General features: G+C 69.9%; 88 protein-coding genes. 34 read left to right on the top strand and 54 right to left on the bottom strand.

All coding sequences use genetic code 11. From position 1 onward, the window contains the following. Nucleotides 1–63: 63 nt before the first annotated feature. Complete coding sequence (locus ACWCOV_RS25355; RefSeq protein WP_449831788.1) at nucleotides 64–717, top strand: carbohydrate kinase family protein; 654 nt, start codon at nucleotides 64–66, stop codon at nucleotides 715–717. 9 nt (nucleotides 718–726) lie between these two features. Then, nucleotides 727–1,626 (top strand): pseudouridine-5'-phosphate glycosidase, encoded by a 900-nt coding sequence (locus tag ACWCOV_RS25350; protein WP_449831786.1) that lies wholly within the window; start codon nucleotides 727–729, stop codon nucleotides 1,624–1,626. A gap of 45 nt (nucleotides 1,627–1,671) precedes the next feature. Here the strand turns inward: ACWCOV_RS25350 and ACWCOV_RS25345 are convergent, their stop codons facing one another. The 19 genes from ACWCOV_RS25345 to ACWCOV_RS25255 all read right to left on the bottom strand — a co-directional run bounded on the left by ACWCOV_RS25345 (nucleotide 1,672) and on the right by ACWCOV_RS25255 (nucleotide 15,605). Further along, complete coding sequence (locus ACWCOV_RS25345) at nucleotides 1,672–4,410, bottom strand: bifunctional YncE family protein/alkaline phosphatase family protein (protein ID WP_449831785.1); 2,739 nt, start codon at nucleotides 4,408–4,410, stop codon at nucleotides 1,672–1,674. A gap of 3 nt (nucleotides 4,411–4,413) precedes the next feature. Then, nucleotides 4,414–5,751, bottom strand: coding sequence for an ABC transporter permease (locus ACWCOV_RS25340; RefSeq protein WP_449831784.1), 1,338 nt, complete (start codon nucleotides 5,749–5,751; stop codon nucleotides 4,414–4,416). Beyond that, on the bottom strand, nucleotides 5,748–6,674 hold the full coding sequence (locus ACWCOV_RS25335; protein WP_449831783.1) for an ABC transporter ATP-binding protein: 927 nt from the start codon (nucleotides 6,672–6,674) through the stop codon (nucleotides 5,748–5,750). The genes ACWCOV_RS25340 and ACWCOV_RS25335 overlap by 4 nt, the downstream gene beginning before the upstream one ends. 97 nt (nucleotides 6,675–6,771) lie before the next feature. Then, nucleotides 6,772–7,008 (bottom strand): hypothetical protein, encoded by a 237-nt coding sequence (locus ACWCOV_RS25330; RefSeq protein WP_449831782.1) that lies wholly within the window; start codon nucleotides 7,006–7,008, stop codon nucleotides 6,772–6,774. A 30-nt stretch (nucleotides 7,009–7,038) separates the two neighbouring features. Then, nucleotides 7,039–7,422, bottom strand: a complete 384-nt coding sequence (locus ACWCOV_RS25325) for a phage holin family protein (protein WP_449831781.1) — start codon at nucleotides 7,420–7,422, stop codon at nucleotides 7,039–7,041. A gap of 13 nt (nucleotides 7,423–7,435) precedes the next feature. Further along, a complete protein-coding gene (locus ACWCOV_RS25320) occupies nucleotides 7,436–7,753 on the bottom strand; it encodes a hypothetical protein (protein ID WP_449831780.1) in 318 nt (105 codons plus the stop codon). A gap of 12 nt (nucleotides 7,754–7,765) precedes the next feature. Continuing rightward, nucleotides 7,766–8,059, bottom strand: a complete 294-nt coding sequence (locus ACWCOV_RS25315) for a gas vesicle protein K (protein WP_449831779.1) — start codon at nucleotides 8,057–8,059, stop codon at nucleotides 7,766–7,768. Then, complete coding sequence (locus tag ACWCOV_RS25310; RefSeq protein ID WP_449831778.1) at nucleotides 8,052–8,231, bottom strand: gas vesicle protein; 180 nt, start codon at nucleotides 8,229–8,231, stop codon at nucleotides 8,052–8,054. The genes ACWCOV_RS25315 and ACWCOV_RS25310 overlap by 8 nt, the downstream gene beginning before the upstream one ends. Continuing rightward, the gene (locus tag ACWCOV_RS25305; RefSeq protein ID WP_449831777.1) at nucleotides 8,228–8,995 is read right to left on the bottom strand and encodes a GvpL/GvpF family gas vesicle protein; all 768 of its coding nucleotides are present in this window, start codon (nucleotides 8,993–8,995) and stop codon (nucleotides 8,228–8,230) included. Before ACWCOV_RS25305 ends, ACWCOV_RS25310 begins: the two co-directional genes overlap by 4 nt. Beyond that, nucleotides 8,988–9,320, bottom strand: a complete 333-nt coding sequence (locus ACWCOV_RS25300) for a gas vesicle protein (RefSeq protein ID WP_449831776.1) — start codon at nucleotides 9,318–9,320, stop codon at nucleotides 8,988–8,990. Before ACWCOV_RS25300 ends, ACWCOV_RS25305 begins: the two co-directional genes overlap by 8 nt. Nucleotides 9,321–9,330: 10 nt before the next feature. After that, nucleotides 9,331–9,759, bottom strand: coding sequence for a gas vesicle protein GvpO (locus ACWCOV_RS25295; protein WP_449831775.1), 429 nt, complete (start codon nucleotides 9,757–9,759; stop codon nucleotides 9,331–9,333). A 5-nt stretch (nucleotides 9,760–9,764) separates the two neighbouring features. Beyond that, nucleotides 9,765–10,004, bottom strand: coding sequence for a gas vesicle protein GvpG (locus ACWCOV_RS25290; RefSeq protein WP_449831774.1), 240 nt, complete (start codon nucleotides 10,002–10,004; stop codon nucleotides 9,765–9,767). Beyond that, on the bottom strand, nucleotides 10,004–10,777 hold the full coding sequence (locus tag ACWCOV_RS25285; protein ID WP_449831773.1) for a GvpL/GvpF family gas vesicle protein: 774 nt from the start codon (nucleotides 10,775–10,777) through the stop codon (nucleotides 10,004–10,006). The genes ACWCOV_RS25290 and ACWCOV_RS25285 overlap by 1 nt, the downstream gene beginning before the upstream one ends. Before the next feature lie 2 nt (nucleotides 10,778–10,779). Next, nucleotides 10,780–11,232 carry a gas vesicle protein GvpJ gene (gene gvpJ / locus ACWCOV_RS25280; RefSeq protein ID WP_449831772.1) on the bottom strand — a complete coding sequence of 151 codons (453 nt, stop codon included), beginning with the start codon at nucleotides 11,230–11,232 and terminating at the stop codon, nucleotides 10,780–10,782. Between the two features lie 24 nt (nucleotides 11,233–11,256). Continuing rightward, nucleotides 11,257–12,780, bottom strand: a complete 1,524-nt coding sequence (locus ACWCOV_RS25275; protein ID WP_449831771.1) for an SRPBCC family protein — start codon at nucleotides 12,778–12,780, stop codon at nucleotides 11,257–11,259. Nucleotides 12,781–12,785: 5 nt separating this feature from the next. Continuing rightward, a complete protein-coding gene (locus ACWCOV_RS25270) occupies nucleotides 12,786–13,706 on the bottom strand; it encodes a hypothetical protein (RefSeq protein WP_449831770.1) in 921 nt (306 codons plus the stop codon). 85 nt (nucleotides 13,707–13,791) lie between these two features. Further along, nucleotides 13,792–14,019, bottom strand: coding sequence for a hypothetical protein (locus tag ACWCOV_RS25265; RefSeq protein WP_449831769.1), 228 nt, complete (start codon nucleotides 14,017–14,019; stop codon nucleotides 13,792–13,794). A 17-nt stretch (nucleotides 14,020–14,036) separates the two neighbouring features. Beyond that, nucleotides 14,037–14,249 (bottom strand): DUF6458 family protein, encoded by a 213-nt coding sequence (locus ACWCOV_RS25260; RefSeq protein WP_396354150.1) that lies wholly within the window; start codon nucleotides 14,247–14,249, stop codon nucleotides 14,037–14,039. 159 nt (nucleotides 14,250–14,408) lie between these two features. Next, entirely contained in the window at nucleotides 14,409–15,605 is a 1,197-nt protein-coding gene (locus ACWCOV_RS25255) for a protein kinase domain-containing protein (RefSeq protein WP_449831768.1), read from the bottom strand. A gap of 66 nt (nucleotides 15,606–15,671) precedes the next feature. Between ACWCOV_RS25255 and ACWCOV_RS25250 the strand changes: the two genes are divergently transcribed. Further along, a complete protein-coding gene (locus ACWCOV_RS25250) occupies nucleotides 15,672–16,025 on the top strand; it encodes a hypothetical protein (RefSeq protein ID WP_449831767.1) in 354 nt (117 codons plus the stop codon). 235 nt (nucleotides 16,026–16,260) lie between these two features. Here ACWCOV_RS25250 and ACWCOV_RS25245 read toward each other — a convergent pair whose 3' ends face one another. Together ACWCOV_RS25245 and ACWCOV_RS25240 are read right to left on the bottom strand one after the other, a co-directional pair. Next, nucleotides 16,261–17,595 carry an aminotransferase class III-fold pyridoxal phosphate-dependent enzyme gene (locus ACWCOV_RS25245; RefSeq protein ID WP_449831766.1) on the bottom strand — a complete coding sequence of 445 codons (1,335 nt, stop codon included), beginning with the start codon at nucleotides 17,593–17,595 and terminating at the stop codon, nucleotides 16,261–16,263. Next, a complete protein-coding gene (locus tag ACWCOV_RS25240) occupies nucleotides 17,588–19,090 on the bottom strand; it encodes a CoA-acylating methylmalonate-semialdehyde dehydrogenase (RefSeq protein ID WP_449831765.1) in 1,503 nt (500 codons plus the stop codon). The genes ACWCOV_RS25245 and ACWCOV_RS25240 overlap by 8 nt, the downstream gene beginning before the upstream one ends. Before the next feature lie 110 nt (nucleotides 19,091–19,200). Between ACWCOV_RS25240 and ACWCOV_RS25235 the strand changes: the two genes are divergently transcribed. Beyond that, complete coding sequence (locus ACWCOV_RS25235) at nucleotides 19,201–20,739, top strand: PucR family transcriptional regulator (protein WP_449831764.1); 1,539 nt, start codon at nucleotides 19,201–19,203, stop codon at nucleotides 20,737–20,739. Here the strand turns inward: ACWCOV_RS25235 and ACWCOV_RS25230 are convergent. From ACWCOV_RS25230 to ACWCOV_RS25195, 8 genes are read right to left on the bottom strand one after another with little or no spacing between them, the layout of a single operon-like run. Beyond that, a complete protein-coding gene (locus tag ACWCOV_RS25230) occupies nucleotides 20,736–21,401 on the bottom strand; it encodes a GntR family transcriptional regulator (protein ID WP_449831763.1) in 666 nt (221 codons plus the stop codon). The genes ACWCOV_RS25235 and ACWCOV_RS25230 overlap by 4 nt on opposite strands. A 49-nt stretch (nucleotides 21,402–21,450) precedes the next feature. Then, nucleotides 21,451–22,368 (bottom strand): D-2-hydroxyacid dehydrogenase, encoded by a 918-nt coding sequence (locus ACWCOV_RS25225; RefSeq protein WP_449831762.1) that lies wholly within the window; start codon nucleotides 22,366–22,368, stop codon nucleotides 21,451–21,453. Continuing rightward, on the bottom strand, nucleotides 22,365–23,189 hold the full coding sequence (locus ACWCOV_RS25220) for a carbohydrate ABC transporter permease (RefSeq protein ID WP_449831761.1): 825 nt from the start codon (nucleotides 23,187–23,189) through the stop codon (nucleotides 22,365–22,367). The genes ACWCOV_RS25225 and ACWCOV_RS25220 overlap by 4 nt, the downstream gene beginning before the upstream one ends. Next, entirely contained in the window at nucleotides 23,189–24,088 is a 900-nt protein-coding gene (locus tag ACWCOV_RS25215) for a carbohydrate ABC transporter permease (RefSeq protein ID WP_449831760.1), read from the bottom strand. The genes ACWCOV_RS25220 and ACWCOV_RS25215 overlap by 1 nt, the downstream gene beginning before the upstream one ends. Further along, complete coding sequence (locus ACWCOV_RS25210; protein WP_449831759.1) at nucleotides 24,088–25,386, bottom strand: ABC transporter substrate-binding protein; 1,299 nt, start codon at nucleotides 25,384–25,386, stop codon at nucleotides 24,088–24,090. Before ACWCOV_RS25210 ends, ACWCOV_RS25215 begins: the two co-directional genes overlap by 1 nt. A 10-nt stretch (nucleotides 25,387–25,396) precedes the next feature. Beyond that, nucleotides 25,397–27,211, bottom strand: coding sequence for an alpha-amylase family protein (locus ACWCOV_RS25205; protein WP_449831758.1), 1,815 nt, complete (start codon nucleotides 27,209–27,211; stop codon nucleotides 25,397–25,399). After that, the gene (locus ACWCOV_RS25200) at nucleotides 27,208–28,056 is read right to left on the bottom strand and encodes a 2-hydroxy-3-oxopropionate reductase (RefSeq protein WP_449831757.1); all 849 of its coding nucleotides are present in this window, start codon (nucleotides 28,054–28,056) and stop codon (nucleotides 27,208–27,210) included. Before ACWCOV_RS25200 ends, ACWCOV_RS25205 begins: the two co-directional genes overlap by 4 nt. Further along, nucleotides 28,053–30,155, bottom strand: a complete 2,103-nt coding sequence (locus tag ACWCOV_RS25195) for an alpha-amylase family protein (protein ID WP_449831756.1) — start codon at nucleotides 30,153–30,155, stop codon at nucleotides 28,053–28,055. The genes ACWCOV_RS25200 and ACWCOV_RS25195 overlap by 4 nt, the downstream gene beginning before the upstream one ends. A 76-nt stretch (nucleotides 30,156–30,231) precedes the next feature. Here ACWCOV_RS25195 and ACWCOV_RS25190 point away from each other — a divergent pair, with 76 nt between their 5' ends. The 3 genes from ACWCOV_RS25190 to ACWCOV_RS25180 all read left to right on the top strand — a co-directional run bounded on the left by ACWCOV_RS25190 (nucleotide 30,232) and on the right by ACWCOV_RS25180 (nucleotide 33,643). After that, complete coding sequence (locus tag ACWCOV_RS25190; RefSeq protein WP_449831755.1) at nucleotides 30,232–31,035, top strand: hydroxypyruvate isomerase family protein; 804 nt, start codon at nucleotides 30,232–30,234, stop codon at nucleotides 31,033–31,035. Between the two features lie 74 nt (nucleotides 31,036–31,109). Next, nucleotides 31,110–31,424: a hypothetical protein gene (locus ACWCOV_RS25185; RefSeq protein ID WP_449831754.1), complete on the top strand. Its 315-nt coding sequence runs from the start codon at nucleotides 31,110–31,112 to the stop codon at nucleotides 31,422–31,424. Nucleotides 31,425–31,453: 29 nt separating this feature from the next. Continuing rightward, nucleotides 31,454–33,643 (top strand): hypothetical protein, encoded by a 2,190-nt coding sequence (locus tag ACWCOV_RS25180; RefSeq protein WP_449831753.1) that lies wholly within the window; start codon nucleotides 31,454–31,456, stop codon nucleotides 33,641–33,643. Nucleotides 33,644–33,676: 33 nt separating this feature from the next. On the opposite strand, the gene ACWCOV_RS25175 is transcribed toward ACWCOV_RS25180, so the two are convergent. The 3 genes from ACWCOV_RS25175 to ACWCOV_RS25165 form a co-directional block, all read right to left on the bottom strand. Beyond that, nucleotides 33,677–34,948 carry a hypothetical protein gene (locus tag ACWCOV_RS25175; RefSeq protein ID WP_449831752.1) on the bottom strand — a complete coding sequence of 424 codons (1,272 nt, stop codon included), beginning with the start codon at nucleotides 34,946–34,948 and terminating at the stop codon, nucleotides 33,677–33,679. A gap of 49 nt (nucleotides 34,949–34,997) precedes the next feature. Further along, nucleotides 34,998–37,052 (bottom strand): HelD family protein, encoded by a 2,055-nt coding sequence (locus tag ACWCOV_RS25170; RefSeq protein ID WP_449831751.1) that lies wholly within the window; start codon nucleotides 37,050–37,052, stop codon nucleotides 34,998–35,000. A gap of 192 nt (nucleotides 37,053–37,244) precedes the next feature. Beyond that, nucleotides 37,245–39,161, bottom strand: coding sequence for an acyl-CoA dehydrogenase family protein (locus tag ACWCOV_RS25165; RefSeq protein ID WP_449831750.1), 1,917 nt, complete (start codon nucleotides 39,159–39,161; stop codon nucleotides 37,245–37,247). A gap of 358 nt (nucleotides 39,162–39,519) precedes the next feature. On the opposite strand from ACWCOV_RS25165, the gene ACWCOV_RS25160 reads away from it, so the two are divergent. Next, entirely contained in the window at nucleotides 39,520–40,194 is a 675-nt protein-coding gene (locus tag ACWCOV_RS25160) for a VOC family protein (protein WP_449831749.1), read from the top strand. A 14-nt stretch (nucleotides 40,195–40,208) separates the two neighbouring features. On the opposite strand, the gene ACWCOV_RS25155 is transcribed toward ACWCOV_RS25160, so the two are convergent. Together ACWCOV_RS25155 and ACWCOV_RS25150 are read right to left on the bottom strand one after the other, a co-directional pair. Further along, nucleotides 40,209–40,886, bottom strand: coding sequence for an NADPH-dependent F420 reductase (locus tag ACWCOV_RS25155; RefSeq protein ID WP_449831787.1), 678 nt, complete (start codon nucleotides 40,884–40,886; stop codon nucleotides 40,209–40,211). Nucleotides 40,887–40,891: 5 nt separating this feature from the next. Further along, nucleotides 40,892–41,923, bottom strand: a complete 1,032-nt coding sequence (locus ACWCOV_RS25150) for an LLM class flavin-dependent oxidoreductase (RefSeq protein ID WP_449831748.1) — start codon at nucleotides 41,921–41,923, stop codon at nucleotides 40,892–40,894. 199 nt (nucleotides 41,924–42,122) lie between these two features. Here ACWCOV_RS25150 and ACWCOV_RS25145 point away from each other — a divergent pair, with 199 nt between their 5' ends. Then, entirely contained in the window at nucleotides 42,123–43,478 is a 1,356-nt protein-coding gene (locus ACWCOV_RS25145; RefSeq protein WP_449831747.1) for a chloride channel protein, read from the top strand. 1 nt (nucleotide 43,479) lies between these two features. Then, entirely contained in the window at nucleotides 43,480–45,180 is a 1,701-nt protein-coding gene (locus ACWCOV_RS25140) for a SulP family inorganic anion transporter (protein ID WP_449831746.1), read from the top strand. 8 nt (nucleotides 45,181–45,188) lie between these two features. On the opposite strand, the gene ACWCOV_RS25135 is transcribed toward ACWCOV_RS25140, so the two are convergent. Next, entirely contained in the window at nucleotides 45,189–47,546 is a 2,358-nt protein-coding gene (locus ACWCOV_RS25135) for an arylsulfatase (RefSeq protein ID WP_449831745.1), read from the bottom strand. Nucleotides 47,547–47,764: 218 nt separating this feature from the next. On the opposite strand from ACWCOV_RS25135, the gene ACWCOV_RS25130 reads away from it, so the two are divergent. Next, nucleotides 47,765–48,703 carry an HAD family hydrolase gene (locus ACWCOV_RS25130; protein WP_449831744.1) on the top strand — a complete coding sequence of 313 codons (939 nt, stop codon included), beginning with the start codon at nucleotides 47,765–47,767 and terminating at the stop codon, nucleotides 48,701–48,703. A 283-nt stretch (nucleotides 48,704–48,986) separates the two neighbouring features. Here the strand turns inward: ACWCOV_RS25130 and ACWCOV_RS25125 are convergent, their stop codons facing one another. The 4 genes from ACWCOV_RS25125 to ACWCOV_RS25110 are packed head-to-tail and all read right to left on the bottom strand — an operon-like array spanning nucleotide 48,987 to nucleotide 52,841. Beyond that, nucleotides 48,987–50,039, bottom strand: coding sequence for a LacI family DNA-binding transcriptional regulator (locus ACWCOV_RS25125; protein WP_449831743.1), 1,053 nt, complete (start codon nucleotides 50,037–50,039; stop codon nucleotides 48,987–48,989). Between the two features lie 20 nt (nucleotides 50,040–50,059). Further along, nucleotides 50,060–50,926 (bottom strand): sugar phosphate isomerase/epimerase family protein, encoded by an 867-nt coding sequence (locus ACWCOV_RS25120; RefSeq protein WP_449831742.1) that lies wholly within the window; start codon nucleotides 50,924–50,926, stop codon nucleotides 50,060–50,062. After that, the gene (locus tag ACWCOV_RS25115; RefSeq protein ID WP_449831741.1) at nucleotides 50,923–51,906 is read right to left on the bottom strand and encodes a Gfo/Idh/MocA family protein; all 984 of its coding nucleotides are present in this window, start codon (nucleotides 51,904–51,906) and stop codon (nucleotides 50,923–50,925) included. The genes ACWCOV_RS25120 and ACWCOV_RS25115 overlap by 4 nt, the downstream gene beginning before the upstream one ends. Further along, on the bottom strand, nucleotides 51,903–52,841 hold the full coding sequence (locus tag ACWCOV_RS25110; RefSeq protein ID WP_449831740.1) for a TIM barrel protein: 939 nt from the start codon (nucleotides 52,839–52,841) through the stop codon (nucleotides 51,903–51,905). The genes ACWCOV_RS25115 and ACWCOV_RS25110 overlap by 4 nt, the downstream gene beginning before the upstream one ends. A 202-nt stretch (nucleotides 52,842–53,043) precedes the next feature. Here ACWCOV_RS25110 and ACWCOV_RS25105 point away from each other — a divergent pair, with 202 nt between their 5' ends. The 8 genes from ACWCOV_RS25105 to ACWCOV_RS25070 all read left to right on the top strand — a co-directional run bounded on the left by ACWCOV_RS25105 (nucleotide 53,044) and on the right by ACWCOV_RS25070 (nucleotide 66,154). Next, nucleotides 53,044–54,426: a sugar porter family MFS transporter gene (locus tag ACWCOV_RS25105; RefSeq protein ID WP_449831739.1), complete on the top strand. Its 1,383-nt coding sequence runs from the start codon at nucleotides 53,044–53,046 to the stop codon at nucleotides 54,424–54,426. A gap of 16 nt (nucleotides 54,427–54,442) precedes the next feature. Continuing rightward, nucleotides 54,443–54,808, top strand: a complete 366-nt coding sequence (locus tag ACWCOV_RS25100; protein WP_449831738.1) for a universal stress protein — start codon at nucleotides 54,443–54,445, stop codon at nucleotides 54,806–54,808. Between the two features lie 32 nt (nucleotides 54,809–54,840). Next, complete coding sequence (locus ACWCOV_RS25095; protein WP_449831737.1) at nucleotides 54,841–57,822, top strand: KAP family P-loop NTPase fold protein; 2,982 nt, start codon at nucleotides 54,841–54,843, stop codon at nucleotides 57,820–57,822. Between the two features lie 205 nt (nucleotides 57,823–58,027). Beyond that, nucleotides 58,028–60,610, top strand: a complete 2,583-nt coding sequence (gene lanKC, locus ACWCOV_RS25090; RefSeq protein ID WP_449831736.1) for a class III lanthionine synthetase LanKC — start codon at nucleotides 58,028–58,030, stop codon at nucleotides 60,608–60,610. 3 nt (nucleotides 60,611–60,613) lie between these two features. Further along, on the top strand, nucleotides 60,614–60,748 hold the full coding sequence (locus ACWCOV_RS25085; RefSeq protein WP_449831735.1) for a SapB/AmfS family lanthipeptide: 135 nt from the start codon (nucleotides 60,614–60,616) through the stop codon (nucleotides 60,746–60,748). Between the two features lie 77 nt (nucleotides 60,749–60,825). After that, entirely contained in the window at nucleotides 60,826–62,808 is a 1,983-nt protein-coding gene (locus ACWCOV_RS25080; protein WP_449831734.1) for a prolyl oligopeptidase family serine peptidase, read from the top strand. After that, nucleotides 62,808–64,460, top strand: a complete 1,653-nt coding sequence (locus ACWCOV_RS25075; RefSeq protein WP_449831733.1) for an ABC transporter ATP-binding protein — start codon at nucleotides 62,808–62,810, stop codon at nucleotides 64,458–64,460. The genes ACWCOV_RS25080 and ACWCOV_RS25075 overlap by 1 nt, the downstream gene beginning before the upstream one ends. After that, a complete protein-coding gene (locus ACWCOV_RS25070; RefSeq protein ID WP_449831732.1) occupies nucleotides 64,457–66,154 on the top strand; it encodes an ATP-binding cassette domain-containing protein in 1,698 nt (565 codons plus the stop codon). The genes ACWCOV_RS25075 and ACWCOV_RS25070 overlap by 4 nt, the downstream gene beginning before the upstream one ends. On the opposite strand, the gene ACWCOV_RS25065 is transcribed toward ACWCOV_RS25070, so the two are convergent. Continuing rightward, on the bottom strand, nucleotides 66,133–66,735 hold the full coding sequence (locus tag ACWCOV_RS25065; protein WP_449831731.1) for a response regulator transcription factor: 603 nt from the start codon (nucleotides 66,733–66,735) through the stop codon (nucleotides 66,133–66,135). The genes ACWCOV_RS25070 and ACWCOV_RS25065 overlap by 22 nt on opposite strands. 462 nt (nucleotides 66,736–67,197) lie before the next feature. Between ACWCOV_RS25065 and ACWCOV_RS25060 the strand changes: the two genes are divergently transcribed. Genes ACWCOV_RS25060 through ACWCOV_RS25045 form a run of 4 tightly spaced genes read left to right on the top strand, consistent with a single transcriptional unit; the run spans nucleotide 67,198 to nucleotide 71,798 of the window. Next, nucleotides 67,198–68,967, top strand: coding sequence for a heparinase II/III domain-containing protein (locus ACWCOV_RS25060; protein ID WP_449831730.1), 1,770 nt, complete (start codon nucleotides 67,198–67,200; stop codon nucleotides 68,965–68,967). Nucleotides 68,968–68,990: 23 nt separating this feature from the next. Continuing rightward, nucleotides 68,991–69,386, top strand: coding sequence for a hypothetical protein (locus ACWCOV_RS25055; RefSeq protein ID WP_449831729.1), 396 nt, complete (start codon nucleotides 68,991–68,993; stop codon nucleotides 69,384–69,386). A gap of 9 nt (nucleotides 69,387–69,395) precedes the next feature. Continuing rightward, entirely contained in the window at nucleotides 69,396–71,360 is a 1,965-nt protein-coding gene (locus tag ACWCOV_RS25050) for a LamG-like jellyroll fold domain-containing protein (protein WP_449831728.1), read from the top strand. 12 nt (nucleotides 71,361–71,372) lie between these two features. After that, a complete protein-coding gene (locus tag ACWCOV_RS25045) occupies nucleotides 71,373–71,798 on the top strand; it encodes a DUF1801 domain-containing protein (RefSeq protein ID WP_449831727.1) in 426 nt (141 codons plus the stop codon). 8 nt (nucleotides 71,799–71,806) lie between these two features. Here ACWCOV_RS25045 and ACWCOV_RS25040 read toward each other — a convergent pair whose 3' ends face one another. From ACWCOV_RS25040 to ACWCOV_RS25025, 4 genes are read right to left on the bottom strand one after another with little or no spacing between them, the layout of a single operon-like run. Further along, a complete protein-coding gene (locus tag ACWCOV_RS25040) occupies nucleotides 71,807–72,235 on the bottom strand; it encodes a hypothetical protein (protein ID WP_449831726.1) in 429 nt (142 codons plus the stop codon). A gap of 45 nt (nucleotides 72,236–72,280) precedes the next feature. Then, nucleotides 72,281–73,396, bottom strand: a complete 1,116-nt coding sequence (locus ACWCOV_RS25035) for an FAD-dependent oxidoreductase (protein ID WP_449831725.1) — start codon at nucleotides 73,394–73,396, stop codon at nucleotides 72,281–72,283. Further along, a complete protein-coding gene (locus tag ACWCOV_RS25030; protein ID WP_449831724.1) occupies nucleotides 73,393–74,160 on the bottom strand; it encodes a hypothetical protein in 768 nt (255 codons plus the stop codon). The genes ACWCOV_RS25035 and ACWCOV_RS25030 overlap by 4 nt, the downstream gene beginning before the upstream one ends. Then, on the bottom strand, nucleotides 74,157–75,086 hold the full coding sequence (locus ACWCOV_RS25025) for an ABC transporter ATP-binding protein (RefSeq protein WP_449831723.1): 930 nt from the start codon (nucleotides 75,084–75,086) through the stop codon (nucleotides 74,157–74,159). The genes ACWCOV_RS25030 and ACWCOV_RS25025 overlap by 4 nt, the downstream gene beginning before the upstream one ends. A gap of 114 nt (nucleotides 75,087–75,200) precedes the next feature. Here ACWCOV_RS25025 and ACWCOV_RS25020 point away from each other — a divergent pair, with 114 nt between their 5' ends. Continuing rightward, on the top strand, nucleotides 75,201–75,851 hold the full coding sequence (locus tag ACWCOV_RS25020) for a hypothetical protein (protein WP_449831722.1): 651 nt from the start codon (nucleotides 75,201–75,203) through the stop codon (nucleotides 75,849–75,851). On the opposite strand, the gene ACWCOV_RS25015 is transcribed toward ACWCOV_RS25020, so the two are convergent. From ACWCOV_RS25015 to ACWCOV_RS25005, 3 genes are all read right to left on the bottom strand, one after another. Beyond that, entirely contained in the window at nucleotides 75,827–78,193 is a 2,367-nt protein-coding gene (locus ACWCOV_RS25015; RefSeq protein WP_449831721.1) for a glycosyl hydrolase, read from the bottom strand. The two genes, ACWCOV_RS25020 and ACWCOV_RS25015, sit on opposite strands and share 25 nt — an antisense overlap. A gap of 87 nt (nucleotides 78,194–78,280) precedes the next feature. Continuing rightward, entirely contained in the window at nucleotides 78,281–80,014 is a 1,734-nt protein-coding gene (locus tag ACWCOV_RS25010; RefSeq protein WP_449831720.1) for an L-aspartate oxidase, read from the bottom strand. A gap of 93 nt (nucleotides 80,015–80,107) precedes the next feature. Then, the gene (locus ACWCOV_RS25005) at nucleotides 80,108–80,665 is read right to left on the bottom strand and encodes a GNAT family N-acetyltransferase (protein WP_449831719.1); all 558 of its coding nucleotides are present in this window, start codon (nucleotides 80,663–80,665) and stop codon (nucleotides 80,108–80,110) included. A gap of 182 nt (nucleotides 80,666–80,847) precedes the next feature. Between ACWCOV_RS25005 and ACWCOV_RS25000 the strand changes: the two genes are divergently transcribed. The 3 genes from ACWCOV_RS25000 to ACWCOV_RS24990 all read left to right on the top strand — a co-directional run bounded on the left by ACWCOV_RS25000 (nucleotide 80,848) and on the right by ACWCOV_RS24990 (nucleotide 85,684). Beyond that, a complete protein-coding gene (locus ACWCOV_RS25000; RefSeq protein WP_449831718.1) occupies nucleotides 80,848–81,474 on the top strand; it encodes a sigma-70 family RNA polymerase sigma factor in 627 nt (208 codons plus the stop codon). 70 nt (nucleotides 81,475–81,544) lie between these two features. Continuing rightward, nucleotides 81,545–84,283: a helix-turn-helix transcriptional regulator gene (locus ACWCOV_RS24995; protein ID WP_449831717.1), complete on the top strand. Its 2,739-nt coding sequence runs from the start codon at nucleotides 81,545–81,547 to the stop codon at nucleotides 84,281–84,283. A 63-nt stretch (nucleotides 84,284–84,346) separates the two neighbouring features. Next, nucleotides 84,347–85,684, top strand: a complete 1,338-nt coding sequence (locus ACWCOV_RS24990; RefSeq protein ID WP_449831716.1) for an NAD(P)/FAD-dependent oxidoreductase — start codon at nucleotides 84,347–84,349, stop codon at nucleotides 85,682–85,684. Here the strand turns inward: ACWCOV_RS24990 and ACWCOV_RS24985 are convergent. Next, a complete protein-coding gene (locus tag ACWCOV_RS24985; RefSeq protein WP_449831715.1) occupies nucleotides 85,676–86,089 on the bottom strand; it encodes a hypothetical protein in 414 nt (137 codons plus the stop codon). The genes ACWCOV_RS24990 and ACWCOV_RS24985 overlap by 9 nt on opposite strands. 178 nt (nucleotides 86,090–86,267) lie before the next feature. Here ACWCOV_RS24985 and ACWCOV_RS24980 point away from each other — a divergent pair, with 178 nt between their 5' ends. Next, complete coding sequence (locus tag ACWCOV_RS24980) at nucleotides 86,268–87,707, top strand: alkaline phosphatase PhoX (RefSeq protein ID WP_449831714.1); 1,440 nt, start codon at nucleotides 86,268–86,270, stop codon at nucleotides 87,705–87,707. Here ACWCOV_RS24980 and ACWCOV_RS24975 read toward each other — a convergent pair. Further along, entirely contained in the window at nucleotides 87,695–88,351 is a 657-nt protein-coding gene (locus ACWCOV_RS24975; RefSeq protein ID WP_449831713.1) for a lysoplasmalogenase, read from the bottom strand. The two genes, ACWCOV_RS24980 and ACWCOV_RS24975, sit on opposite strands and share 13 nt — an antisense overlap. 178 nt (nucleotides 88,352–88,529) lie before the next feature. Between ACWCOV_RS24975 and ACWCOV_RS24970 the strand changes: the two genes are divergently transcribed. Continuing rightward, a complete protein-coding gene (locus ACWCOV_RS24970; protein ID WP_449831712.1) occupies nucleotides 88,530–89,102 on the top strand; it encodes an RNA polymerase sigma factor in 573 nt (190 codons plus the stop codon). Then, nucleotides 89,099–89,962, top strand: coding sequence for a hypothetical protein (locus ACWCOV_RS24965; RefSeq protein WP_449831711.1), 864 nt, complete (start codon nucleotides 89,099–89,101; stop codon nucleotides 89,960–89,962). The genes ACWCOV_RS24970 and ACWCOV_RS24965 overlap by 4 nt, the downstream gene beginning before the upstream one ends. Here the strand turns inward: ACWCOV_RS24965 and ACWCOV_RS24960 are convergent. Beyond that, nucleotides 89,937–91,025 carry an enolase C-terminal domain-like protein gene (locus ACWCOV_RS24960; protein WP_449831710.1) on the bottom strand — a complete coding sequence of 363 codons (1,089 nt, stop codon included), beginning with the start codon at nucleotides 91,023–91,025 and terminating at the stop codon, nucleotides 89,937–89,939. The two genes, ACWCOV_RS24965 and ACWCOV_RS24960, sit on opposite strands and share 26 nt — an antisense overlap. 74 nt (nucleotides 91,026–91,099) lie before the next feature. On the opposite strand from ACWCOV_RS24960, the gene ACWCOV_RS24955 reads away from it, so the two are divergent. The 3 genes from ACWCOV_RS24955 (at nucleotide 91,100) to ACWCOV_RS24945 (ending at nucleotide 95,926) form a co-directional block, all read left to right on the top strand. Beyond that, nucleotides 91,100–93,370: a sensor histidine kinase gene (locus tag ACWCOV_RS24955; RefSeq protein ID WP_449831709.1), complete on the top strand. Its 2,271-nt coding sequence runs from the start codon at nucleotides 91,100–91,102 to the stop codon at nucleotides 93,368–93,370. Next, complete coding sequence (locus ACWCOV_RS24950) at nucleotides 93,346–94,011, top strand: response regulator (RefSeq protein ID WP_449831708.1); 666 nt, start codon at nucleotides 93,346–93,348, stop codon at nucleotides 94,009–94,011. Before ACWCOV_RS24955 ends, ACWCOV_RS24950 begins: the two co-directional genes overlap by 25 nt. A 403-nt stretch (nucleotides 94,012–94,414) precedes the next feature. After that, the gene (locus ACWCOV_RS24945) at nucleotides 94,415–95,926 is read left to right on the top strand and encodes a hypothetical protein (RefSeq protein WP_449831707.1); all 1,512 of its coding nucleotides are present in this window, start codon (nucleotides 94,415–94,417) and stop codon (nucleotides 95,924–95,926) included. Here the strand turns inward: ACWCOV_RS24945 and ACWCOV_RS24940 are convergent. The 4 genes from ACWCOV_RS24940 to ACWCOV_RS24925 are packed head-to-tail and all read right to left on the bottom strand — an operon-like array spanning nucleotide 95,923 to nucleotide 100,021. Further along, the gene (locus tag ACWCOV_RS24940; protein WP_449831706.1) at nucleotides 95,923–96,180 is read right to left on the bottom strand and encodes an HPr family phosphocarrier protein; all 258 of its coding nucleotides are present in this window, start codon (nucleotides 96,178–96,180) and stop codon (nucleotides 95,923–95,925) included. The genes ACWCOV_RS24945 and ACWCOV_RS24940 overlap by 4 nt on opposite strands. Nucleotides 96,181–96,191: 11 nt before the next feature. Continuing rightward, the gene (locus ACWCOV_RS24935) at nucleotides 96,192–98,267 is read right to left on the bottom strand and encodes a PTS fructose transporter subunit IIABC (RefSeq protein WP_449831705.1); all 2,076 of its coding nucleotides are present in this window, start codon (nucleotides 98,265–98,267) and stop codon (nucleotides 96,192–96,194) included. Between the two features lie 21 nt (nucleotides 98,268–98,288). Further along, nucleotides 98,289–99,257 (bottom strand): 1-phosphofructokinase family hexose kinase, encoded by a 969-nt coding sequence (locus tag ACWCOV_RS24930; RefSeq protein WP_449831704.1) that lies wholly within the window; start codon nucleotides 99,255–99,257, stop codon nucleotides 98,289–98,291. Then, complete coding sequence (locus tag ACWCOV_RS24925; protein WP_449831703.1) at nucleotides 99,254–100,021, bottom strand: DeoR/GlpR family DNA-binding transcription regulator; 768 nt, start codon at nucleotides 100,019–100,021, stop codon at nucleotides 99,254–99,256. Before ACWCOV_RS24925 ends, ACWCOV_RS24930 begins: the two co-directional genes overlap by 4 nt. A 127-nt stretch (nucleotides 100,022–100,148) precedes the next feature. Between ACWCOV_RS24925 and ACWCOV_RS24920 the strand changes: the two genes are divergently transcribed. After that, a partial coding sequence (locus tag ACWCOV_RS24920; protein WP_449831702.1) for a phosphoenolpyruvate-utilizing N-terminal domain-containing protein occupies nucleotides 100,149–100,362 on the top strand: 214 nt, incomplete at its 3' end.

The following is a 100,362-nucleotide window of genomic DNA, read 5'->3' as shown; positions in this document are numbered from 1 at the left end:
GACGACCCGGTTTGACCCGTCTGTGAGGGGACCCGTAAACTTGAGCGTCGGCGCGGCGAGGCGCTGGTACGGGAGCTCACCCAGGCGGGTGTAGACGCCAAGGTGCAGCGGCAAGGCCGGACCGGGACCATCGTCATCCTGGTCGACGACCGGGGCGAGCGCACCCTGTTCCCCGACCGGGCGGCCGCCGCCGAACTGAGCGACGTACCGGACGCCTGGATCTCCGGCGCGGCAGCGGTCCACCTCTCGGCGTACTCGCTCGTCGGCCCGTCCTGGCCGGTCCTTCGCCAGGCCGCGGACATCGCGCACGCCGAGGGTGCGATCCTCACCGTCGACGCCGCCTCGGTCGCGCTCATCGACGCGGTCGGGCCCGAGACCTTCCGCGACCTGATCAGCAGCCTCCGGCCGGCGTACGTCTTCGCGAACGGGATCGAGGCCGACGCCGGCTCCCTGCGCGACCTCCCCGGTACGACGGTCGTCGTCAAGAACGGCACGCACCCCACCGAGATCCATGCCGACGGCAACAGTTCGGTGACCGTCGAGGTGCCGCCGGTCGACGAAGTGCGGGACACGACCGGGGCCGGCGACGCCTTCGCAGCGGGTTTCCTGTCAGCTGTGCTCGAGCATGCCGGCGTCGTCGAGGCAGTCCAGGCCGGCCACCACCTCGCCAGACAGGTCCTCACCGAACCTGGCGCCACCCTGACCACCGATGCATGAGGAGCAGTCTTGACTGACATCATCCTGTCCGACGACGTGGCCCGGGCGCTGGCCGAAGGCCGTGCGGTCGTCGCGCTGGAGTCGACCATCTTCTCGACCCTCGGGCTGCCCGTCCCCTTCAACGCCGAGGCGCTCGAGATCTGCAAGCAGGCGATCCTCGCCCACGGCGCGACCCCGGCCGTGACCGCGGTCCTCGACGGCCGTCCCCATGTCGGCCTCACTCCGGACGAGGAGAAGCGGGTCCTGCAGGGCACCCGGAAGATCGCCGAGCGCGATCTGGCCGTCGCGCAGGCGCAGGGCTGGGACGTCGGCGTCACCACCGTCTCGGCGACGGTCGCGCTCGCCCATGCGGCCGGCGTCTCCGTGTTCGCCACCGGCGGGATCGGCGGCGTGCACCGCGGGTCCGAGATCACCGGCGACGTCTCCGCCGACCTCGATGCCATCGGCAACCACCCGGTGATCACGGTCTGCGCCGGCGCGAAGGCGTTCCTCGACCTGCCGCGCACCCTGGAGTACCTGGAGACCATCGGCGTACCGGTGCTCGGCTGGCAGCACGACTGGTTCCCGGGCTTCTACACGCGATCCAGCGGGCTGCCGGTTCCACACCGCGTCGAGGACGAGCAGGTCGTCTGCGACGTGCTGCGCTTCCGGGCCCGGCCGAACACCGGGGTGCTGCTGACCGTCCCGATCCCGGTCGCCGACGAGATCCCGGCGGCACGCATCGACGCCGTACTCACCACTGCCCTCACTGCAAGCACCGAAGCCGGAATCACCGGCCCAGCCGTCACGCCGTACGTGCTCGGGCGCATCGAGAAGGAGACCGACGGGCAGAGCGTCCCGGCCAACCTCGCCCTGGCCCGCAACAACGCCGACCTGGCCGCCCGAGTCGCCGTAGCACTGGCCAAGTGATCTGAACCGGCTCCGGCCTGCTCGCCGGAGCCGGTTCAGCCCAGATCAGCCGTCGTTCTCGGCCGCCGGGATCACCGCGCCAGGCACGTCCGCCGGCCCGAAGATCTCGGTTTCACCGGGGTACGGCTTGGACCAGTCGTGTGCCTGGTACCAGTCGAAGTGGTTCATCTGGGCCGGGTTCGCGAAGTCGGCCCGGGCATCCGGGCCGGTGAGCCGCTGCTGCGACTTCCACGCGTCCCACTGCGCCGCGACCGCCTGCTCACTCGCCGGGATCGTTGCCTTCGGCGCCGGCGCCGCGGCCGGGTTCTGCGCCGCCGGTACGTCGGCCCCGCAGGACGGCAGCGTGCTCAGCCCGGCGGTCAGCGAGGTCCGGTTCGGTACGGCGGTGTACGGCGTGAAGTCCGGCTTCGACGTGAACGCGGTCGCCATCGGGGTGGCCGCGCTGTCCTTCTGGTTCATCGGCCGGATCCCGAGGATCTGCTCGATGGTCCGGATCATCGTGATCTGCGTGTAGTAGTGGCTGTCGACGACCCCACGCTGGGCCCACGGGCTGATGATCTGGATCGGCGCCCGGTGGCCGTCGACGTGGTCGAGGCCGGCCTGCGAGTCGTCCTCGACGACGAAGATCGCCGAGTCCTTCCAGTACTTGCTGTGTGAGATCCGGTCGACGATCTTCCCGGTGGCCAGGTCGTTGTCGGCGACCTGCGCGGCGCCGTTCGGCGGGCCGCCGGTGTGGTCGCTGGACAGCCAGAACATGTTGAGGTCGGCGGGACCGTGCTGGTCGAAGTCCCGCTTCCAGATCTCGTACCGGTAGAGGTCGGGGACGTCGGTGTCGAACTTCGGGAAGCCGTGTACGGACACGTCGTTCAGCGACGGGATCGGTGACGACGAGACCAGCGGGTACGCGGTGTCCTGCCCGGTCGCGGCCATGTTCTTGGTGTCGCAGTACAGGTTCTGCCAGGTCGCGCCGGCCGGCTTGGTCAGGAACTGCTGGAACTCACCGAAGTCGCGGACCGTCTTGCCGGCCGCCTGGGCGCCGGTCCAGATGAACCCGGTCCGCTGGTGGCCGAGCGCGTCGTCCTCGGTGTCGTAGCTGCGCAGGTACTCCCCCGCCGACGACTCGGTGTACTCGGGGTTGTCGGCCTGCATCAGCCAGTTGTGGCCCTCGGCGGAGTTCGTGCCGATGTCGTACGTGTTGTCGTACAGGCCGAACTGCTCGGCCAGCGCGTGCTGGTTGGGCGTGACGTTCTCGCCGTACTGCGCCAGCGCCGGGTCGCCGTTGCCCTCCGGGACGTCACCGAACAGCTGGTCGTAGGTCCGGTTCTCCTTGACGATCAGGAAGACGTGCTTGATCGTCGACGGGTCGCCGAGCCGCGCCGGGACCGGCGCCGGCTTCTTGCTGCCCTTGCCCTTGGCAACCTGGACCGAGCCCTTGGTCCAGCCGTTCTGCTCGAAGACCTTGGCGGTGTTCGCCCGGATGACGTGGTCGTCCGGCAGCGTGAACCGGGTCAGGCTCGAGGTGGTGTCGTGGGTACCGTGCCCGGCGGCGGTCGTCGTACGGCGGGCGTCGACACCGCGGGTGTTGGACACCACGAGGTCCTTGCCGACGGTCGCGATCTCGGCCGGGAAGTAGTCGGTGGGCAGCAGGCCGACGTAGCTGACCGGCTCCAGCGGGTTCCGGTACCGGTAGACGGCGACCGCGTTGGCGCGGCCGAGCGTCACCAGCAGGTGGCCGTCGTCGGTGAGCGTCGCCCCGTTCGGCTCGTAGCCCACCGAGGCCTCCGGCCACGGCTGGGTGGCGATGGTCTGGACGACCTTGTTCCGCCGGGTGTCGATCACGGAGACGTTGTTGGTGGCCGTGTTGGTGACGAACACGGCGCCGTTCTTGGCGAACAGCGCGGTCGGGTGCAGGCCGACGGCGATACTCGCCGGCGCTGCTGCCGGGTTCGCCAGGTCGATCACGCTGACTGTTCCGGTGGTGGTGGCCGCGGTGATCTGGGAGGCGAGCACCTGGGTGCCGTACGAGTTGATCGTCGGCTCGCCGGGCTTGGCCGGCCGTCCGCCCTCGTTGCTGACGTAGAGCTTCGACCCGACCATGACCAGGTCACGCGGCGCGTTGCCGACCGCCCAGCTCTGCTTGATCGCGCCGGTCGCCGTGTCGATCGCGACCACGCGGTTCTGCCCGTTGACCGCGGAGTACACCGTCGAGCTGTCGGGAGAGAACACCGCCTCCCCCACCAGCGCACGCTTCGAACCGTCGGCGGCGATCGGGACGAACGTCGGGTTGGCGAGCGAGCCGTCCGCGTTCACGGTGAACTTGCGGTAGCCATCGGCCTGGCCGAGCCACAGCTGTGAGCCGTCCGGCGAGTACGTCGGGCCTTCTTGGCCGATGTCATTGCCGGGAATCCGCAGATTGGCCGCCGCGCTGTTGCCGACGTACTGCTGCACCTTCCAGTTCTTCAGGTCGACGACGGCCAGCGCCATGCCGCCGTCGGTCACCGAGGCGGCGAGATGGCTGCCGTCCGGGCTGACCGTGGACGACATGATCTTCCCGTTCTGGAGCACGAGTCGCTGGCCGTACGGCGCGATGTACTGGTCGCTCGACACCACCTGACCCTTGTCGGTGACCTGACCGACCTGGTCGGTGCCGAACTGGCGCGTCGAGGCGACAGCGGTGCCGGCGAGCGCAATCGCCACGGTGGTGGTTCCCGCGGTGACCAACGGGATCCGGCGGCGGAGGCTGAAGCGGCCCTCGGCACGCCGGCGACGGCGTGTTACCTGCATGGGCTATCCCTTCGGGGTGGACGGAAGCAGTTCGATGAGACCGTCGAACTGCCAGAGCGGGTTCGGTTCGTCGCCGGACGGTGTCCGGACCAGGAAGAAGCCGTTGACTTCCTTCGGTCCGTCCCCGTCGGCGACGTACCGGCCGAGTGGGTTGATGTCGAGTTGGTAGATCGCCGAGCCCGCGGCCTCGACGCCGGGGACGTGCCAGCTCACGACGCAGCGCCAGTCGTTGCCGGGGCCCTGGGCCGCGACCTGGTCGCCGCCCTTGGTGCACGCGGCCGAGGTCTGCAGTTGCCCCTCGGTGACCGCAGGCCGGTTGAGCTGCTCGGTCTGCAGGCGGTACAGGTGCGCGAACGACGTGGCGACCGAGCGCTGCACCTTGTCCTGATCGATGCCAGACCCGGTTGCAGGTGCTGCCGGAGCGACCACAGCGGCAGTGAGCCCGAACAGTACGGCGAGGGGCAGCAAGCCGGCCGTGATCGCCGACCGGCCCGAACCGTCGTGGGCCGGGTTGGTGAAGTCACGCCGTACGAAGAGGAAGTAGGCCAACGCGGTCGCGGTCGCGGCCCACACCAGGCTGACTGCGATGCCGATCAGCAACGGCCTGAGTTGGGCCGGACTGGTGAACAGGCCGTTCCAGGAGATGAACGCATAGCCGGGCAGCGCGAGGCGGACATACACCGGCACCGGCAGCATCTGGACGAGTTGCATAGCGAGCGCGACCACGGCCGGGAGCAGCAGGCCCATCGGGGATCGTCCCAGCGCGACGGAGCCGAGCAGGCCGATCGCGGCGAGCGCGAGGGTCGGCGCGAGCGCGCAGAGCCAGGCAAGCAGGACCCTCCCGGCCGCGTCACTCGCCGACAGCACGTGCCCGTCGAGGCCGATCAACGCCCGGTTGCCGACCACCGCGAGGCCGCTGATCGCGCTCGAGCAGACCAGCCCGGCGACGAGCAACAAGATCACCGAGAGACTCGCGAGCGCCTTCGAGACGAAGATCCGGCGCGGCGACCGAACCGCCACCAGCAGGTGGCGCCAGGTGCCGAGCCGATCCTCGGCGGCGAACACGTCACCGGCGACCAGCGACGTCAGCAGCGGAAGCGCCCAGGATCCCGAGAACCCCAACAGAACAAGCGGTCCGGCCCATCCGGTGGCATGCATCCACCGGCCGAACAACGTGTCGACGGGCAACGACGCCTGCCTGCTCACCACGGCGACGAAAACCGCCGGCGCCAGCCAGCACGCCACGATCAGCAGGCGCACGCGCCAGTGGGACAGCAGCTTGACCGCCTCGAAACGGAAGCCGCGAGGGACCGAGACCCGGACAGCGACGGTCGTGGTCACTGCTCCACCTCGGTCAGCTCGAGGAACGCGGCTTCCAGAGGTGAGACCACCGGCGCCAGCTCGCGCAGCGCGATGCCGGCGGTGACGAGTCGTGCCACCAGGTCATCCATGGCGGGCACCGGTCCACGGACGACGAGCGCCTCGACCCCCTGCCGTACGGCGTTGCCGTCGACCACCGTGATTCCGCTCGTTTCACCGGCCAGCTGTTGAGCCGCCTCGGGATCGGAGGTGAGCAGCCGGTAGTCGAGTTCACGGCTCTCGGCGGCGAGCTTGCTCAGCGGACCGGAGAAGGCGACCCGCCCGGTGGCGAGGATCGTGACCTCGGAGCACAACGTCTCGACGTCGTCCATCCGGTGGCTGGAGAGCACCACCGCCGTACCGTCCGCGGCCAGCCGGGTGAGGACGCCGTACACGTGCTTCTTGCCGGCCGGGTCGAGGCCGTTGGACGGCTCGTCGAGCACCAGGAGCCGTGGTGAGGTGAGCAGGGCGGAAGCGAGGCCGAGGCGTTGGCGCATTCCGAGCGAGAAGCCGCGGACCCGGTCGCCGGCGACATCCGTGAGCCCGACCTGGTCGAGGACGTCGTCGATCCCCGCCGTACCGAGGCCGCGGAGCCTGGTCAGTGCGGCGAGGTTCTGCCGCGCGGTGAGTGCGGGGTAGAGACCGGGGCCGTCGACGAACCCGGCGACGCCATCAGGCGCGGCGAGCGCGCGACCGACCGGCGTACCGAGGATCTCGAGGCTGCCGCTGTCGGCGACCGCCAGCCCGAGCAGCAACCCGAGCAGCGTCGTCTTGCCGGCGCCGTTGGGGCCGACGAGCCCGTGGATCTGGCCCGCCGGCACCTCCAGTTCGACGGCGTCGAGGGCGACGACCGCACCGAAATACTTGCTGATCCCACGAGCACGAACTGCGGCGGAGGTGCCCATCGTCCCCTTCTTCGGCCGGCGCCTGACCCAAATACATTAGGCACCAATACAACTTGCCGCGGGGACGAGCAGGCAAACTCTGGTCGAACGAAAGTTGTCAGGCCTGGCGGACCGCCTTCTCCAGCTCGGACTTGGTCATCTTGGAACGGCCCTTGATGCCGAGCCGCTTGGCGTCGGCGTAGAGCTGGTCCTTGGTCGGGCCGCTGCCGGTCCGGGAGCGGGCAGCGTTGCGGGCCCGGATGCCCGCCTTGGTGGCGAAGTCCTTGACCTGCCCGAGGCCTTCTTCGAGCTTGTCGCCCGCCTTCTCACCCAGCGTCTGACCTTCCATGGTCATGTGTGGTCACTCCTTCGAAAGTGCCCCGCGTCAATCGGTTTCGAGTTTGTCCGGGAGCAGGACGTTCATCAGCCAGCTGACCACCGTGATGATCAGCGCGCCGACCAGCGCGGTGCCGAAGCCCTCCACCTCGAACGGGATGTCGAGCCCGTCGCTGATCCAGGACGTCAGCAGCAGCATCAGCGCGTTGATGACGAAGATCAGCAGGCCGAGCGTCAGCACGATGAACGGCAGCGACAAGAGCGTCGCCAGCGGCTTGACCAGCGCGTTGACGAGCCCGAAGAGCGCCGCCACCACGAGCAGCGTGATGACGCGGCGGGTCGTGCTCGTCCCGCTGATGGTGATGCCGGCGAGCAGCCACGCCGCGACGGCGAGCGCGACCGCGTTGACGACCAGTCGCATGAGGAGCTTCATGAGCAGCCTCCGCTCAGCTGTGGAACGCGCCGGCCAGCTTCTTGCGCACCTTCCGGCCGGACTTCTTGCCGCGCTTGCGCGCCCGCTTGACGTCGCCGGCCACCGAGCCGTGCGTCCGCAGGCCGAGGCGCTTGCGGACCCCGCGCTTGACCTCCGGCGCCCGCGGGATCATCAGCTGTACGCCGTACCCGTACAGCCGCAGCCCGAGCGCCATCAGCGGGATCCCCAGCGGGAGCAGCACCAGCGTCACGCACAGCACCGCGGCCAGGATCATCACGACCGTCGCGAGCAGCCACACGACCACCGCGCCGAGCCCTCGAAGAACTCTCATCACCACCACCACCTATTCCGGGAGGAGCGCACCGAGCGGGCCGAGGTCGATGTTGAGGTCGGCCGCGCTCAGACCGAACTGCTCCCGCAACGCGGTCATCGCCTCGTCGAGCCGCATCAGGCCCAGCCCGAGCTCCTCGACCTGCGTCGTACTGAGGTCGCCCTGGTCCATCCGGCGGATCGCCTGGCGTTCCATCAGCTGCCGGACCAGCTCGACGATCGTCAGCACCAGCTTCAGCAGCTCGCGCTCGACGGTGTCGGCGTTGGCCTCGATCCGCTCGGTCAACGGCAGCAACGGCTCAGTCATTCGGGCTCAGCTCCTTGCGCACGGACTGGATGACGGCCGACAGCTGAATCCGCACCAGGTCGACCTCGGCCAGCGAGATCACGACGTCGCCGGAGATGACGACGCCTTTGCCCAGCAGCCGGTCCAGCAGATCCACCAGGCTCGGCTCCGTGCGCACCGCCTCGACCGTCATGGCTTGTCCAGGACGGCGAACGAGTACGGCGGCCAGGGTCCGTTCACCTCGAGGTCGAAGGACGGGTACTTGGCGCGCAGCGCGTTGACCTGCTCGAAGAAGTCGGTGCTGCGGTCGTCGTCGACCAGGAAGGTCGCGTTGAGCGCCATGGCGTCGCCGCGCCCGGTGAGTCGCGGGTCCTGCAGCGCGAGCCGCCGGGTCGCCGCAGCAGCAGGCACCAGGTCCCAGAACAGCTGGTCGGCCTGCGCCTGCTGATCCACCGCGGCGTCCTGCCGGCCACGGATCTCCGCACGCCGGCGCTCCAGGTAGGCGACTCCCGAGGCCGGCGCCTCCGCCTCGACCGGCACCGGGGGCGTCGACCGGGTCCGGGCGAAGACCTTCACGCTCCACTCGCTGCGCCGGTCGATCCGGTCCAGCGCCTGCAGCAGGTCCTCGTACAACTCCTCGATCCGGTCCCGCGCGGCGTCGTCGGAACGGTAGATGGTGACCAGGCGGAACGGTGCGAGCGCGCTCGTGATCGCCGCCGCCCGGCGGACGATCTCGTCGTGGCGGCGAGCCGTCTGCTCCACCCAGGCGAGGCTCTCCAGGTTCTGCCGCAGCGCGGACTCGCCGAACTCCTCGAGGTCGACGGTGCTCACGACGGCGATCAGGTCGCGGTGGGCGATCGTCCGGACCGGCGCGCCGGCGACGCCCTCGAGCCCGGCGAGCACCTCTTCGTCCAGGTGCCGGCCGACCGCGTAGACGTACGTGCCTGTCTCAGTCACGGCCGCTCTCCAGCTCCTTGACCCGATCCCGGAGCTTGCGGTTCTCGTCGGCGAGCTCCTGCGCGTCGCCGGACAGCATCGGGTCGCGGGTCCACCAGTCGATGCCCATCTCCATCGCCTTGTCGACCGACACCACCAGCAGCCGGATCTTGACCGTCAGCAGCTCGATGTCGAGCAGGTTCACCCGGATGTCGCCGGCGATGATGATGCCCTTGTCCAGCACGCGTTCGAGGATGTCGGCCAGCCCCTCCGGGCGCGGCTGGCTGGAGGCGAAACCGTGGCGATTCATCGGCGCGCGGCGCGGTGAGATCGTCGGCTCGGTCATCGCGTCTCCCTCAGTCCTGGATCCGGCCACGGACGTGGCGGTCGACGCGGCGGTAGCCGGTCACGGCACCGTCGTTGTCCACTTCGACCTCGTAGACGGCGAGGATGTCGGTCGTCTCCGGGATCCGGTGCGACTCGACCACCTCCACCTGGACGCGCCAGCCGTGCTCGTTCTTCTCGACGCCGACGATCCCTTCCGGGACCTGCCCGATCAGCTGGGACAGTTCGCGGGCGGCTGTCACCGCGATCGTGCGCAGCGACTTCGGCTCCGGCTTCCGCTGCCCGTTCTGGGCGGCACGCGACGTACTGCGTTTCGCGGGTGTGCTGCGCTTGGCCGGCGTACTGCGTTCGGCCGGCGCCTGCTTCGCCGCGGTCTTCTTCGCCGGTGCCTTCTTTGCCGGCGCCTTCTTGGCCGGAGTGGACTTTCGTGGTGTGGCCATCGTGGTCAGGCCTCCCCTCGCCGGCGCTCGTCGGCGGCCAGCAGGCGGGCGAGCAGTTCGTCCTCCATCGCGGCGGCGTCGTCCGGATCGAGGTCACCGCTGTCGCGGAGTGCGTCGATCTGCTCGAGCTGCCGGCGAATCCGGGCCGGGTCGTAGTACTCGCTCTCGGCCTGCCGCCGGATCTGCTCGGCCAGGGCGACCGTCGCGCGCACGGGGGCGAGCGGCAGCGTCAGGAGGCTCGTCATCAGGCCCATCCGTCCTCCGCGTCGACAAAGTCGTACGGCGCAGTCGGTCCGACCAGCCGGAGCTGGGCGCGGCCGGCGTACGCCTCGGCCAGTTTCTCCACCGCCTGCTCGAACTCGTCGCGCCGGTCGTCCGCGACCAGCAGCGCGACATCGAGCAGCCGGTCCAGCCCGGCGCTCTCCCGAACGTTGACGGCGGCAACAAGTCGCTCGAGCTCGGTCAGCAGCGCCTGGCCGTCCTCGCTGCTCTTGGCCTCCAGCGCGCGGGCGACCAGTTCGCCGAGCTGCACCCGGTCGCCGTACGTCGCGTCCGCCGGCTGGTCGCGGGTCGCGGCCCGGAGCCGGGCGATCTCGGGGTTCTCCGCGACGACCTCGGTGAGGATCTGCTGCTCGTCGTACCGGGCCCGGAGCGTGAACTGCGCGTGCCCGGCAAGGTCTCCGAGCATCGCTCGGAAGCGGTCGTGGTCGGGTTCGAGCAGGTCGGTCCGCACCGCGTCCTGGTCCTGCAGCACCGAACCGAACCGCACCGGGATGACCGGGCCGACGGTCGCGACCGTGTCCAGCACGCGACTGTGGGCCAGGAGATCCGCCCGTCCGGCCAACGTGTAGTCGGTGTCCAACGGACTGGTCACCGCCGCGACGGCCCCGTGCGGGACCAGGCTGACGGCCTGGTCCCCGACTCCCTTCAGGTCCGCCGGTACGACGAGGTCCGCGGCCACGATGCCGTACAGGTAGCACCCGAGGCCGACGTCGCTCGGCGTGGTCGGCGTGGTCACCGTCACTCCTCGTTCCTCCGGCGGCGAGCCGCGGCCTTCTTGGCCGGCCGACGGCGCGGACGGGCTTCTTCGTACTCAGGCTCTTCCTCGTCCTCGTCGCTGCTGCTGTCGTCGCGCCCGAGCAGGGCCTCCTTCGCACCGGTCAGCAGGCCGCGGGACTTGCCCGCGGCTCCGCCCTCGGTCATCTCCCCGAGGACCTCCGGAAGATCCTTGCTCTTCTCGTACAGATCCAGCCGGTTCGTCGCCTCGGCGAAGCGCAGGTAGGTGTCGACACTCGCCACCACGATCCGCGCGTCGATGGTCAGCAGTTCGATGCCGACCAGCGACACCCGGATGTAGGCATCGATCACGAGTCCCTTGTCGAGGATGCTGTCGATGACGTCCGCGAGACTGCTCGGTGCGGGCCGGTCCAGATAGCCACCGGAGCGGCGTTGGCCTGAGGCCGCGATGGTCATGGGTCTACCTTCCAGTCGACTGACTCAGCTCGCGCGGCGCCGGGGCCGCTCGTCGGGCTCTTCCTCGTACTCGTCGTCCTCGTACTCGTCCTCGTCCTCGTCGTACTCGTCCTCGGGCTGGTCCTCGTCACCCTCGTCCTCGTACTCTTCGTCCTCGTCTTCGTCCTCGTACTCGTCCGCGGGCTCGTCCTCGGCGGCCGGCTCCTCCTCGTCCTCGTCGTACTCGTCCGCGGGTTCTTCCTCGTCCTCGTCCTCGTACTCGTCCTCGGGCTGGTCCTCATCGCCCTCGTCCTCGTACTCCTCGTCCTCGTCGGCGTCCTCGTACTCGTCGGCCGGCTCGTCCTCGTCCTCGTCGTACTCGTCCTCGGGTTCGGCCTCGGCGTCCTCGTCCTCGGGTTCCGCTTCCTCGTCCTCGTACTCGTCCGCGGGCTCTTCCTCGTCCTCAGACTCGTCCTCGTACTCGTCCTCAGGCTCGCCCTCGTCCTCAGACTCGCCCTCGTCCTCAGACTCGGCCTCGTCCTCAGGCTCGTCCTCGTCACCCTCGTCCTCGTACTCGTCGTCCTCGTACTCGTCCGCGGGCTCTTCCTCGTCCTCTTCCTCGTCCTCGTACTCGTCCTCGGGCGCTTCCTCGTCGCTCTCGCCCTCGTCGTCGTACTCTTCGTCCTCGTCGTACTCGTCCTCGGCCTCGTCGCCGGCCGGCTCCTCCTCGTCCGGGCCGCGCGAGACCTTGCCGCGGTGGATCTCGCCGCGCCAGCCCTCGACCTCGTCCGGCTTGAGGATGACCCGCGTCATCACGTGCCGCTGGAAGTGCCTCAGCTCCACCCGGGTCCGGCGTCCCTGGGCCCGCCAGATGTTGCCGACCTTCTCGAACAGCCCCTGCGGGTAGTACTCGAGCACGACGATCACCCGGGTCAGGTTGTCGGCGAGCTTGTGGAACGTGACGCTGCCGTCGACGTGCCCCTTCTCACCCTTGGAGCGCCAGACGATCTTGTCGTCCGGAACCTGCTCCAGGATGCTCGCCTGCCAGGTCCGGTGCGACCACAGGATCTTCGCCTTGAAGTCGAGCTTCTCGTCGGACTTCTGCTCGACCCGCTCGACCTTCTTCATGAACCCGGAGAAGTCCTGGAACTGCGTCCACTGGTTGTAGGCGACCTCGATCGGCACCCCGACGTCGACCGACTCGATGATCGTCGTCGCCTTGGTGGGGCTCTTCTTGCCCCCCGATCCGCCGGAACCGCCGCTCAGGGCCTCCACCGCCTTGTCCTTGGCACCCATGACCCCACCCTTCAGTGCGCCCATCAATGGAGACCCGCCGGTCGCAGCGGCCTTGCCGCCTCCGGCGAGCGCCTTGCCGGCCACCCCACCGTTCGCGGCGAGGTCGCCCAGCCGCTCGGTCAGATCGGAGATCTTGTCCGAGGCGGCGTCGGCCGCGCGCTCGGCGGCGGCCGACAGCGCGTGCTGCAGCTCATCCTTCAGCCGGTCGACCGGAAGCTCGTCGAGGAGGGACTTGAAGCCGTTCTGCTCCTCGGTGCGCGATTGCTGCGCCATGTCGGTCACCCGCGCTTCCTCGCCGCGGTCTTCTTGGCAGCGGTCTTCTTCGCAGCGGCCTTCTTGGCCGGCGCCTTCTTCGCTGCAGTCTTCTTCGCGGCGGTCTTCTTGGCGGCCGCCTTGCGCGGCGGCGCCGACTTCTTGGCAGTCGCCTTCTTGGCGGGCGCCTTCTTGGCAGTGGCCTTCTTGGCTGCCGTCTTCTTGGCCGTGGCCTTCCGCGCGCCGCCCGAGCCCGAACTGCCCGAGCCCGAACTGCCGGAGCTCGAGCTGCTGCCCGAGCCCGAGTCGCCTGAGCTGGAGTTGCCTGAACTCGAGTTGCTGCTCGCCGCCTTGGCAGCGGTCTTCTTGGCGGTACGGCGCGGGCGTCCAGAGCTCCCGTTCGACGAGCCGCGACGGCCGTCGTCCGACGAACTGCCGCGCTCGTCACCCGACGACGTGTCGCCGGATTCGCTGTCTTCAGGCTCGGCACTGCTCTCACTTCGGCGTCGGCCACCGCCACGACCACTAGGCCTTCTGCCACTACTCGGCCTACTACTCGGCCTGCTGCCGCTGGGCTTTCTGCGGCGCCGCGGACGCTCCTCTTCCTCGGCCTCGTCCGGCTCGTCCTTGCTGCCGCCGACGGACAGCATCCGGTCGGTACGGTCCCGAATCGAGTCGCTGACCCGGTTCAGCCGGTTGCTGGCCGCTGCCACCGCGGCCTCCCGGCCGGCCGACACGAGCCGGCCGCGGACCTGGTCCGACAACTTCGACAGCTCGGGGTTCTGCTCCACCACCGTCGCCAGTTGCTGCACGATGGCGCGTGGATCCGTTGCGATGCGCTTGCCGGCCAGCAATCCACCGACGGTGATCGCCAGCTTCAGCTTCTTGGTGCGGCCGAGCAGATAACCGCTCGCGACGGCAGCCGCCACCTTGGCGCTGGTATTCATGGACTCTCCCTACACAGTGGTGGTGCCGCCTCGGAGGAAACTCCAGGTGGCTTAGGCAACGAACGGCGTGTGTCTCGGCTGCGGATCACTCCGCCAGTGCGGCGATCCGCCGGAGCATCGGAATGCTGGGGTAGGTGTCGCGGCGGACCTTGCGCAGCAGCACACGGACGTAGATCTCGACCTCGTCCGGTCTGAGCAGGGACTCGATCAGGTCCAGCATCGACAGCGACGGAAACCGGTCCTTGGACACCTTGTCGAGCAACGCCTCGAGCAGGAGCTCGCGGGCGTCCGGTCGCTTGCGTGTGTCAGCCATGATCGCTTCGTCTCCGCTCATTCACGCAGGTCGCGACGTTCATGGACGGACGTGTGCGTCGTCCGGCTCCGCTGGTTCGCGAAGATCAACGCGACCGCGAGACCGATCGCTCCGGCGCCCATCAGCACCCACCCGACCGCGGTCAGGTCGACGCCGCTCAGACGATCGGACACGGCAAAAGCCAGCACGCCACCCACGGCGAGCAGGAAAACGGATACACCGATCCCCATGGAATCCTCCTAACGACCCGCCCCGTTCCGAAATTGCGATAAGAACGCGGTACCCACACGAAATTCCGCAAAACGACGATCAAGCCGCCTACTTTGGGCGAGGAATGCAACGCAATGCGCAACGGTTCAAATAAACGCTCACTTGAAGTCCGGTCGGATTCAATTGCCTGCGGCCCCGGATTTGCCCGGCTTCCCGTCAGCCGGCTTCGGCTTCTTCCCGGCCTTCGGCCCGGTCTTCTCCTTCGGGCCGGCCTTCGCCTTCCCGGGGCTGGTGCGCTCCTGCCTGGTGTGCTCCTGCACTGCCGCGGGCCGGCTGCTTGATGCGGTTGGAGACGGTGCGGTCGGCGATGGACGGGTCGGCTGTGGTGCTCTCGGCGTAGCCGGTGTCGTCACAGGCTGCAGATCGTTCGTCGCCGGCAGTTGAACGCCTCTGGTCTCGAGAATGATGCCGATGGTTGCCGACACCACCAATGCGATACCCGCGGCGATTCCGGCGATCACGGGCCTCGACCTGGTTCGCCGTACCGGCAGCATGCTGGTCGTCTGGTGGTCCGGAGCGCGCTCGCCGTTCGCCACCTGTGCAGCGGTCGGCCGCCGTACCGGGTCCTTGGCGAGCATCCAGAGGATCAGCGCCTCGAGCTCACCGTCCAGGCCGGGACGGAGCTCGCTCGGCGGCGTCGGCTCGCTCTGCACGTGCTGGTACATGATCGCCGCCGGGGACTCACCCGTGAACGGCGGACAACCGGTGACGAGTTGATAGAGCACACAGCCGAGCGCGTAGACGTCCGAGGGCGGCTCCGCGGGCTCGCCCATCGCACGTTCGGGCGACAGGAAGTGGCTCGTGCCGACGATCTGCCCGGTCGCCGTCAGCGTCGTGGTCTCGTGCAGGAACCTCACGATCCCGAAGTCGGCGACCTTCACCGTCCCGTCGTCGGCCAGCAGCAGGTTGCTCGCCTTGATGTCGCGATGCACGATCCCCTGCGCGTGCGCGGCCGCCAACCCGGCCGCCGCCTGCCGGACGACGTGCGCGGCCCGTCCCGCCGGGAACAGCCCGTTGCGCTTGAGCTCGTCGGCCACCGAACGGCCGCTCACCAATTCCATCGCGAGGTAGTAGCCATCGCCGTACGCACCGAAATCGTAGGCGGCAACCACGTGGGGGCTGCGAATCCGAGCCGACGCCCGCGCCTCGCGAAGAAATCGCCGCGACACCGCCAGCGTCCGCGGCACCGGCAGCATCAACTTGACCGCGACCTCGCGGCCCAGCACCTCGTCGGTCGCGCGGTACACCTCCCCCATCCCGCCCCGACCGAGCAACTCCCCCAGCCGGTACCGACCACCCTCACCAACACGCTTCACCGCATGTCGGTACCCGGCCGCTAACCCCGGCGGTTTTCGGCCAGGGCGACAGGGAACCGGGTGGCGATGACTGTGAAGCTGAACAAGGCAGCGTTCGACCATGCGAAGACGCTGGTCCACAAGGGGCAGACGGTCATGGACGAGCGGGACGACTGGAGCGAGCACGCGCCGAGCGCGGACGAGGAGAACGCGTACGTCGACAAACACGGCTGGTCGGAGTACGGGCAGTGGTACCTCGGCATCGACACCGACATGGGCGAGGACACCAAGGGCCACTACAAGTTCCCGTACGGCGACTTCCGCCGCGTCCACCGCTGTGGCGTGATCAGCGCCGAATCACGGGCCGCCCAGAACGACTACAAGGACATCGCGAACGCCGTCGCGGACCTCCACAAACTGCTGGACGGCGACCACGCCTAGCTGGCCGGTGAATCCTCAACCTCCAGGGCAGCGGCCAGGAGCTCGGCCAGATGGGAGGGCCGACGGGTCATGCCTTGGGCGATCTCGCCGCGCGCCTCGGCGAGCGGCTTGCCCATCTCCAGCGTCGCCGCGGAACCTGCTCGAGCACCTTGGTCTCGGTGATGGACGCAGTCATGCAGAACCTCCCGGGTGGTTAGGAACCGGCCGCGCCGTGCGCCTCGGTCAGGAGCAAGTGTCAACAGTTCACAGTTGGCACTTTCTGAGCCGCCTCGGTGAGAGCTTGGCCGAGAATCTCCAGGCCCTCGCGCGCCTCTGCGGCAGTGATCGTCAGCGGCGGCACGACGTGCACCCGATTGAAGTTCGCGAACGGTAACAGGCCTCGGCGCTGACACCCGGCGACGATGGCGGCGAGCTGCGGGCTGCTTCCGCCGTACGGCGCCAGCGGCTCACGCGTCGCGCGGTCGGACACGAGCTCCAGCGCCCAGAACACACCTGTCCCCCGGACCTCACCGATCCACTCGTGCCTGGCCGCGAGCTCACGTAGCCCTGGCCCGAGCACGTCCTCGCCGAGCGCCGCAGCGTGCTCGACGATCCGGTCGTCCTCCATCGTCTCGATCGTGGCGACCGCGGCCGCACACGCGAGCGGATGACCGGAGTAGGTGAGGCCGCCCGGATACGGCCGGTCGGCGAACGTCCGGTAGATCGGATCGCTGATCGCGACCCCGCCCAACGGCACGTAGCCGGAGTTGACGCCCTTGGCGAAGGTGAGCAGGTCCGGGACGACCTCGGCGTGCTCGATCGCGAACCACTTGCCGGCCCGGCCGAAGCCGGCCATCACCTCGTCGGCGATCAGCATGATCCCGTGCCGGTCGCACAGTTCCCGCACGCCCTGGAGGTAGCCAGGTGGCGGGATCATGATGCCCGCCGTACCGGGGATCGACTCGAGCACGATCGCCGCGATCGTCCCTGGTCCCTCGAGCGTGACGACCTGCTCGAGGTGCGCCAGCGCGCGGTCGCGTTCCTCCTCCTCGGTGGTGGCCGAGAAGGCGCTGCGGTACAGGAACGGCCCGAAGAAGTGGACGGTGCCGGTGGAGCCGTTGTCGTTCGGCCACCGGCGTGGGTCGCCGGTGACGTTGACGGCCAACTGGGTGCCGCCGTGGTACGAGCGGTACGTCGACAGCACCTTGTGCCGGCCGGTGTGCAGCCGGGCCATCCGGATCGCGTGCTCGTTGGCGTCAGCGCCGCCGTTGGTGAAGAAGATCCGGTCGAGGTCACCCGGGGTGTGCGACGCGATCAGCCGCGCGGCCTCGGACCGGGCGCTGTTCGCGTACGCGGGAGCCACCGTGCACAAGGTGGCGGCCTGCTCCTGGATCGCTTTGACGATCCGCGGGTGCTGGTGGCCGAGGTTGGTGTAGACGAGCTGCGAGGTGAAGTCCAGCAGCCGGTTCCCCTGCCCGTCCCAGACGTAGGAGCCGGCCGCCTTGGTGATCACCATCGGGTCGAGGTTCGCCTGCGCGGACCAGGAGTGGAAGACGTGCTGGCGGTCGAGGTCGTAGGTGCGGTCAGACATTCTGCGGGAACCCCAGCTCGAGGCCACCCGCCGGGCGGGCGGCCGGGTTGATCCAGCGCGAGGTGACGACCTTCGCGCGGGTGAAGAAGTGCACGCCCTCGGCGCCGTGCGCGTGGGTGTCGCCGAACAGCGACCGCTTCCAGCCACCGAAGGAGTAGTAGGCGACCGGCACCGGGATCGGCACGTTGACGCCGATCATCCCGACCTGGACGTCGTTCTCGAACCGGCGGGCGGCGCCGCCGTCGTTGGTGAACACCGCGGTCCCGTTGCCGTACTGGTTGTCGTTGATCAGGGCAACGGCTTCGTCGTACGACGAGACCCGGACGACCGACAGCACCGGGCCGAAAATCTCCTCGCGGTAGATGTCCATCTCCGGTGTCACGTGGTCGAACAGCGTCGGGCCGAGCCAGAAGCCGTCCCGCTCGCCCTCGGCCCGCACCTCGCGGCCGTCGATCACGAGCTTGGCGCCGGCCCGCTCACCGGAGTCGACGAACCCGGCCACGCGGTCGCGGTGCGCCTTGGTGACCAGCGGACCCATGTCGACGTCGCCCGTGCCGTCGCCGGTGCGCAGGGTCCGGGTCCGCTCGGCGATCCGGGCGACCAGGTCGTCGGCGATCGGCTCGACCGCGACCAGCACGCTGATCGCCATGCACCGCTCCCCCGCGCTGCCGTACCCGGCGTTGACCGCGGCGTCCGCGGCCAGGTCGAGGTCGGCGTCCGGCAGCACGACCATGTGGTTCTTGGCGCCGCCGAGCGCCTGCACGCGCTTGCCGTGCCGGCTGGCCTCCTCGTAGACGTACTCCGCGATCGGCGTCGAGCCGACGAAGCTGATCGCCGCGACGTCCGGGCTCTGCAGCAGCGCGTCGACCGCGACCTTGTCACCCTGCAGCACGTTGAACACGCCGTCGGGCAGCCCGGCCTCCTTCCACAGGTTCGCGATCCACAGCGCCGCCGACGGGTCCTTCTCACTCGGCTTCAGTACGACGGTGTTGCCCGCGGCGATCGCGATCGGGAAGAACCACATCGGCACCATGGCCGGGAAGTTGAACGGGCTGATGATGCCCACCACGCCGAGCGGATCCCGTCGGGAGTGCACGTCGACCCCGGTCGACGCGTTGCCGGACTGGGCGCCCTTGAGCAGGTGCGCGATCCCGCAGGCGAACTCCACGACCTCCTGACCACGCGAGACCTCGCCCAGCGCATCCGAGTGCACCTTGCCGTGCTCGGCCGTGATCAGCGTCGCCAGCTCGTCCTTGCGGCTGTTCAGCAGCTCGCGGAACGCGAACAGGATCTGGGTACGGCGGGCCAGCGAGGTGGACGCCCAGGACTCGAAGGCCTTCTTGGCGGAGTCGATGACGAAGCGGGCGTCGCGGTCACTCGCGAGCGCGACGCGACCGGAGACGCGGCCGGTGGCCGGGTTGGTGACATCGGCCCACAGGTGCGACGTGCCGTCGTACCCGGCGCCGTCGGCCCAGTGCGTGATGGTTGAGGTCATGAGGCAGCTCCTTCGGGGTAAGCCCTCATGGTCACCGCCACCGACCCGCGTCAGCCGCTGCAGAATGTAGGATTCTTCGTCAATACCCGACGATCTGTCGGAGGTGACAGATGGCGATCCCGACTGTTGCACAGGTCCTCGACATGCCGGTGCTGCGTGGCGCGCAGCCCGAGGTCCTGGCCGGCGCGGCCGGGCTCGACCGCGAGGTCCGCTGGGTCCACGCGGGCGAGATCGCCGACATCGCGCCACTGCTGCGCGGCGGCGACCTCCTCCTCAGCACCGGCATCGCGCTGCCCGACAGCCCCGAGGAGCTGCGGGACTTCGCGGCCAGCCTCGGCGAGAGCGAGGCCGCCGGCCTGGTGATCGAGCTGGGCCGTCGCTGGCAGCAGGTGCCCGCCGGGCTGGTCGACGCTTGCGAGGCCGTCGGACTGCCGCTGGTCGCGCTGCACCGCGAAGTGCGGTTCGCCGCCATCACTCAGGCGGTCGGCGAACGCATCGTGGACGAGCAACTGCAGGAGCTGCGCGAGACGCACCGGGTGCACGAGACCTTCACCGAGCTGAGCATCGCGGAGGCCGGTCCGCGGGAGATCCTCGAGGCCGTCCAGCGGCTCGCCGGGTCGGCCGTCGTACTGGAGAGCGAGCAGCACCAGATCCTCGACTACCGGTCGGGGCCGGGCGACGCCGACGAGTTCCTGGCCGACTGGGCCGCGCGGTCGCGGGGTGTGCAGGTCGACGGCCGGACCGGGTGGGACGAACGTGCTGGGTGGCTCGTGACTCGGCTGGGCAAGCGCGACCGCGGTTGGGGACGGCTCGTCGTCCAAGCACCGGCGCGCCCGTCGCAGCGCCTGATCGCCCTGACCGAACGCGCCGCGGCGGCACTGGCCATGCACCGGCTGCACGACAGGCACCGTGACAGCCTGGTCCGCCGTGTCCACCATGAATTGCTGCTCGGCCTGCTCGCGGACCCGACCGATCGGGAGGTACTGCGCCGGTGCGAGCTGTCCGGCGTACCGCTGACCAAGCGTCAGTTCATCGGGTTGACGGTTCGGCCTCGAGCTGACGCGCAGGACGTGCTCGCCGCCGTGGTGCACGCGGCCTACGAGCTCAAGGTTCCGGCCCTCGTCTGCGAGATCGACCGCGACGTCCGCGTGTTGCTCTCCTGTACGGCGACCGCGAACCCCGACCGCGTGGCCGACAACCTCGCCGCGAGCGTCGCTCGTCGTCACTCGGTCGCGATCGGCGCCGGCCGACCGACGGCCAGGACGGCTGAGTTGGATCGCACACTCAAAGAGGCTCAGCAGGTGGTCGAGTCCGTCCGGGCGGACGCCTCGGAGCGAGTGGTGCATCGCCTGGAGGATGTGCACCTGCGTGGCCTGATCACCCTGCTCGGGGACGACGAGCGGCTACGCCTGTTCGTCGCGCGCGAGCTCGGCCCGCTCAAGGAGAACGGCCTGCTCGACGCCGTCCGCGCGCTCGTCGATCACCCGACGAGCAAGTCCGACGCCGCCGCGAGTCTGCACATCTCCCGGCCGGTCTTCTACGACCGCCTGGCCAAGGCCGAGCAGGTGCTCGGCGTCGACCTGGACGACCCGGACATCCGGGTGTCCTTGCACGTCGCCCTGGTCGCAGACGAGCTACGAGCCCACTAGTCCTTGGGCAGCGAGTTGAGCAGGCGGCCCTGAGCCTGCTCCAAGTGGTAGGCGAGGTGCTCGGCAGCGCCGGCCGGGTCGCCGTCCTGGATCGCCTTGAGGATGGCCGCGTGCTCGGAGGCGACCGTGGACGGTTCCGCGGTGCGATGCGCCTGGTACTGGCCCATCGTGAGGTGCACCTCGCCGATGATGAGCTCGTGCATCCGGGACAACCGCCGGCTGCCGACCGCCGCCACCAGCGCGGTGTGGAACGCGATGTCGGCCTCGACCTGGTTCTCGAACACGTGATCGCGGGCCGCGTACTCGATCGCGACCTGCGCCCGCGCCGCGGCCGGCGGGACCTCGCCGGTCTCGGCGAGCGTGGACACCGCGGCCCGCTCGATCGTCACCCGGCTGAAGAACAGGTCGCGGATCTCGTCCTGGTCCAGCACCGGGACGACGGCGGTCTTGTGCGCCGTACGACGCAGCAGGCCGAGCGCGGTCAGCCGCTCGAGCACCGCCTTCGCGGTCGGCCTCGCCACCTTGTACTCGGTGGCGAGGCGGACCTCGGTGAGCTTCTCCCCCTGCGGGATGTCGCCGTTCACGATGCGCTTGCGGACGGATTCGTACATCGCATCGGTCAGCGAGGACGGACCGAGCTCCAGGCCGGCTTCGGTACCCACGGCACCCCCTTTACCACGAAATGTCTGGCAAGTGTACTGGTCAACTCACTCAGTATCCGGCAGCCTTGTCGACCACGTTGCGCAGCGGCTCACCGGCGACGAACCGGCGCAGGTTCTCCAGCACGATCTCCTCTCCGCGGCGCGCCGTACCGTGGCTGGTCGCGCCGTTGTGCGGTGTCACGATGACGTTCGGCAGCGACCAGAACGGGCTGTCGGCCGGCAGCGGCTCCACGCCGTGCGCGTCCAGCCCGGCGCCCGCGATCTGCCCGCTCTGCAAGGCCTCCAGCAGCGCGTCGTCGTCCGCGATCCCGCCGCGCGAGATGCAGATGAAGTACGCCGTTTCCTTCATCCGCGCGAACGCGTCCCGGTCGAAGACCCCGGCCGTCGACGGCGTCCGCGGCGCTGTGACCACCACGAAGTCCGACTCGGCCAGCATCTCCTCGAGCCCGCAGACCTGATCGACGTACGGCGATGGCTGCTCCGGGCGGCGCCGTACGCCGAGAACCCGCATGTGGAAGGCCTTCGCCTTCCGGGCGAGGTCGATCCCGGAGTTCCCGAGACCGTAGATGCCAAGGGTGCGCCCGCCCAGCTCGCCGTGCCGGTAGTGGTCCCAGCGGCGGTCGGCCTGCGCCCGCATCCAGCGCGGCACGTCACGGTCGAGCATGAGCATCAGCAGGATCGAGTGCTCGGCCAGCGAGATCCCGCCGTTCCCCGCCGACGAGGTGAGCACGACCGGCGCCGCCAGCATCTCGGGCGTCAGATCGGCGTCGACGCCCGCCGACGGGCTGTGCACCCAGCGCAGCCGGGGCGCCTTCGCCAGCACGTCCGGCCGGACCCGGCCGATGACTGCCTCCATCTCGCCGAAGACGTCCGCGGCGTCGTCGAGGGTGCCGACGAACCGGAAGTCCACGTCCGGGGCGGTCTCCTGGTAGCGGGCCGGCTGCCTGCCGACCACGACGACGATCACTTCAGCCCCGTGGTGGCGATGCCGCGGATCAGGTGCTTCTGAGCCAGCGCGAAGAAGATCAGGATCGGGATCAGCGACAGCAACGACATGGCGAACAGCATGCCCACCCCACTCTGGGTCTCGGAGTCGACCATGGAGTTCAGCGCCACCGGGACGGTGAACACCTGGGTCCTGGTCAGGTAGATCAACGGTACGAAGAAGTCGTTCCAGGTCCAGATGAAGGTGAAGATCGTGGTCGTCACCAAGGCGGGCCGCATCAGCGGCAGGACGACGTACCAGAAGGTCAGGAACGGGCCGGCGCCGTCGATCCAGGCGGCCCGGTCGAGCTCGCGCGGCAGCGTCCGGATGAACTGCACCATCAAGAAGACGAAGAACGCGTCGGTGGCCAGGAACTTCGGGATCAGCAGCGGCCAGTAGGTGTTCACCAGGCCGAACTGGGAGAAGAAGATGTACTGCGGGATCACCAGCACGTGGAACGGCAGCATCACCGAGGCCAGCGTGATCGCGAAGTACACGTTCCGCATCCGGAACTGCAACCGGGCCAGCGCGTACGCGGTCAGCGCGCAGGAGAAGAGGTTGCCCACGATCGACCCGATGGTGACCAGCAGCGAGTTCGCGAAGAACACCGAGAACGGCCGGTTCAGCGCGTGCCAGCCGTCCTTGAAGTTGTCGAACGTCATGTCCCGCGGGATCAGGCCCGGCTCGGTCAGGATCTGCTCGGCCGGCTTGAACGCGCTCACCACCATCCAGACCAGCGGATAGACCATGAGCGCGACGAACACCAGCAGCCCGGTGTGCTTCAGCACAGAGGTTCTGGCCATCAGCTGTCTCCGTAGAAGACCCAGTACTTCGAGATCAGGAAGTGCAGCGCGGTGATCGCGGCGATCGCGACCATCAGCACCCAGGCCAGGGCGGACGCGTAGCCCATGTCGAACGCGACGAACCCCTGCTGGTACACGTACAGCGTGTAGAACAGCGTCGAGTTGGCCGGTCCCCCGGTGCCGCCGCTGATGATGTGCGCCTGGGTGAAGGTCTGGAACGCCCCGATCGTCTGCAGGATCAGGTTGAAGAAGATGATCGGCGTCAGCAGCGGCACCGTGAGGTGCAGGAACTGCTTGACCACCCCGGCGCCGTCCACCCGGGCCGCCTCGTAGAGCTCGTCCGGGATCTGCCGCAGCCCGGCCAGGAAGATCACCATCGGCGAGCCGAACGTCCACACGTTCAGCACGATCAGCGTCGCCAGCGCCGTACTCGGGTTCTGCAGCCAGCTCTCGCCCTGGATCCCGATCAGCGCCAGGCCCTTGTTGATCAGCCCGTCGTCACCGAAGATCTCCCGCCACAGGATCGCGATCGCGACACTCGACCCGAGCAGCGACGGCAGGTAGAACGCGCTGCGGTAGAACGCCAGGCCGCTCAGCCCGCGGTCGAGGATCAGCGCCAGCAGCAGCGCGAACCCGAGCTGCAGCGGGACGGACACCACGACGTAGACCAGCGTCACCCGGACCGACGCCCAGAACTGCTCGTCGTGGACCATCCGCTGGAAGTTCTCCAGCCCGGACCACTCCGGCGGGTTCAGGATGTCGTAGTCGGTGAACGCCAGGTACAGCGACGCGAACAGCGGTACGGCGGTGATCAGCAGGAAACCGAGCTGCCACGGGATCAGGAACACGTGCGCAGCCCGGCCCTGCCGGTTCAGGTGGAAGGTGGGCTTCCGGCTCATCACTGAGCTCTCTTGATACCGGCCGCGATCTCGTCCACCAGCTTCTTCGCGCCGTCCGGCACCGTGGTCCTGCCCAGCGCGATCTCCTCGCAGACGCGGCCGGTCGCCGTACGCCACGTGCTCGACCCGGGCGGCGCCTCGTAGCGCGGCTTGCGCTGCGCGGCGCGCTCCTTCGCGACCAGGGCGAGCATCTCCTTCTCGTCCTGGCTGGCGAACTCCTGGGCCTGCTCGGCGACGTTCGGGTTGGTCGGGGCGCCCATCGTCAGCCGGACCGTCTTCAGCATCTCCGGGTTGTTGACGTTGTAGTCGAGCACCTTGCCGGCCGCCTCGAGGTTGGCGTCGTCGATGCGCTGGTAGATCGCCATCCGCGGGAAGTACAGGTACTTGTGCCCGTCCACCGCGGTCGGCGCGATCGGGGCCGCGCGCAGCCGGAAGCGCTCCTTCGGGAACATCTTCGCGTCGTCGATGATGTGATTGGAGTTGCCGAAGTTGACCAGCACCTTCTTCCCGACCTGCGCCCAGTCCGGACCCATCCCCTCCTGCTCGCTGAGCGACAGCGCGGCACCGGCCTTGCGCAGCTTCTCCCACCAGTCGAGCCAGCTGCCCAGTCCGTCCACGGTGAACCCGACCTGCCCGTCCTCGGTCCACAGCTGCTCGCCCCGCTGCCGCAGCCACGCCTCGAAGGTCAGGTCGTGGTCGGGCGCGTACGGCACGCCCTTCCGCTTGCCCGGGTTGTTCTTGCTGTAGGCAACCAGCAGGTCGGCGAGGCTGTCCCAGGTCCAGCCGGGTCCCTCGGCCGGGATGGTCACACCGTCGGCCTGCGCGACGGTCTCGTTGTAGCGGATCACGGGTGTGAAGATGGCGAACGGCAACGTGTTCAGCTCGCCGGCCAGCTTGAACGTCTCCAGGTCTTCCTTGCTGTAGTCGTCCCACCTGAACGTCGGCAGGTCGTCCAGCTTCCGGTACAGCTTGCTCTTGTGGTACGTCAGCACCTGCGGTGACGCGATCCAGAAGATGTCCGGCACGTCGCGGGCCGCGATCTGCGTCGTCATCCGCTCCTGGAAGGCGGTGTAGTCGGCGAACTCCGGCTCGATCGTGATCGACGGGTTCGCCGTGCTGAACTGCTTCAGCGCCTTGGTGTAGTTCTGCTGCCGGATGCTGTTGCCCCACCACGCGTACCGCAGCGTGACGTTGCCGCCACCACCCGACGCCCCGCCACCACTACCGCTGCACCCGGCCACCACCCCGGTCGCGGTGCCCGTCGCCAGCGCGAGCTTGAGAAATCCTCGTCGATCCATGACGCTCTCCTCACACACAGACCAGTACTTCGAACAACCCGATTTCCGGTAGCCGGACGCGCCCGTCGGTCACCGGTAGCCGCTCAGCCGAACGCAGGGCTCGTACGTCGCGTACGCCGTCCGGGAGCCGGAGCTCGGCCGGACCGATTCGCACAGGCGGCGCGAATCGCTGGTCGGTGTCCCCCGATCTGTTCAGCAGGTGTACGACGAACCCGGCCGCGGACCGGCCGAGCACGATCTCCACCTGCTCCGGCAGGTCCGTCTGCACCCGCGGACCACCGGCTCTCACCACCTCGTCGACGAAGAGGTCGCGGTGCACACTCAGCCCGACCTCGCGGTACGACCGCCCGACGGTCCACGGCAGCAGCACCACGTTGCCCTGCCGAACGACCCCGGGATGCTCGAGCTGGACGTGCCCGTGACACTTCTCCGGCGGCCCGTACGGCGCTCTCGACAAGGCACGCAGGCCGGCCTCGGCAGCCGTCTCGACCACGTGGAAGGCGCCGAACACCGGGATGCCACCCTCCAGGTGCAGCGACCGCGTCGACTCCTCCGTGTCGTAGCTCGCGATCCGCCGTACTCCGTCGACCGTAGTGTTGCCCGTGGCAACCACGCCGCCCTCGTAGCCGCCGAGGTCGACGTCACCGAGGTCCGGCAGCACGACCACCCGGTAACGACTCAGGTCGACGTCGCCGAGCCGGTCCTGCGGAAGAACGTCGAACGGCACGTGCCGTTGGAGCAACGACAGGTACAGCCCTTGAAACTCAGCGGAGTTGTCGCGGACCAGCAGGGTCTCGGCGGCGGGGACGAGGTCGGTGTAGACCTCGGTGTGGTCCCGGTGGAACCGGGTCAGCTCGCCGGCGACCGTCAGGCACGCGTAAGGACTGTCGGACGGCGTGCCCATGATGTACGTGGACGGGTTCGCGCCGCGGGCGATTGCCTGGAGCAAGTACTGCGCGAAGTGGTTCGGGTCCTCGCTCGCCATTCGGTACGGCATGTCCACGAACCCGACCGAGTTGGTCAGCACGGGCACACTCGGCCGGTAGGTCTTCGCCGCGCTCACGCTCTCGCTCGTCCGGTGGTGCCACAGCGGCCGGCCGATCGCGTTGTTCGCCTCGTGGAAGACGATGTCGGCCTGGTCGCCGAGCACCAGCGGCGCCTCGGGTCGCCGGGCGGCGAGATGGTCCCGGATCCGTGTGGTCAGGTCGGCCAGCACGTCCTTCGAGAACTGCTGCCATTCGCCGTACCCGGGTGACTCCTTGCCCTCCGGGAGCGGTTTGCCGTACCTCTGCGCGCAGTTCACGCAGTGGCAGACACCCCAGTAGCGGCGGCTGTAGTCGACCTCGTTGAACGACATCCAGTTGCAGAAGAAGCCGTCCAGCGGATAGCGGTCGAGCACCTCGTCGAGTACGTCGAACAGCCGCAGCTGGTAGTAGTCGCCGCTCGGGCAGACACTCGTCAGACCGTTGTAGACCTGAGCCTCGCCGGTCGGCGCGACGAAGCACCAGTCGGGATGGGCCTCGGCGCGGCGATGGTCGATCTTGGAGAAGTCCATCCGGCCCATCACCCGGACCCCCCGCCGCGCCGCGGCCTTCACCGCGTCGCCGACCAGGTCGCCGGACGGACGCTCGGCGAGGTGGGGGTTGCGGGTCTGGAAGTCGAGGTCGGTCGGGTAGTTCGACAAGATCCCGCCGACGCTCAGCAGCCAGGTGTCGGCGCCGAACTCCACCAGGTAGTCCAGCACCTTCTCGACGTCGAGGCCGGCGTCGATCTCGCGCAGGTTGGTCTGGAACATCCGGAAGGGTTCATGCCACCACAGCCTCATGGGCGTCCCCTTCGCAGCGTCTTGTAGAGCGCCGAGTGGTCCAGGTCGCCGTCGCCGTCCGCGACGGCCGCGTTCATCAGCTGCTGGGTCGCGGCCGTGTTCGGCAGCGCCAGGTCGAGGTCGGCCGCGGCCTGGACGGCGAGGCCGAGATCCTTGCGGTGCAGGCGAATCCGGAAGCCCGGTTCGAACGTCTCCCGGACCATCCGCTCGCCGTGCAGCTCGAGGACGCGTGAGCTCGCGAAGCCACCCATCAGGGCCTCCCGGACGACCGCCGGATCCGCGCCGGCCGCCTGCGCGAACATCAGAGCCTCGGCGACCGCCTCGATCGTCAGCCCGACGACGATCTGGTTCGCGACCTTCGCGGTCTGGCCGGCGCCGACCGCGCCGATCAGCGTGATGTTCTTGCCGAGCGTCTCGAAGATCGGCCGGGCCCGCTCGAACACCTCCGGCCGCCCGCCGGCCATGATCGTCAGCGTCGCGTCCCGGGCGCCGACCTCGCCCCCGGACACCGGCGCGTCGAGGTAGTCGGAGCCCTGCTTCTCGATCCGCAGCGCGAACCCCTGGGTCGCGGTCGGCGAGATCGAGCTCATGTCGATCACCAGCGACCCCGGCCGCAACCCTTGCGCCACACCGTCGGCGCCGAACAACGCGTCCTCGACGTCCGGGGTGTCCGGCACCATCAGGATCACCACGTCGGACCGCTCGGCGGCCTCCGCTCCGGACTGGCAGCGGTACGCGTCGACATCGGTCCGGCCGCGGTAGACCGAGAGCTCGTGGCCGGCGGCGATCAGGTGCTCGGCCATCGGCCGCCCCATCACGCCCAGTCCGACGAAGCCGATCTTCATGAGGCGCTCCAATCGACGTGCACGATCTCGAGCAGCCCCGCCGTCGGGATGACCACCTCGGCCCGGCCATCGGCAACCGTCGGCTCGACGTCCACGCCGGCCACGAGCAGCCGCGCCGTCACCCGATCCGTGGGTACGGCGACCGACACCGTCTGCGGCGGCAGCGGAAGGGTCTCGCGGATCGGGCCGCGCATCGCCATCGGGTTCGTGAGGTTGACCAAGGCAACAGCCACGCTCGTGTCTCCCTGGTGGACGGCGACATCGAGCAGCCCGGCGCCGTCGACGGTCACCTCGGGCGTCTTGCCGAGCGCCCAGCCGACCGCGTTCGCGATCAGCCGGCCGTGGTCGGCCTGCAGCGCCTCCCAGAAGATCGCGCCGAGGTTGAACGGGAAGTACACGGTCCGGCCGCCGTCGGCGTTCTCCGTGCAGATCACCGCCGGCCGGTCGGGCGCCTCGCGCTGGTAGACCTCCTCCATGGGCAGGTCCGGGAAGTCCGGGATGAACCGGAACGGCGCGATCGCGACGGCATCGGCCTCGACGCCGAGGATGCGGGTCCCACCGATGATCCGGCTCGCGCCCTCGAAGCCCTCGTTCAGCGGGTGCGAGTCCATCAGCGCGATGTAGTTGTTCTTCACCGCGCGGCTCGACTCGGTCAGCCGGATCCCGAGCACCTCGCCGAGGCCGAAGTCGTCGCGCGCCCGACCGCGTTCGTCGTACAGGGAGGTCTCGTACGCAGCCACGAGTGACCCGCCGTTGTCGACGTACTCCTCGAGTACGGCGCACTGCTCGTCGCTGAGCTGCTCGGCGTTCGCGAGGACGACGACCTTGAACGGGCGGAGCCGGTCGGCGGACAGGACCTGGTCGGAGATGAACTCGAACGGCACCCGCGCCTCGACCAGCGCGTGGTAGAAGCCGTCCTCGTGGTCACCACGGTGGTCGTTGCGGAGCTGGCCGGCGCGGGTCGGGTCGAGCAGCGCGACCTCGGCCGTGATCCGTAGATCCTTCAGCACCGGCTCGACTTTCGCGTGCAGGGTGAACGCCTCGACGATCGGCTCGACCCAGCGCCGGTCCGGCACACTCGCGTTGAACTTGGTGAACCACGGCAACGCGCCCTGGGCGAAGCCGTCGACGATCCACGTCTTCACTTCCTCGCCCGGTGCGACCGAGTCCTTCCAGCGGTACTGGTGATGTTCCGGACCCACAGACGTGATCAGGCGGACCGGGCGGTCGGGGAAGACGCCGCGGTTGCGCTTGCCGTTGCGGCCGGCGCCCCACGGCGCCTCGATCCCGGACCGGCCCTGCTTGTCGATGATGAAGATCGGGTAGAGCCGCTCGGCCAGCCCGCGGTCGAGATCACGGGCGGCCAGGGCGCCGAGGTTCGGGATGAACCGCGCGTGCGGGCGGATGTCGCGGACTGCCTGGTCCCAGATCCCGACCAGCTCACTCAGCCGCCGGCGCCGCCAGCCGACGTACTCGTGCCAGCCCTCGGCCTGCTCGGCGACCGGAAGCTCCAGACCGGTGTCGTCGCGGAACGACCGGCGGGCGGCCTCGCTGTACGAGATGCCGTAGTACCCCTCCCACCGGTTCGCGAAGATCGCGTCCACGTCGTACTCGCGGACGATCTCGCGCGCCACCTCGGTGATGAACTCCCGGTGGTACGACGTGAACGCGCACGTCAGCCAGATGTCGGGATGCGCCCAGTGCTCGAGCGGGTTGCCGTCCTGGTCGCGAGCGAGCCACTCCGGATGGGCGGCCGCCGCGTCCGCGTGCACCGCGTGCGGGTCGACGCGGGCCATCACGCTCATCCCGAGGCTGCGGGCGCCGTCGACCAGGGTGCCGAACGGGTCGGTGTCGGCGAGGTACTTGCTGCGGTGGTGGTACTCGAGCTGGGTCGGGTAGTAGGCGATGTACCCGCCCGCGCTGATGCAGGTCGCGTTGGACCGGCTGCTGCGCATCAGGTCCAGCCAGAAGTCGGCGTCGAAGTGCAGCGGATCGTCCTCGGCCAGCGTGATCTGCGCCCATCGGGTCGCCTCCGACGGCCAGTCCGGACTGCGCTTGCCCGTCGTTCTGGTCGCCTGGTGGTCGGACTCTGTGTGCATTGCACCTCCATCGCCGGGTTGGACGATTGTCAGACAAGATTGCACGCCTGGCAAGAGCTGGTGTTAGGCTCCTCACGTGGAGTACCGCGGACATCAGCTGAGTGCGAACGTCTCGATGCTGTTCACCGAGCTGCCCTATCCGGAGCGGTTCGCGGCCGCCGCGCAGGCCGGTTTCACGACGGTCGAGTCGTGGTGGCCGTTCGCCGTACCCGATCCGTCGGCGGCCGAGCTCGACTCACTTGTGCGGTCGGTCGAGGCGGCGGGGGTGACGCTGAGCGCGCTGAACTTCTACGGCGGAGACATGCCGGCCGGCGAACGTGGTGTGGCCTCACATCCCGACCGGCAGGACCAGTTGGCCGCCAACGTGCGGGCCGTGGTCGCCATCGCCGAGCGCACCGGGTGCCGGCTCTTCAACCTGCTCTACGGCCAACTCGACGACCGCTGGCCGCCGTCGCTGCAGGCCGACACGGCGGTCGATGCCATCCGCTCAGCCGCAGCAGCCGTCGGCCACCTCGGCGGGACCGTCCTGCTCGAGCCGCTCACCAAAGGGCTGAACGGCAACTATCCCCTGCTCACCGCCGACGACGTACTCGCGATCCTGCACGGACCGTTGCAGGACGTCGACAACGTCTCGCTGCTCTTCGACACCTTCCACCTGGGCAGCAACGGCGTCGACCTCGTAGAGACCGCCACCGCCCTGGGCGCCGGCCTGGCCCACGTCCAACTGGCCGACTCCCCCGGCCGCGGCGAACCAGGCTCCGGCGCCCTCCCGCTCACTCAGACCCTGGACGCCCTGAAGACCGCCGGCTACCAGGGCCTGGTCGCCTGCGAGTACAAACCCACCACCGACACCACCTCGAGCCTCAGCTGGCTCGATTGAGCTCGCGCAGCGCCTTGACGAGGTCACGCTGGGCGTCGATCGTTGGGGGAGCATGAGAATGCCGAGGGGGAATCATGCCGGGGGCGTCTGGACTGCCTTATTTACAAGGCCAGTGGCGACGGCTGTCCACTGCTGAGTGCGCCGGGCGGTATCCGGCCGAGCTCACCTTCGTCACCGCGACGTACCGCGGCGTCCGTGGTCGCGATCAGGGAATGATCTGGTGGGACGCGGGGACCTATCGACTCGCCGACGACCGGACCCTGGTCCTGAGCACGGCGACCGACGAACTGGTCGAGTACGCCGTCGAGGTCACGCCGCAGCGCTTCACCTTCACCGACCCGCAGGGGTGTGAGGTCGTGTACGAGCGCCTGACCTCTCCCCCGCCGTAGTCCTGGGTCCAGTTCCAAGGGGGAGAAAGATGTCCACTGGTGACGAACTGTCCGGCGCTGTCGAGCTGCCCGGCGTCCCGCTCGCCGTGCCGATCGCGTTCGAGTCCGAGCAACCGGACCCCGACGCACCGCCGATTCCGGGGCCGGATCCAGGTCCGTTCCCGCCGTCCGGTCCGCCGGAGCTGCCACCGATCGCCGTCAAGCCGTGCAACCTCGGGTTCAAGGACGGCTGCTACGCGGTGACGTTCAAGCCCAAGGGCCCGGCCCGGCCGCTGGTGGGCACGCTCCGGGTGGACCGCGGCGCGCCTGATGCCGGGCCGGACGGCGTCATCGTGAGCGGCGACCTCTACACCGGCGCACCGCCGTGGGTCGTCCAGCCCGTCGCGAACCCCGCGCCCGGGCAGGGCGGATCCGTCGCGGCATCGCTGAGTCGCGGCGGCCTGCCGTTCGAACTGCTGCCGGTCCGCAGGATTCCCATCCATCCCAGGCATCGCTATCACTCCTACCTGAGCGGCACCCGGCTCTCGGCGCCCGCGTTCACGCTCGGGAATCGTCCCTGCCGGCTCACCATCGACGTCGACCAGTTCGACTACACCCACCCGGCCGCCGGATCACACGAGGGTTCCTTCCCCGCGTCCGCGAGCCGCAGCCTGCGCTTCGTCCTGCATCGAAGCAGCCCGAGCTTCCCCCACCCGGTCTTCGGCGGCCCCAGCTACCAGGGCCGCGTGTTCCAGGGGACCGTTGACCGCGGATCGATCACGCTGACGTGGGTCTCGTCGTACCTGCGCCGGGCCGTCCTGGAGATCGACGTACTGACCGGAGCGGTCGCGCCGGCCCCGGTCCCGCACCCGTCGGGGACCGGCAGCGAGTACTTCGACAGCGTCTTCGCCGGCGCCCGCTGGGAGCTCACCGTCGAGGAGGACCAGATCGACGTGGGGGTGCCCGGCGGCGTCGACCCGAACGCCTGCTGGTCGAGTGCCGACCTGCACAACCTGATGACGACGGTTCGCAAGGCTTCCACGAATCTGGACGCCGAGTGGCGGACCCATCTGATCGTGGTGCCGGCCGCGATGGGGTGTTCCCGGGGCGTGATGTACGACCAGATCGACGTACCCCGGGAAGGGTCGGCGAGCTTCTCCGACGACGGCTATCCGGCTTCGCACTCCAGCAACTTCGGGGATGCCGAGGACGAGATGCAGCGGGACGTTCCGCGCGCGTACCTCCGGTCGGCCAGCCACGAGGTCACCCACGCGTTCAACCAGATCCACCAGGAGAGCGAGACGTCGGCGGACAACTCGATCATGACCACCACCCCGAGCGTCGCCGACGTTCTCGGCGGACCCACCACCGGCGCGCCCGGGGTGTTCCCGGACCAGATCAACCTCGGCTTCAACCCGACCGTCCGCAACCACCTCGCCCACATGCCGGACCCGGTGATCAGGCCAGGCGGCTGGCCGTTCGCCAGCTGGTTCCCGTCCGGCGCGCCGCAAGCCGGTGACCGGGAACTGTTCGACGCGTCCGAGCTGTCGCTCGAGGTCACCGTCGACACCGAACGAGCCGCCTTCGGTGCACCGGTCACGGTGACCTGGACGCTGACCAACACTTCGGACGCGGAGCTCATCGTGCCCAACGACGTCCGGCTGGAAGGGCTGTTCGCCACCCTGACCGTCACCGGCGACCGCGGCGGCGAGCGCCCCGTCCGGCCGTTCGTGATCGAGTGCGAGACCGTTCGGCTCGCACCACTCGCCCCTGGCGGACGGCTGACGGCGAGCTACCGGCTGTTCTGGAGCACCGCCGGGTTCGCCCTCGACCGGCCCGGCCGGCACCTCGTCACCGTGGCGGTGACCTGGTCGACCGCGGGCGTCCCGGTCGGCGTCGCCGGACAGGTCGAGCTGTGGGTGGACCATCCCACCAACGACGCCGAGAACCGGGACGCCGCGCTGGCGATGAACCCGGAGGTCGGCAAGTGGGTCGCCCTCGGCGGCAACGCCTACCACCTCACCGAAGCGGTCGAGCGGCTGACCGCCCTGGCCGGTGGCGGAGCCGGGCCGGAAGCCCGGGCCGCCGATGCCGGCCCGTCCTCACGAGTCGCCGAAGCCTTCGCCGGCCTGCTGCCCGACCGCGGCACCGACATCGCCGGCTCGACCGCCAAGCGGACCCGCCGCGCCCCGGCCAAGAAGGCGCCCGCCCGCAAGACGGCCAAGAAGACCGGTCGCTAGCGCGCACCACGGGTGCGTAGTTGCCAGCAGCAACTACGCACCCGGCGCCGGGGCGAGGGCCGGGTAGGGGTGTTCGGGGAGGCCGAGGTTGCGGTAGACGAAGCGCGGGATGCGGGTGAGGAAGCCGTTCAGGAAGGCCGAGCAGTGCGCGATCACCAGGTGGCTGTGCTGACCGGGTGAGAACCAGACCCAGCCGTCGGCCATCCGGAACGGGGTGGGCGGGTTCGCCATCAGGTACTCCATCTGGCGTGGGTGGATCACGTCGTACGCGAACTTCAGGTCCTGGGCGGTGACCGCGAACTTCTCGTTGAACGCCTCGGACTCGAAGCTGATCCCGCGCCCCCAGCCCCGGCGGTTGACCTCCAGCCAGGGCATCACCAGCGGCAGCTGGAACCCGAGGATCGGTTCGCTGTGGTTCTCGGTGACGGTCCGGGTCTGGGTCCGGCCCTCGCTGTCGGTGTAGGTCTCGGTGCGCGTGGTCTTCCAGTGGTGCGTGAACGCGACGAACGGCGGCCCGTTCCCGTCGCGGCCCCGGATCACCTCACTCGTGCTGTGGCCGTGACCGGACTGGGTGACCGGCGGGAGGTTCAGCAGGCTGTCGTCCTCGCCGACCCAGTACCAGTCCGGGTGGTGGTAAAAGGTCAGCCGCTGCGGCGGCTCGGGGATGATCCAGCGGTCCAGCAGCGCTGCGTCGATCGCGTCGGCGACAGTGGCGAGCTGGTCAAGCCAGGGCGCGAGCAGCTCGGGGTCCTTGCGCGGCGGGTCCAGGACGACCAACTGGTCGGCGTCGATGCTGAGGTTCACGCCGGGCCGGCCGGCGGCCAACGCGGCCAGCCGCTCGCACACCTGCGGAGTCAACGCCTCCGAGGCAAACGCCGGATCGAGTACGCCGACCTGCCACCCCGGACCCAGTTGCGGCGGGGCCGGGACCGCGGTCGCCTCGACACCGAACCGCGGTTGCGTCGTGCCTCCGGTGATCCACAGCTCCGGCAGCCGCCTGGAGAGCGTGACCATGCCGACCCAGCCCGACCAGTGGTCGGACTTGTACTCGATCACCTGGAACAGCCGGCCCGAGCCGGTGCGGCCGAGGATCTGGTCGTCCGGCCGCCGGTTGAAGCCGATCCCGAACGGCGGGTTGCCGAGCCGGGCGATGGAGTCGAACGCCGGGCTGTTCACGAACGTCCAGCCTCGCGCCCGCAGCGACTTGATGTACTGCTGCCGGCGCACGAGCGCGACAATGCCCACGACGATTCCTGCCGCGACCAGCAGCAGCAGGAACAGGACGACGATCGACCCTGCGCTCACGTCCACCTCCTTGGTGACCCCGGTTCGGAGGATAGCCGCGCGGAGGTCCTCAGGACTGCGCCAAGGCCGTCGGCAGCGGCGCCGCGTGCACGATCTGGAGGCGGCTGACGGCGCGTGTCAGTACGACGTACAGCCGGTGCAGCCCGCGTGGTTCGGCGGCGACGATCCGGGCCGGCTCGGCCACGACGACCGCGTCGAACTCCAGGCCCTTCGCGAGCGTGGCCGGGACGCAGACCAGCCGCGCGGTGTCCATCGTGTCCTCGGCCTCGCCGAGCAGCCCCGGCTCGAGTCCGGCCGCGGCCAGTGCGTCGCGCAGGGCTTCGACCTGATCGTCGGCGGCGATCACGGCGACCGAGCCCTCGCCGGCCAGCGCGCTCCGGCACGAGGCGATGAGTGCCTCCGGCAACGAGTCTTCGTCGGTCGCGACGATGCTCAGCGCATTGGTGACCGCCCGGACGCCGCTCGGGATGCCGAGCGTCGGCGCGATCTGCGGCAACAGCTTCGCGGCGAAGTCGATGATCTGATCCGGCACCCGGAAACCGCGGTCGAGCTCGGCCACGACGCCGTCCGGCTTCTCGAGGTGACCGAGCACCCGGTCCCAGGAGCCCGCGGCCCACGGGGTGGTCGCCTGGGCGAGATCGCCGAGCACGGTCGCCGAGCCGGTGCGGCAACGGCGGCCCAGCGCCCGCAGCTGCATCGCCGAGAGGTCCTGCGCCTCGTCCAGGACGAGGTGGCCGAGTGATCCGGTCCGGCGTTCGATCAGGTCGTCGAGCTCGTCGAGCAGGATCGTGTCGGCGGCCGACCACTTCGCCGACTTCCAGGACCGCGGAGCCTTGCTCCACAAGAGGGCCTGGTGTTCGTCGTCCGTCAAGTCGGCACCGGCCGCTTGGGCCAGGAAGTCGGCGTCGGAGAACAGCCGGTGCAGCACCTGCTCGGGCGCGACGCGCGGCCAGACCGCGTCGACCAGCTCTTTCACCGGCTTCGAGCGGGCCACGGCGTTCTGCACCCGGTCGTCCGGCGACTCCCCACGGCGTTCCATCAACACCAGAACAGCGTGGGCGATTCGCTGCGCGAGGGCAGCTCGGCCGGGTGCGTAGCGGGTCGACTCGCGGAGCGCGGCGACGATCTCCTCAGCCTCGTAGTCGTGCACGCGGTAGCGCTGGGATCCCTTGCTGTACAGGATCCCGGCTGCCGGCTTACCGACGTACGACCACAAGGCGCGGTGCAGCACGCGCGCCATTCGGACGTCGCCCTTGACCCGCGCGGCCTCCGGCTCGTCGGATGCGGCGGCCGGCACGTTGATCAGCTCGTCGATGGTGATCTGGCGTACGTCGACCTCGCCGAGCGCGGGCAGGACCTTGCGGATGTAGGACAGGAACGAGCGGTTCGGTCCGACGATCACGACGCCACCGCGGCTCAGGCGCTCCCGCTCGGTGTAGAGCAGGTACGCGACGCGGTGCAGGCCGACCGCGGTCTTGCCGGTGCCGGGCGCGCCCTGGACGCAGACGCTCGGGTGCAGCGGCGCGCGGACGAGGTCGTCCTGCTCGGGCTGGATCGTGGCCACGATGTCGCGCATCGGGCCGGTGCGCGGGCGCTCGATCTCGGCCCGCAGGAAGGCGTCGGCCTGGCCGGACTCGGCGGCGCCGATCAGCGGCTCGTCCTCAAACCCGGTCAGCTCCGCGGTGTCGGAGAAGCCGTAGCGGCGGCGCATCAGGACGCGCTGGCGGTCGCTGCGCGTGGCCCGGTAGAACGGCACCGAGACCCGCGCCCGCCAGTCGATCACCAGCGGGGCGCCGGTGCCGTCGTGCACATGCCGGCGGCCGATGTAGAACCGGTCCAGCTCCTCGATCGCGCCGTGCTCGTAGTCGAGCCGGCCGAAGAACAGCGGCACATCCGGCATGTCGACCAAGGCGAGGGTGCGCCGCTCGTGCGCGCGGGTGTTGGCCTCGTTGGTGAAGCGCTCGTCGTTGTCCTCACCCCCGATCATCGGGACGTCGCGGGTGGCCACGTCCCGGTGCATGCGGGCCAGCGCGGCGCGGGCCTCGGCCAGGAAGGCACGCTCGGCCTCGAGCTCAGCGGGCGGGATCAGTGCGGGTTCGACCATCGGGAAGCCTCGTCTCGTGGGTGCAGGTCGACGAACGACGGACTGGCGGCGATCAACAGGGTCCCGCCCCGGATCCATCCGGTTCGTTGCGATCCTTCACAACACAAGCCACCGAGAAGCCCAGCAAGTTACCACCACCCCAACCACCCCGCCACCGAATATCCGCCCAGGCGCTGCGCGCAGAGACGTGGGTCAGCGGTAGCGGCGGGCGACGTTGGTTGCCTTGGACTCCCCAGCCTCCCACTGGGCGATCCAGGGGCCGGTGCCTTCGGACTGGTCGAGGATGCCGTCCTCGAGCCAGGTGTGGGCGCCGTCGAGGACGCGCTGGGCCAGCCGGCGGTCGGCGCTGTCGGTGTTGTTCCACAGTTGGTCGAAGAGGTGCTCGACGCGGAGGCGGGCCTGCTCGCAGAACGCCTCGGCCAGCTCGTACGCCGGCTCGCCGCGTGACGGGTCGTCCGCGCGGAGCATCGCGGCCCGCGAGCAGGACGCGGCCATCGCGAACAGCTCGGCGCCGATGTCCACGATCCTGGCCAGGAACCCCTGGTGGTACTCGAGCTTCGCCTGCCACCGGCCCATCCCGTAGAACGTCTGCCGCGCGAGCTTCCGCGACGACCGTTCGACGTACCGCAGATGCTTGGCGAGCGGACCGAACTCGGCATACGACGTGGGTACTGCGCCCTTGCCGACTGCCAACTGTGGCAGCCACTTCGCGTAGAACCCGCTTGCGCTCACCGCGGCCCGGGCCTTGGCCTGCAGGTTGGCGTCCGCCGACGCGAGGTCACCGGCCGCGGCCAGGTGCGCGTCGACCGCCTCCCGGGCGATCAGCAGGTGCATGATCTCGGTCGAGCCCTCGAAGATCCGGTTGATCCGCAGGTCCCGCAGGATCTGCTCCGCCGGTACGGCGCGCTCGCCCCGCGCGGCCAGCGAGTCAGCACTCTCGTACCCCCGCCCGCCACGGATCTGCACCAGTTCGTCGGCGATCTTCCACGCCATCTCACTGGACCACAGCTTCGCCAGCGCGGCCTCGATCCGGATGTCCTTGCTGCCCGCGTCGGCCAGTTGCGCCGACAGGTCGAGCACGGATTCCAGGGCGAACGTGGTCGCCGCGATGAACGAGATCTTCTCCGCCACCGCCGCGTGCTTGCCGATCGGCCGTCCCCATTGCACCCGCTCCGCCGACCACTCGCGCGCGATCTTCAGGCACCACTTGGCGGCCGCCGTACAGGTCGCCGGGATGGACAACCGGCCGGTGTTCAGCGTGGTGAGGGCGATCTTCAGGCCCGCGCCCTCGCGCCCCAGCCGATTCTCGACCGGCACCCGGACCTGGTGGAAGCGGGTGACGCCGTTCTCGATCCCGCGCAGCCCCATGAACGCGTTGCGGTTCTCGACCGCGATCCCCGGTGAGTCCGTCTCGACCACGAAGGCGCTGATACCGCCCTTGCCGCCGTCGTGCGCCGGCACTCGGGCCATCACCACGACGAGCTCGGCGATCACGCCGTTCGTGGTCCACAGCTTCACGCCGTCCAGCAGATAGGCCTCGCCGTCCTCGGTCGGCGTCGCGGTCGACCCCAGTCGCGCCGGGTCCGAGCCGACGTCGGGCTCGGTGAGCAGGAAGGCCGTCACCGCGCCGGCCGCGCACCGCGGCAGGAACCGCTGCTTCTGCTCGTCGGTGCCGAACATCTTCACCGGCTCGGGGACGCCGATGGACTGGTGCGCGGAAACCAGCGCGCCGAGGCTGGGGTGCACGGACGAGACCAGCATCAGCGCTCCGCCGTAGTACGACGCCGACAGCCCGAGGCCGCCGTACTCCCTCGGGATCTTGATGCCGAACACACCCAGCTCGGCGAACCCCTGCAGGTACTCGTCCGGGACCTTGGACTCGCGTTCGATCAGCAGTCCGTCGAGGGTCTCGCAGTACGCGCGGAGCCGGCCGAGGAACTCCTCGCCGCGGGTGACGTCGTCCGCGGCGGGCCGTGGATGCGGGTGGACGAGCGACAGGTCGAAATCGCCGAGGTACAGCTTCTTCGCGAAACTCGGCCTGGTCCACTCGGTCTCGCGGGCAGCTTCCGCGACCTTCCGGGCCTCGCGCTCACTGACGTGGGTGGTCATGCCACATCCCTCCTGGCTGGGGCGCGCACACTACCCACCAGTCTTACCCGGAAGTAGCTCCAGGGGAACCGCTCGATGTGGCCAGGTCCCGACGACCGGCCTCCGGCTCGGCGTCACGCTCCTTCGCGCGATCGGAGGGCGCCGGGCAGGCGGGTTGCCTGTGCACGCGACCGCCGCCAAGCCGCCGATATTTCCAGCACTGTTCGTTGTAGTCGTAGTAGGTGTCGACGCCGCCGACCGAGATCATGGTCGCCTCCGGGAGAGCCTCCTGTTCATCCGCCCACTGCTGGACGATGGTCCTCAAGTACCCGCGGCCATTCCTTGACAGCTTCCGGTAAGCGTTTGCCATGATCAGCTGGTGATCTATGAGCTGAACCATGTCGGTGGGCGGATCCGGGACCTGGACGCGAGTCTGGCGTTCTACGGCGAGACAGTCGGAGCTGAGGTGGTGGACCGGCTGTTCATGGCGAGTGCGAACGTCGACCGGGTGCACATCCAGATCGCGACCGGCCTGGTGGAGCTCCTGCACAACCGGGATCCTGACCCGGATGCGACGTACGGGCTGAACCACGTCGGCTTCATGACCGACGACCTGGACGGCGACTACGCGCGGCTGATCGACGCCGGGTACGGCGAGCTGTCCGCGCCGAGAGTCGCGGGCAGCGGGCAGGGACGGCTCGCGTTCCTCTCCGACCCGAACGGCGTCCGCATCGAGCTTCTCCAGCGTGCGGAGGAGTTCCGGGTGCCGCCGATCACCTCAGGTCCGGTACGGCGGCTGTCGTACGTCGCCTTGTCCGCACCCGATCTCGACGCGGCGATCGAGTTCTACGGCGACCACCTCGGCATGGAACGCTGGACGCCCGATCAGCCCGACGACGCGGTCTACTTCCGGTTCGGCGGCGACGCCGTGAAGCTGCTGCCGACCGCCGGCACACCGGTCAGCCACCTCGGCCTCGAAGTGACCGACCCGGGCAGCGACGTACGCGACCCGGACGGCAACCAGCTGAGGTTCATCCGTGGATTGCACGGGTGAACCCGTGCCTGCACCTACGCGGCGTCGGTGCGGGCCTCGGTGACCAGCCGGCCGCGATCTGTGCCGGGGAAACGATCCAGCATGGCCTGGACCTCGGCCGCGTCGACGTTCGCGCCGAACAGCTCGGTGCCGGGTTCGAGACGCATGCCCTCGGCCAGCGGACCGGCGACGACCGGGTCGAAGCCGAGCGCGTCGACGATCGCTGCCACCGCGGCGGCGTCGGCGGGTGCACCGGCGATCGCGATCGCCTTGCGGTCCGGGGATCCGGCGGGCCGGGCGCCGTCCTCGAGGTCGTGGTAACCCATGTGGTTGAACGCCTTGACCACGCGCGACTCGGGCAGGAACGCCTGCACGGTCTCGCTGGACGACGTGCGCGGGTCGGTCAGGTCGTCGCGGACGCCGTCGATCTCCCACCAGTAGTTCATCGCGTCGATCACCAGCTTGCCACGCAGCGCCTCGGCCGGGATCGTGCGGTACTTGCCCAGGGGCAGTGCCAGGACGACGACGTCGGCCTGCGCGACCGCCTCGGCCGAGGTGGTGGCGACCGCGCCCGGCGTGACGATCTCGACGATCAGCGCGATCTTCGACACCTCACCCGAGCCGGCGATCAGCACCCGGTACCCGGCCGCGACCGCGAGCCGGGCGAGCACGGTGCCGAGCTTCCCGGCGCCGAGGATGGCGATGGTCGGCATTCGGGTCACCCGGCCAGGATGTCGCGGACCAGTGGGACGACCTTCTCGCCGTACAGCTCGACCGCCTTCAGCCGCGCGCTGACCGGCAGCTGGCCGGCGGTGTAGATCAGGTCGAACCGTCCGACGCCGAGCCGCTGGATGGCGCCGGCGATCCGGCGGGCCACGGTCTCCGGCGAGCCGACGTACATGGACCCGTGCGCGACCTCGGAGTCGAACTCCTGCCGCTTGACCGGCGGCCAGCCGCGGAGCGCGCCGATCCGGTCCCGCATCACCTTGTACCGGGGCCAGAACAGCTCCTTCGCGTCCTCGTCGGTGTCGGCGATGAAGCCCGGCGAGTGCATCCCGACCGGGTGCGCGACCGTGCCGTACTGCTCGGCCGCCCGCCGGTACAGATCCAGGTACGGCGCGAACCGGTCCGGCGCTCCCCCGATGATCGCCAGCATCAGCGGCAGGCCGTAGTACGCCGTACGCACGACGGACTGCGGTGACCCGCCGACGCCGACCCACGTGGTCAGGCGACCGGACTCGGTCTTCGGGTAGACGTCGGCGTTTTCCAGCGCGGCCCGCGTGGTCCCGCTCCAGGTCACCGGCTTCTCGTCGAGCAGCTCGACGAACAGCTGCAGCTTCTCCTCGAACAGGACGTCGTAGTCCTTGAGGTCGTAGCCGAACAGCGGGAAGGACTCGGTGAACGAACCGCGGCCCAGGATGACCTCGGCCCGGCCGTTGGACAGCGCGTCCACGGTCGCGAACCGCTGGTACACCCGCACCGGGTCGTCCGAGCTGAGCACGGTCACGCCGGACCCGAGCTTGATCCGCGAGGTCCGGGACGCGATCCCGGCCAGCACCGTCTCCGGCGTCGAGATCGAGTACTCCGGGCGGTGGTGCTCGCCGAGCGCGATCGCGTCCACGCCGAGCTCATCGGCCAGCACCGCCTCCTCGACCACCTGCCGGATCGCGGCCGCGTCCGTCACCGGAACGCCGGCGTCGTCCTCCGGGATGTCGCCGAAGGTGTCGAGGCCGAACACGACGTCCGTCATGAACCCATCTCCTGTCCTGTCACCCGAATAGTCTAGGTTGACATGTCAACACGGAAGTCGGCGGGTCCATTCCTGGGATCGGCCGGCGCGTTCGGAGTGGGTCGCTCATCCGGCCCGGACGATGCGGCCGGGCGGCCCGGACCCTGATGGTGGGGGCGTTACGAGAGGAGACCGTCGTGCCGACCAGTGCCCGCGTCCGATGACCGACTCGCAACGCACCGCAGCGCCCGAGCTGAAGGACCCGGCCGCGGTCATCCGTTCGAAGGCGTACCTGGCGGCGCTCGTGCTGGCCGCGATCCTCGGGATTCCGATCTCGGCCGTCGCGTACGGCTTCCTGGCCCTGGTCAGCGCGATCCAGGAGGCCTTGTTCGTCGATCTTCCGCAGTCGATCTTCACCGGGGGTGTCCCGGCGTGGTGGCCGGTGCCCTGGCTGGTGCTCTGTGGAGTGCTGACCGGGGCGACCATCCGGTACCTGCCCGGCAACGGCGGTCACTCGCCCGCCTTCGGCTTCCATGCCGGTGGGGGTCCGACGCCTGACCGCGAGCTCCCCGGCATCGTCCTGGCCGCCTTCACCACGCTCAGTCTCGGCGCGGTCCTCGGCCCCGAAGCTCCACTGATCGCGATCGGCGGTGGCCTTGCGGCGCTGACCGTGCACCTGCTCCGGAAGGACGCGCCACCGATGGCGCTGACGATCATGGCGTCGGCCGGCAGCTTCGCGGCGATCAGCACGCTGCTCGGCTCCCCTGTCCTCGGCGCGTTCCTGATCATGGAGGCCGCCGGCATCGGAGGTGCGACGCTGAGCCTGGTGGCGCTGCCCGGACTGCTGGCCTCCGGCGTCGGCGCGCTGGTCTTCGTCGGTCTGGACAACTGGACGGGACTCGGCACCTTCTCGCTGTCCCTCACCTCGGTGCCGCCGGCGGTGGAGCCGACGGTGGCGACGATGGCCTGGGCGCTGGTCATGGGTGCTGCCGGGGCACTGCTGGGCTGGCTGATCCGCTGGATCGGGCTGACGTTGCGCCCAGTCGTGCACGTGTCCAGGGTGCTGGTCACGGGGTGTCTCGGCCTCGTCATCGGCCTGACCGCGATGGCCTACCAGCTGATCTCCGGCAACAGCTTCACCCAGGTCCTGTTCTCCGGCCAGGACGCCCTGCCCGAACTGGTCGAGAACGCCACGGACTACTCGCTCGGCGTCCTGATCCTGCTCACCGTCTGCAAGACGGTCGCGTACGGGCTCTCGCTGAGCGCGTTCCGGGGCGGACCGGTCTTTCCCGCGATGTTCATCGGCGCAGTGCTGGGCATCGCCGCGAACGCGTTGCCCGGCATGAGCCTCGCGCCGGCGATCGGAATGGGCATCGGGGCCATGTCCGCCGCGATGCTACGGCTGCCCCTGACCTCGACGCTGCTGGCCACCCTGTTGCTCGGTGCGGACGGCCTGGTGGTGACGCCGCAGGTCGTGGTCGCGGTAGCGGTCGCTTTCGTCGTCACCAACATGCTGCCGGCGCCGGCGCAACGGCCGGCCCAGAAGCCCGCACCGGCGAGCGCACCCGGACGATGACATGAGTCTGATCCCCGAGCCGCTGCGTGGCTACCAACGAGCCTGGCTGGCCCGCGACATCGTCGCCGGTCTGACCCTGTCGGCGGTGGCGATTCCGGAGGTGATGGGCTACACGTCCATCGCCGGCACGCCGATCGTGACCGGCCTGTACACCGTCATCTTCCCTGTCGTGCTGTTCGCCCTGCTGGGCTCCTCACGGCTGCTCGTCGTGGGCGCGGACTCCGCCACGGCCGCGGTCCTCGCTGCCGGCCTGACCGGTCTGGGCATCGCCGGAGTCACGCCCGGATCGCCCGACTGGCTCGGCCTGGCCGGCCTGACGGCGCTGGTCTGCGGTGCGCTGCTGATCGTGGCGCGCCTGCTGCGGCTGGGCTTCATCGGGGACTTCCTGAGCGCGTCAGTGCTGATCGGATTCCTCACCGGCGTCGGCATCCAGGTGTTCTCCGGGCAGATCCCGGACCTGCTCGGCATCCCGAAGGGCAAGGGCAACTGGTTCGAACAGCAGTGGCACTGGATCTCCTCGCTGTCCTCGATCGAGCTCGGCACGTTCGCCTTCGGGCTGGCCACGATCGTGATCATCCAGATCTTCAAGCGTTTCATCCCGGTGGTGCCGGGTGCCATCGTCGCCGTGGTCCTGCTGACCGCCATCTCCGCTCTGACCGCCGCGGACACGCACGGCGTGGCCGTGGTGGGCGCCGTCCAGGGCGGCTTCCCGCCGATCGGGCTGCCGTCGGGCATCTCCTGGTCGGACATCGGCAAGGTGCTGCCGACCGCAGTGTCCTGCTTCGTGCTCATCATCGCCCAGAGCGCCGCCACCTCCCGCAGCTTCGCGTTCAAGCACGGAGACTCCGTCGACATCAACCGGGACATCGTGGGGCTCAGCGGCGCCAGCATCGCCGCCGGCCTCAGCGGCACCTTCGTGGTCAACGGCAGCCCGACCAAGACGCAGATCCTCGACGAGCAGAAGGGCCGCACCCAGCTCGCCAACCTGACGATGGCGGCCGCCGTCCTGCTCTTCACGGTGTTCTTCACCGGGTTGCTGGCCGACATGCCCACCGCGGTGCTCGCCGGGATCGTCTTCCTGATCGGCCTCAGCCTGATCGACGTACCCGGCCTGAAGCAGCTGTGGCGGCGACGCCGCGACGAGTTCGTGGTCGCTGTGATCACCGCGGTCACCGTCTTCGCGGTCGGCGTCGAGCAGGGCATCATCCTCGCCGTCGTACTGTCCCTGCTCGACCTCGTCCGGCGGCAGTACACACCGGGTGACTACGTGATCGGTCAGGACCAGGGCGGCGAGCCGACCTACCTGCCGGCCAAGCCGGGCGCGCAAAGCCTTCCCGGGCTGGTGATCTTCCGCTACGACGCGGAGCTGTTCTACGCCAACGCCAACCGCTTCGCCGACCACCTCGAGTCGGTGATCTCCGCGGCTCCCGACCCCGTCCGCTGGGTGGCGCTGGACTGCGGCGCAATCGACGACATCGACTACTCGGCCGGCGTGACCCTCGCCAACCTCGTCAACTACGCCCGGGCGCGCAACGCCCGCTTCGTCCTCGTCCGGCCGGACACCCAACTGCTGTCGACCCTGCGCGCGTACGGCACTCTCGACGCGATCGGCGAAGACAGCATCTTCCCAACCCTCGAGGCAGTCTTCAGCGCCTACCGCGCCGACCCGGGCCCGGTGCCCGCGGCGCGCAGCCAGCGGTGAGGTCGTCGCTACTCGCGTGACATCATCGCCACGGCCTCGCGCTCCAGGTCGACGTAGGGCTCGCCGCTGACGTCGATGGCCACGCGCTTGATCGTGCCACCGGTGAACGACCACGGCGCACCGCCGGGGTAGTCCTGGGTCACCGGGTCGCTGCCGTCGCGTCCGACGCACAAGCCGTCGCCGGCGATCGAGAACTTGCCCGGCTGGGTCTTGATGCGGCCCTCGCCGACCTTGACGTCGCCGTGGTACAGCGACAGCGTGCCGACCGCGACGCCGGGCGGGTCCTCGGCGTCTTTCTCGAAGGCGGCGGACAGAATCACGTCCTCCCCGGTCGGCACGTCCTCTGATGCGACGATCTTCTGCTCGAGACTCCCGACGAAGCTGTAGACGTAGTGCAGCCGGTTGTCCTTGACGTAGAGGGCGTGGCCGCCGAAGCGCGAGCCGTGCGCGAACAGCACGCCCTGCGCCCCGGGCGCGGAGATGTCTACGCGCGCGGCGATCGCGTACGAGCGGTTGCGGATGCTGACCGCCTGGGACTCCGGCACCTCGGCGACGCCCGGGTAGTAGATGTAGCGGTTCCGAGGCGGCGCGAGCAGCGGTCGCGGCGTCGTGAGGAGCTCCAGCGCGGAACGGTCGTCCAGCGGGAAGCCGCCGTTGCTGCCGGCCTCCGCATGCCAGAGGTTGATCAGCTCGCCCAGGCGCTCGGGTTCCTCGGCGGCAAGGTCGTGGACCTCGGAGCGATCGACGTCGGTGTGGTAGAGCTCCCACGTGTCCCTGGCGTAGTCGCCCCAGCCGGCAATGGTCGGGTGGGTTGTGACCGCCTTCCAGCCCTGGTGCCAGATGCCGCGTGAGCCGAGCATCGAGTAGAACTGCGTCTGGCGTGCGCTGGGCAGCGACGCGCTGTCGAAGCTGTAGCGCATGCTGATGCCGTCGAAGTGGCTCTGCTGGTGGCCGGCGATGGTCGCGGGCGCTTCGACACCGAGCACGTCGAGGATCGTCGGGACCAGGTCGATCGCGTGGTGGTACTGCTCGCGGATCTCGCCCCTGGCCTCGATGCCCTGCGGCCAGGAGATGATGCACGGGTCTGAGGAGCCGCCCTCGAACTCGTAGCGCTTCCACATCTTGAACGGCGTGTTGAACGCCATCGCCCAGCCGTTGGGGTAATGGTTGTACGTCGACGGGCTGCCGAGCTGGTCGACCTTGGCGAGGTTCTCCTGCAGGTCGTCCGGGATCCCGTTGGCGATCTTGTTCTCGTTGACCGACCCGTTGGGCCCGCCCTCGCCACTGGCACCGTTGTCGGAGACCACGATGATCATCGTGTTCTCGCTCTGTTCGGTCTCCTCGAGGTAGTCCAGCAACCGGCCGATCTGCGCGTCGGTGTGGGCCAGGAAGCCGGCGTACACCTCTGCCATCCGGCTGAACAGGCGCTGCTCCTCGGCCGACAGCGAGTCCCACGACCGGGTGTAGTCGAGGGCCGGGTAGGGCTGACCGGTGGGGCCGGTGCGGGTCTCGGGCGTCCCGATCGGGTTCAGCGGCGGCAGCGTGGTGTCCGGCGGGACGACGCCCATCTCCTTCTGACGAGCGAGGGTCTGCTCCCGCAGGACCTCGTAGCCCATGTCGAACTGTCCCCTGAAGCGATCGATCCACTCCTTCGGCGCGTGGTGGGGAGCGTGGCAGGCGCCCGGCGCGTAGTACAGGAAGAACGGCTTGTCCGGGGCCATCACCTTGGCGTCCTTGATGAACTCCAGCGCCTTGTCGGTGATGTCCTCGGTCAGGTGATAGCCCTGCTCGGGCGAGCGCGGCGGGTCGACGGGGTGGTTGTCGTAGATCAGGTCCGGGTACCACTGGTTCGTCTCGGCCCCCAGGAACCCGTACCACCGCTCGAACCCACGGCCGCTCGGCCAGTTGCGTCGCGAGGAGGCGAGGTTCATCTCGGCCTCCGGGCACAGGTGCCACTTGCCGACCATGTAGGTGTTCCAGCCCCGGGCGCCGAGGATCTCCTGGATCTGGCCGTTCTCGGGCGGGATCACCCCGTTGGCGTTGGGGAACCCACTGGCGCACTCGGTGATGCACGCCATGCCGTTACGGGTGTGGTTACGGCCGGTCAGCAGGCACGAGCGCGTCGGTGAACACAGCGCGGTGGTGTGCCACTGCGTGTACCGCACCCCGGCGCCGGCGATCCGTTCGATGTTCGGCGTCGGGATCGGACCGCCGTAGCAACCCATGGCCGAGAAGCCCACGTCGTCGAGCACGATGTACAGCACGCTCGGCGCCCCCTGGGGTGCCTTCGGCGGCTCGAACGGCGACCAGTCCGGCACCGAGTCTCGGATGTCGGTGTTGATCACGCCCCTGAACGGCTCGCCCATGATCGGCTCCTTCGGGATCGACGGCCTCCCGGGGGCACTCGCTCCACCGGGCTCGTTTCGCCAAAGCTGGTCGATTCGGCGCCTGCCACGCCTCCCCCGCAGCGGATGATCGAGGGTCCGGAAGCCTTCGGTCCACCCGAGGATCATGCCCGACGGATGAGGCGCGCCCGACCGCGGTGACGCGATCCTTGCCACGTCGCGCGATCGGAGGTCCGCAGATGCCTGATCCATTGCCCAGCTGGAACGACGGCCAGAGCAAGCACGACATCGTCGACTTCGTCCGGCGAGCCGGCGGCGAAGGCTCCGGACCGGCGGTGCCGATGGCGGAGCGGGTGGCCGTCTTCGACAACGACGGCACACTCTGGTGCGAGAAGCCGATGCCGATCCAGCTCGACTTCATCCTGCGTCGCCTCGGCGAGATGGCGGCCGGCGACCCCGACCTGCGGGAACGCCAGCCCTGGAAAGCCGCCTACGAGCAGGACTACGGCTGGTTCGGCACGGTGATGGCCGAGCACTACGCCGGCGACGACACGAACGTCGGGACGCTGGCTGCAGGCGTCCTGGCAGCGTTCGGCGGAATCAGTGTCGAGAATTTCGCGGCACGGGCCGAGCAGTTTCTCCGTACCGCCCGCCATCCCACCCTCGGTCGCGGCTACCTCGGCTGCGCCTACGCGCCGATGGTCGAGCTCCTTGCCTACCTGGCGGACAACGGCTTCGCGAACTACATCGCCTCCGGCGGCGGGCGGGACTTCATGCGGCCGATCAGTCAGGAACTGTACGCAGTACCGAGCGAGCGAGTGATCGGCAGCAGTACGGCGCTCGTCTACACGCCGGACGAGCGCGGGGGCACGATCATGCGGGCGGCCGCGGCCGACTACCTCGACGACGGTCCGGAGAAGCCCGTGCGGATCTGGTCGCGGACCGGACGACGCCCGGTGCTCGCGGCCGGCAACTCCAACGGAGACGTCCCGATGCTCGACTACACCCAGCATGAGGACAGGCCTTACCTACGGCTGCTGGTGCTGCACGACGACCCCGAGCGGGAGTTCGAGTACACGTCGGGCGCGGAGCAAGCGCTCGAACGAGCCTCGGCGCGGGGCTGGACCGTCGTCAGCATCAAGAACGACTGGGCGACCGTGTTCGCCGACGAGACCTGAGACCTCCGGCTAGAAGCTGCTGACGCGGGGACCTCTACCAGAACCACCTCGGCCCGGTCGCACTCGCGGCCGACGTACGGTCCCCCAGCCGGCTGACCGCCGTTCGGCAAGGTGACGAGCGCGACCACAGCGGCGGTTTCCAGACCCGTACGGCGACCATCCCCGACCTCGACGTGACCGCGACCGCGACCGCGGGACGGTCAACGTGCCGGTCGACGGCTACGACTTGCCGCCGCACAGCATCACGCTGCTCTCGTACGTGCTCTAGATTTCGGCCGGCCCGCTAACCTTTGCTGCGCCGCGGCGCAGCAGTGCTGCTCCGGATCACGAGCGACGTCTCGACGACGGTTTCCCGCGGACGGACGTCGGCCTGCTCAACCCGCCGTACGGCGGCCTCGACCGCGGACACGCCCATCAGTCCGGGGTCCTGGCGCACGCTGGTCAGATCCACCGAGGTCAACCGCGCGATCGGGGCGTCGTCGAAGCCGGCCACGGACACGTCGTCCGGGACGCGGACCCCGTTGCGGACGAGCGTGTGGAGCAGACCGACGGCGGTGTCGTCGTTCGGAGCGACCACGGCCGTCGGAAGCTTGCGTCGCCGGAGGAGCTGGTGCGCGGCGGACGATCCGGCCTCCTCGAAGTAGTTGCCCGCCGTGTAGTCGCCGGGCATCGAGAGGATGTCGGTGGGCAGGCCGAGGCGCTTCATCGCGCGCTGGTACCCACGGCGACGCAGCGCGCCCGGCGGCATCGCGGACGGATCCACGTAGGTGATCCCGCGATGGCCCAGCTCCGCCAGGTGGTCGACCAGCTCCTCGATTCCCTTGTCTCCTGAGGATCGGACGATGTCGTAGTACTGGTTGCGCTTGCCCTGGCCGAGGTCGACCACGGGCACGAGGCTGCGTTCGGCGAGCGATCGGAGGCCGGCGTGGTCCAGGTTCGAGCCGATGACGATCAGGGCTGCGCAGCGGTGGCCGAGCAGCTCGTCGACGGCCTGGTCCGTGCTGTGCGTCGAGGTCTGCGCGCTGAGGATGACGTCGTACCCGCGTGCGGCGGCCGCCGGGTAGATCGCTTCGACGATCTCCGGCTCGGTCGAGTGCGCGGGCGCGAAGATGACGCCGAGGTCCTTGCTGCGGGCGCGCCGCAGCGACCGCGCGCCCACGTGCGGGCTGAACCCGAGCTCCTTCGCGGCATCGCGGACCCGCCGCCGCGTCTCCGCACTCGCACCTGGGGCGTCACGCAGCACCAGCGAGACGAGCTGCCGGGAGACGCCGACGTGGGCCGCGATGTCGGCCATGGTAGGCGGGCGGCGCGCCTCCATCGGATCTCCTTCGCTCATCGGTGAAGGCTAACCTGCGATCACCAGGCGCCGACGTATTTCGCGATCGTCTCGCGCATGTACGTCGCCGAGTCGCGGGCCCGGTCCTCCCAGGCGAACACGCACGACGTCATGATCGTGTCCTCGCGCTCGCCGAAGCCGAGCTCGCCGAGCGTGCTGAAGAAGGTGTCCCAGTCGACCTCGCCCTGCCCGATGTCGAGGTGCTGGTGGACCCGGGCGGTCGAGCCCGGCGGGTTGACGATGTAGCGCAGCCCGGACGACGCCGTGTGGTCGAAGGAGTCCGCGAGATGCAGGTGTGTCAGCAGCGGGCCGGCGTAGCGCATGATCTCGACCATGTTGCCGCCCATGTGGAAGGTGTGCGGGGCGCAGTACAAGAAGCTGACCAGCGGTGAGTTGATCCCGCGGATCATGTCCACCGCCACCAGCCCGTCCTCGACGAAGTCGTCCGGGTGCGGCTCCAACCGCAGCTCCACCCCTTCGCGCTCGAAGACGGGCAGCAGCTCCTCCAGCGACTTCCAGAACATGCCCTCGCTGCGCGACGCCTGTTCGGGGCGGCCGTTGAACTCCGAGTTCATCACCCGGCAGTCCAAGTCGACGGTCAGTTGGATTGCGCGCTTCCAGTACCGGACCGCGGCCTGGCGTTCCTCTTCGTCGGGGCCGGACCACCGATACAGCGGCAGATGGCAGGCGACCTGCACCCCGGCCGCGTCGAGTGCCTTCTTGAACGCGCTCACGGTCGAGTCGTTGGCCCGTGGGTGCAGGAAGAACGGGGTGAAGTCGTCCCTCGGGGACAGCTCGATGTACTCGTAGCCCAGGTCCGCGACGAGACCGGGCAGCTCGAGCAGCGGCGTCGTACGGAACATGTACGGGTCGAGGGCAATCTTCATCGCGCGGACCTTTCGTAGAGCGCCGGCTTGGCGCCGAGGACGACGGGCACCCGGTCGAGGGTGTCCAGGGACTGCACGCCTGCGTCGCAGACCACCGTGGCCGCGTAGCCGTCCCAGGACGACGGCCCAGTGGGCTCTGTGCCGGATGCGATGGTGTCGATCCACTCCTGCAGTTCGGTGTCGAAGGCAGCAGTGAACCGCTCCCGCCAGTCGGCCGGCACCCGCTCCGGACGCTCGAGCGTCGCCGTTCCCTTCTCCCCCACGGCCTCGCCGCGGATGTCGTACCCGTAGCGGATGTTGACGCTGGTCTCGACGTTCACCAGCACGCCGGTCTGGGTCTCCACGATCATCAGCAGCGGATCCTGGAGACCGTCGCCGAGGCTGTTCGGCTTCGCCGGTACGACGCGGATCGCGACCAACTCCTCGCCGAGCAACCAGCGGGCGACATCGAAGTCGTGGACGGCGGTGTCGACGATCGCCATCTCGCGGGTGTAGCTGCTCGGCACCACCGGGTTGCGGTGCGCCGAGTAGTAGATGAGTGGAGCACCGAGTTCCCCCGACTCGATCTCCGCCTTGAGCTGCCGGTACGCCGCATCGTACCGGCGCATGAACCCGACCTGGACGAGCCGACGACCCGCCGCGACCTCGGCGGCGATGATGCGCCGGCACGCCTCGGCGGTGGTTGCGAGCGGCTTCTCGCAGAACACCGGCTTGCCGGCCGCGATCGCGTCGAGCACGAACTCCTCGTGCGTCGGCCCCCACGAGGTGACGAGTACGGCGTCGACGCGGTCGGACCCGATCAGCGCCTGACCGGTGTCGAACACCTCGGCGTCCGGCAGGTGATCGGCGACCTGCTTAGCCAAGGCGAGATCCGCGTCGGTCACAGCCGTGATCCGGGCGCCCGAGAGCGAGTCGGTGATCCGGCGGATGTGCGACGTACCGATCATGCCGGTGCCGACGACTCCGAGGTCGATGGTCATGACTGCTCCTGGTCGTAGGGCCAGCGGCGGACCGGGCCGAGACCGCAGCCGACGTAGTAGCCGGCCGTGCGGGCCCCGATCGGAAGCGGGATGTGCGGCTCGACCGGGTAGAGGTCCTGCTCGATGACGCAGAAGACATCGCGGTCCAGGCGGCCGAGCGCCTCGAGCAGCGGCGGCATGTCGGGTTCGCCGTACGGCGGCTCGCACATCACGCCGAGCTTGACGGCCTCCGCGAGCGGCAGGTTCTCGGCCAGGGCACGAGCCCGGACCGTCGGGTCGACCGACTTGAGGTGGACGTAGGTGATGCGCTCGGGGAAGCGCTCGATGATCTCGAGATTGTCGCCTTCGCAGTAGGCGACGTGACCGGTGTCCAGACAGAGGTTCACCAGCTCCGGGTCGGTGTCGGCCAGGAACCGCTCGATCCGCTGCTGGGTGTCGACGTGGGTGTCGACGTGCGGGTGGAAGACGAGCCTCACGCCGTACGACTCGAAGAGGTACCTGGCCAACTCGTCGGTGCCGGTGACCAGGTTCTTCCACTGGTCCGGGTCGATCGCGGCATCCTGGGTCGCCGCGCCGGTGCGCATGTCGGTGTACTGCTCCGGGAGATGCACCAGGTACCCGGCGCCGAGGGCCGCGAGCAGCCTGGCTTCGCGGCCGAAGTCGGCCTTCGCCTTCCGCAACGCGTCGGCGCCCTGGTGCAGGGCCGCGAAGACGGTGCCGCCGCAGACGGACAGGCTGCGCTCGGCCAGCTCGTCCTTCAGCTGTTCGGGGTCCTGCGGCAGGAAGCCCTGCGGACCGAGCTCGGTGTGGACGTAGCCGACGGCGGCGATCTCGTCGAGGTAGACGTCCCAGGTCACCTGGTGCGGGTCGGCGGCGAACCACACGCCCCAGGAGTCGGGCGCCGTCCCGAGGCGGAGCTTGGAAAGGTTGGTCACACCTCATGAGAACTAGCACGTGCTAGTCCTGTCAAGAGGTCATTGCCTAGCACGTGCTAATCCTTTGCGGCGCGAGCTCTTGACGCACCCCTGGGCCCGACCTAGTGTCTCGGACCACACCACGCCTAGCACGTGCTAGTAGCGGAACGGAAGGTACGCCATGACACAGTCCACCAGCACTTCCGGGGAGCACCATCCGACCTTGCCCGCCGACGTCCCAGGCCCGCACTCGCGCCGGCTGGGACTGATCGCCGTGGTCGCCACCTTCGGCGGCCTGCTGTTCGGGTACGACACCGGCGTCATCAACGGCGCGCTGGCGCCGATGAAGGACGACCTCGGCCTGACCGCGTTCACCGAGGGCTTCGTGGTCAGCATCCTGATCTTCGGGGCCGCGTTCGGAGCGCTGATCGGCGGCCGGCTCTCCGACCGCTACGGCCGCCGGCACAACATCCTGATGCTGGCCGCGGTCTTCGCCATCGGCACCCTCGGCTGCGTGCTCGCGCCGACCTGGCAGGTGCTGGCGGTCTTCCGGTTCGTCCTCGGGCTGGCGGTCGGCGGGGCGTCGGCGACCGTCCCGGTGTACCTGGCCGAGGTGTCGCCGTACGAACGACGCGGCAGCCTGGTCACCCGCAACGAGGTGATGATCGTGTCCGGCCAGTTCGCGGCGTTCGTGGTCAACGCGATCATCTTCCAGCTGTGGGGTGAGCACGACTCCGTCTGGCGGTTCATGCTGCTGGTCGCCGTCCTGCCGGCCATCCTGCTGTTCCTCGGCATGCTGCGGATGCCGGAGAGCCCGCGCTGGCTGTCCTCGCAGGACCGCGACCCGGAGGCGCTGGCCGTGCTGAGGCAGGTGCGCTCGCCGCGGCGGGCCGAGGCCGAGCTGGCCGAGGTACGGGCGCTGGCCGAGGAGGAGAAGGCGGCGCAGACCGGCGGCTGGGCCGACCTGGCGGTGCCGTGGATCCGGCGGCTGCTGCTGATCGGGATCGGGCTCGGCGTCTTCCAGCAGTTCACCGGGATCAACTCGATCATGTACTACGGCAGCCAGCTGCTCGAGGACGCCGGGTTCTCGGCGGAGGCCGCGATCCTCGGCAACACCCTGTTCGGCCTGGCGAGCGTGCTCGGCATCTCGGTCGGCATCCTGGTGATGAACAAGATCAACCGGCGGACGATGCTGCTCGCCGGCTTCGCGCTCACCACCAGCTTCCACCTGCTGGTCGGGCTGACCGCGCTGCTGATGCCGGACAACGCCCTCAAGCCGTACCTGCTGCTGGTGTTCGCGGTCCTGTTCGTGTTCTCGATGCAGGGCACCATCGGGCCGCTGGTGTGGCTGCTGCTGGCCGAGATGTTCCCGCTGAAGATCCGCAGCTTCGCGATGGGCGTCTGCGTCTTCTGCCTGTGGATCGCCAACGCCGGCGTCGCCTTCGGCTTCCCGCCGGTGGTCGCCTCGGTCGGCATCGCCCCCACCTTCTTCCTCTTCGCCGGCCTCGGCGCACTCGCCCTGATCTTCATCGCCACCTCGGTCCCGGAGACCCGGGGCGTCACCCTCGAACAGTTCGAGGACTCCTTCAAGGCCGCCCACACGTAGAAAGGTCGTACCTGCGATGACTGTGATGGTCGCCGTACCCGACAGCCCCGAAGGCGTCGCCGCCCTCGCCGCAGCGGCCGCCGAGGCCGACCTGCTCGGCACCGACCTGGTCGCCGTCAACCTCGCCCTCAAACCCCTGGACACGTCGTCGATCCCGGCGACCACCAAGGTCACCGTCCTCGAACGGCACGGCAGGTCCGACCGCGACCCGGCCGACGCCGTTCTCGCCGACCTCGAGGAGTACGGCGCCCGCCGGCTGGTGATCGGGGTCAAACGCCGGTCCCCGGTCGGCAAGGCGCTGCTCGGCAGCATCAGTCAGCGACTGCTGCTCGAGTCCCCCGTGCCGGTCCTCGCCGTGAAGATCAACGTAGACCGCGACTGACGAAGTGCCGCTGATGCGGCATCCTTGCTGCCATGAGGGGCGGGGAGGGCAACTGGTGGGTTGACGAGCCGATCGAGTCGCTGGGCTCCGATCAGCTGGACCGGCTGGTGTTCGTCGAGCGGGTCCAGGAGCTGATCGACCACGTGGGTGGATCCCCGGCCAGTACGGTCATCGGACTGGTCGGGCCGTGGGGCAGCGGGAAGACGAGCACGGTCAACATGATCGTCGAGGGTCTCGACACGTCGCGGTGGCTCCTCGCCTACGTCACGCCCTGGGCGCTGGCCGGATCCGAAGCCGTCGTGTCCGAGCTGCTGGGCGGGATCGCCACGGCATTGCCGAAGGACAGCGGGCGCACCCCCAAGGTCCGCGAGGCGCTCAAGGAGTACGGCGCGTACGTCACGCCGTTCCTGTCCGCCATCCCGCTGGTCGGCGAGGTCGCGAAAGGCATGGGCGACGCGGTGGTGAACCGCCTCCAGAGCGACACCGTGCACGCCCAGATGCGCAAGGTCGCCGAGGAGCTCGAGAAGCTGGCCAGGCCGATCCTGATCATCGTCGACGACATCGACCGGCTGCAGCACGAGGAGCTCCTGGCGCTGTTCCGGGCCGTGCGTGTTCTCGGCCGGCTGCCGTACGTGCACTACTTGCTCGCGTACGACGAGCAGACGGTCCTCGACGTACTGGAGGCCACCGAGATCGCCCGGGACGACAGGACGCGGGCGCTGGCGTTCCTGGAGAAGATCGTCTCGCTTCGGCTCGACCAGCCGCCCACCCGGCCGGAACAGGCGGGCGCGATGCTCGCCAGTGGACTCGCCGAGGTGATCTCGGAGCTCGTCCGGCCCGGACTGTCCGAGAGCCAGCGGATCCGCCTCGACGACGAACGAGAAGGCCTGCTGTCCGCCGTACTGACCGAACCCCGGGCGATCTCGCGGTACCTGACTCAGCTGCGCACCTACCTGCCGATCATCGGCGCCTCGGAGATCGACTTCGTCGACTTCTCGGTCGTCACGTTCCTGCGGCTGAGCTATCCCGCGCTCTACCAGACCCTGCTGCAGGACAAGGCCGCACTGGTCGGCGTGGCCTGGTCCGCCGACGGCAACCAACTCGAGCGGTGGGGGTCGACCGAGCACTTCAAGAAACTCGGTGTCCCGGACCGTCACCTGACCCGAGTCAGCAGCGCCGTCCAGAGACTCTTCCCACTGCTCGCCTCCGGAGGCGCGGACAGCCGGCGCAAGGGACGGCGGGTGAGCGACCCGGACTATGTCGACCGGTACTTCGCCCTGACCATGCAAACCACGGAAGCGCCGGACGTCCTCCTCGAGCGGGCCCTGCATGAATGGGCAACCGGCCGGCACGGCAACGACTTCGCCATCCTGCGCGATCTGCTCAACCCGTCCCTGTCGGACCGCGCCGCCTGCAGCCAGGCAGCCCGCCTCATCCGGCGTGCGACGTCGCAGTCCGAAGACTTCACCAGTACGGCGGCCACCGGTGTGCTCACCACCTTGCTCGGCCTGCTTCCGCTGCCGCCTGACCACGACATCGAGAGCGCCGCGATCAACTGGATCGTGACGCTCCTGGTCAAGGCCGAGCGTCCTGATCCCGCCGAGCTGCTTCGCCTGCTGGACCGTCCGGCCGAGCAGGTCTCGCCGCTGCAGTACTTGCTGAGGGCCATCAATCATCTGCCCCGGTCATCGGACGATCGGACGTGGTTCCCAGACCTCGTCAAACAAGCGGGCGAGGCGGCCTGGCGACGCCTCGACTCGCACGTCCGGCTCGGTGACGACGCGCCGATCGAGCCGATCGCGTTCCTGCTCAACTGGCTCGAGACCGTCTGGGTCCCGGCCGTGGTCCGGAAGCGGGTCGGCGAACTGGTGGACGCCGGTCTCTCGTTGCCGGATCTCGCCGCGCGGATGGTCGAAGTCAGTGTCGACCCCGCCGGACAGCCGACCAGCCTCGCGGCGATCGACGTCGACACCTTCGTGCTCAGACTGGGACCGTCCCGCGTCCTGCACCATCTCGACGAACTCCGGGCCGCGGTAACAGACGCGGTCGATCCGGCAGATCTCAGCTGGTCCAACCGCAAGGCTGCGGCCGCGTCCCAGCTCCTGTCCGCTGCGGACAAGCAGCAGCTCATTCGGCTGCCGAAGCTGCCGTCCATCGACCGGCCGCCGGCACTGCTCAACCACGAACCGGTTCTCCTCGCCGCTCCCGCTGGTCAAGAGCCGGACCTCAAGGCGCAGCTGACCGTGATCGTGCCCGGCGGATCCACGCTTCCGGTCGCGGACGACAACGCTCCGGGTCTCATCGGGCAGGAGCGAGAAGAAGCCGCGCTGGAGCTCCTGAACTACTACACGCCCGCCACGGACTGGCTGAGCCGCTCGGCTCCGGAGTGGCATCTCACGACACTCGAGTGGCAGACCTCGGACGCGGAGGCGCGCTCGAGCACGAACGCCGTGCTGCACACCGACGTCGAGGCAACAGGCGGCGGGAATCTGCCTGTTCAGGTCGCGGCACAGGTCAGAACCGGGGTGGATCAGTCGGCCACGACTCCGGTCCTGATGCTGACGATCGCCGTCGGCTTCTGGCTGCTCGAACTCGGGAACGACCGGCGCCCCGACAACATCCGGCACAATGACCAACGGCCGCTGCCCGCCGCGCTCTCGCCGGCCGAGCTTGTCGACCTGCTGACCGCGATGCTGGCCTCCACCTCGACCGCGTTCGACGCCTTCGAGACCTTGCTTCAGCAGAGCCCAGCCCCCGATCGCGCCACCGTGGACCTCACCCTGCACACCACCGGCGGCATGGCCGGCGTCGTCGACCTCGGCGGCACCCGAGTCGTCCGGCAGGGCAGCCGGACCGACCACCGGGTCACCATCGACCTCGGCCGCAGCACCGATCTCTACCCGGAACGGCTGACCGGCCTGGCCGCGGCGATCGTCGGCGAGTGGCTCCTCGGCGCCGGCTACCGAGGCTACGACGAACTCCTCCTCCGCATCGTGCAGGAGCAGTACGACTGACGGTCGCAGAACGTGGCCGTTGGCGACTTCCTGAAGGCTGATTCTGGCGCGAGGTGACAGAGTGTGGCCAATCGAGGACCTCCGGTGACAAACGCGTTGGTAGGGGCATGACTTCTTCACTGCCGAGTCATGACTTCATTCACTACGCGGTGCCCGGTGCGGTGGCCAGGATGTCGGCGAGGCGTCTGACGGATCGGGGGCGGGAATGGAGCGGTACGAGCTCTACTGTCTTGCTGATCGGGTGTTCTACGAGACTCCGGCGAACCGTGGACCGGAGGACCCGGACTTCGCCCTCTGCTCCCAGCCGGTCCCGGCCGGCTGGGAGCACGAAGCCGGTGAGATCTGGATGAACTACGCACCCAAGAACGTCTCGTTGCCCTTGCAGGGCTGGAAGATTCATGTCTCGTCCGGTCTCGAGGCCGCCGAGCGGGCGCTGGCAGCGGTCTGGGAGTACTGCGTCCCGCGCGGGCTCCCGTTCAAGTTCCTGCGCAGCACGGCCGTCGCGATCATGATGAACTCCAAAGCGGCGTTCCGTGGATCGAGCGGGAAGCTGGTCACGATCTACCCGCGCGACGAGGACCAGCTGGAGCTGGTTCTCAAGGAGCTCGACGAGATCCTGACCGGCGTCAGCGGCCCGTACATCCTCAGCGATCTCAGGTACGACGCCGGCCCACTCTTCGTCCGGTACGGCGCCTTCGCCGAGCAGCACTGTCTGTCGAGCACCGGCGAGCGGGTGCTCGCGCTCGCGAACGCCGACGGCAGGCTCGTCCCGGACGTCCGCGGACCGGTGTTCTCGATCCCGGCCTGGGTCGAGCTGCCGCCCTTCCTGGATCCGCACCTGGCCGCGCGCAACGCGGTGACCACCAACGAGATGGCCTACGAGATCGAGAGCGTGATCCAGTTCTCCAACGGCGGCGGGGTCTACCTCGGCCATCACCGGGAGACGACGGAGCGGGTCGTCCTGAAGGAGGGCCGGCCGTTCGCGGGGCTCGACGAGGCGCGCCGGGACGCGGTCGCCCGGATGCAGCACGAGCGGGACATCCTGAACCGCCTGGCCGGCCTGGACGTCGTACCGGCGGTGCGCGACTACTTCGTCCTCGGCGAACACCACTTCCTGGTGCAGGAGTTCATCGACGCGAACCCACTCCAGCGCCTGCTGGTGAACCGCTTCCCGCTGACCAAGCCGGACCCCGCGCCCGACTCACGGAAGGCCTACACGCAGTGGGCGCTCGGGATGCTGGCCCGGGTGGAGACCGCGGTACGGGCACTGCACGAGCGCGGCGTCGTCTTCGGCGACCTGCACCCGGACAACATCCTCATCGACGGCAACGACCGGCTCGTGCTCATCGACTTCGAGGTGGCCACGCTCGCCGAGCAGCCGGCTCGCTCGGACCTGGCCCACCCGGGGTACGTCGCACCTCCCGGCCGCCGCGGCGTCGACGTCGACCTGTATGCCCTGGCGTGTCTCTGCCTGAACCTGTTCGCCCCGCAGGCGACGATGCTACTGCAGCTCTGTCCCGGGAAGGCCCGGCACCTCGGCGAGCTGATCACCGCGGCATTTCCGGTGCCCAAGGCACCTGTCGACGCAGCGGTCGAGACCATCATGGGTAGCACCGAGGACCCGTCCTTCGCGTCAACGGCGATGCCGGGCACCGACGGCTGGGACTGTCTCCGCACGGCGATCACCCGCTCGATTGTCTCCAGCGCCACGCCGGAGCGGGACGACCGGCTCTTCCCCGGCGACATCGCCCAGTTCCAGCCCGGCGGCGGGACCAGCCTCGGGTACGGCGCGGCCGGCGTGCTGTACGCCCTGCGCAGCACCGGGGCCGGCCGCTTCCCGCAGTACGACGACTGGCTCCGCAGGCACGCAGTCGACCCGGCAGCCGGGACCGGCCTGTACGACGGCCTGCACGGCGTGGCCCACGTCCTCGACGGGCTCGGCTACCGGCAGGACGCTCTCGACGCGCTGGATCGTTGCCTGGAGCAATCACTCGCTGCGACCGAGCTCGGCCTGCACTCCGGCCTGGCAGGCATCGGGCTGAACCTCCTGCACTTCGATCGCGAACCAGGGCTGCGCGCAGCGGCCGGCCAGGTGATCGATCGGGTGGCGGATCAGCTCGGCGGGCCGGACGACGTACCGGAGATCAGTGGTGAGGGGCATCCACGGGCAGGGTTGATGTACGGCTCCGCAGGACCCGCGATGCTCTTCCTCACCGCGTACGAGCGATCCGGCGACAACGGCCTGCTGGATCTCGCGGCGACGGCGCTGCGGCAGGACCTGCGCCGGTGTGTCCTCGACGAGTCCGGGACGCTCCAGGTCAACCAGGGCTGGCGGCGGCTGCCGTACCTCGAAGAGGGCTCGGCGGGCATCGCTCTCGTCCTCGACCGCTACCTTCGGCATCGCCCGGACGACGAGCTCGCCGAAAGCCTGGCCGCCCTCCGGCGGGTCAACCACTCCCAGTACTTCGTACAGCCCGGGCTGTTCATGGGCCGGGCGGGCCTGCTCGCCTCAGCCGCCATGCAGGCGGGTACGCCGGGACGCCCTGACCCCACGATGACCGAGCTTGTTCGCGGACTCGCCTGGCACGCGCTGCCACACGCGGGCGGTCTCGCTTTCCCCGGCAACCAGCTGCTTCGCCTGTCCATGGACCTGGCGACCGGTTCGGCCGGAGTACTGCTGGCTCTGGGCGCGGCGCTGCACGACCGGCCCGTCGCCCTCCCGTTCTTCGGACCCCCCGACCGCGGCGGGTCGTCCGGATCCCGACTAGTCGAACGGAAGGAGGTGTAAATCATGGCACTTCTCGACCTTCAGGGACTCGAGGCTCCCGGCGGTGGTCACGGTGGAGGTGGCGGCGGTAGCGGCCTGACGCTGCTGACCTGCGGTTCGCAGCGCCCCAGCAACCTCAGCCTGCTTCTTTGTCACTGATCCGCAGCGCAGGTTCACGATTCTGGGCGGGGCGGGCTCGCCCCGCCCAGGATCAACGCCCGGGAGAGGAGGGCTGGGTGCAGAGGACCGACATCAGGTATCCCGAGGCCACTCGCGCGCCGGTCGTAGACCAGCTCCACGGCCACGCGATCGCGGATCCGTACCGCCGGCTCGAGGATGCGACCGACCCGCAGACCGTCAGCTGGCAGGCGGCGCAGGACCAGCTGTGGTCTCACCATGCCGCCGAACTGCCCGGCCGCGACCGGTTCCGGACCCGAGCCGAGCAGCTCAGCGGCGTCGGAACCCAGACTCCGCCACTGTGGCGCGGCGGACGCCAGTTCTTCCTGCGCGGATCCGCGGGCCGGGATCACCCGGTCCTGTACGTCGACCCGCCCGAGCAGGCCCTGATCGATCCCCTGGAACTCGACCCGGCCGGCGATACGACGCTCGACACCTGGCAACCCTCGCCGGACGGCCGGCGGCTGGCCTTCCAGCTGTCCCGGGGCGGCACCGAGGAATCCACCCTCTACGTGATGGACACCGGCACCGGCCAGGTTCTGGACGGTCCGCTCGATCGATGCCGCTACTCCCCCGTCGCCTGGCTCCCTGACGGCAACGCCTTCTACTACGTCCGTTCCAGGCGGGTCTGGTTGCACCGCGTCGGCGTGCCCGACGACGTGCCGCTGCTGACCGACAAGGCGTCGTACGGCCTGGAGATCAGTGCCGACGGCCGTTGGCTGACGATCTCCGCCGCGCACGGCGCGAGGAACGACCTCTGGCTGGCAGACTCCGGGAAACCACAGGTCGTCCAGCACGGGCTCGACGTCCGCAGCGCCCTGGTCGTGCGCGACGGACGCCTGTACGTCGTCACCACGCTCGACGCGCCGGCCGGCAAGATCTGCGTCGGCGATCCGGCCCGGCCGGGACCCGCGAACTGGCGGGACCTCGTCCCCGAAGATCCCAAGGCTCCGCTGAGCGAGCTCGCCGTCCTCGACGGACCCGAGTTGCCGCGCCCCCTGCTCGTCGTTGCCCGGACCCGGCACGCGCTCGGCGAGATCGCCGTCCACGATCTCCACACCGGCAAGCGGCTCGCCGAGGTACCGCTGCCCGGTCTCGGCTCGATCGGCGCGCTGACCACGCGTCCCGAGGGTGGTCACGAGCTCTGGTTCAGCTACACCGACAGCGTCACCCCCGCCACCGTTCATCGGTACGACGCGCGCACCGGCGAAACCACTGTGTGGGCGAGTCCGCCGGGCACTACGGAGGTGCCGAAGGTGACCGCCCGGCAGGTCGTCTACCGTTCGGCCGATGGCACACCGGTCCGGATGCTGGTCGTCGCCCGACCCGGCAGGCGTGGTCCGCGACCGACGATCCTCTACGGGTACGGCGGATTCGGGCAGTCCCTGACACCGACGTACTCGGCCTTCACTCTGGCCTGGGTCGAGGCCGGCGGTGTGTTCGTCACGACCAACCTGCGTGGTGGCGGCGAGGAAGGCGAGGACTGGCACCGGGCAGGACGGCTGCACGGCAAGCAGAGGGTTTTCGACGACTTCATCGCCGCGGCCGAGACGCTGATCGCCGACGGCTGGACCACGTCGGAGCAGCTCGGCATCTGCGGTGAGTCGAACGGCGGCCTGCTGGTCGGGGCGGCGCTGACCCAGCGACCGGACCTCTTCGCCGCGGCGGTCTGCTCGGCGCCGGTGCTGGACATGGTCCGGTACCAGCACTTCGGCCTCGGCACGTCCTGGGTCCCGGAGTACGGGTCGAGCGCCGATCCAGGCCAGCTCGAACACTTGCTGGCCTACTCGCCGTACCATCATGTTGCCAAAGGCATCGACTACCCTGCGGTCCTGTTCACAGTCTTCGGTGGCGACACGCGGGTCGATCCGCTGCACGCGCGCAAGATGTGCGCCGCGCTCCAGCACGCGACGGCGGGCACACGGCCGATCCTGCTCCGGCACGACGCGGACACCGGGCACGGCACCGCGCCGGTCAGCCGCGGTGTCGCGCTGACTGCGGACATGCTCGCCTTCCTCGCCGCTCACACCGGGTTGACCTGATGCCGGCGTTCTGGGCGGTGGTTCGGCACGGCCGCGGCTGGCTCCCGCTGATCGGGCTGGCGGCCCTGCTCGACAGCGCGGTCATGCTGGCGCTGCCGACGGTGCTCGGCCGATCCGTCGATGCCATTGCTTCGGGCAACGACTTCACCCGCTGGCTGATCCTGGCCTGCGGACTGATCGCGCTCGGTGTCTGCTGCGCCCTGGTCGATGCGTTCGCGGGGACGGCGTGCGTCGCCGGAACCACCGCCTGGCTCCGCCACCGCCTGGTTCGGCAGGTTCTCAGCGGCGGGCCGGAGGGCACGCGTCGGTTCGAGACCGGCGACCTGGTCAGCCGGGTGTCGGGCAACGCCGGCGATGCGGCCCAGGCCGGGCCGGCGGCGGTGACCGCGATCGCGGCGGCGCTGCCTCCGGTTGGCAGCCTGGTTCTGCTCACGCTCATCGACCCGTGGCTGGCGGCGGGCTTCTTCGCCGGGGTCCTCGTGGTGATCCTGATCTTGTGGGTGTTCGCCCGGCAAACCACCGAGATCAGCCTCGCTTACCAGGAGACCCAGGGCCGGATCGCCGCGCTGCTCACCGAGGCGCTCGGGGGCATCCGCACCATCGCGGCCGCCGGCTCGGCCGAGTGGGAGGAACGTCGCGTGCTGGGCCCCCTGCCCGAGCTGCACCGGCAAGGTCTGCAGACCTGGCGCCTACTCGCCCGCTCCGGCGCCCAGGCGGCACTCGTCGGCCCACTCGTCCTGGTCGCCGTCCTCGCGATCGGCGGTGTGCAACTCGTGCATGGCCGGATCACCGCGGGCGAGCTGTTCGCCGCCGCGCAGTACGCCGTCCTCGGCGCCGGGCTCGGCAGTCTGACCGGCATCCTGGGCGAGCTCGCCCGGGCGCGGGCCGGAGCCCGGCGCGTTGCCGAGATCCTGGCCGTCGAGCCCCTTGCCTACGGCACCCTCCCGCTGCCGCCCGGCCCCGGCCGGCTGCAGTACGACGATGTCAGCGTCAGCGCGGACGGCGTCCGCCTGCTCGATCACGTCGACCTCGATCTGCCCGGCGGAGCCACCATCGCCGTGGTCGGGCCGAGTGGGGCGGGCAAGTCGGTCCTGGCGGCACTCGCTGCCCGGCTGCGTGACCCTGACACCGGGCTCGTGCTGCTGGACGGCGTACCGCTGAGAGCAGTGCGGCGATCCGTCCTGCGCCAGGCCGTCGGCTGTGCGTTCGAGCGGCCGGTGCTGGTCGGCAGGACCGTGTCCGAGTCGATCTCGTCCGGACACGCAGGACCGGTGCAGACCCTCGCGGCCGCGCGGGCGACCCATGCGCACGACTACGCCAGCCGCCTCCCGCAGGGCTACCACACGCCGTTGCCCGAGGCCCCGATGTCGGGCGGCGAGGCGCAGCGTCTCGGGCTGGCCCGGGCATGGCACGCAGGCCGGCTGCTGGTACTCGACGACGCGACCTCGAGCCTGGACACCGCGACCGAGCGGCAGATCAGCCGAACGCTGACCGACGACAAGCACCCGAGGACCCGGCTGATCGTGACCCATCGCGCGTCCACCGCGTCCCGCGCCGATCTCGTGGTCTGGCTCGACCGCGGCCGGGTCCGGGGCGTCGGACCGCACCGCCGGTTGTGGCAGGACACGTCGTACCGGGAGATCTTCGGATGAGGCGCGAACTGCGGTTCGGTGCGGCGGCGCTCCGCCGGCGGAACGCGCTGGAGTTCGCTGCGTGGTCGGTGCCGGAGATCCTGCCCACTGCGGTCTACGGGATCGCGGTCGCCCACGCGACGGACGCGTTCCTCGCCGGCCGGTCCGTTCCAGGGCTCGCCTGGCTGGGCGGCCTGGTCGCGGCTGCGTGCGTCGGCGCGGTCGGTGCTCGCCAGGCGTACCGACGGCTCGGTGACCTGGTAGAACCCTTCCGGGACGAGTTGGTCCGCCGCGTGGTCGGCGACGCACTCCGCAACGGCGCCGCGGGGCGCCGGGCCGACGGGGCGGTGTCGCGGCTGAACCGGCAGGTCGAGATCGTCCGGGACACCTTCGCCGGACTGATCGTCGTGACCCGGACCTTTGTTCTCACCGTGGTGGGCGTGGTGACCGGGCTGCTGTCACTCGACCCGCTGATCGCGGCGCTCGTCGTACCGCCGTTCCTGCTCGGCTTCGCCGCCTCGCTGGCGATCCTCGGGCCGGCGGCCGAGCGGATCACGACGTCGCTGTCCGCCGATGAGCAGTTGGCGATGTCCACCGGCACCGCGTTCGCGGGGGTGCGCGACATCACCGCAACCGGCGCCGAGGACTTCACCGCGGACTTGGTCGGTGAGCCGATCGAGGCGCACGCCGCGGCCGAGCGCGCACTGGCCAGGACTGCCGCGCTCCGCACGCTCTGCTTCGCCGTCGGCGGCTGGCTGCCGCTCCTGATCCTGCTGGCTACCGGTCCCTGGCTGGCCGGTCGCGGCGTCAGCACCGGCACGTTGCTCGGCGGGCTGACCTACGTGCTGCTCGGGCTGCAACCCGCGCTGAGCACAGTGATGTCCGTCGTCGGCGACAGTGGGCTGCGGTACGTCGTCACCCTTGGCCGGATCCTCGACAGTGGCGCTCAGGCTGAGCAGCGTGCGTCGACCGCAGTGCCGCGTGGGCACCAGGTCCGGTTGCACAAGGTGTCGTTCTCCTACGGACCGGAACCTGTGCTTCGCGATCTGCAGCTTGTGGTGCGAGAGGGCGACCATCTCGCCGTGGTCGGGCCGAGCGGCATCGGCAAGTCGACCCTCGCCGGACTCGTCTGCGGGTTGCTTCGCCCCACCGACGGACGGTTGGCGGTCGGTCGCGTCCCGCCGTACGAGCTGACCTCGATCGAGCGGGCACGGACGCGCGTGCTGATTCCGCAGGAAGCGTATGTCTTCTCCGGCACAGTGCTCGAGAACCTCAGCTATCTCGCACCCACTGCGACGGCGGCCGAAGTCGACCGTGCGATCGAGGCCGTCGGCGCCGACGCCCTCCTGAGGCGGCTGGGCGGGACCGCTGCTCCGATCCACCCGTCGCAGCTGTCCGCCGGTGAACGGCAGCTGATTGCCCTGGCCAGGTCTTACCTGTCACCGGCGCCGCTGGTCGTTCTCGACGAAGCCACCTGCCACCTCGACCCGGATGCCGAGCGACAGGCCGAGGAGGCGTTCGCCGACCGGCCGGGCACGCTGATCGTCATCGCGCACCGGATCAGCTCCGCGCTGCGGGCCGACCGGATCCTGGTGCTGGACGGCAACCAGGCCATGGTGGGCCGGCACACCACGTTGCTTCGGGAATCGGAGCTCTACCGGGATCTGCTCGGTCACTGGCAACCGCAGCCCGATCAGATCCAGCCGGCCTCCTGAGCTTTCCGGACCGCCTCGATCCGGCTCCGGGCCGCAGTCTTGGTGAGGATGTGCGACAGGTAGTTGCGCACAGTCCCGGCACTCAGGTTGAGGCTCCGGGCGATCTCCTGCGCGGTGGCCCCCGTGGTCACCAGCCGGAGCACCTCACACTCCCGATCGGTGAGCGGGTTGTCCACCGCCCGCAGTGCGGCCACTGCCACGACCGGATCGATCACCGCCGCACCCTGCGCGAGCTGCCGGACAGCCTCGGCCAGGTCCGCCGGCGACGCGTCCGTGGCGATGAAGCCGACCCGGGGCGCCAGCCGCACCAGGGCGAGGCTGACTCCGCTGAGCAGGTCCCGGTCGATCAGGATCAGGATGCCCGGCTCGCGCAACTGCAGGCACAGCTCCTCGATCCTGATGTCGCCGTCCAGCATCGGGTCCAGGACCACCACGTGCGGCCGGGTGCTGGCCACCGCGGGCAGCACGTCGTCGGCCTTCTCGATCTCGGCCAGCACTTCCAGATCAGCTTCTTGTGACAGCACCGCGGCCAGCGCCCCCCGCACCAACGCGCCGTGATGCCCGAGCACGACTCGGACCACGCCCCTGCCCCCCAGGTATCGCGAGACCTATTGAAGACTCCCCAGTCACGAAAAGTACCGACGATCCCCCGCTCGGTGACGCCCAGTGTGAATCGGCCGCACCCATTTGTCACGTCTTGGCGATCAACCGGCCGACGCCGGCGCCGGACCGTGTCGGGCGCGCAACCCGCAGTGATCTCGGCCGGTCCGACGTTCCGTGCAACCTTTCCGGTCTCGAGCGCGTCTTCCCGGTACTGGCTCGCGTCGGACGATTCTGGTATACACCGATGAACGGTGGGGTGGGGGGAGACTGGGGTGGCTTCGCGGCGGGCGGGGAGCACTGTTGGGCTGGCTGTGGTGTGCCTGGTCGTGTGTGCTGTCGCGTTCGCGGGGGCGGTGACGGTGCTGATGCCGAAGCAACGGGAGCGGAGTGTGGCGGCTACCGCTCCAGGGTCGCCTAGCCCCAGTGAGCCGCCGACAGTTGTGAGCCCTACGCCGTCGCCGACCGCGCCGTCGAAGCCGACGCCGGTTGCGCGGACCGGGACGTACCAGTGTGCGGGGTTCAGCGGGATCGAGGCGAAGGTGCCGCTGCCGATGCTGTTGCGGGACACGTTTGCCTGGGGCGACGATCCGCCGTACCAGGTGGGTGACGGGTCGGGCGACGTCCGGTGGCGATCGAATCCGTACAGCAAGCCGAGCTGGTACATGTGGTTGCACTCGTTGCGGTGGCTCGGGCAAGGCATTCAGGCCGGCGGGAAGGGTGACCGCCGGGCCTTGACGCATGTCATGGCGATCATCCACGACTGGGTGCGGGACAACCCGTACTCGTGGAAGGGCGACGTCGGCGCGTGGGAGTCGACGATGCACCGGACCAACGTGCTGATCTGTGCGCGTCAAGCGGTGCTGTCCGCTCTGAAGGTTCGGCAACTCCCGCCGCAGTACGCCTGGCTCGATCAGGCGCTGCTCGACCACGCCAGGTTCATGACGGAGACCTGGAGCGGGCCGTCGAACCACGGCACGGACGAGAGCATCGCGATGTTCGGGGTCGGCTGCACCCTCAACCGGCCCGAGCTCAAGACGCTCGCCGTCGCGCGGCTGACCGAGGCGATCACGACCGCGATCGACCCGCAGGGATCGACGAACGAGCAGTCGATCGGATACGCGATGTTCAACTACAACCTGTGGGGCCGGGCGAGCACCGTGCTGCACCGGTGCGGCGCGGATCCGAGTCCCGTCATCGACGAGCGGCGCCATGCGCTCGCGGAGTGGCTCGCTCTCGCGACCACCTCGACCGGGCAACTCCCCCAGGTCGGCGACGCGATCCGGCAGAAGCCGGACGCCGTACCCGGGACCTCTCTCGAGTACGCCGCCACGCTCGGCAAGAAGGGGACGCGGCCGACCCAGCGTACGGCGGTGTTCGACGCCGGCTACATCTTCGGGCGGACCGGGTGGGGCGAGACGCGGGCGTTCACCGAGGAGTCGACGTACACGATCAGGTTCGGGCCGGGACGGATGTACCACGGTCACCACGACCACACGTCGATCACCTACACCTCGCACGGGCGGGACATCCTGATCGATCCGGGACACTCCGGGTACGAGGACGACAAGTGGCAGGCCTGGACGAAGCACCACTCGGCGCACAACGTGATGTACGTGCCGACGGCCAAGGGCACCGGGGCCGAGACGCGGCTGGTCAGCGCGGCGATCGCGGACACCTCGGAGTACTACCAGCTCGCCGACACGCCGGCCGAAGGCGTGGAGCGGACCCGGGACGTCCTGGTGCTCAAGGATCCCGACCTCGTCATCACGCTGGACCGCGGCCGGTCGGGGACCGAGCAGCACTACGAGACGTTGTGGCACCTGCCGGCCGATCAGAAGGTCACGGTCACCTCCCCCAACACCGCGGTCGCAACCAAGCCCGGTGACCAGGTCAAGACCCACGTGCTGCAGATCCCTTACCAGCAACAGCTGCCGGCCAACGCCATCACGGTCGTGCAGGGCTCCGCGGACCCGGTGCAGGGGTGGTACTTCCCGACCATCTTCGACCGGCAGCCGGCGCCGGTGGTGAAGTTCAACCGCAGTGGCCCGACCGCCACCATCCTGTCCGCTCTGGTGCCGGCGAACCGGGGCGAGACCGTTGCCTTCAGCACCAGAACCGCCGGCGGCATGTTCTTCGTCGACCTCACCGTCGGGAAACGCAAGACCACCATCCGGGTCACCGACAACGGTCGCCTGACCCGGATCAAGTAGAGCGGCACAGGGGGAACACACAGATGCAGATCCAGGGGACCTTGACCATCGACGGCGTACTCGTCGTCCCGATCGAAGCCCACACGTTCGCCGTCACCGGGACCGTCGCGGTGGCCACCGGCAGGTCACGGATCTACCTCGAGGAGGCGTACGCCGTCGAGACCGTCCGAGCCGCCGTCAACACCGCCCCCACCGGCGCCGCCCTGATCGTCGATGTCAACAAGAACGGCACGACGATCTACACCGACCAGTCGAAGCGCCCGGCCATCGCCGCCGGCACGAACACCGCCACCGGCAACGAACCAGCCCTCACCACCCTCGCCGCCGGCGACTACCTGACGATCGACGTCGACCAGGTGGGCTCCACGGCCGCCGGCGCCGACCTGACCGTGACCGTCCGCGTACGGCGCACCAGCTGAGGGCCGGCCGTGGCGCAATCAGCGGGGTACACGTTCAACGCGGACACAGTCACCGGGACGACGGTGCGGGATGTCGCGGGCTACTTCCTGGACGGGACGATCGTGGGGTCGGCCGCGATGGCGGCGGGGCGGTACGGCGATGGGCTGAACTGCACCGGTGGCGCGATGCGGGTCGTCGTACGGCCGCCGAAGGCCGGGGACGACTTCTATCCGCTCAACACCGACGGCGGGTTGTCGGTCGCGGCCTGGGTGCAGTTGAACAACTCGACGGCGGCGGCGCGGTGTATCGCGTCCGCGACCAGCGGGGGGACGCTCAACTGGGCCGTGTACGCCTCCAACGCCTCCGGCAACGTGGAGGCCAAGATCGCGGGGGCGACGTACAGCACGACGACGAGCATCCGCGACGGTCAGCAGCACCACGTGCTCGTCACGTACGACGCGACGCCGGCCACCGACACGGTGAAGATCGCGGTCGACGGTGTCCAGGTGTTGTCCGTCAACGCGACCGCGACGCTGGCCTACTCCGGTACCGAGGCGACCGTCGAGGCCGGGCGGAACGCGGTGACCAGTTCCGAAGCGCTCGACGGGATCATCGACGACCTGCGCTGGTGGAACGACCCGGTCGAAGCGGCGTACTGGCCGACGCTCGTCGCGGCCGAGCAGATCGACCACCAGCTGGCGATCTACCCGTTCGACCACGACACCGCCGAGGACTTCGGCAGCTACGGTCACGACCTGACCGTCGCCGGGTCGGCCAGCTTCACGACCGGTCTGTACGGCGGTGCGCTGGTTTCCGGCGCGGCCGCGGCCGGCGCCTCCGGGGCGATCGGCTTCCCCGACTGTGACCGGCTCGCCATCTGCGGCTGGCTCCGCCTCGACGCCGCGCCCGTTGGTTCGGCCGCGCCGATCCTGGCGATCAACGACGCGGTCGGCAACGCGCGGGTCCGCGTCGTGGTGAACACCAACCGGACCGTCACCGCGACCTGGACGACGATCGACGACGGGACCGTGCCGGTGACCAGTACGGCGGCCCTGACCGTCGGCCAGTGGACCCGGTTCCAGTTCGCGATCAACCCGACGTACGTGCAGGTCCGGATCGACACCGACCAGGCGACGGTGACCATCGGCGACGGGGTCCCGCACGTGTCGCCGACCATCGACGGGCTGGACCAGTTGTACGTCGGTGGCGACGCGACGACCGGTGGTCAGGTCGCGTACGACTACCTGACCTTCACCAAGAACTTCCTCGCCGAGGTGTCGTCGGGGTACTGGGCCGGCGCGCCCGTCGTCACGCCGTACCGGCCCGCGAACGTCGCCCGCGGGGTCTATCACTTCAACGAGAGCACCGGGTCGGTCGTCGACGACAAGTCACCGGCGGCCAACGACCTCACGCTCACGGCGGCCGGGTCGTGGGTGACCGGCGTCGAGGGTACGGCGCTCGGAGCGAACGGCACCGGTCCCGGTGCGTCGAGGACTTCACTCACCTGGCCGGCCTCACCGCCGGGGTGGGCGTTCTCGGCGTGGGTGAAGTGTCGCTCGAGCAGCAACGGCGCTCGCTTCCTGGTGCTGCGGAACGCCGGGGACGAGGTGGCGCACGCGGGCCGGCTGGACGGGTTGTTCTGGGTCCGGCTGTTCGGCACGGGCGGCACCACTGGCATCATCAGCTCGTCCCGAGGGCCGATCGCCGCCGAGACCTGGACCCACGTGGCCGCGTCGTGCGACCAGAAGACGATCCACTTCTACCTGAACGGCAAGGTCTTCTCCGTCGAGACCTACGCGGTCGGCGCCCTCCTCCAACCGACCGAGCTCCATGTCGGCGGTGACGACCCGGACTCGTCCGTCGCCGACGTCGACGACCTCCGCCTCTTCGACAGCCCGATCAGCGCCACCAACATCCGCTGGCTCCACGAGAACCCCGGCCTGTACTACGACCTCGCACCGACCACCTTCGCCGCCTGGGGCGTGCCGCTCTGACAGACTGCAGACATGGCGGAAGCAGCAGGCGTGGTGAACCAGTCGGGCCGCGACAACGACGCGGACTTCGAGTCCGTCATCGCCGAGTCGAGCGACCACGTCCAGACGCTCGCCCGCGCCGTACGCGACCTGGTGTACGACGTCCTGCCCGGCACCGTCGAGGTGGTCTGGGCGAAGCAGGGCTCGGTCGGCTGGGGCATCGGGCCGAAGAAGTACACCGAGCAGTTCGCCTACCTGATGCCGTTCAAGAAGCACGTCACCCTCGGCTTCTACCGCGGCGGCGACCTCCCCGACCCCGACGGCCTGCTGCCTACCTCGGGCGGACGTCAGGTCGGCGGCACGCTCAGCATGCGCAGCCTCAAACTCACGACCCTCGAGGAGGTACGGCGACCTGCGCTCCGCGAGCTGGTCGCCGTCTCGACCCGGACCGGCATCTGACCGCTCCTTCAGTTCCGGCTGTCGACCTCTTCGAGACGGAGGGCCAGCAGCTGCCGCAGCGGCATGGACTCGCCGTCGCGGGCGCCCAGGCCGACGGTCAGCGGCGGGTCGGAGGGCAGGATCCGGACACCCAGGACGCGGGACTTCACGCTTGGGGCGGTGCCGAGGATGTAGAAGTTGGCGTCGGTGTCGACGGCGAGTGAGTGGTTGCGGCGGAGGTACCAGCCGGTGAGGTCGGTCCGGTAGCTGGTGCTCGAGCCCGTCACGGGTGCGCGCAACGGCTCAGGTTCGACACCTCTCGCCTGCAGCTGCCGGACGAAGTCGGTCAGCAGGGCGCGAGCCTGGGCGGTCTCGGCTGCCTTGCGCTGTTCGAGCGCGGCCGCGTGGGCGGCGGACGCCTCACGTCGCTTCTCGCGCCAACTCGGCTCACTCTCCACCGTCCTACCCTAGATCACCTCGGCCAGGCCTCCACCTGCGCGCCCTCACACATCGGTAGCCGGGAAGGACCTGTCTCCAAAGAGGATTCTGCGGGCTGCGAGTCGGCCTGGGCGGGTGCGGAGCAGCTTGAAGGCCAGGGATGCCGCGGCCGGTGTGCGTACCTGGGCCAGGCCTCGGCGCAGCACCAGGCGGCCGCGGAAGTGCGCGCGGAGGGCGGCGCCGTCGTACGCAGGTAATGCGGCTGCGCCTCCTCGCAACGCGTCGTCGAGGACCTCGGCCGCTAGCGAAGACAAACGTAGACAGGGGTCGAGACCGCCCGCGGTGAGTGGCGAGACTGCGCCGGCCGCGTCGCCGACCAGCAACCCGTCTGCGCAACCGATCCGCCGCAGTAGACCACCGACCGGGATCGGCCCGCCACGCCGCTCCACGTCGACCGGCCGATTGACGCCGGCCAGCCCGGGCGCGTCCTTGCTGAAGCGCTGCAGGGCTTTGCGCATGCCTTCCGGATAGCGATCCGCGTAGCCCGCAATACCGACATGCGCATGCTGCCCGTCGTTGACCACCCACGCGAGATAGCCCGGCGCGATCGACGGGTCGAGCACGCAATGGAACGTCGGCGGCACCTCGCTCGACGGAATCGCGAAGACCTCCTCGGCCCCGACGAGCAGGTGGCTGTTGCGATCCAGGCCGAGATCGCGGGCGACCCGCGACCGCGCTCCGTCCGCTCCGACGACGTACCGAGCCCGCACCTGAGTCGGCCCGTCGCGATCGATCAAATGAAAGGCGCCACCACGCCAGCCCACATAGCGCGTGCCCAGCGCGATCCGCACCCCGGCCTCGACCGCGCGCTCGGCCGCGGCCACGTAGAGCGGCCCCATGTCGCCGACCCGGTACTCGTCGCGCTCGCTGACCAATGTGACCGGCCGCCGAAGATCCGGCGGATACAGCACCACGTGACGGATCGGCGGCCCGAGACACTCGGCCGGCAACGCAAAGTCGTCCAGCGTCTTCCGCACGAAGATGCCCGTCGTCCGAATCGCAGCGGTCAAGCTGGTACGGCGTTCCACCAGCAAGACGTCATGCCCCTGCTGAGCCAGCAACGTGGCCGTGTGAAGCCCGGCCAGCCCGGCTCCCACGACCAGTACGTCGCTGGCGCTCATCGGTCGGCGTCGGTCCGGATCAGCCGCAACCCGCCGGCTACGATCAGCGCAACGGCCCACAGCCCGAGCGTGAGCCGCGCCGAGGTCGTCGTCATGTCCTCGCGCGGGCCCTCGCCGAAGATCAGGAAGAGCGCGCTGGAGCCGGGCATGCGGGCGGACAGCGTGACGGTCCAGTCGTACGGCAGCTGCGCCAGGATCAACGGCAGGACGAACATGAGCGCGATCACGCTGACCAGGGCGGCCGCCGTACTGCGCGTCAGCAGGCCCAATCCGATCCCGAGCAGCGCACCGGCGGCGTACACGAAGGCGAGCTCGGCGAGGGACTTGATCCCGTCGCCGATCGGCAGCCCGAGCGAAGGCCGGAACGACCACACGACCACGCTGGCCGCGGTCACGAGCACCACACCCAGCAGCGTCAGCGTGCCGGTGATGACGGCGGTCCGGGCAGTGAGCAGCACGCCTCTGCGTGGCGTCCACTGCAGGGTCGGCACGATGCCGCCGGTGCCGTGGTCGGCGGTGCTGGTGACGACGGACAGCGCGAGTACGCCGAACAGCGCGAACATCGCAGTAAACCGGCCGCCGTCCCACGCGGTCGCGTCCGGGCCCGGACCGGTCGGGTCGTCGGAGACGTCGTACCCCATGATCGTGGCGAAGCCGAGGACGACGATCGCGGTCGCGATGGCGAAGATCCAGGTCGAGCGGACGCTCCACAGCCGGCTCCACTCGGCGTTGCCGGTGCGGGCGAGGACGGTCGGGGTGCTCATCGGTTCGCTCCGTCCGCGTACGCCGGCGCACTGCCGTGGTAGTCGACGCTCTCCTCGGTCAACGCGAGGTAGGCATGTTCGAGCGACTGCTCGAGCTCGGCCAGGTGATGCACCGGCAGACCGAGTGAGTAGGCGAGATCACCGAGCTCCTTGGCCGTCAGACCGGTCACCTCCAGCTCGTCGGCCGCGGTCCGCTCCACGGCAGCCCGATCAGCCAACGCGCCTTGCAGTACGTCGATCCGCGGCGTCCGGACGCGGACGCGCTGGCCACCGAGACCGCGCAGGATCTCGTCGACCGGCGCCTCGGCGATCAGCCGGCCGCGGCCGATGATGACGATGCGGTCGGCGATCAACTGCATCTCGCTCATCAGGTGGCTGGACACCAGCACGGTCCGGCCCTCGTCGGCGAACCCGCGCAGCAGCGCCCGGATCCATCGGACCCCGTCGAGGTCGAGCCCGTTCACCGGCTCGTCGAACAGCAGCACCTGCGGATCACCCAGCAACGCGGCCGCGATCCCGAGCCGTTGCCGCATGCCCAGCGAGTACCCCTTGATCCGCCGCCGCGCCGCGGACCCGAGCCCGACCTGCTCGATCACCTCCTCGACCCGCCGCAGCGGGATCCCGTTGCTCCGGGCACCGATCCGCAGGTGACCGCGCCCGGTCCGGCCCGGATGCATCGCGCCCGCGTCGAGCAGCGCCCCCACGTGGTACAGCGGCTCGGCGAGATCGGCGTACCGCTGCCCGTTCACCAGCGCCGTCCCCGCCGTCGGCCGGTCCAGCCCCATCACGATCCGCATCGTGGTCGACTTCCCCGCCCCGTTCGGTCCGAGAAACCCGGTCACCTGCCCCGCCGGCACCTCGAAGCTCAACTCGTCCACAGCCCGCACGTCGCCGTACTGCTTACTCAATCCCCGGACATTGATCACCTATCGATAATCGATGTTCACCTATCGACTGTCAACACCCAACCAACGACTCTCGATCGCGCGACACCGCTGACCGCGTCGTCGGCGCAGTGTGGCGGCAGTCACACTCGGGAGATGGGAGAGCTCAGGGATGTAGATGCCGGGAAGACGCACGCGCAGTTCTTGGCGACGGAGCACTGGAGTTTGCTGGCTACCCGGGGGATGACGTGGCAGGAGATCTTCAGCCGGACGGGGACGTATCTGACCGTACTGTCGGCGGCGGTGGTGGCGTTGTCGCTGGTGGCGAACGCGACCGGGTTCGGGTCCGGGTTCACGACGTTCGCGTTGCTGGTGCTGCCGGTGGTGCTGCTGGTGGGGTTCGGGACGTACTTCCGGCTGATCGAGGCGGATATCGAGGACACCTGGCTGATCATCGGCATGAACCGGTTGCGGCACGCGTACGTCGAGCTCGCGCCGGAGCTCGAGCCGTACTTCATCGCGAGCCACCACGACGACCCGCCGGGGATCTGGACGACCTACAGCTTCCGCCGCCGGATCGGGGTGACGCACTGGCTGTCCGGGTCACCTGTTGTCGTCGGCGTCATCAACTCGGTCGTCAGCGGTGTGCTGGTGGCGGTGATCTGTGAGGCGGCCGGCGCCGGGGACACCGTGCGTACCCTGGTCGCCGCCGCGACGGCCGTCGTGATCGCGGTCGTGCTCGGGTTCCTGGGTCTCCGCAAGGTGCACGAGGTCTCGCGAAGCTACGAGCCGCGCTTCCCCAGCTGACGCAGCACGATGGTCGGCGGGTTGAGCCGTCCGGAGTCCTGGAAGTCGGCCGCGTGCTCGATGTCCTGCAGATCGAACCGACGGCCGAAGCGAGCGGTGACGGACTCGACCAGCTCCTGGAGGTGCTGGTCGGCCGCCAAGGCACTGGCGGCGGTGCTGTAGACGACGAGCCGCACCGAGTTGGAGCCCGGCCTCGCGGCGTCAGTGATGTCGATCCGGTACGGCGGCGCCCACAACGTCCCGCACCGGGTCTCGTTGACCCAGACCTCGGCCGCAACACCGACCGGCGACGCGATCAACGCCTGGAAGGAGTGCTCCGGCAGGTAGCTGTCCCGCTCGGCCGGCGACCCGTCGCCGAAGTCGAGCACGATCCGGTCGTCGACGGCCGGAAGGTCGAGCTCGACCTCGTACGACGCCGAACCCGTCGCGGCCAACTGTGCTGGATCGACCTGCCACGAACCCTCGACCGTCCGCAGCGGCATGTCCGCCACCAACCGCTCCTCGCCGGCAACTACCGGCACAAGCACCACGGCCTGATACGGATGCAACGTGACCGAGTTCGACGCCAGCCTGGTCGCCCCGCTCGCCGCATCCCACACCTCGCAGCGCGCAGCCGGGAAGTCGAAGGTCCGCATCTGGTTGCCCGTGTTCGCGACGAAGTAGACATCCCCGTCGTCGAGCCGCCGATGCACCACACCGATGTCCTCCGGCAGCCGCTCGGGCAGCTGATCCGGGAGCGCGGCGACGTCATCGACGACCACTCCCCCGGCCGCAACCACAGCATCCAGCCAGCGCCTCGTCTTTGCAGGCACCGTCGACTCCGGCGGTACGACGACCAGCGAAACGCCGGCCGGGTCGACCAGGCCGACCGCGTCGTCGTCGATCAGGTCGAAGTCCAGCCCCGACTCGCGGATCGTCCGCGGGATGTCGGCGCCGATCAAGCGCCGTACGGTGCGGTAGAGGTTCAAGGACCCGGTGGCGTAGGCGTCGGAGGCCGGGACGTACACCTTTACCGGCCGCACCGGTGTGCCTTGCTGAAGGAGCCAGGACAGCCGGTGGAGATAGCCGAAGAGGTCCGGAGCGACAGGCCACCACGGGTTGCGGTCGTCCAGTGCGCCCGCGGCGTAGAAGATCCAGCCGAGGCCCGGTCCGCCGGACGGCGAGTACGGCCAGCCGTGGCCGATCAGCTGGTTCACGCCGGACAGGAAGTGCTCGTGCGCCTCGCCCTTGAGGTCGAGCGGAGTCGCCCGGAACGACGGTGAGTGCACCCACGTCCACGCCTCGGCCGAGACGACCGAGCGACCGTAGATGCTCGCCGCCGACGAGGCCCACCGGGTCTCGGGCAGCCGGGTCCACCCCCAGCCCTCGCCCTCGAACAGGTCGGCATGGCGGTAGCTGCTCACGGTTGCCGGCGGTTCGCCGTACGACTGGATCCGGAACGGCACGTCGTGCGCCGCCGCCCAGCGCTGGAGGACGGTGACGAAGTTGTCCTCGTAAAGCTCCGACAACGTGCGGTAGAAGTCGATGCGGACCTGGGACTCCGTCCGCAGCTCCCACAGCCGCGGCCGCAGCTCATACCCGCGCCGTTGGGCGAACTCGGTGAAGATCGACGGCGTCCAGTCGGCCTGGTACACCTCCAGGCTGTCGCAGAAGACCGACCCGACCAGCTCCGGCGTGGCCGCAGCCAGCAGCGGCTCCGCCACGGACCTGATGTGCTCCTCCGCCGCGGCCCTCGAGTAGTGGTCGAGCACCGGGCCTTCGGCCCCGGCCGCGGCGCGCTTGACGTTCTGCCCGGTCAGTCGCGAGGTCGCGATCAGCACCTCGCGCGGCCCGCTCCCGGCCGGTACCCGGATCATCCCGTTGCTCGCAGCAACTTCGTCGTACGCCGTGGGCTGTCCGGCCGACCCGGCGCCGACGAAGGCCGCGACCACCTCGTCACCGGGCCAGGCCGCGACCACCGGCACCTCGTACGCTTCGCCGCCGATCTCCCGGCGGTCCCAGCTCAGCCGGCGGGCGGCCAGCTCCGGCCCGATGTGGCCGCCGCCGAAGGACCAGCCGCTGCCCAGGGTGAGGTCGAACCGCAGCCCCAGCTCCCGCGCGGTCCGCGCCGCGAACCCCACGTCCTGCAGGAACTTCTCCGACCCGAACGGCGCGTCCACCGAGCTCATCGGATAGACGAACGCGACCTCGACGCCACCGAGCCCGGCTGCGGCCATCGCCTTCAGCTGCCGCTCGAGCTCGCGCTGGTCGACGGCCGGCCCGAACCACCACCAGCGCATCATCGGCCGCCCGTCGGGCGGTGGTGCTCCGAACTGCCGTCGTACGTCGTCCACCGTCGGCACAGGTCCCGACCTCCGCAAGTCTCGGTTCGACCACCCCATCCCGAGACCTTGCGGAGAGTCAACGCCGGTGACCAGTACCGGTCAGGATCACTCGACCAGCTTTCCTTCGGTGGTGATGTCGTCGCGCATCAGCCGGCGGAGCTCCTCGGGGATCGGCGGGATCGACTCGCGCTCCACCGAGCCCGGTCCGGACCAGACCATGTTCACCTGCAGGGATTCGTCCAGCTCCGGGTAGTCGGAGCGGTTGTGGCAGCCCCGGGTCTCGCGGCGTTCCAGAGCCGCGTCCAGAGTGGCGCGCGCGGCCAGCACGGACGACTTCAGGTCGAACGCGTGGGCCAGGTCCTGGAAGCCGGCGATGTCGGGGTGGACGCCCATCTTCGTCATCCGCTCCTCGATCTCGACCAGCTCGGAGACTCCGGCCAGCAGTCCGGCCTCGTCGCGGACGACACCGGCGCGGTTCGTCATCGTGTCGCGCAGCGCGCGCTGCAGCGCCCGGACGTTCTCCTCGCCGTCGTTCGCGAGCAGCGCGTCGATCTCGGCGCGGGCCTCGGCGACCGCGTCCGCGGACCGCTCCTGCGACTGCCGGCCGATCGAGTACTTCGCCGCCTCCTCCGCGACGATCCGCCCGAACACGAGCAGCTCGATCAGCGAGTTGCCACCCAGCCGGTTCGCGCCGTGCAGACCGCTGGCCGCCTCGCCGATCGCGTACAGCCCGTCGACACCGGTGCCGTGGTCCTCGGGACGCACCCACACCCCACCCATCGAGTAGTGCGCGGTCGGGGCGATCTCGATCGGCTGCTTGGTGATGTCGAGCATCTGCAGCTCGAGCAGCGTCTGGTAGACCCGCGGCAGCCGGCGCATGATCGTCTCCCGCGGGAGGTGCGACACGTCCAGCCAGACCCCGCCGTTCGGCGTGCCGCGGCCTTCCATGATCTCCGTGTACGCCGCCAGCGCGACCCGGTCCCGGGTCGACAGCTCCATCCGCTCCGCGTCGTACCGGGCCATGAACCGCTCGCCCAGCGCGTTCCGGAGCTGGCCGCCCTCGCCGCGGGCCGCCTCGGACACCAGGGTTCCGGCCGCGTTCTCGGGCTCGATCAGGCCGGACGGGTGGAACTGGACCAGCTCGGGGTCCCGGATCTTGCCGCCGGCCAGGACCGCCAGCCGGAACGAGTCACCGGTGTTCTCGTCCCGCCGCGACGACGTACGGCGCCAGATGCGGGTGTGACCGCCCGCGGCCAGGATCACCGCGTCGGCGTGGATGACGTACCGCCGCCCGGTGGTCAGGTCGAACCCGTACGCGCCGAACACCTTGTTGTCGCGCACCAGGATCCGGGTCACGTAGACGGTGTCCAGGATCGGCACACCCAGCTGGACCGCCCGGTTGATCAGCGTGCGCTGGATCTCCAGGCCGGTGTAGTCGCCCGCGAACGCCGTCCGCCGGTACGTGTGGGCGCCGAAGAACCGCTGCGAGATCCGGCCGTCGGCCTCCCGGGCGAACGGCATGCCGTAGCGCTCCAGGTCCTCGATGCCCCGGGCCGCGCCTTCGGTGACGATCTGCACCGTGACCGGGTTCGCCAGCAGGTAGCTCTCCTGCAGCGTGTCGGCCGCGTGCTGCTGCCAGCTGTCCTCCGGGTCCATCGTGGCCAGGGCCGCGTTGATCCCGCCGGCGGCGAGCGACGTGTGGGCGTCCGAGCGCGGGCGTTTGCCCAGGGCAAGGACCTCGACGCCCTGCTCGGCCAGTTCGATCGCGGCGCGCACCCCCCCACCACCGGTTCCGATCACCAGGACTGAGGTGGCGATCTGCTGTTCGGTGGTCTTCATCGAATCTCCTTTGACTCGCGTTCGGGTGTCACCACTAAGACAACTCAGTACGGCGGCCTGTGACTGTCACTCCGGTCACAAGCCGGCTGTCTGTCACGTCTCACTCGCCTGCTCCGGGGTGTCGGCGTGGTACGCGAGGTCGTAGTGCCGGATGCGGTAGAGGTTCAGCGGCTGGCCGTGGTACTGGTCCGTCTCGCCGATCAGCTCCATGCCGATCCGCTTCGCCGTCCCGGCCGCGCGGGCGTTGGTCGGGCCGACCAGGGCGAACAACTCGTCGACGTCGGTGTGGTGCATCGTCCAGTCCGCGACCGCGGCTCCGGCCTCCGCGGCGTACCCGTGGCCCCACGCCGTACGGGCGAGCTGCCAGCCGATCTCCAAGTCCTCCCAGGGCGCCAGCCGGAGCACCGCCGCCCCGCCGACCACCCGGCCTGTGTCACGCAGCTCGATGGCCCAGTGCCGCACCGGCGACACGTCCTCGGCCATCCAGCGGTGCAGGACGTCGCGCATCGCGAGCACGCTCGGTACCCAGGTCATCGCCGGGGTGAGCCAGCGGGTCACGTGCTCGTCGCCGTAGATGCCCAGCGCGTCCGACGCGTCGGTGTCGCGCCACGGCCGGATCACCAGTCGCTCGGTCTCGATCCTCGGCTTCATCTGTCTCCTCCGCAGCTCCGTCCCGGGACTCACGCAGCTTTGACCACGTAGCCCGGGCCGCTGTGACACGCGGACCCCACGGGTGACCACGGACCCGACCACGGACTTCCAGGGCGCGACCACCACGGTCCAGGAGTGACGGTGGATCCGTCACCTCGGGGACCGATGAGAGGAGCCGGAACATGAGTGCGCAAACCCTGGACCAGGCGGCATCGGTCTTCGTCGTCGTCCGCCCCCGGCTGTTCGGCATCGCCTACCGGATCGTCGGGAACGCGCCCGAGGCGGAGGACGTCGTGCAGGAGGTCTGGCTGCGCTGGCAGCGCACCGACCGGTCGGCCGTCATCGACCCGGCCGCCTTCCTCGCCACCACCACGAGCCGGCTCGCGATCAACCTGGTCAAGTGCGCGCGGCGCCGGCACGAGACGTACGTCGCCACCTGGCTGCCGGAGGCGAACGCCGACGACGACGGCGCCGACCCGCACACCCAGGCCGAGCGCAACGAGTCCCTCGACCTGGCGGCCCGCGTGCTGCTGGAGCGGCTCTCCCCGGCCGAGCGGGCCTCCTACGTACTGCGGGAGGGCTTCGAGTACCCGTACCAGCGGATCGCCGAGAAGCTCCGGATCGGCGCGCCGAACGCCCGGCAGCTGGTGAAGCGGGCCCGGGACCGGCTCGCGTCGGACCGCCGCCGGCCCTTCACCCCGGACGCCCACAGCCAGCTCGTCCAGGCGCTGGTCTCCGCGTCCCGGGCCGGCGACCTCGCCGACCTGGAGGAACTCCTCACCGCGGGCCTGGCCGAACAGGCCGCGTGACACAGCTCGCCTGATTCACCCGTCTCGTTCCGGGCCGGGCCTCAGCCTCTCAATGAGAGGATGGGGAACCATGGCGGGTGGATGGGAGGGGCTTCGCGGTCGGCGCTCGGAGTGCGAGTCCCTCGATCGCCTGGTGGCGAACGTCCGCGCCGGCCAGGGCCAGGTCCTGATCGTCCGTGGTGAGGCCGGGATCGGGAAGTCGGCACTGCTCGACTACGTGGCCGGGAACGCCGACGGCTGCCGCGTGGCGCACGCGTCCGGGGTCGAGTCCGAGATGGAGCTCCCGTTCGCCGGTCTGCACCAGTTGTGCGCTCCGCTCCTCGATCTCGCCGAGCACCTGCCGCCACCACAGCGCGCCGCCCTTGCCGTTGCCTTCGGCCTGGAGTTCGGTGGGCCGCCGGACCGGTTCCTGGTCGGCGCGGCGGTGCTGAGCCTGCTCTCGGAGGTGGCCGACCGGCAGCCGCTGCTGTGCGTGATCGACGATGCGCAGTGGCTGGACCAGGCCTCGGCGCAGGCGCTGACCTTCGTCGGCCGGCGGTTGTTCGCCGACCGCATCGGCGTGGTGTTCGGGGTGCGGGACCCGGCGACCGCGCCGGAGTGGCGGGGCTTCCCCGAGCTCGTCGTCGGCGGACTCGCGGACGACGATGCGGGGGCGCTGCTCGACTCCGTCGTACCCGGGCGGCTGGACGAGCACATCCGGGACCGGATCGTGTTCGAGACCCGGGGCAACCCGCTGGCGCTGCTGGAGCTGCCGCGCGGACTGACGGCGGCCGAGCTCGCCGGTGGGTTCGAGCGTCCGGACGCTCGGCCGCTGGCGAGCCAGATCGAGCAGAACTTCGCGCAACGGGTGCAGTTGCTGCCACCACAGACCCAGCGGCTGCTGCTGACCGCGGCCGCGGAGCCGGTCGGCGACGTACCGTTGCTGCTTCGGGCACTCCGGTCGCTGAGCATCCCGGTCAGCGCGTCCGGGCCTGCCGAGGTGGCCGGCCTGATCGAGTTGGGGGCACGGGTTCGCTTCCGGCATCCGCTGGTCCGGTCGGCGACGTACCGGGCCGCCGTCTCGGCCGACCGCCGCGCGGTGCACCAGGCGCTGGCCGACGCGATCGACCCGACGATCGACCCCGATCGCCGGGCCTGGCACCGCGCCCAGGCGGCCGACCAACCCGACGAAGCGGTCGCTGCCGAGCTGATCGCCTCCGCCGACCGGGCCCAACACCGCGGCGGTGTCGCGGCCACGGCCGCGTTCCTGCAGCGGGCCACCGAGCTGACCCCGGACCCGGACACCCGCGCGAGCCGGGCCTTGGCCGCGGCCCAGGCCACACTGCGGGCCGGCGCCTTCGAGGCGGCACTGAAGCTGCTCGTCACCGCCGACGAGTGGTCGCCCGGAGAGCTGCACCAGGCCAGGGTGAACCTGCTCCGCGCCCAGATCTCCTTCGCCTCCGGTCACGGCGCCACGGCCGCGCAACTCCTCTTGGAAGCCGCCCGCCGGCTCGAGCCACTCGACCTCCAGCTCGCCCGCGACACCTACCTCGAAGCGATGATGGCGGCGATGTTCGCCGGAGTCCTCGCCGACGGGTCGCCGCAGACCGAGGTCGCCCGGGCCGCCCGCGCGGCGCCGCGTTCGACGACGCCGCGCAAACACGATCTCCTGCTCGAGACCCTGGCCGTCTCGTTCACCGACGGCTACCCGACGGCGGTGCCGCTGGCCCGGGACGCGATCGCAGCCTTCGCCGACGAGAGCCGGGCCGATCCGGGTGATCTGCGCTGGCTGTGGCTGGCGTCGCGCACCTCCGTCGACCTCTGGGACTTCGAGCACTGGGACGTCCTCACCGCGCGGCACGTCCAGCTGGCCCGGGAGACGGGCGACCTCACCGAGCTCCCGCTCGTCCTCAGCTCCCGGCTCCACCTGCATCTGTTCGGTGGCGAGCTCCCGGCTGCCGCCGCACTGCTCGCGGAGATCCGGACGATCGCCGACGCGACCGGAATCGGCCTCGCTCCGTACGGCGCCATCGGCCTGGCGGTCATGCGTGGCCGGGTGGACGAGGCGACTCCGCTGATCGCCGCCACCCTCGAGGAGGTCACGACCAGGGGCGAAGGTTCCGGGATGTCGTACACCCGGTGGGCGAACGCCGTACTCCTGAACAGCGTCGGCCGGTATCCGGAGGCGCTGGCCGCGGCGCAGGCGGCGAGCGCGGATCCGAAAGACCTCGGAGTCGCCAACTGGGCTCTGCCGGAGCTCATCGAGGCCGCGGTCCGCGCCGGGCAGCGCGAGCTGGCGACCGAGGCGCTCGACCGGTTGACCGAGCTGGCCCAGGCCACCGGGACGGATTGGGCGCTCGGCCTGCTCGACCGTTCGGTCGCCCTGCTGACGCCCGGCCCGGGAGCGGACTCCGGCTATCGACGGGCCATCGAGCGGCTCGGCGGCACCCGGGTCCGGATGGACCTTGCCCGGTCCCACCTCCTGTACGGCGAATGGCTCCGGCGCGCGGGTCGGCGGCAGGACGCCCGCGCGCAGCTGCGAACGGCGTACGAAATGCTGACCGCGGCCGGTTCGGAGGCCTTCGCCGAGCGCGCCCGCCACGAGCTCGCGGCCGCGGGCGAGGCCGTCGACGAGCGTGCAGACCGCGCGGCGGACGTGCTCACCGCGCAGGAGGCCCACATCGCCGAGCTGGCCGGGTCCGGGCTGACGAACGCGCAGATCGGTGCCCAGATGTTCCTCAGCCAGCACACCGTGGAGTGGCACCTGCGCAAGGTCTTCACCAAGCTCGGCATCACCTCCCGCCGCCAGTTGGGGCCGCTGCTCAGCTAGGTCACACATCGGGGTCCTCAACTGTCATACCTGTAGAGAGACAGAACAATCGGAGGTCCGACAGTGCGCAGGATCCTTGTGGTCGGTGGTGGGTACGCCGGTTTCTACACGGCGTGGAGGCTGGAGAAGAAACTTCGCAAGGGTGAGGCCGAGATCGTCGTCGTCGATCCACGGCCGTACATGACCTACCAGCCGTTCCTTCCGGAGGTGCTGGCCGGGTCGATCGAGGCTCGGCACGCGGCGATCTCGCTGCGGCGGAACCTGCGCCACAGCAGGGTCGTGGCCGGCTCGGTCACCAAGATCGAGCACGCCCGGCGGACAGTCACCATCCACCCGGTGCAGGGCGCCGACTTCGAGATGCCGTACGACATCATCGCGGTGACCGCCGGCGCGGTGACCCGGACGTTCGCGCTGCCCGGCGTGACCGAGCACGCGATCGGGATGAAGCACGTCGAGGAGGCCGTCGCGATCCGCGACCGGCTGCTCACCGCCTTCGACGAGGCCTCGGTGCTGCCACCCGGCCCGGAGCGCGAGCGGCTGCTGACTGTCACCTTCGTGGGCGGCGGCTTCGCCGGTGTCGAAGGCTTCGCCGAGCTCCTGTCGCTGGCCAACGGGCTGCTCAAGTCCTACCCCGAGCTCACCCGCGACGACCTGCACTTCCACCTCGTCGAGGCGACGAAGCGGATCCTGCCGGAGGTCGGCGACCGCCAGGCGCAGTGGGTCCGGGACCGGCTCGAGCGCCAGGGAGCGCGGGTCCACCTGGAGACCACGCTGACGTCGGCCGCGGACGGCCACGTCGTGCTGTCCGACGGTACGGCGTTCGACTCGGACCTGATCGTCTGGACGACCGGCAACGCCGCGACCCGGCTGGTCCGCAGCCACACCGACCTCCCGGTCACCCAGCGCGGCCTGATCCAGACCCGCGCCGACCTCCGGGTCGGCTCCGAGGACGAGTTCGTGCCGGACGCCTGGGCGGCCGGTGACGACGCGGCGATCCCCGACCTCGCGGCGCCCATGCCCGGGATGCTGACGGTGCCGAACGCGCAGAACGCCGTACGGCAGGGGAAGCTGCTGGCCAAGAACCTGCTCCGGTCGCTGCGTGGGCGCGAGCCGAAGAACTACGTCCACCACACGCTCGGGGCGGTGGCGACGCTGGGGCTGGGCCGCGGGATCTTCCAGTACAAGCGGATCGTCGTCAAGGGTCTGCTCGCCTGGCTGATGCACCGCGGGTACCACGTGCTGGCGGTGCCGACCTGGGACCGGAAGGTGCGCGTGCTGGCCGTCTGGGTGGCCGCGCTGTTCTACGGCCGGGACATCGTCTCGCTGGCCTCGGTCCAGCGGCCCCGCGACGCGTTCGTCAACGAGGCCGACGTACCGGTGCTGGAGTCGCGCTCAGCGTGACGGGTTGGCGCAGAAGAACGGTGGGCGCGTGCCGCCGGAGTGGTAGTGGTACTGCGTGCCGCCGGCTTCGAGGATGATGCGGGAGCCGTTGACCAGCGCCTGGGTGTAGCGCATCCCGGGCTCCGGGCAGCCGAGGCTGCCGTCCTGCCAGGTGACCTCTTCGGAGCTGACCACGGTCACCTGGCCAGGCTCGACGCCGAGCCGCTTGACCAGGTCCGCCTTGGCCTGCTCGACCGGCCCACCCGCCGGGCCGGCTGTCGGTGGCGGCGTGCTCGGGTCAGGTGTCGGTGTGTTGCTGCTCCCCGTCGAGGGCATCGGCTGTCCTTCCGTCCCAGATTCGTTGCCACAAGCAACCAATAGCGCCGCCACCGCGACGGCGGCCGCGATCATGTTCAAGCTTCGCATCGGCATCACCTCCCACTATGGACGACCGACGGGGGCGGATCGTTGCAGCCTCGGCCGGCACCGCCGCCGAGCCGAGCGAGGCGTCTGTTGTTCAGGTGCAGTTTGCCCGGCGTCAGCCGGCCGCGGGCAGGATCGCCTGGGGCCGCCCGCCCGCCTACGCACCAAGGAGCAACCAGTCATGTCCGTTGACCGCCGTTCCGTCCTCCGGGGAGCCGCCGCCGGCGCCGCCGGGGTCGGTTTCGCCACCGTCGGAACCGTACCGTCCCTCGCCGAGGCCACGCCCGGCCCGAAGCACTCGCCGTTCCCTGCGCACCGCCCGTTCCCGCCGCTGCTGGACGACCCGGCCGGCGTCCTCGCGCTGCCGCCCGGCTTCCGGTACAAGATCGTCACCAAGGCCGGCGAGACCAAGCTGAAGACCGGCCAGCCGACCCCGTCGCAGCACGACGGCATGGCGGTCTTCGACGGCGGCCGGAGCCGGCACCTGCTGATCCAGAACCACGAGGTCGGCAGCGCCAACGCGCTCGGCGTCCCGCCGGTCGAAGGCACCGTGTACGACGCGGGCGTCGGCGCGGCCGGCGGCTGCACGGTCATCTCGGTCGACCGGGACGGCACCAACCTCGGCGAGTGGGTCGGCATCTCCGGGACCCTCACCAACTGCGCCGGCGGCCACACCCCGTGGGGCACCTGGCTGACCTGCGAGGAGACCGAGTCCAAGGCCAACGGCACCACCCGGCTCAAGGACCACGGCTACGTCTTCGAGGTCTGGGGTGACGGCAAGACCGCGCACCCGGTCCCGCTGAAGGCGCTCGGCCGGTACGCCCACGAGGCGCTGGCGGTCGACGAGGACCGCACCCACATCTACCTGTCCGAGGACGCCTCCGGCCCGAACGGGCTGTTCTACCGCTGGACCGGGCCGCGCGGCTACAAGCTCGGACCGAACAGCTGGCGCCAGCTGGCCGACGCCGACTTCGGCACCCTCGAGGCGATGGCGATCCTCGGTGACGACGGCAAGCCGATCCCGGATGTCGCCTACCTGACGTCCGCGCAGCTGCTCCGGCCGTTCCGGGTCGCCTGGGTGCCGGTGCCCGACCGGGACGCGGTCTCGGTCTCCTGCCGCAAGCAGCTCGCCGACGGCACGGTCACCCGCGGCAAGAAGTTCGAGGGCGTCTTCGGCACCGACCAGGGTGTGTACGTCGTCAACTCGTACGCCGAGTCCGGCACCGCTGACCTGCCGGCCGACGCCGTGCCGCACGACGGCATGGTGTGGTTCTACAACTACAAGGCCCGCACCATCCAGCTGGTCACCTACTTCCCGGAGAGCGCGGCCGCCGACAAGGGCTCCGAGGCGCGGTACGACGACTTCAACTTCGACAGCCCGGACAACGTCACGGTCACCCCGTGGGGCTCGCTCGTCCTGGCCGAGGACGGCAACGCCTCGAGCCACGTGCTCAGCTCGACGCCGGGCGGACCGACGTACGCGATCGCCCGCAACATGCTGAACGACTCCGAGTTCACCGGCCCCGCGTTCTCGAACGACGGCAAGGTCCTCTTCGTCAACCTCCAGACCCCCGGCATCACCTTCGCCATCACCGGCCCCTGGCAGGACTACCTCGGCTGACCCCGATTGACATCGAGAGGGCCGTCCGCGGGGCGGCCCTCTCGATGTGCTCCGGAGGCGAGGAGGTACTGGCCGACGGCGTACGTCGACATCACCAGGGGGCCGCGGCCGGGGAAGTCGCGGCCGGCGAGGCGCATGGCGATGAGGGCGTCGGAGATCAGGAACAGAGTCCCGCCGAGACCGCTGCGGGGGTTGTGCCAGCGGGAGGCGATCGCGGTTGCGGTCAGCAACAGCGCGTACGCCGCGACCGGAAGACGCTGGCCGCCCAACCCAGGAGCCAGGACCGCGACGAGCGCTGCCCAGAGCGCGCCGTACGCCGCGACGACCCGCCACGACCGTTGACCGGGCTGGGTCAGGAACACGGCCAGGTAGCAGGCGTGGGCCGCGGCGAAGGCGGCGATCCCGGCCAGCTGCAGGTCCGTCTCCAGCAGGAGGTCGCCGGCGGCCGACGCCAGCAGCGCGGCCTGGATCAACGGTGACGCCTTCTCGGTCCGGGCCCAGGACAGCAGCAGCGGCATCAGCGACACCTTGCTCGCCTGCTTCAGCACCTTCACGTCACACGCGACGGCGACCACCTGCACCACGGTCGCGCCCCAGTACGCCGCCAACCGCCGCCGCCCGCTCGCCAGCCGCCCGAGTCCCATGCCGCGAGTCTCCGCACCTCCGGTGAGCCCCCGGTGAAATCGGTGGGAACCTTCCGTGCCCGCTCGACACAAGACAGGTGCAAGGCAGTCTTGACGAAGCGATCGGAGCGCGGATGCGCGGCAGTACCTCTGGAAATGAGTCGTGAGCGGGCTTCAGGCCGTGCAGGATGGCCTCATCATGTCGACCATCTCGGACCGGAGCCTGTGGGACCGGGCCACCAGCGGCGACTCCGAGGCGTTCGGGCAGCTGTACGACCGGCATGCCAAGGCGATCTACAACTTCCTGTACCGGCGGACCGGCTCCTGGAGCGACGCCGAGGACCTCACCTCGACGGTGTTCCTGCACGCGTGGCGACGCCGTACCGACGTCGTCCTCGACCGGGACTCCGCGCTGCCGTGGCTGCTGCGGACCGCGGACTACACGGTCCGGAACGCGTGGCGCGCGAAGCTGCGCTACCGCCGGGCGCTGTCGGCCGCGCACCAGCTGGTCGAGCACGTCCGTGACCACGCCGACGACGTGGCCGGGCGGCTCGACGACGACCGGCGGATCCAGCAGGCCCGCGCCTCGCTGACGCACCTGCCGGCGCAGGAGCGCGAGATCGTCGAGCTCTGCATCTGGGCCGGCCTCGACCAGCAGGCCGCCGCCGTCGCGCTGAACGTGCCGATCGGCACCGTGAAGTCCCGGCTCTCCCGGGCCCGCAAGCACCTGCGCGAGCTGAACATCCTGTCCCCCGTGGAGCCACAGTCATGAGCACGCCCCCTCCGGAGCACGACCTCCGCCCCGAGACCCGCGTCCGCCAGCGCGCCGAGCTGATCGCCATCGTCGAGCAGGACTCGGCCACCACCCCGCGGCGCAGGTTCGTCCCTTTGGTCGCCGCCGCGGCCGTGGTCGCGATCATCGCCGGCCTGGCGATCGGTCTGCCCGCGCTGCGGCGCGACAACAGCGAGCCCGCGGTCAGCGGCGCCCCCCAGCCCCCCGCCGTCGAGCCGTTGAGTGCCACTGACAAGTCCCTGTACGGCAAGCTGTGCTTCACGCGTACCCGGATGACTTTGACCAAACCGCGCGAGGGCTACCAGGTGCTCGACGGGTTCCGGTTCCAGAACGCGCCGGCCAACGCCTTCAGCACCAACTGGGTGGTCATCAAGAACACCTCGCTCGGCCTCTGGACGGCGTGCGGTCTGAATGCCCAGGGCAAGCTGGTCCAGTCGATGGTGAGCGGCACCGACCAGGTGCACTACCGCGCGGTGGAGGCCCGGATGATCGGCGCCGGCACGTACGCGGCGCAGATCACCCGGATCACCGTGGCCGTCGGCAACCAGCCCCCGGTCGAGGCGGTGCTCCGGCACGGGTTCTTCTACACCGCGGTCCCGTACGTCCGGGTCCGCGGTCCGCACACCGACGCCACTCCCCTGCCGTACACGATCCACGGGTACGACGCCACCGGCAGCCTGGTGTACAGCAGCCCGAAGAACGACGGCGAGTGGCGGGCCCAGGGCAAAACCTGCTACGTCGACCCCAACGGCAGGGCTGTGGTCTGGATGAGCGACAACCCGCATCCGGACCCGAAGACCTGCCGCCGCAGCTTCATCTGGAACTACCAGCCAAAGTGATCCCGAAACCCGGGCGGTCGGACAGGGTGAGATAGCCGTCCGCCAACTGGTAGCCGTCCCCGTCGGTGCCGACGACGTGACCGGGGACGCCCTCGACGATGGGGACGTTCCCGAGTCCGGCCGCGATGTGGGCGGCGTACAGGGTCTTGAGCGGCGCGCCCCACGCGTGCGGCGAGCCCTCGGCGGAGGCCGCCTTCAGCTGCGGCATGTACCGGCGCCACGCGGTGAGGCCGTAGCCGACGGCATCCATCAGCGCGACGTCGACCAGGCCGGCCTGGGCGAGCCGCAGGATGTAGCCGGCGTCCGGGTCGAACTCGCCGTCGGCGATCCGCGGCCGCCACGGCAGCGTGGCCAGGTGGTCGCGCAGGAACTCGAGGTCCTCGCGGCGTTCGGCGAACACCTCCTCGATCCAGTACAGGCGGCAGTCGGAGACGGCCGCCAGGTACGACGTGAGCGCGTTGACGCTGAAGCCGTCGTTCGGGTCGACCAGGATCTCCGCGTCCGGGTAGAGCTCACGGGCGAGCCGGGTCACCTCGATGTCCCGGTCGAGGCCGGCCTGGTACGGCATCCAGCGATAGCCGCGACCGAGCTTCAGCTTGAAGTCGCGGAAGCCGAACTCGTGGTCCTTCGCCAGGTTCTGCTTGATCGCGGTCAGCCCGGCCGGGCCGTCCTCCGGGTCGAGGTCGTCCAGGTAGATGCCACCGCTGTAGCACCGCACCTTGGCCGGCGCCGCGCCACCGAGCATCGCGTACACCGGCACCTCGAGAACCCGCGCCGCCAGGTCGTGCAACGCGTAGTCCAGGAACTCCGCCGCCGGGTCGATCACGCCACGCTCCGGATCGATCAACTCCGCCAGGTTCCGGCCGATCAGCGCCCCCGGATCACCCGCGGCCAGCGGCAGCCCCCACCCGGTCGCACCCCGATCCGTCTCCACGACGTACGCCGTCTCCCGCCCACCCCGCCCGTGATGCCCCCGAAACGAGTTCCTCCCCACGTCCCGGATGTACTCCGACCCCACTTCCGCCGTCCTGACCCCACTCACCACATGCCGCGACAGACTCATCCGTCCTCCATTACATCGTTGTCATTGAACGTCGAGTGGTAACGGTATTACCCAGATCGGGCGATAATTCTCCGATGCCCCCAGGTGCCGGCGACGCCACGCGGTTGCTGGAGCGGTTGGCGCTGCGTTATGCGGCGGTTGTGCACGCGGCCGTTGGGGTGTGCTGCGGGCTCGTCGGGCTGGTGAGTGCGGAGCCGGCGATGCGGTGGCGGGCGGCGGGGCTGGTGGCGCTCGTGATCGGCTGGGGTGGCTTCTACAGCTGGCGGTTGCTTCGGGGTACGGCGACGTGGTTGGTCGTCGCGGATGTCGCGGTGGTGGCGTTCGTCGCGGTGAATCTCGGAGTGACCGAGCGGCTGGAGGTGCTGGCGGTCGGCGCCGGGTGGGTGATCAGCTGGGCGAGCTTCGTGTGCGTGTCTTATCAGCTGCACACGTCGGTCCGGTTGGGGTTCGGCGCGACGGTGGTCGTCGATCTCGCGATCGCGGTCGGTGCGTGGCGGGCGGCGCCGCAGTACTGGCAGGGCTGGGTGGTCGGCCTCATCTGGCTGCTCGTGTCGGCCGGGTTGTCCCGCTGGCTCTGGGTCCTCGTACGGCGCGGCGGCACGCTGGCCGACCAGGCGGCCGAGGAAACCTCGCGGGTACGACGTGAGCGCGAAGTCGCCACCGCCGTACGCGCAGACGAGCAACGGGCAGTCCGGATGCTGCACGACACGTCGTCGACCACGCTGCTGATGATCGGCGCCGGATACGTTCGCCCGACCGACGACTGGCTGCCGGAACAGGCCGCCCGGGACCTCGCCGCGCTGTCCCGAGTCCCGGAAGTCCTTCCCTCCAAGGCAGATCGCGACCTCGGTGCCGTGCTGGCAGAAGTGATCGAGCGCAGTCCGTTGAGCATCAGACTCGAAGGTGATAACCACCTCTCCCTCCCCGGCGATGTGGTCGCCGCGCTGGCCGACGCAGTCCAGGAGGCGCTGTCCAACGTCCTGCGCCACTCCGGCCGACGTACGGCGACTTGCCGAGTCAGCCAGCCGATAGGCGCCGTACAGATCGAGGTGATCGACGACGGCGCCGGATTCCGCGGTGCAGCGGACGCTCGCCGCGGCATCACCCACTCGATCGTCGAGACCATGCAGGCAGTCGGCGGCTCGGCGCAGATCGAGTCGCAGCCCGGCCGCGGGACCGTCGTTCGCCTGCGCTGGCAAGCGGAACGCCGCTCCGTGCCGACCGACGAGGCAGCAGTCTGGCAAGCGGATCTGGCCGGCTCCACCGCCAGCGGGCTGCACCGCCAACTCCGTCTCGCGACCTTGATCATCACCGCGGCCGTGCTCTACCTGCTCGCGCCCGCAGCGCTGTTCAGCAACCTCGCGGAATACGACTCGCTGGCCGTCCAACTGACCGCGTTCGGCCTGTTGACGCTGGTGTTCGTCACCGGCGCGATTCTCTTCAAACGCGACCTCAGCTGGGGCAGCTGGCGGTGGGCCGCAATCGGCGTGATCGCCGCGGCCGGGCTGCTGAGCGCGTCCGGCGTCGAGCACACCGCCCACGCGCTGGCGAGCAACTGGTTCGTCGGTACGGCGCCTTGGCTCGCCCTCGTCGTACTCGGTGAACGGCTCAAGGAAGTCGTTGCGGTCCTCGCCGCCAATCACCTGCTCGCGATCGGACGAATGCTGACGCTGCCCGTCAACGGCATAGTGACCGGCTACCTGGCCGGCATGATCACCAGCGCGGGCTACGCGATCGCGGTCGCGGTCGCCACCTCGCTGCTGGCTTCGCTTGCCCAGCAGGCCGCGCAGCAGCGGCGGGACGCCGAGGAGGTCCGCATCGCCGACCAGCTCGCAGCGCAGACCCACGAGAGTCGCCAGCGGCGGTACGCCGAACTGTCCGCGACCGCGGGTCCGTTACTCGCCGGCCTGGCCGATGGAACGCTTGATCCACAAGACGAATCAGTACGGCGCCGCTGTGCGATCGAGGCCGCGCGGATGCGCCGGATCTTCGCCGAGCACGACGAGACACCCGACCCGCTGCTGCACGAGCTCCGCGCCTGCGCCGACCTCGCGGACCGCCGCGGCGTCCTTGTCACCCTGGCCACCGCCGGAACGTGGGCCGCTCCCCCGCTGCCGGTACGGCGCGGTCTGACCGAAGGACCGCTGATGCTGCTGGCAACGGCGGCCAGCCAGGCACGGATCACCGTGTCGTCCACCGACGGATCGCTGGCGGTGAGTGTGGTGGCCGACGCGCCTGACCTCGACGTACCGCTACCAGTCGATCACAATGTGCACCTGAGGACGACACGGCTCGACGGGCTGCTCTGGGTGGAGGCGCAGTGGGCAAGCCGATCATCGCGGTGATCGTGGAGGACCATCCGGCGACCACCGCGGGGGTTCGGGTGTGGTGCGCGGAGGCCGACCCTCCGATCGAGCTGATCGATGTCGGCGACCGCCTCCCCGAGCTGTGGACCGAACCCGCCAGCACGGCCGACGTGGTCATCTTCGACCTGCACCTGGACGACCGCGACGGCCGGATCCCGGTCCCCGAGTACGGCGCCCTGACCGAACTGGTGGACGCCGGCCGCTCGGTCATCGTGTACTCGTCGAGCTCGAACCCGGACACGATCACGCACTGCATGAGCCTCGGCGTCGACACCTACCTGACCAAGCACGAGGGACCGGAGCACCTGGTCCCCGCGATCGTCAAGGCCGCCGCCCACCTCCCGCACACCGCGCCCACGCTGGCCGGCGCCATCCAGGCCGACAACCGGGTCCGGCTCAGCACCCAGGAGCGGGACGCGTTGCGCGCCTGGTTCCAGACCGGCTCCAAGCAACTCGCCGCCCAACGCCTCGGCGTCAGCGCCCGCACCGTCGAGACCTACATCGACCGCGCCCGCATCAAGTACGCGAACCTCGGCCGCCCGGCCGGCAGCATCGCGGCCCTGATCCGCCGCGCCCTCGAAGACCGCGTCGTCACCGTCGAGGACCTCGCCACGGAGTAGGTCGTGTCTGGTGGTTCCACGCCGTAGCGAGCAGGTGCTCGGTGCGGTAGCTCGGCGTGCTGGAGTGAAGGCCTCGATGTGGTTTCATCGTGGCCTTTGCTCCAGTGCGGCGAGATGGCGTGCCGAGTGCCGCGCAGTAGGCGTGGAGCCACCAGACACGACCTGAATGCCCGGGATTTCCCGGACTCACCTTCACTCCGGGTCCACCTACCGTTGCCAGCATGGGCCGAATTCCTTCGCCCAGGTTGTGCGGGGGGTGGCGCACTGCCGGTCAGCACAGGGGGACAGACCAGCAGTGCGCCGACCGACACACCGTTCCCGATGGCTTCTGGTCCGATGGCTTCTGGCGACCCCGTGAGGCGGGATGCTTGGGCGGCAGAGGTCGGCTGGACGGGAGTTGTGGATGTCGGACTGGTATGTGGAGCGGCGGCAGGATCGGGAGCTCGAGGAGCTGCGCAGTGAGATGTCGCAGGCGTTCTCCGAGGCGTCGAGCCTGCGGTCGAAGGTGTCGCACTTGCAGGGCAGCCTGGACTCGCGGCTGCGGCAGTTGAGCGATGCGTTCGACGCGTTCGTGGAGCTGTCCGACATCCGGTACGAGCTGATCGGCTTCGCGGACGCGGCCGAGGTGCGGCGGCACGCCAGTCAGGTACTGACGGCGCTTGCGTCCGGGAACCAGCCACCGCCCGCCGGGACGGCGGTCCCCGGCTACTGGTTGCAGCCCGCGGTGGCGACGATCCACGGCTTGTCGGCTGACGCGACCGCGCTGCCGGACGGGCCGTTGTCCGAGGCAATGGCTCTCGACAAGGACCGTACGTCGATCTTCCTCTGCCTGGCCCTGGCCGCACTGGGACGGCGAGACCTCGTGCAGACCGCCTGGCTGGAGACAGCGTTCGGTACGCCAGCCGACGGCACGGTCACCCGGTTGCAACGCGCGCTCTGGTCCACCGGCGCGCGCGGCGGGCTCGGTGCGGAGGGCCAAACGATGGTCATCGAGCGGCTGCAGGAGCACGTCAAGGGCCTGAGCTGGCTGGAGACCGTGCTGAGCCGGGGCCAGGCGGTGCGGCACCGCCATCCGGCCTTCACCGAGATCGCCACGGCTGCCAACGCGCGGGACCGGCTCAGCCAGCTCCGGGCGGCCGTCGACACGGTCGCCGGCGACGCCGCCGTACGCGAGCCCGACCGGGATCTCGCGTACGGCGAGCCCGACCCGGACAGCGCGTCGTCCGTGCTGCGGATGCTGATCTCCGAGGGCAGCGAGCACGAACGCGAGCCGCTGTCCCGGGTTGCCGAGCTGCGCGCCCGGATCACCAACACCTCGGCCGCGGCCGGCGCGATCACCGACCCGGTCGACACGATCGAGAACCTGCTCCGGGCCGACCTGCGGCGCCAGGACGAGCCGCATCTGTCAGCGACCGCGCTGCGGGTGGTGGCGGACGGCGTACTGACCGAGGCGGAGGAACTGGCCAAGACGGCCGGCGGACTCATCCCGACCGAGGTCGTCTGCAAGGTAGGCCGCCGGGACATCACCGTGCTTCCCGATGGTCCGGACGCGCAGTCGATGGCGGCCGCGGTGGCGAAGATCAACTCCGAGGCGCCGCCGCTGACCGCGAAGTCCGTGGCCGGGGCGATCGCGATCGCGGCGACCGGTCTCGTGGTGGGGATCGGCCTGGGACTGGTGCACCCGTTCTGGATCGTGATCGGCGTGGTGATCCTGGGAGTCGCGGCGCACCGGTTCTGGCGGGCGCGGACCCAGGTCGCCGAGGCGAAGGCCGATGCGGCGGACCAGATCGTCCGGCTCGAGGAGAAGGCGTCCGAGGCTGCCGGCGAACTGGCGTCGTACAAGTCGGGCGCCCGGGACCGTGAGGAGGCGATCGCCGCCGACCTCACGGCCATCCGTGAGCGGCTGACGTCCTAAGCGTCCAGGTCGGCGGCGACCAGGTCGGCCACCTTGCGCAGGACCGCGTCGTCGTCGCAGGACACAGTGACGTCGTCGCCGCACTTGGCGCCGAGCGTCATGATCAGCAGGGCCGACCCGGCGTCGACCGGTAGGCCGCCGTTCGTGGCGAGGGTGACCGGTACGCCGGCCTCGGTGACAGCGGCTGCGATCAGGGCAGCGGGACGGGCGTGCAGGCCGACGGACGAGCCGACGGTGACGGTGGTGCTGGACATGGGAGTTCCTTTCAGACCGTGACAGCGGTGCGAGCTCGAGTGGTGGCGGGTTTGCGGCCGAGCTGTTTGACGACCGTCACCGCGGCGGCGGCGACCACCGCACCGGCGAGGAGCGCGAGCACGAACCACACGAGGTGGCCGATCGCGAAGAAGACGAAGATGCCGCCGTGCGGCGCCGACAGCGTCACGCCGCCGGCCATCACCAAGGCGCCGGTGACGGCGGAGCCGAGCATGATCGACGGGATCACCCGCAGCGGGTCGGCGGCCGCGAACGGGATCGCGCCCTCGGTGATGAACGATGCCCCGAGCAACCAAGCGGCCTTGCCGTTCTCCCGCTCCGCGGTGCTGAACAGCTTCGGCCGGACCGCGGTCGCCAGCGCCATCGCCAGCGGCGGGACCATCCCGGCCGCCATCACCGCGGCCATCACCTTGAGCGAGGCCGGGTTGTCGACCGCCAGGCCGGCGGTGGCGAACGCGTACGCCGCCTTGTTCACCGGGCCGCCCATGTCGAAGGCCATCATCAGGCCGAGGACGATGCCGAGCACGATCGCGGACGATCCGGACAGGCCGTTCAGCCAGCTCTCCAGGCCCGAGGTGATCGCGGCCAGCGGCCGGCCGAGGACCAGGAACATCAACCCGCCGGCGACCAGCGTCGCGCCGAGCGGGATCACCACGACCGGCATCAGGCCGCGACCCCAGGCGGGCACCTCGAGCCGGCTGATCCACAGTGCGGCGAAACCGGCCAGCAGACCGCCGACGATACCGCCGATGAAGCCGGCGCCGACGGTCGTCGCGACCACGCCGACCGTGAAGCCCGGCGCGATCCCGGGCCGGTCGGCGATCGCGAACGCGATGTAGCCGGACAGCGCGGGGACGAGGAAGCCGAAGGCGAGCGCGCCGAGGCTGAACAGCACGGCGCCGAGGTACTGCGCGAGTCCGCCGGACGGAAGGTTGGCGAGCGAGTTGTTCGCCACGATGTCGGTCGCGGTGGCGTTGATCTTGTAGCCGCCGAACAGGAAGCCGAGCGCGATCAGCAACCCGCCGGCCGCGACGAACGGGATCATGTAGCTCACGCCGGTGAGCAGGATCTGCCGCAACCGCACGGCCCACGACACGTCGCCGGAGCGTGCGTCCTTGCGTGGCGTGCCCGTCGATGCGGAGGCCTCCACCCGGGGAGCATTCGGGTCGGCCGCGGCGGCGACGGCGTCCGCGATCATCGCGTCCGGCTCGTTGATCGCCCGCTTCACGCCGGAGGCGACCAGTGGTTTCCCGGCGAACCGGCCGCGGTCCTTCACCCCGACGTCGGTCGCGAAGATCACCGCGTCGGCCGCGTCGATCTGGTCGGGGCCGAGCGGTGTCGAGGCGCCGGATCCCTGGGTCTCGACCAGCACCTTCACCCCGGCCCGCTTGCCGGCGGCCACCAGCGAGTCAGCCGCCATGTAGGTGTGCGCGATGCCGGTCGGGCAAGCAGTCACCGCAACGATCTGCCGCTCCGCGGCAGGAGCAGGCGCAGCCGCTGGGGCGGCAGGAGCTGGCGTAGCAGCCGGCGCGGCGGCGGGCGGCGCGGCGGCGGGCGGCGCGGCGGCGGGCGGCGCGGCGGCAGCCTCAACTGCCGCAGGCTCGGCCGCGGGTGCGGCTGGAGTGACGGCTGCTTGCACCAGGGCGACGAGGTCGTCGGGGGAAGTTGCCTCGCGCAACGAGGTGACGAAGTCCGGCTTCACCAGCGAGCGCGCCAGCGCGGTCAGCAGGGTCAGGTGGTCGGCGTCCCCACCAGCGGGCGCCGCGATCAGGAAGACGAGGTCGGCCGGCCCGTCCGGCGCGCCGAAGTCCACCCCGGGCTGCAACCGTGCGAACGCAAGCGTTGCCTCGGTGACGTACGACGACCGGCAGTGCGGGATCCCGATCCCGCCGGGCAGCCCGGTCGCGGCCTGACCCTCGCGGGCCAGCGCGTCGCCGTACAGTCCGTCGACGTCGGTGGCCCGGCCGGCGGCGACGACCCGTGTCGCGAGTTGTCGGATCACGTCCTGCGACGTGCTGCCGAGGTTCTCGTCGAGGACGACGAGGTCGGCCTGGATGATCTGGGACATGACAGTTCCTCTCAGCCGTCGTCAGCCACGCGGCGATGCGACGGAACGGGGAGAAAGGGCGACGACACTGACGCCCGCAGGACGGAGATCACCGGGCCGCGGCATGGCGGATCCGGCGAGCTGGACTGCGGCGGCGCCGAACGCCACCGCCTGACGGAGCCGATCGGCCGGCCCCGCTCCGGCCAGGTCGGCAAGCAAGTAACCGGCCAGGGTGGCGTCACCCGCGCCGACGGTGTTGATCGGCACGACGGCTTCGGCCTGCCCGAGCAACGCCGTACCCGAGCCGTCGACCAGCACGGCTCCGTGCCGGCCGAGCGTTGCGAGCACCGCCCCGGTTCCGCGAGCGATCAGCGCACGGGCTGCTTCGGAAACGAAAGCAGGGTCGGACTCGAGCCGCGCCACGTCGTACCCGGTCAGCTCGGCGAGCTCTTCGGCGTTCGGCTTGAGCAGCTCCGGTTGCACAGCAGCCGCCGCGACCGCGCGCAGCGGCTCACCGGAGGTGTCGACGGCGACCGCGCATCCTTGCGCACGCAGTGCCGCGACCAACCCGACATACCAATCGGACGGCACCCCCGGCGGCAGTGAGCCGGACAGGACAGCCCACCGAGCGTCAGCAGCCTCCCGCAGTACGGCGGCAACGAGAGCGTCGAGCACCTCTTGCGTCGGCGACGCACCGGCCTCGTTGAGCTTGGTTGTCGTACCGTCCGGCTCGACGACCGTCACGTTCACCCGCACCGGATGCGGTACGTCGACCGCCCGGTAGGCAACCGCCTGATCGCGCAGCGCGGCCAGCATCCGATCGTCAGCACCGGCAGGCAGCACGGCAATCGCGGGCGCGCCCGCGGAAGTGAGCGCCCGGGCAACGTTCACGCCCTTGCCACCCGGCTCACTCCGCACGGCCACCGCGCGCTGCACCTCGCCGCGCCGCAGCTCACCCGCAAGCTCGATCGTCCGGTCGACACTCGGATTCGCAGTCAGCGTGACGATCATGCGATCACCACCTCGACCTCGCGGGCCTCCAGCTCGCGGACCACGGCCGGGTCGATCTCGTCGTCGGTGACCAGGATGTCGACGTCGTCGAGGGAAGCGAAGCGGACCAGGTGTTCGCGACCGACCTTCGACGAGTCGGCGACCACGACGACCTGATGGGCGGCCGCGATCATCGCCCGCTTCACGGCGGCCTCGTCCGGGTCCGGGGTGGTGAGGCCGTGGTCGACCGTCAGCGCGTTGGTGCCGATGAAGGCGAGGTCGACGCGGAGGTCGGTCAGCAATCGGACAGTCTGATCGCCGACAGCAGCCTGGGTCTCGCCCCGGACGCGCCCGCCGAGCAGGTGCAAGCGGACGCTGTCCGACGCGCCGAGCCGGGCTGCGATCGGCACCGCGTTCGTCACGACCACGAGTTGGCGGTCGACCGGCAGCAGCGAGGCGATCCGGGCCGTCGTCGTACCGGCGTCGAGCAGGACGCTGCCGCCGCTGCCCGGCAGCAGCTCGATCGCGGCCTTCGCGATCCGGTCCTTCTGATCCGCCTGGGTGGCGTCGCGCTCGGCGACGCCGGGCTCGATCACGGTCAGCGCGGTGGTGGACACCGCGCCGCCGTGGACCCGGCGGAGCAGGCCGGCCCGCTCGAGCTGGGCGAGGTCGCGGCGCACCGTCTCGGTCGTCACGCCGAGGTCGGTCGCGATGCCGCTGACCGTGACCCGGCCCTGCTCACGGACCTTGCCGACGATCGCCGCCTGCCGCTCCTCCGCGTACATATCGACTCCAGATCTGCGTTTCGTTGGGATTTTGTGTTGTTTCAGTTGGTTTTACGCCCGATCTATTGACATGTCAAGACCTCTGTTCGTAACGTCCTGGCAATCCCGCGGACGAAGAGGACCCGTCATGAACCACATCTCGAAGGGCGTTCCCGTCGTACCTGGCGTCGGCTACGGCCCGGTGATCCGTCCCGAGCCGCGTCCGGCGATCCCCGCCCCGACCACCGTCGCCGAGCCGGACCGGGCCGCCGAGGTCGCCAGGTACGACGCCGCCGCGGCGACCGTCGCCGAACGGCTGGCCGCCCGCGCCGGGCTCGCTTCGGGCGCGGCGGCCGAGGTGC

The sequence above is a fragment of the Kribbella sp. NPDC002412 genome (assembly GCF_053592935.1).
This window is presented reverse-complemented; position numbering and strand designations above follow the sequence as displayed.

Excerpts from the sequence above, each read along its gene's own strand:
- ACWCOV_RS24955 (WP_449831709.1), top strand. The coding sequence starts at position 91,100 with ATGCCCCCAGGTGCCGGCGACGCCACGCGGTTGCTGGAGCGGTTGGCG.
- ACWCOV_RS25320 (WP_449831780.1), bottom strand. The coding sequence starts at position 7,753 with ATGAGAGTTCTTCGAGGGCTCGGCGCGGTGGTCGTGTGGCTGCTCGCG.
- ACWCOV_RS25055 (WP_449831729.1), top strand. The coding sequence starts at position 68,991 with ATGCAGATCCAGGGGACCTTGACCATCGACGGCGTACTCGTCGTCCCG.
- ACWCOV_RS25210 (WP_449831759.1), bottom strand. The coding sequence starts at position 25,386 with ATGGATCGACGAGGATTTCTCAAGCTCGCGCTGGCGACGGGCACCGCG.
- ACWCOV_RS25140 (WP_449831746.1), top strand. The coding sequence starts at position 43,480 with ATGAGTCTGATCCCCGAGCCGCTGCGTGGCTACCAACGAGCCTGGCTG.
- ACWCOV_RS25250 (WP_449831767.1), top strand. The coding sequence starts at position 15,672 with ATGACTGTGAAGCTGAACAAGGCAGCGTTCGACCATGCGAAGACGCTG.
- ACWCOV_RS25295 (WP_449831775.1), bottom strand. The coding sequence starts at position 9,759 with ATGGCCACACCACGAAAGTCCACTCCGGCCAAGAAGGCGCCGGCAAAG.
- ACWCOV_RS25330 (WP_449831782.1), bottom strand. The coding sequence starts at position 7,008 with ATGACCATGGAAGGTCAGACGCTGGGTGAGAAGGCGGGCGACAAGCTC.
- ACWCOV_RS25205 (WP_449831758.1), bottom strand. The coding sequence starts at position 27,211 with ATGAGGCTGTGGTGGCATGAACCCTTCCGGATGTTCCAGACCAACCTG.
- ACWCOV_RS25345 (WP_449831785.1), bottom strand. The coding sequence starts at position 4,410 with ATGCAGGTAACACGCCGTCGCCGGCGTGCCGAGGGCCGCTTCAGCCTC.
- ACWCOV_RS25310 (WP_449831778.1), bottom strand. The coding sequence starts at position 8,231 with ATGACGGTCGAGGCGGTGCGCACGGAGCCGAGCCTGGTGGATCTGCTG.
- ACWCOV_RS25200 (WP_449831757.1), bottom strand. The coding sequence starts at position 28,056 with ATGAAGATCGGCTTCGTCGGACTGGGCGTGATGGGGCGGCCGATGGCC.
- ACWCOV_RS25235 (WP_449831764.1), top strand. The coding sequence starts at position 19,201 with ATGGCGATCCCGACTGTTGCACAGGTCCTCGACATGCCGGTGCTGCGT.
- ACWCOV_RS25155 (WP_449831787.1), bottom strand. The coding sequence starts at position 40,886 with ATGCCGACCATCGCCATCCTCGGCGCCGGGAAGCTCGGCACCGTGCTC.
- ACWCOV_RS25125 (WP_449831743.1), bottom strand. The coding sequence starts at position 50,039 with ATGAGCGAAGGAGATCCGATGGAGGCGCGCCGCCCGCCTACCATGGCC.
- ACWCOV_RS25315 (WP_449831779.1), bottom strand. The coding sequence starts at position 8,059 with ATGACTGAGCCGTTGCTGCCGTTGACCGAGCGGATCGAGGCCAACGCC.
- ACWCOV_RS24935 (WP_449831705.1), bottom strand. The coding sequence starts at position 98,267 with ATGTCCCAGATCATCCAGGCCGACCTCGTCGTCCTCGACGAGAACCTC.
- ACWCOV_RS25135 (WP_449831745.1), bottom strand. The coding sequence starts at position 47,546 with ATGGGCGAGCCGTTCAGGGGCGTGATCAACACCGACATCCGAGACTCG.
- ACWCOV_RS25100 (WP_449831738.1), top strand. The coding sequence starts at position 54,443 with ATGACTGTGATGGTCGCCGTACCCGACAGCCCCGAAGGCGTCGCCGCC.
- ACWCOV_RS24940 (WP_449831706.1), bottom strand. The coding sequence starts at position 96,180 with ATGTCCAGCACCACCGTCACCGTCGGCTCGTCCGTCGGCCTGCACGCC.
- ACWCOV_RS25240 (WP_449831765.1), bottom strand. The coding sequence starts at position 19,090 with ATGACCTCAACCATCACGCACTGGGCCGACGGCGCCGGGTACGACGGC.
- ACWCOV_RS25215 (WP_449831760.1), bottom strand. The coding sequence starts at position 24,088 with ATGAGCCGGAAGCCCACCTTCCACCTGAACCGGCAGGGCCGGGCTGCG.
- ACWCOV_RS25075 (WP_449831733.1), top strand. The coding sequence starts at position 62,808 with ATGCCGGCGTTCTGGGCGGTGGTTCGGCACGGCCGCGGCTGGCTCCCG.
- ACWCOV_RS25115 (WP_449831741.1), bottom strand. The coding sequence starts at position 51,906 with ATGACCATCGACCTCGGAGTCGTCGGCACCGGCATGATCGGTACGTCG.
- ACWCOV_RS24970 (WP_449831712.1), top strand. The coding sequence starts at position 88,530 with ATGTCGACCATCTCGGACCGGAGCCTGTGGGACCGGGCCACCAGCGGC.
- ACWCOV_RS25185 (WP_449831754.1), top strand. The coding sequence starts at position 31,110 with ATGCCGGGGGCGTCTGGACTGCCTTATTTACAAGGCCAGTGGCGACGG.
- ACWCOV_RS25120 (WP_449831742.1), bottom strand. The coding sequence starts at position 50,926 with ATGAAGATTGCCCTCGACCCGTACATGTTCCGTACGACGCCGCTGCTC.
- ACWCOV_RS25300 (WP_449831776.1), bottom strand. The coding sequence starts at position 9,320 with ATGACCGAGCCGACGATCTCACCGCGCCGCGCGCCGATGAATCGCCAC.
- ACWCOV_RS25150 (WP_449831748.1), bottom strand. The coding sequence starts at position 41,923 with ATGACGGACGTCGTGTTCGGCCTCGACACCTTCGGCGACATCCCGGAG.
- ACWCOV_RS25335 (WP_449831783.1), bottom strand. The coding sequence starts at position 6,674 with ATGGGCACCTCCGCCGCAGTTCGTGCTCGTGGGATCAGCAAGTATTTC.
- ACWCOV_RS25000 (WP_449831718.1), top strand. The coding sequence starts at position 80,848 with ATGAGTGCGCAAACCCTGGACCAGGCGGCATCGGTCTTCGTCGTCGTC.
- ACWCOV_RS25220 (WP_449831761.1), bottom strand. The coding sequence starts at position 23,189 with ATGGCCAGAACCTCTGTGCTGAAGCACACCGGGCTGCTGGTGTTCGTC.
- ACWCOV_RS25045 (WP_449831727.1), top strand. The coding sequence starts at position 71,373 with ATGGCGGAAGCAGCAGGCGTGGTGAACCAGTCGGGCCGCGACAACGAC.
- ACWCOV_RS24985 (WP_449831715.1), bottom strand. The coding sequence starts at position 86,089 with ATGCGAAGCTTGAACATGATCGCGGCCGCCGTCGCGGTGGCGGCGCTA.
- ACWCOV_RS25145 (WP_449831747.1), top strand. The coding sequence starts at position 42,123 with ATGACCGACTCGCAACGCACCGCAGCGCCCGAGCTGAAGGACCCGGCC.
- ACWCOV_RS25130 (WP_449831744.1), top strand. The coding sequence starts at position 47,765 with ATGCCTGATCCATTGCCCAGCTGGAACGACGGCCAGAGCAAGCACGAC.
- ACWCOV_RS25070 (WP_449831732.1), top strand. The coding sequence starts at position 64,457 with ATGAGGCGCGAACTGCGGTTCGGTGCGGCGGCGCTCCGCCGGCGGAAC.
- ACWCOV_RS25290 (WP_449831774.1), bottom strand. The coding sequence starts at position 10,004 with ATGACGAGCCTCCTGACGCTGCCGCTCGCCCCCGTGCGCGCGACGGTC.
- ACWCOV_RS25010 (WP_449831720.1), bottom strand. The coding sequence starts at position 80,014 with ATGAAGACCACCGAACAGCAGATCGCCACCTCAGTCCTGGTGATCGGA.
- ACWCOV_RS24995 (WP_449831717.1), top strand. The coding sequence starts at position 81,545 with ATGGCGGGTGGATGGGAGGGGCTTCGCGGTCGGCGCTCGGAGTGCGAG.
- ACWCOV_RS24975 (WP_449831713.1), bottom strand. The coding sequence starts at position 88,351 with ATGGGACTCGGGCGGCTGGCGAGCGGGCGGCGGCGGTTGGCGGCGTAC.
- ACWCOV_RS24965 (WP_449831711.1), top strand. The coding sequence starts at position 89,099 with ATGAGCACGCCCCCTCCGGAGCACGACCTCCGCCCCGAGACCCGCGTC.
- ACWCOV_RS25260 (WP_396354150.1), bottom strand. The coding sequence starts at position 14,249 with ATGGGGATCGGTGTATCCGTTTTCCTGCTCGCCGTGGGTGGCGTGCTG.
- ACWCOV_RS25095 (WP_449831737.1), top strand. The coding sequence starts at position 54,841 with ATGAGGGGCGGGGAGGGCAACTGGTGGGTTGACGAGCCGATCGAGTCG.
- ACWCOV_RS25035 (WP_449831725.1), bottom strand. The coding sequence starts at position 73,396 with ATGAGCGCCAGCGACGTACTGGTCGTGGGAGCCGGGCTGGCCGGGCTT.
- ACWCOV_RS25270 (WP_449831770.1), bottom strand. The coding sequence starts at position 13,706 with ATGAATACCAGCGCCAAGGTGGCGGCTGCCGTCGCGAGCGGTTATCTG.
- ACWCOV_RS24960 (WP_449831710.1), bottom strand. The coding sequence starts at position 91,025 with ATGAGTCTGTCGCGGCATGTGGTGAGTGGGGTCAGGACGGCGGAAGTG.
- ACWCOV_RS24980 (WP_449831714.1), top strand. The coding sequence starts at position 86,268 with ATGTCCGTTGACCGCCGTTCCGTCCTCCGGGGAGCCGCCGCCGGCGCC.
- ACWCOV_RS25180 (WP_449831753.1), top strand. The coding sequence starts at position 31,454 with ATGTCCACTGGTGACGAACTGTCCGGCGCTGTCGAGCTGCCCGGCGTC.
- ACWCOV_RS25170 (WP_449831751.1), bottom strand. The coding sequence starts at position 37,052 with ATGGTCGAACCCGCACTGATCCCGCCCGCTGAGCTCGAGGCCGAGCGT.
- ACWCOV_RS25165 (WP_449831750.1), bottom strand. The coding sequence starts at position 39,161 with ATGACCACCCACGTCAGTGAGCGCGAGGCCCGGAAGGTCGCGGAAGCT.
- ACWCOV_RS25020 (WP_449831722.1), top strand. The coding sequence starts at position 75,201 with ATGGGAGAGCTCAGGGATGTAGATGCCGGGAAGACGCACGCGCAGTTC.
- ACWCOV_RS25325 (WP_449831781.1), bottom strand. The coding sequence starts at position 7,422 with ATGAAGCTCCTCATGCGACTGGTCGTCAACGCGGTCGCGCTCGCCGTC.
- ACWCOV_RS24930 (WP_449831704.1), bottom strand. The coding sequence starts at position 99,257 with ATGATCGTCACGCTGACTGCGAATCCGAGTGTCGACCGGACGATCGAG.
- ACWCOV_RS24925 (WP_449831703.1), bottom strand. The coding sequence starts at position 100,021 with ATGTACGCGGAGGAGCGGCAGGCGGCGATCGTCGGCAAGGTCCGTGAG.
- ACWCOV_RS25245 (WP_449831766.1), bottom strand. The coding sequence starts at position 17,595 with ATGTCTGACCGCACCTACGACCTCGACCGCCAGCACGTCTTCCACTCC.
- ACWCOV_RS25030 (WP_449831724.1), bottom strand. The coding sequence starts at position 74,160 with ATGAGCACCCCGACCGTCCTCGCCCGCACCGGCAACGCCGAGTGGAGC.
- lanKC (WP_449831736.1), top strand. The coding sequence starts at position 58,028 with ATGGAGCGGTACGAGCTCTACTGTCTTGCTGATCGGGTGTTCTACGAG.
- ACWCOV_RS24945 (WP_449831707.1), top strand. The coding sequence starts at position 94,415 with ATGTCGGACTGGTATGTGGAGCGGCGGCAGGATCGGGAGCTCGAGGAG.
- ACWCOV_RS25085 (WP_449831735.1), top strand. The coding sequence starts at position 60,614 with ATGGCACTTCTCGACCTTCAGGGACTCGAGGCTCCCGGCGGTGGTCAC.
- ACWCOV_RS25265 (WP_449831769.1), bottom strand. The coding sequence starts at position 14,019 with ATGGCTGACACACGCAAGCGACCGGACGCCCGCGAGCTCCTGCTCGAG.
- ACWCOV_RS25275 (WP_449831771.1), bottom strand. The coding sequence starts at position 12,780 with ATGGCGCAGCAATCGCGCACCGAGGAGCAGAACGGCTTCAAGTCCCTC.
- ACWCOV_RS25005 (WP_449831719.1), bottom strand. The coding sequence starts at position 80,665 with ATGAAGCCGAGGATCGAGACCGAGCGACTGGTGATCCGGCCGTGGCGC.
- ACWCOV_RS25195 (WP_449831756.1), bottom strand. The coding sequence starts at position 30,155 with ATGCACACAGAGTCCGACCACCAGGCGACCAGAACGACGGGCAAGCGC.
- gvpJ (WP_449831772.1), bottom strand. The coding sequence starts at position 11,232 with ATGACCATCGCGGCCTCAGGCCAACGCCGCTCCGGTGGCTATCTGGAC.